Here is a 115343-nt window from a genome sequence, read left to right on the forward strand (position 1 = left end):
TTCTTATTTGATTACGTTGACTGTCGGAAACATCTTTCACCTATTGATTATCGGTCTGATCTTTTATGCGCTAAAACGCGCAGAGCGAAGGGAGCACCAACGCGTGTTGCGCATGCTCTTTTGGACTGCAAATGCCGTGTTGGTGTGGGATGTCGTATTCGGCTATTTTCAATTCCGTGGATTCATCCCGCCCTATTCATACATGTATGGCGGGCTCGTTTGGGCGGTGGCCTTGGTCATCGCGATGAATCGTTTGGACTTCTTAACTTCTTACGTGAAACGATACGGCACCCTCTATAATTTGAATCCATCCGCTATCCTATTGATAGATTCGGAAGGCAAGGTAGAGAGTGCGAACCCGGCTGCACGAACGTTATTCCATACGGTACGTGTCGTGAATGAACGCTTCGTCGACTTGTTACCGGAAAAGAAAAAAGCGGAATGGATTGAACATTACAGCCAACACTTCAGGACACGGAAGAAGTTTTTAGAATTTGAAACAAAGATTATGACGAAGTCTGGGCAAGAGCGATATGTCGTCATCGATGGGGACTTCGTCGATATTGATCGAACAATCCATGGGATGATCATCATACGGGATGTACATTCGTTCAAAGAGGCCGAGCAAACGATTCGCTTCTTTGCCTACCATGATCCGCTTACGAAATTGGCAAACCGACGTGCCTTTTATGAACGGGCAGATCACGAGTTGCTTCATGCATCGAGATTATCATTACTCATCATTGATTTGGACGGCTTCAAAGCGGTCAACGATACGTATGGACACCAAATTGGGGACCACTTCTTGACCCATTTGGGTGGGCTATTGGAAATGTCGGCACGAGACGTCGGCTTGGCTTCCCGTGTCGGAGGCGATGAGTTCTACATCTATGTAATCGACTTAACGGAATCCGAAGTGCTTGCGTTTATTCATGAGCTCCAGATGACGTTGAACCGGAACCCTTACAGAACGTCGGATGTGACGATTCCGATTCGGGCAAGTATCGGGGTCAGTCACGCCCCAGACCAAGGGACGGACTTGGATACATTGATTCACAAAGCAGACCAGGCGATGTATCAAATCAAGCAAGGCGGCAAAAATGATTATGCGATTTATGATGAGGCGTTACATGGTCCAAAATAACGGGAACATAGAAATGGTTAATCGTTGAGAGGAGGATGGGATATGTCAGAAAGACCGTTAGTAACGATGCGTGCCGAAGGAGAGGCAGGAGGCGTCAAGACAACTGTACGTGTAGGAGAGCACACCCCTTTTATCGTGGATGAGCCGGAACGGCTTGGTGGAACGAATATGGGACCGAATCCGCTCGAATATCTTCTCGGAGCGCTATCATCTTGTACGACGATCATGATTGCCTATGTCGCCCAAGATTTAAATTTTGATTATGAGGGGGTCCAATTCGTGACGGAAGGGACACTCGATCCACGAGGATTCCAAGGGATGGAAGGCGTCCGAACTTATTTTGAGTCGGTGCAGATGAAAATCGTACTGGACACGACCGAGTCGGATGAGCGAATTGCCGAACTACGAAAAGGCGTCGAGGCACGATGCCCGATTCATAATCTGATGCACGCGGCGGACGTGGAGATGAAGGCAGATTGGACTCGAAAATAAAGATGGGGGAAACCTCATCTTTTTTACATAGTAACCATGAAAAGAGTACGGAGGAAAACCAAGTGAACCACCAACCGATGACGCGTGAATGGGCAAGTCAAATTCAAAAATGGACGTACGCAGCTCCTTATGATTTCTATAATCAATCGCCTTCCGAAGAGGGGATTGACGAGTTGATGACGTATCAGGCGATGGTAGAAGAACACGAGCTGATTGGCTTCTATTGCATCGGCGCCCCGGCTCAAGTGCAGAATTCGGACTACTCGTATTCTTCAGATATGACGGATATCGGATTCGGGATGCGACCCGATTTGACAGGTAAGGGACGCGGACGGTCGTTTGTGACATACGTCATCGAAAGGGCATTGGAACGGGGGAAACCGCTCCGTCTGACCGTTGCTTCTTTCAATGAGCGAGCGATTCATCTATACGAAACGGTCGGCTTTCGTATCATCACATCGTTTGAACGGAATGGTGTCCCGTTCCACGTGATGGTGCGCGATTAACCATACTGTTTTTGATGTGCCTTTTTACGTCGTAAATAATCCTCATCGGCGCGGAGTTGATCCCAATACGTTTTGAAGATACGGGCAGACTCTGCTTTTTCTTCGTCAATTTCGCGCTCGTGGATGTCACCGTCTTCTTTATATTTACGTCCTCCTTTGTAATTGGCGTAACGTCGAGCCCGCGTGTAGCCCATTTGGATGAACTTTCGGGCCATGTCCATTCCGACAAAATCATCGTTCGCGCGATACTGTTCAAACAATTCCATGATCTCTTCAGCGGATTGCTGGGCGATTTCTGGCGTCTTGAATCGCCAATAGGGCAAGATCTCACTTTTATACGGTTCGACGAGTAGCACTCCTTGTTCACCACGCCCAACGCGATACAGTTCGGGTTGTTGTCGAAAGTCGATTTCATCAAAATTTAAATCATAGTCAAATGGCATGTTCATTCCTCCTCGCCTAACGTTTTCCCATTAGGTCGGGGAAAGAAACAACTTGAAGTAAAAGGATGGGTTTATATGATCAAGATGGAGACAGAACGATTAATCTTAAGAGCATTTACGCTAGAAGACGCAGAGGATATGTATCGTTACGCCAAAGACGAACGTGTCGGACCGATGGCCGGTTGGGCGCCACATGAATCCGTTGAAGAGACGAGAGATGTCATTCGAATGTTTATTGAGGAAAAAGACGTGTGGGCGATTGTGTTGAAAGAAACCGGGCAAGTGATTGGCAGCATTGGATTACACGACCGAAGACCGGACCCAATGATTCAACATGAGGCCCAACGTGAAATCGGTTATGTACTCAGCCCCGATTATTGGGGGCACGGCTATGTGCCGGAAGCCGTTCAGGCGATGATTCGATTTGGATTCGAAGCGTTAGGACTGGAGCGGATTTGGTGCGGCTATTTCAGCTTCAATGACCAATCGCGACGCGTCGTTGAGAAATGTGGGTTCACGTATGCGTTCACGAAAACGCAAGAATTGACCCGACTCGACGGACGAACGGTAGAATGCCTCGTCTATGTCCAACTCAATCCGACGTTCTCCACACATTGAAGCGCTGCTTCAATGTGTTTTTTCATGAAATGATAAAAACCTCTTGATATGTAACCGGTTACACATTAAGATGGTTTTGTAAGCGTTTCCAGAACGGAGGATGTCAAATGGCGACCATCAAACAAGTGGCAAAACATGCGAACGTCTCGGTGGCGACCGTATCACGCGTCATGAATAAAAGCGGATACGTAAGCGAAGAGGCGAAAGAAGCAGTTGAACAGGCGATTGCAGAATTGAATTACGCACCGAACCGAGTCGCTCGTTCGCTCTATAAAAAGTCGTCAAATTTGATTGGACTCATCATGCCAGACATCACAAACCCATTCTTTCCACAACTGGCTCGGGCAATTGAAGATGTCGCCAATCAGCATGGGTATCAAGTCGTCCTGTGCAACACAGACGAACAACTTGAAAAAGAGCAGACGTACTTGGTCGCCTTGCAGACGATGCATGTCGATGGTCTGATCATCACGACGAATCATTCGCACAATCCAAATTACGAGACGTTGGACTTACCGATGGTCGCACTCGACCGGATCGTGAAGGCGGGAATCGACGCCGTCGTATCTGACGGATATGAGGGCGGAAAGTTGGCAGCCGACACGTTGTTAAAACGAGGTGCGACACGACTGGCTCACATTGCCGGACCCGATCATCTGAAGACGGTCAAACGTCGGACGGAAGGATTTGTCGAAGTAGCAGGAGACAAGCTCGTCGGGATGACCGAGTCCACGTTCACGTTCAAAGATGCGTTGAAAGCGTCCCAACAATTGTTCGATCATGCTTGGCCGTTTGACGGCATCTTTGCAGCGAACGATGTGATTGCGGCCGCTGTGCTTCAGGAAGCGGTTCGTCGACACATCCGTGTCCCGGAAGAGCTTCAGGTCATCGGATATGACGGGATTGAATTAGGCGAGATGACGTCTCCACCACTGACGACCATCGTGCAGCCCATCTATGAGATGGGACGAGTGGCGACAGAGCGGTTGCTGGATTTGATTGAGAAAAAAGATACACGACCGAAAGAGATGCTTTTACCGGTCACGTTACTTGAAAGACAAACGACAAAGCGGGAGGAGAGATAAAGAATGAAGCGCATTGTTGTCATTGGCAGTATATCGATGGACCTTGTCGTCACGTCCGACAAACGTCCGCAAGCAGGGGAAACGGTCATCGGCGAGTCGTTTCGTACCGTTCCAGGGGGGAAAGGTGCGAACCAAGCGGTCGCCGCTTCTCGATTAGGCGGTGCTGTGCAGATGGTCGGTTGTGTTGGAAGTGACCCGTTCGGCGAACAGATGATTGAAAACTTTAAACAGCAAGACGTCGATGTCACGCATGTTCGGATCGTCCCGAACGAAGTGACAGGTACGGCACACATCGTCTTGGCGGAAGCCGATAATTCGATTGTCGTCGTCCAGTCAGCGAACAAACAGGTCACCTTCACGGAGGAAGAATTGGATCAACTTCTTGATGAGCAGTCGTTCGTACTCTTGCAACTCGAGATTCCAATCGAAACGGTCAAACAAGTGACCGCTTACTGTAAGGCAAAAGGAATCCCGGTGCTTCTCAATCCGGCACCGTCTCAACCGCTCCCACCGGAAGTGGTTGAAGCGGTCACGTACTTGACACCGAACGAACATGAGTGTCGTGACTTATTTAACGACGCCTCCGTGGATGAAGTGTTGGAACGATATCCGAACAAGCTACTCGTCACAGAGGGCGTCCGTGGCGTTCGGTTCCATGACGGGCAAGAGGTGCGACACGTACCAGCGATTCAAGCGAACGTCGTCGATACGACAGGGGCAGGGGACACGTTCAACGGTGCGCTCGCTGTTGCCCTCATCGAACAAAACGAACTAGAGGCGGCGGTGCGGTTTGCGGTGGTCGCGTCCGGCATGAGCGTCGAAGGGTTTGGTGCCCAAGGCGGAATGCCGACACGGCAAGATGTATTACAACGATTGGAGCGCGTGTGATGAAAAAACAAGGGATTTTAAACAGTCATCTAGCAAAAATCTTTGCCGACCTTGGGCATACAGATCGTGTCGTCATCGCGGATTGCGGATTACCAATTCCCGACGGGGTGAAGCGGGTCGACCTTAGCCTCCGAGTCGGAGAACCGTCATTTCTAGAGGTGCTCGATGTCGTCGAATCGGATTTGGTCGTAGAGCGCATCACGATTGCCGAGGAAATCCTCACAAACAATCCGACGATTGCAACTTCACTGAAAGAACGATATACCAACGTCGACATGTGTTCGCATGAAGACTTCAAGCGAGAGGTAGCAAAAGCAAAAGTCGTCATTCGAACTGGGGAAGCGACACCTTACGCTAACGTCATTTTACATGCAGGGGTCATTTTTTAAGGGGGAATTCGATGCATATTCAGTTGAAAAGCATCCATAAGTCGTTCGGCCCGGTCTCTGTCTTAAAAGGAGTCGATTTCGAATTGTTGCCTGGAGAGATTCATGCGCTCATGGGTGAGAACGGAGCTGGAAAATCGACGCTGATGAAAGTGATGACCGGTCTTCATGCTCAAGATGAAGGAGACATCCTCATCGATGGGAAAGTGCGTCAGTTCAAGCACCCAAAAGAAGCTGAGCAAGAAGGGATCGCCTTCATCCACCAGGAACTAAACATCTTGCCGGAGATGACGGTGACCGAAAACCTATTTTTAGGTCGTGAACTGACGGGACCGTTTGGGATGGTCAAACAGCAGGAAATGACTAGACGCGCTCGCGAATATTTGGCAGAACTGAACGTCTTCATGGATGTCGATGAAGTAGCACGCAACTTATCGGTCGGTCAACAACAGATGATTGAAATCGCCAAGGCGCTCATGACGGATGCGAAAGTCATCGTCATGGATGAACCGACGGCCGCCTTAACGGACCGTGAGATTCAGGCACTCTTCGCCGTATCACGGGCATTGCGAGATCAAGGCGTGTCCATCATCTATATCTCTCACCGGATGGAAGAGATTTTTGACTTATGTGACCGAATCACCGTGCTACGGGACGGACAGTCCATCTCGACCCGGCTGATTCCCGATACTTCCTTTGAGGAAACTGTACGTGACATGGTCGGACGCGAAATCGGTGAACGGTATCCGACGCGCACCGCGCAGCTCGGAGATGTCGTGCTCGAAGTAAATGATTTAATAGGTAACCGGTTCCACAATGTATCGTTCAACGTCCGTGCCGGTGAGATCGTCGGATTCTCCGGATTGATGGGAGCAGGACGGACTGAAGTGATGCGAGCCTTATTCGGAGCAGATGCCCATAAAGGTGGAGTCATCAAATTGAACGGACAACCGATTCGGATCAAGACGCCGGCTGACGCCATTAAACACGGAATCGCCTTTTTGACAGAGGACCGAAAAGGGGAGGGCTTGCTCCTCGATTTCTCACTTCGAGAAAACTTGTCGCTCCCGACACTCGATAAACGAGCGAAAGGATCGGTCATCTCCAAACAACAAGAAGCGACGTTCGCGGAAACATATTTACAAAAGCTACGAGTTAAACATCATTCGATGGAACAAAAAGTGAAGTCGTTGTCTGGTGGGAATCAACAGAAGATTGTGCTCGGTAAATGGTTAGGGGTCGAGCCGGACGTCTTGATTTTAGATGAACCGACCCGTGGAGTCGACGTTGGCGCCAAGAAAGAAATTTACAACATCATGAGCGACCTCGCGGAATCGGGAGTTGCCATCATCATGGTTTCCTCCGATTTACCAGAGGTGCTCGGGATGAGTGACCGAATTGTCGTCATGCGGGAGGGCATTGTGACCGGGACGCTCACGAAAGAAGAGGCGACACAAGAAAAAGTGATGACATATGCGACAGGAGGGCAATGATATGGAATTGAAAGCAACGACTGCACTGAAGCGCCCGGGTCGACTTGGATGGGGACAAAAGTTAGGACCACTGTTTGGTCTACTCGTCATCGTCGTCGTCGTGACCGCGCTCGAACCTGGATTTTTATCATTAAATAACATTTTTAACGTACTGCGCCAAGTTTCCATCAATGCCTTGATTGCCTTCGGGATGACGTTTGTCATCTTGACAGGTGGGATTGATTTATCAGTCGGATCGATTTTAGCACTCGCATCCGCATTGGTGGCTGGCATGATGGTGGACGGTCAACATGCGGTCATGGCCGTTGCACTCGGATTGATTGCAGGTGCAGTTCTCGGAGCATTTAACGGGGCTGTCATCACATACGGGAAAGTGGCACCGTTCATCGCGACATTGGCCACGATGACGATTTATCGGGGGTTGACGCTCGTCTATACGGACGGAAGACCAATTACCGGTCTCGGGAACTCTGGCTGGTTCGAGATGCTCGGACGCGGCTACTTCTGGATCATCCCAGTACCTGCATTGACGATGTTACTCGCATTCGGTGTCCTTTATTTCATTTTGAAAAAGACGACATTCGGACGTCATACGTACGCGATCGGTGGGAATGAAGAAGCGGCTAAATTGATGGGGATTGGCGTCAACAAGGTCAAAATCATGATTTATTCGCTATCGGGTATGCTTGCGGCACTCGCTGGCATCATTTTGACGTCACGTCTCAATTCCGCACAACCGACGGCAGGAACGTCATATGAACTCGATGCCATCGCGGCGGTCGTTCTCGGGGGAACGAGTCTTGCGGGTGGTCGCGGCTGGATTGTCGGAACATTGATTGGGGCACTGATCATCGGAACGTTGAACAACGGATTGAACCTTCTCGGCGTATCTTCTTTCTTCCAACTCGTCGTAAAAGGTGCAGTTATATTGTTTGCAGTATTGCTTGATCGTCGACAAAACGCGTAACACGCGAAAGGGGAAACGGAACATGAAAAAATGGACAGCTTGGCTACTTGCACTGACAATGGTACTGATGGCAGCTTGCTCGACTGAACAACCGGGGTCAACGTCTGAGACGGAAACGAAAGATGGGGACTATGAAATCGGACTCTCAATCTCGACGTTAAACAACCCGTTCTTCGTCGCATTGAAAGAAGGGGCAGAAGAACAGGCAAAAGAAATGGATGCGACATTGACGGTAGCGGACGCGCAAAACGATGCCGCGAAACAAGTGAATGACGTCGAAGATATGATTCAAAAAGGAATGGATTTGATTCTCATCAACCCGACAGATTCAGAAGCGGTCGGTGCAGCGGTTCAAGCAGCGAACGACGCCGGTATTCCAGTCATCACGGTGGACCGTAATGCGGAAACAGGTGATGTGGTCGCGCACGTTGCTTCAGACAACGTCGCAGGTGGACAGTTGGCAGGGGATTACATGGTTGAACTCGTAGGCGAAGGTCAAAAAGTCGTCGAGCTCGAAGGGATCCCAGGAGCTTCTGCGACGCGTGACCGTGGACAAGGATTCAACGAAGCGATCGATGGAAAATTGGAAGTCGTGGCAAAACAATCTGCAAACTTTGACCGTGCAGAAGGATTGACGGTCATGGAGAACATTTTGCAAGACAATAAAGACATCGTCGCTGTATTCGCACATAACGATGAAATGGCACTCGGTGCCGTTCAAGCGCTTGAAGCAGCTGGAATGAGTGATGTCAAAGTCATCGGATTCGATGCGACAGACGATGCGGTCAAAGCAGTTGAAGGTGGGACAATGGCAGCGACCGTCGCACAAAAACCGGCTGAAATCGGAAAACTCGGTGTAGAAGCGGCCATCAACCACTTGAGTGGTGAAACGGTGGAAGCGAACATTCCGGTAGAACTTGAATTAATTAAATAATCAAGATGAAACCTCACGGTGCCTCGATTTCGGGTAGGGCTTCGTGAGGTTTTTGAATATTCACATATCCCCCTTCATAAATTGGATAGGAACTCCCTTTTTCAGGGTATATCTAGGTAAAATACAGGAAGGGGGAGTCGTTTCTTCTTTTTGAGAAACGCAACACATATGTATAAGCTCAAACCGGTGTTTAAAGAACGTATTTGGGGTGGTCGTCAGCTAGAGACGTTATTTCATCTTTCGTTACCGGAAGGGAAAATCGGTGAGTGTTGGGCTGCCTCCGCACATCCAAGCGGAATGACCACTTTTGAAAACGGACCATATGAAGGGCAAACGTTAGCGGATTTATGGGATGCACACCGATTGGAGCTATTCGGTCCGTATCCATTCGCAACGTTCCCCCTACACGTCAAACTACTCGATGCTCGTGCCTATTTATCGGTACAAGTTCATCCGAACGATGAGCAGGCACAACGTCTGGAACAAGAAGAGTTTGGGAAAGAGGAGTGTTGGTACGTGTTAGACGCAGAACCAAATGCCGAGATTATCGTCGGCCACACGTTCCGAACGAAACAAGATGTGTATACATGTGTGCAACAAAAAGAATGGGCGACTCGTCTAAAGACGCAAGCCGTAAAAAAAGGAGATTTCATTTACATTCCGAGTGGAACGGTACACGCGCTCGGTCCAGGTGTCGTATTGCTCGAAATTCAACAGACGAGTGACCGGACGTATCGACTCTATGACTTTGATCGCGTAGACGATACGGGAAATCTTCGTGAACTTCATATTGAAAAAGCCGTCGAAGTGATGAACATTCCGGATCGTCGGACAGATGAACTCGTGCGGACGAATTTGGAAGATGCGTTGACGACCGAATTGATTTCAAAACCATCGTTCACCATCATGAGACACCAAGTGAATGGAACCCCAGCCATTTTAGAACAGTCGGAAACGTTTCGATTGATCTCGGTCGTTTCAGGAGAGGGATTCGTTCAAGGTGAGGACGGTACACAAGCAATCCGAGCGGGTGAACATTATTTCGTTCCAAAAGGAAAAGGACCTCACTTGTTTACCGGAAAGGTAGAAATCGTTACAAGTGAAGTCCCTGTTCCAACGACGCATCGTGTCAGTACTGTCTATCAAGTGGAGACGGTACAGGACAAGCATCGTCGAGTGTCCAGTCGTTTGAATACTGAACCTCGATGAAGACGACATCTTCATGAGCTTTGAGCGTGTGAGCCGCACCGCGTTGGATTGAGATGACGTCGGTCGGCTTCGCCTCAAACGATTGACCGTCAATCGTCACGGTCGCTGTTCCTTGAAGTAACGTCCAAATCGTATCGGTCGCTTCATGGTAATGATAGCTGAGTTCTTTCCCTGACTGGACGAGCATCCGTCTTGTCACACTATGATGACCGTCCGCGAGTGTCTCGTGATGAATCACTTCTGATTGTCCCCAACGCTTCCATTTGAACTTTGGATAGTCGTCAGAAGAAGCGAGATAATCTTTCAGTTGCGGGGTCGCTTCTTTCGTCGAGACAAGAATCCCGTCTGCGTTGACAGCGACGACGAGGTCTTCGAGCCCGATTCCAATCAACGGGAGGTTCAATTCGTTGATGATATGCGTGTTCGTTGATTCGAACAGATCCACTTGGCCGTGGGTGGTTGACGTCATTTCTTCGGTCAATGTATTCCATGTCCCTAAGTCTTTCCAGTCGCCATCATAGCGGTGTACGAATACAGACTCCGCATGCTCGACGACGGCGTAGTCGAACGAAGTCTTTTCTAAATCATCGTAGCGAGTTGTCAGCTCTGAATAGGTCGTAGGCAAGTTCCGCTCTGCTAGTTCATCAAGTAACAAATGAAGCTTACACGCAAATATCCCACAGTTCCACAATGCACCTTGCTCAATCAGTTGCTCGGCCACGTCGACTGTCGGTTTTTCTTGGAACAAGCGGACGGATGATACTTGAGCGGCTTCATCTGGGACGATGTATCCGTATTTTGACGTCGGGTGAAGGGGCGTGACACCAATCAAATGTAAGGCATCGTCACTCGTCTGTACCGCTTCATCCACTTGAGGGAAATATTCGAAGAAGCGAAGATCGACATAAGCATCGACCGGCATCACGAGTACCGTCTCATTCGGATCGACACGTTGTTCGTTCAAATAACTAGCGCCGAGAACGATGGCAGGGAACGTATCACGACGACTCGGTTCGGTGATGATATTGGCATCGGTCCCGATTTGATAAACGATGGCATCACGTTGAAGCGCGTTTGTTAAAATAAAGGCATCCCGATCTAATTGCATGTCACTTAGTTGTGAGAAAACCCGTTCAATCATCGATTGTTTGGCACCTTCACCGTCATCAAGTAATCGAATGAATTGTTTCGAGTTGATATCGTTTGAAAGTGGCCAAAGACGCTTTCCTGATCCACCTGATAGTAAGAGTAGTTTCATTTCGTGACACCCTTTCTCGATTAAAATTTCGGAGGTACACAACATGGCAAATTACTTACTCGTCGAACCGCACGAGCATACGCGAAAGACATTGGCTCGTCTGTTGATGAAAGAAGGAGAACTTATTTTTGAAGCGACCGAAGCGACGGAAGCGATTGAAATTTTAGAATCAAGCGACATCGACGTCGTCATCACTGAATTAAGGCTACCCCATACGGACGGGGTCGAACTGTTATCCTACGTGAAGAAAAAGTTCCCACTCATTCATCAAATCGTATTGACTGACTATACGCACACCCACACGTTGATTGCGGCCGTCAATTATGGGAACGTCAAGCGCATCATGACGAAACCGATGAAGATTGACGAGTATGTGATTCGCGTCATAAAAGATGTCGGTCAACAAGCCGTCAATATGAAGACGAACAAGTATCGAGTCGCGGACATGTTGACGGAGTTTCTAGATGACCTTGGAAATGCGTATTGTTTGTTTTATGAGAGCGGAGACTTGATCAGCTCTGAAAAACTCGTTGTCCCGTTCGAGTCCGAGGAGACGAACGAATTGAAACGTCTCGTCATCCCGACTCAATACGGAGAATTTATTTTGTATCAGTCACGGGATCGTTCTTCCCGAACTTGTGGGTAAAGAGTTGCGATACCCCAATCATCGTTAATCGAACGTACATGTAGGCGACTCCTAGTGTTAACACAGGATGTCGTCTATATTTTTTGAGGTTGGACGGATGGTAGAGCACTGGTCTGAAGAAATACCAGCGGGCGAGCGCCTTCCGGAAGCCACCTTCCTCTGTCTCGAGCGTTTGCGGCATCACTTGGAAATAATAACGCTTCTTCTCGAGCAGATTTTGGAGCGTCACTTCCTTCTCATTATGTTTTACCGCGGTGAAGGTGGCGCGTCGGATCACGCCACCTTGTTGAATGTATCGGATTGTCGGTTGCGTCTCTTCAAAACTGATTTGAGCGGGATTGATGCCGCCCGATGCCTCGTACGCTTCCATCCGCCAAAAGCGTGCCGCCTCGATGGAGCGGTCGTCAATCCGTTCCTCAGGGATTTGGAACAGATTTCGTTCGAATACCTTCACTTTAGAGAAAAAGTTGGTGTAAGTGCTATAAGCCTCTTCTGGGATGACGAGCGCTCCGACATCTTCATGATGTTGAAGGTAAAGCAGGCAACTCGTCAATAATCCTTCGGTCAACACCATATCCGAGTCAATGACATATAAGACGTCAACGTTTCGTTCACGGAGTTGGCCGATTGCCTCTTTACGAGCGATTCCACGCTCACCGTGGGGAAGTGATAGGATGATGAAACGGTCATCGTCTGCCGTCAACTCCCGCATGACGTCGACCGTTCGATCGGTCGAGCCGTCATCCGCAATCACACAAACAAAATCGGCCGTTTGCTGTTGGATGGACTGAATCGTTTCTCGAATGATTTCCTCGTTACAATACGTAGACATCGCGATTCCAATCATGATGTTCTCCCTTCCTGAATCAAGATTCCTAACTTTTGATTCAACCATTGTTCAAATGCCGCACCGGTGCGACTCCATTGAAGTGTCTTCGAGAATGCGTGAGCGTCACGACGGACGGTCTCATAGTGATCAAGGTCGTTCAAACAGCGTCGCATCTCAAGTGCGAGCGCCTCCGCTGTTTGTGCCATCGTCATATAACCGAGCTTTCCATACTGAACGGCATCTCGAAGTCCCGGAGCATCGTACACAATGGTCGGTGTTCCAACGGCAGCGGCCTCACTGACGGTCAAGCCCCAACCTTCGCGACGAGACGGGAAAAGAAGGGTTGTCGCTCGACTCATGCGTTCAAGCTTCTCTTCTTCACTGACAAATCCGAAATAGTGGATATCCGATCGTACCTCCTCAGGTGTGATCGGATCGAGTTGTTCGGCGATGTACGCCTCGTTCTTCTTCCCGATAATCCATAGTTGCGCAGTCGGGAAGTCGCGTTTGATGGAGACAAACGCCTTGACGGCATCGTTGATTCCTTTATACGCGGACATGCGCCCAACGTATAAAAACGTAGGATGTTCTTCTTTTGCAAGCCATTCTTCTTCTAGCCACGGTGTGAAGTTGAGCCCTTCCGGCAAAATCGTGATTTGTGACTCGGGAATTCCGACGGCGACCAAGTCATTTGCCGTCGACTGACTGACGGTCAAGACATCGCTTTGCCGATAGAGGCGCAGGCGACTCGTTTCTGTCCATGCCCCCACCCATGAAACGGGAGGCGGTAGGTTGATACGCCAAATTTCACGCGTCAATTGGTGGATGAAGAGAATACGTTTATGTGCCGGCACATAAAATGGCGTGAAGTAATGATGTGTGTTCATTTGGTCGAGGACGAGGTCGATTTCCTCTTCGTGCGCTTTGTAGTAGCGCCGTGCCTCTAAAATGCTCGTGATGTCTGTACCCGATCGAATATAACGAACGCCATCAATCCATTCTTCGTCCTCGCGTCCCTCAATATGAGGGGATAGGTGGATGATGTTGTAACGAGGAGCTACGTAAGATAGCATCTCATGCGTGAATACTTCTGCTCCTCCTGCTTTCGGATGTTTGATATCTCGCCAAGATAGACATAATAAAGTGGGTTTCATGACGATTCCTCCTTAAATTGTTGGCGTCGCTCAGAATGGAAGCGGAGACGAAGGAGCAGTGATCCTCCGAGTAAGACGACCGCTTGCGCCAAGAGCCACATCTCCATCGACTGACGGAATAGGAATAAGGCGATGAGAAAGACGAAAAGCAGTGCCCAATACCATCGCAAGTATCGCTTGTTCCGCAATATAAATTGCAACATCGCCTCGTACTGAACGATGATGATGCCGATATAGGTGAAAATCATATAACGTACGAAATACCCTGCCTCGTCGTATCCTTGCCCAAAGAAGATTGGTACGACCGATGGGATGATCAAGAAATACAATACTGTAATGATTCCAAGGGCTACTAATAACAAGCGGAATACGATGCGTTCGAATGATAGGAACGAATCTGTTTCGGCTGCTCGACTCAATCGTGGTAAGAGTACTTGGAAAATCGAGAGACAGACGAACAAGACGAGCTGACTAAAGCGTAGACTGACGGAGTAATCTCCGACTAACGATGGGAAGAACAAGGTGACGAGTAAACTATCGACCGAGAAGAAGAGCGTCATGACAATTTGCACATGAATGAGTTGGAACAAGCCATGAAACTGCTTGTCACCAGCCGTTTCTGGGAAATGCGTTTGCCAGATGCTAAGCCCATATGTGAGAATCATGCCGATTAAAATCCCGATCAAAGCGAGTGTAATATCAAGCTGTTCGAGAAAGATCCATGTGACGCCCACTTTCACAATCGCTTCGACGTAATAGGAAAGAGTGAGGGCATAAAACCGCTCATTTGCTTGTAAGACACCACGTCGGAATGACACGAGAATATGGAAAAATACTGTAACTGCAAGTAAAAAGAGGTTAATCCTAGATAAAGGAAGAATATATGGGATAAGTATAAAGAGTACACTGGATAAACCCATTGCGACGAGCAGGATGATCCGTTCGATATACCGATAGTCGGTCGCAATTTGTTGTCCCAAGTTTCGAGTAACGATCCATTGGACGGCGCTACCGATAATGAGTAGTAATCCGAGAAGAGCGAGATAAGCATTTAAGAGACCGTAGTCTTGACTCGTCAAACCACGGGCTAAAAAGAAGTGATAGGAATAGTTAATAATATTCAATAAGGCATCAAGGACGGGAAAAATGAGTAAAATCGAATAACGACTCATAACAGCTTTCATATCAACCACCTCTTTCAATTCGTCAATCCTTAAGGAGGACCATGTGATGGATAAAGGTAAAGTAGTGATTTTTACAGATCGACAACGAAACATTCCGTACGCTTCGTCTATCCCGCACTATGAGCTTATGATTTCTGAATCGAATCCATCTTCTGAACCAAAGATTTCACCAGAAATTCGTGCAATGAAAGATCATATTAAAGTATATGTGATTGATTATGTTGATTATGAAATCGGATTAACGATTGCTGCGGCGCTGCGCACCTATCATCCCCAGTCATCGATTTTATGGGTTGATGACGTTATTCGACATAGAGGGAACTTCCCCTTCAATCAATTGTTAGGGAATGGGATATTTAGAATATTCTATTATAGAGAAGAGTATGCAGATGAACTGTTAGCCGAAATTCAAAATGTTATTCATCCAGAATATGCTGTGAAAAAAGGGACTGTAGCCTTTATATTACCAATTTTCAATGAAGAGAAACGGTTTTCACATATTCATGCTTTTTTGACATCCCTTACCAAAATGATTGAACGAAATTACTTACATGGGTCGATTTATTTTGTAGATGATGCCTCTTCCGATCAATCGAAACACTTGTTACAGGAGTATCGGGATATCGTCATGAATGCGACGGACACGTTGTTCAAAATTGATTATTTGAAGATGTATGAGTTGAAGCAGAATACGAAAAAAGCAGGTCTCTTTATCGAGGGAATGACGCATATCTCGAGCGAATATTATGTGTTCGTCGATGCGGACAATTCGTTCAAAGTCGATGACATCGCTCAACTGTTGAGCATCGCAGAAAATGATTATTATGATATCGTCATCGGCACGAAAGATTTGACGATTGAAGATCGGAGTCTCGTCCGAAAATTCGTCAGTTTCGCAAAACGAACGATCACAAAACCGTTCCTACCAAAAGGGGTGTCGGACTCACAGACGGGTCTCAAAATCATTAATCGCCGGGCGATTCCGCGGTTACTTCCTTATTTGAGCGCAACGAGCGGGTTCGCCATCGATTTGGAGATGATGTATGCTGCCAAAAAAGAACGCCTTCGTGTCTATCAACAACCAGTGACCTGTATCGAACGGGAGGGGTCTCACGTCGATCTCGTGAAAGATTCCATCGCATTTTTGAAGACGATGGCACTTCTTTTACGCCGACAGCGGGCCGTCAGTCGAGCCAGACGATAACATCACATCACGTACAAAGCCCACGTCTCTTATTGGACGTGGGCTTTGTTTGTACTCATTTGTGTGTAATCGATTCGGCAATCGAAGAATCTGTCTCGGCATAGTCGATCGTGATGACGTCTCCGACGTGCAGTGCATCAAGGTGATTCCTTTTGCCGTCAACAATCGTCGAAGACGTGAGTATCACCTCTTGTAGCGCATACTGTTCTTCAGGGTCTTGGTCGGACGGAGCAATCAATAGTGTGTATCCTTCCCGGTCTTCAATCACACTTTTTTCATCATCAATCGTACAAGCACTAAGAATCATCATACAGCCTATCAACGTCGTGAGCGCTAGAGTCCGAATCATCATGCGTCATCCTTTCTTGCATCGATGTCGCATCCGACGAAGGAACGGCTCTTCTTGTCGCGCGTTCCAATAGAAGAGGAACGAAAGCGGTGTGGCGAGTAACAGGAGGACCATGCCTGCGAAGTACACGAGACGTAAGACAGCATTCACCTGTACGTCACTTTCGGAAGACATGTACAGTTGTGTCACGCCGTTCAATGCGACTTCACCACGCTGCGCCCCCTCATCTGTCAAGAGTTCAAACAGCGGGGACGGAGAGTCGTTTAACGTGAATCGACCGAGCGAATCTTCGTGAGAGACCGTTCGTTTCATGACGCTTCGTTTCACATCGAGGGATTCTGCTTCTGTATTTGCGAGTAGTGGACGTTCCGTCACTTCTTCGACGGTCACTTGATCGGTCAGGAGAAGGTGATCGTAGCGGACGACATTCAAGTTTTTCATCTCGAGTCTCCCGGCATTTTCAATATTTCCCCGTGCCCAAATATGAAGCTGCATCGAGGCGGTTCCTTCTGGCGGAATCAAAATCTGTTCATAGTGGTTCCATGTCGATTTACGATATTCTTCCACTTCGCTGATAAAGTCAGTCCCAATCACGCGACGTTCCTCGTCGAGATAGTACATCTTCACGTGACGATTTCGAATCTGTTCGCTTCGTGCGTCAAAAGCAACCAAATATTCTCGGTCTGGGAGTGCTTCGATTTGTTCCGATGCGAAGATGTACCAGTCACAAGAACAAGTCGGTTCGTAGGATGCGATAAACGTATCGTCTTCTACTGTCGATTCGAACATATCGTCTGTAATAGACACACAAGTCGCACACGTGGCGGCAGCCTCAGGCGTCGCAAGTGGTTCAGTCACCACAATCTCGTTCGGGTCGAACTTTCGTAAATCCTCCAGCTCGATTCGTGATGGCACGCGACTTTCCACAGCTAGTTCGAGCGTGTACGATCCCGGTTCCATCTCAAATGTATTCGGTGTCCAACGTTTCATAGTCGGGTGGACGCCGTCGAGTTCCTGAAGTTTGTACGGGAAATCACGACGCAAGGAATCATATGTGACCGTCTTCGACCCGATCTCGGTTTTTACATCAGGCAGTTGCCGCATCGCCGTGACATCGATTGTTTCTTCTTGGACGACATCTTCGTCCTGAAGGAGACGCAAGCGGACCGTCCCATCTGTCGACACAGGCGGTGTCAGATTGATATGGAATCGATAATTACCGGGTTCTGCCACATCAATCGTACGAGACAATGTGCCGGACGTGAGTGAGACACCTTTCCCGAAACTGAGCGACGGATAGTTACGCTCGGATTGGATTGTGCCGCTATAATCAAAGTCTTGTTCTCCTTCGAGCACCATGAACGTATTCGTTGGTGCTAGTACGTTTTCGAGAGATTGCTGTAAAGATGTCCATTCGTCTTCGGGCAAGAAGACGATATTTTGAATCGCGTTAAAACCGACTGTATTCTCAACGGTGATGGTCGTCTCTTCCGTACCGACATCATGTATCCCGAGCGGTACCCATTCAAGACGTGCGCCCGTTTGCCGAGTCGTTTCGACGATTTGCTTGTCATCGTTGATGGTGACATCAAGCTGTCCGCCACTCTGATTCATCAAGACACGAGCGAATCCGATATAGCGACCCGGCGGTGTCTCTTTTGTGATGGAGAACGTATTCGGGACCATATGCGACTCGAAGCTCTCGATTTGTACATCGTGAACCCACCAATACGTCTTTCGTTCTGGTTTTTGATAACTCAATAAGTCGATGCGCATCGTCTCGGCCGCTCGTGGTGTCACGTATTCCCCGCGAAGGTGAATCCCGTCTAAATTTCCGGAATCTCTTGGTGCCACGACGTAGGTTTGGTCGATTTCTTCTCCGGATGCGTCAAAGAAGCGAACTTTGACGTGCAAGCGGTCGACGCCTCGACCTGATGCGACGATATCGAACCGATACGCGTTATTCGGGAGTGCCGGCAACAGACCGGACTTCGCGACTTGCCAAATATAGTTCGGGTCTCCTTTTGCGACCTCCGCTTGTAGAAGTGGTAAATCGTTCGTCGAAGACAATGGATTTGGGGACAGGTCAACGATATCCGGATTATCCGCTTTAAAGAACGTCTCATCCTCAAGCATCGAATTGAATGAAGCGACTTGCTTTGTCGGTAAGTCGTCGAGCTCGTACGGTGGGGCATCGATGCGGGCAGAAGCGAAAGATAATCCGACGCCGTCTCCGAAATCAAGGTCGAACGCAGGGTCTTTCACGCCTTGCGTCTGTTGATACCAACGCCAGTCACTGTTCGCGAAAAGAGTCTTGCCCCACGTGAGAAACGGATTGGCGGAATCAATCGCTTCGAACGGCTTCCAGTAATAGTCGTCCGGAACCTGGCTGAGGAGCATATCTTTTTGCTCAATCATCTCAATCGTGTCATCTGGACGAATCCACTCAAAGTCGTCGCTATGTCGCTGTGTCGTGAATAGAATCGATTGCTTCCCTTGCTCATATCCAGGCAGTGTCCCATATGTGATGGATCGATCGATTCCGTAAGGCGTCACGATGAGCTGGGGCACGGTCCGGTCGGTGAGCGGGGCGACGACATCGAATAAGGTGAACAGTCCGACTTGTTTCGTCCGCAGTAAGTCACGTTGCGAGGCAAGCATCTCTAAGTTGAACTGTTGACGTTCCTCCATCCCTAAATATTCATCTCGATACGCGAACTGGTTGACACCGAACACTTTGATTAAGTTGCTCGCCTCGTCTGAACGTCCTGTGTCGAGGAGATACTGAAGGAGCGAAAACAGATAGCGAATCGCAGGCGTAGATCCTTCATGATGGAACACCGTGTTTTCGAGAGAACTATACACATGGAAGTCCCCAGTCGGTTTGACCGTCTCACCGAGTGCGGGGTTTTGATTCCATTTTGGTGTCGCAACGCCGGTGATCGGCTGCGTCATCTCATCGGCAACAGGGAACTGAAGCCATTTCCCTTCGACCTCATTTTGGACGGTCGCATATTCTTCAGGCACATCGACGGGCTTATAAAAACCTTCCATATAGACGGTACGATACGGATGAATAAAGAGTGTCAATGCAACAAAGCTGCCGATGAAAAGGATGCCGCGATAGAGCGGTCGGGGAATTGCCTTGGACTGTCTGGCATCGACAATTCCAATCCCAAGTGCGAGCAGTAGACTGTAACTTACGATCAACAGCCCGACAAGTTTATTTGGGTCACGGAACATTGGACCAATCAACGGTGTGTACGTGACGAGCGCGACGAATGCAGTTGCTACCCATTCATATGTCCCGGTCGCAAAGATGATCAGACCAACGCCGAGTAAGCCGAAGAACAAGTGAATCGGTCGTTTATAGCTACCGAGAAAACCGATTGCGATGAAGAAGAGCAAGACACCACCCGCTACCCAAAACGTCAACGGTAGTGTATGCAAGTCAAACATCGGCCACCAGTAACTGATTGTATAGAGTACGTTCTCGATGGACGAGTTGCGACTGAACAACATCAACGTCTCGGTGACGTTAATATTATGTTGGGATGCCTGTGCTCCGAATAGGATGGAACCGACATACATAAAGAACCAGTAGCCGTTGAACAAGATAAACACGAATCCGACTGCCGTGATGAGCCGGACGTAGTAGAAGAAAAACGATTTGAATGGCAATGTCTTCCGTTCCGTCCAAAGCGTTTTGAGTACGATGAGACCGAGCATGATGCCCATATAAATGGCTGAGAAGAAAAAGTAATGAATCCCGGCCGACATGAACATGAACGTCACAGACAATCCGATGGCATCAATCCAGATTCTCGGGGAAAGTCGTTTACCGAATGAGAAATCAGGGTCCAGCTGCTTTCGGAATTTTGGGTCGAACAAGTTGAAGAAGAGTAGGAGTGCGAACGGGAATAATGCATACCCGCATAAAAGGTAAATGTGTTGGATACGTGTGATGATCCATGGATTCAACGCATAAAATAGACCGGCGAGCGTGAATGTCATGAGCGTCATCAATTGAAAATGTTTCGTGATATAAATCGAATGGAGTCGTTTGACGAGCGCATACATGCTGAGCGCCGACATAACAAGCAACGATAAAATGAATGATTTGATCAAAAACGGTCCAGATGCACCAAACAATAGACTCAGTCCATAAAGAGGTGCGATAAAGACAAGTCGAGGAACGTTCAACAATGTCGTCGTGCTCCATCGCTCATTCCAGGCACCAAAAATCTCTTCGATATAACGGTCAGACGATAGACCGAAAGCGATATCGCTAAAGACGACCATTCCCGGAGAAAACAGCGGGTACGCATAGACGAATATGCATAACATCATAATCGTCAAGGCGATGAGATCGTAACGGTACGTATGCAGACCGTTTCGTAGAGTGGATAAGATGCGTTGCAAGCCCGATCTGCCTCCTTTCATAACGTATGTCATCTATTTCGCCAAACGTCGGACTATCCCTGTCTAATCAAAAAAGAGACAGCCGATTCCGGCTATCTCTTTACGACATGGAGTTAATAGATTGATGAAAACTCTTCCATCAAATTAAACGATATTGAGAAGGGGTCATTCCTGTTTTGTTTTTAAAGAGTTTACTGAAGTACTGCGGATATTCAAAACCTAGTGTGTAGGCAATTTCACTAACAGAATGTGAGGTACTAAGAAGCTCGTTTTTGGCTCTATCGATTAACATATAATGAATATGTTCTTGTGCACTTTTCCCTGTTTCTTGCTTCAACATATCAGACAGGTAATCAGGGGACATCCCTATTTTATCAGCACATTGTTTTACAGTTGGAAGACCTAGATCGCTAGCTTTCCCGGAATCAAACCAATCTATGAGGTGAGCTTCAAACATTGATACAAGATCACTATTGTGAGCTGTCCTAGTAATAAATTGTCGACTATAAAATCTTTGGGAATAATTGAACAGTAGCTCTAGCTGTGACACAATGACTTCTTTCGTGAATACATCAATATTACTTGAATATTCTTCTCGAATTTGGTCAACTAATGCACTGATGATACTTTTTTCTTTTTCGGATAAATGGAGAGCTTCATGAACATTGTAGTGGAAAAAGGTATACTCAGACATTTTTTTTGCTAGTTTACTGTGACGTATCAGTTCTGGATGAAAGATCAACGCCCATCCGGAAGAGGTTGTATCATCAGTACTACTCATAGCTTGGTTGGGTCCGACGAACATCATTGACCCTTCACTAAAATCGTAAGTGTTTCTGCCATATTTCAACTGTCCGCAAGGGAAATCTTTTACACTTACCATATAAAAATCAAAAACTGCTAGTCCATCATTCTTTTCATTTGCACCTTCTTGAGGTTGAACATCCTCCCAATTGAAAATACTAATATGAGGATGTTTAGGCGGAGCTAGTCCAAGAAGCTTATGCATTTTACTTATTGATTCGATCCTAACAGTATTCATAATAATTCTCCTGATATGATTTATTTTTTCTTAAAATTCAATTCAAACGATTTTTAACATGGAGACTACCCATATTTATTATTGTGCCAGTTCCTTTAGTAAAGTATCAGCTACTAATTTTCCAAGTTGATCACATGCTCTAGGACTATCCCCGGAGTAGAGTTTTCGATCAACATGTACTGCGCCTTCAACTTTTTTATTAATAAAACTCAAACCTTGTTCAGAAAGTTTTTCACCTTGATACCAAGGTAGTTTTCCAGGCAAATATCCTAATGAAGGTGATTGTCTGTCAACACTGTCTGGGAAAATAGCCATCTTATAACCTCTGTATGGGTGAGGATCACTCGTATTTACTGATGCAGCCAAGAGTGCAGCCGGACCGTGGCAAACAGTGACCATATAACGGTCAGATTGATGAATCCAACGTATGAGTTTCCCAACATGTTCATTCGTTGGTAAACCAACCATCGAACCATGACCACCCGGTAAAAAGAGCGCTACATAGGGGGAGTCATCATTTAAGTCTCCGCGACCAACCATATCTTGAAGTGAGAGTGGTTGATCAAATTTCGATTTCTTTTCTCTCATAAATGCGAGAACTGCATGATCTTTTCGTGGGATCGACCATTGTTCTAGAACTGCAGATGAACCTGTTGGCGTCACTACATCAAAATCAAATCCTGCATTCGTTAAATGCATCAATGGAACCGCAGTCTCTTGAACGTTATTTCCAGTAGAAAATAAAGAACCGTTTTCCATCTTGAAGTAGCGTTCTTCCGTACAGAGCACTAATATTTTTTTATTCCCTTTGTATTTCCCGGCAACACGTTTGTTATGCGTATAGCCACTTTTTTTATCCACACCTAACAGTATTCCGAGTGGTGAAGGAATAAATCCTCGACCATTTTTTTCTTTAGTTGGGGCAATTCCTAGCGCTTTCTTTACAACTGTTGCCATTGCGACTCCTCCTTGATTATAAATCGTATGATTTTCTCATATACTCTACAAATTGCTCATCTGTTTCACTTGAGTATCGATTTCCCAATGTTGCTCTCGCATCATTTCCGGATATATAGCGCAACTGGTCGCTACCATCTGTTGCTGCTTCCCAAATAACATCCGCTACTTCTTGAGGGTTTTGGTTTCTAGAAGTATCCATATTGGACATTGCTTCTATGAATGACTCTATAAGTGGTTGATATTCCTCTAGACTTTCATCATTTGAAAAAACAAAAGATCTTCCGCTAAAATCTGTATTCACTCCACCTGGTTCAATGAGTTTGACCCGAACACCAAAAAGGCGTACTTCAAAATGTAATGCCTCGGAAAGTCCCTCGACAGCCCATTTTGAACCATGGTATAGAGAACCAAAAGGGAATGCCATTCGTCCTCCGATGGATGATACGTTTACTATTGTTCCATCTTTGTGTTCTCGCATGATAGGTAGTACTTCTTTAATGACTTCAGCTAATCCAAATAGATTTACATCAAATTGTCTTCTTAATACATCCATCGATGTAGCCTCTAGAGGACCATAAGCGCCATAACCTGCGTTGTTAATCAAAACATCTATTTTTCCAAAATGTTCTACTGTTTCTTTAACTGCACGCTTAATTGATTCTGAATCAAGTAAATCAAGCTTTGTGACAAGAACACCATCTCCTTCAAGGTCGGTGCCATCTTGTGTGTTTCTCATTGTAGCCACTACATTCCAACCTTCACCCTTGAAACGCTTCGCCGTCGCCTTCCCAATACCACTTGACGCACCTGTAATGAACACTGTTTTTTTCATATAAATCCTCCTTTTAAAAGTCCTATAACATTTCTTTTTATAAAATATTTTCAAAATGACATTTATTTATTCATATTATAATTTAGAAAAAAGTATGGCGTCTTATACGAATCTGATGAACTTCAATACAAATCCAGAATTTCAAATGATTTTCTGTACAACAAAAAGACGCTAATTCTCGAAACGTAAAGAGAATCAACGTCTTTTTAGACATGCTGCAATCACTTTTTCGTACCAGTCCAAAAACTCGTTCACATAGGGCGAAGCAGTGCGCGAACGGGGCTTCCGTCGCCTTCGACAATCGGGAGAGGGACGGCGTTCAAGTCATAATCTCCCGGTAAGATGTCGTCTAGGACGAGCCCTTCTAATATATGGACGCCATTTCGTGCTAACGCATGATGGGCGCTCATCTCTTTGCTGTCAATCGCATCAACGGATGGCAAATCGAGTCCAATCAAGAAAATCCCTAGTTCCCCGAGGCGATCGGCAAGAGACGGCGTCAGTTCAGGAATCGTCTCTGGAAAGACGCGTTTATCTGGCCAACCATCTGTCTTCAAAATGAGACGTTCGACCCCGGTCAAGTCATGACCGTCCAAGTCAGAAGCTTCAATTTTAGACTTATGCGGCAGATGAATGACGCGTGCCGGACCAATATAGAGGGAAGGGTCGAGATTGATGACGCGTTTTCCGTGATCATCGAAGTGGAAAGGTGCATCGATATGTGTCCCGACGTGTAAACTCATCGTCACTTTCCCGACATTGACCGAACCGCTCTGTGCCATCGGCCAAGCAATCTCGTACGAAAACTTCGTGTCTCCCGGCCATGTCGTCACGTCGGCATGAAGCGGTTGTGATACATCAATCCATGTCATTTCGTTCAGCTCCTCTTATAGTGATGTCCGGACCGTCCAAAGCTCAGGGAAGAAACGATGGTCAAGCACGCGGCGTAAGTAGTTCACGCCAGACGAACCGCCTGTCCCCATTTTCTGTCCGATGATTCGTTCCACAGTACTCATATGGTTGAAGCGCCACATCTGTTGCTGGCTACCGATATCGAGTAGCTTTTCACCTAATTCATATAAATCCCAATACGTCTCGACGTCTCGATAGACCTCGACCCACGCCTTCTCGACACTCTCGTTCCATTCCCAATCCTGTGTGACATCTCGTTCGAGCACGCTCGCATCAATCGACAGACCACGCCGATGCATTTCACGGACGGTCACATCATAAATGCTAGGGGCTTGAAGCGAGCCTTCGAGCAGTGGATACAGCTTTTCATCATGCGCATAAACACTGAGTGTGCGCGCGTTTTTAAAACCGAGCGCAAATTCGATTTGTCGGTTCTGGTAGGACTGAAAACCGGATGAAGAGCCGAGCTCGTCCCGGAACTCCAAATACTCTGCCGGAGTCAACGTCGCAAGGACGCCCCATGATTGGATCAGTTGCTGCTGAATCTTCGAGACACGGGCGAGCATCTTGAATGAGCGCTCGAGTTCCCCGTTCATGATAGCGGTTGTGGCCGCCGTCAATTCATGCAAGATGAGCTTCATCCATAACTCACTCGTCTGATGGATGATGATAAACAACATCTCATCATGGTGGTCGGAAAGACGATGCTGACTCGACAAAATTGGGTCGAGCTGAAGGTAGTCACCGTACGACATGTCTTTCGAGAAGTCGGTTTGAATCGTTTTTTCCACTTTATGTTCCATACGTTCACTCATGTCGGTTCCCCCTTATGCGACTACTTCACGGACGTTCTCGAACGCCTCATATTCTTTGTCATCCATGATTTTCTTCAACGTTACAATCACGTCATACACATCGGTGAACGTGTTATACAGTGCGACCGGTGCGAGACGAATGATATTCGGTGCCCGGAAATCTGGGATGATATGATGTTTCTTCAATGCTTTACAGATGCGTGCCGCCTCTGGGTGCTCAAGGCTCAAATGGGCACCGCGTTGACGTGTGTCCGTCGGGCTGCCGATAAAGAATCCGTGTGGTGCCAGCATGTCTTCGATCAAATCTATCATATACGTCGTGAGTGCGAGCGATTTTTGACGAATCGCTTCCATTCCGACCTCATTAAACATCTCGAGAGCGCCAAGTTGCGGAGCGAGACTCATGACGTGTGGCGTCCCGATTTGGAACGCACCGGCATGCTCAGCCGGTGTCATCGTATGGTCCATATCAAACTGTTTGTCTTTGCGTGAACCGAACCATCCAGCGAGTCCCGGTGCCGTGCCGAAGTGACGTTCATGTACGAATAAACCGCCTACCGTTCCTGGACCACCGTTCAAATGTTTGTAGTTGCACCAGTAAGCGAAGTCGACACCCCATTCATGGAAGTCGTGAGGGATGGCGCCGACGGAGTGACAAGCATCGAATCCAATTAAAATATCGCGTTCGTGCGCAGCTTTCGCTAGGCGAGGCATATCTAAAATTTGACCACTCCGATACAGGACGGTCGGTAACACGATGAGCGCAATCTCGTCGGTCATTGCGGCAATCAAATCGTCCTCTACTAAGAAGCGCCCGTCCGGACTGTCTACTTGAACGAGATGTTCTGATGGGTCGAGCCCGCGTAGTTCGAGCTGACTCTTCAAAGCATAAATATCAGACGGGAAGGTGAGGGCGTCTGCCAAAATCTTCGTACGCTTGCCTTCTGGCTTAAAGAAAGAGGCGACGAGTTGATGCAAGTTCACCGTCGTCGAACCGGTGACCATAACTTCTTCCGGCTTTCCACCGATGAGCGGCGCATTCAGTTCGGCCAACTCTTCGGACAAGTTGAACCAAGGGTGACGCCCCGACATCCAACCGTCAATCCCGAGCTCTTTCCAGTCTGCAAGCGATTCAAGGAGCGTGCGCTCGGCTCGTTTTGATAAGAGACCGAGTGAATTCCCATCCATATAGATCCCGTCTTCCGGTAAATAAAACTCTTCCCGATACGATGCGAGCGGGTCTTGTTTGTCTAGTTGTTGTGCGTAAGCACGTGTGAAATCTTTCATGTCCCCATTTTCCCCCTTTTAAAGCTGTGTACGTTGTCAAAATCGTAGCAATCGGACATAAGGAAGTCAATAAACAACGAGGTGGCGACGACTCAAACAAAAACCGCTCAAGCATGATCTTGAGCGGTGAAGAATGCGCCTTACTTTATTTTTCGTACATTCTCTTGTCGGAGTAACTTGAATAGTGTGAAGACCATCAAGAGAAGAATAATCGTAAAGGGCAAGGCAGAAATCAACGACGCAGTTTGAAGTCCTTCTAAGCCACTCGCAATCAATAGGACGGCAGCGATTCCTCCTAATAGAACACCCCAGGCGATTCGAACAGGGAGGGGAGGGTTTAGACTTCCGTTTGTCGTCATACTACTGATAATGTAGGTGGCGGAATCGGCCGACGTGATTAAGAACGTCAAAATTAATAGAATCGACAAGACGGACAGGATGAAACTGAACGGGAGCTCGGCAAACGTCACAAACAAAGCGCTCGTCACATCCGCATTGACGGCTTCGGCAATCGACGTCCCTTCGAATAAATCTAGATGTAGGGCAGTGCCACCGAATACGGCAATCCATAAGAGTGCGATGAACGGAGGAACGATGAGGACACCGACGATGAATTCACGGATGGTCCGTCCTCGTGAGACACGTGCGACGAACGCTCCGACGAACGGTGACCAGGCGATGGCCCATGCCCAGTAAAAGATGGTCCAATCCTGTACCCATGTCCCTTGCTGATACGGTTGTAACCGAAGACTATAACGAATGAAATTTTGTAAGTAGTCACCTAAGCCAAGGGTGAGGGTTTCTAAAATGAAGATGGTTGGACCGGCAAAGAAGACAAAGACCATCAAGACGAGGGCGGTCCCTAAATTGATATTACTCAACCATTTGATGCCACGATCGAGCCCAGTCGTCGTCGATGTTAAAAAGAGAGCAGTCAAGACGACGATGATGGCGACTTGCATCCAAGCGGTGTTTGGGAGCCCGAACACACTGTTTAGGCCACCGTTGATTTGAAGAACACCTAAACCAAGTGACGTCGCGACACCCATGACAGTGGCGATGACCGCTAAAATATCAATCGTCTGGTTCAATGGTTGTTTGTACGGTCGTTCTTTGATAAGCGGTGAGAGGCTAGTCGAGATGAGTCCATCCGCATTACGACGGAACTGGAAGTAGGCGATGATCAGTCCGACAATCGCAAAGACGGACCATTGACTGACACCCCAATGGAAGAACGAATAAGCCATCGCAAGACGTGCTCCCTCAACCGTCAGTGCTTCCGTATCCGCGTACGGTGGCGTAAAGAAATGACTCATCGGCTCGGCAACACCCCAAAAGACGAGTCCGACACCGAATCCAGCGGAGAATAACATGCCGATCCAGGTGAAGAACGGATATTGTGGACGATCGTCATCCTTTCCGAGACGGATTTTTCCGTATTTACTGAACGCTAAAAAGATTAAAAAGAGCACAAACAAGAAGACGGATAGTAAATAGAACCAACCGAACGAGCGAGTCGTAAAGTTGAAAATGGATCCTGCGATCGAAGCAAACGTGGTTGGAGCGATGGCTCCGAATAGAACGAGTAAGGCGATTAAACTTGCTGAAATGTAAAAGACGCGATTCAAACGTGGCTTTTGTGTAGAATCTTTCATAGATGTCTCCTTTCAAAAAATATTATGTAGCACTAATAAACCGTTCCCTAATCTCCACATTGCAAACAGGAAGCGCGTTTAATCGTGTTTTGTGGAGTTGAATCGGGAAAAGAAACAAAGAGGAGGGAATGCTATGAAATTGATTGCCATTGATTTAGATGGAACGCTGTTATCGCGCACCGGTGTGATTACAGAGGCGAACCAGGAAGCGATTCGTCGTCGGCAAGAGGATGGTGATATCGTCGCGATTTGTTCAGGACGCTCCATCCATGATATCGAGGAACTGTTGAAGAGAAGTGACCTCGTCTGTCCGATTTTGTCAGGTAACGGAGCAATCGGCTTTTATGAGAACGAGCGAATTTACTATCATGCGATGGACCAAACAGTTGTAGACGAGCTATGGGAGATTGCGAAGGCGGACGATGCGTACGTCGAATTTTATACAAATGCGGGAGTGAAGGTGCTCCGTTCGGGAAGCGACTTACTAAAGCGGGAACTTGATGAAGTATTGCCGCATGATCAATCGTTCACCCGCGAGTGGGCAGAACGTGAGATTGAGATTCAAAATGAGCAATTCGGTCTGACGTATATGGATTCGATGGAAGACATCGACTTTGCACGAGATGAGGTGTACAAGGTGTTTGTCTACTCGTTCGATCGCCAAAAGCTACATCGTTTGCGCAAAATCTATGAACCACGGAACGATATTTTAATTACCACGGCGGGGTGGACGAAAATTGAGATTGGACACCCACATGCGAGTAAAGGGGCAGCATTAAAACAGCTAGCGGAACATTATCAGATTTCGATGCGTGATGTCGTCGCAGTCGGAGACAATTTGAACGATGTGTCGATGTTTGAAGTGGCAGAGACGAGGATTGCGATGGGGAATGCTGTGGACCCGCTAAAAGATTTGAGCACACATATTACAAAAGATGTGGAAGAGGACGGGGTCGCTTACGCCCTGACGCATTATGTGTAAACAGGATTATGGAGAAATCGTGAACGAGGGTTGAACCACGCTTAAAACGGATATTGTATACATGTAACCATTCACTTTCTGAAATGAGTCGGGGAACGGGTAGGCACTTTCGTCACCTGTAGCTGATGGCAGAAGGCGGATGGGAAAGTCCATGTGAACGTGAATCGTGTATTCCAAACGATGATGCGTCGGCCTCTGCTTGCCATCCGAGCAAGCATACCAGACAGACTGTTTGTATAAGGAATTCCACATGATCCGCGTCAGAAGTGGACATCATAGGTGCCAAGTCCTGCCGTGCCCATTCAATCAAAACGGTCTACGAGTCACTTGTTCGATTTCATTTCGTTTGATGGAAGACGACTAGTGAGCCAATAGACAACGAACCGATTCGAATGATGCGTCACGCTGGCTTGGACATCTCTAGTCGAACCAAATCATAGATGGGACGGTCAATCGAGCGGGGCTTGGTTGGATGAAAGTCCGGGGACTAGAGAATCAAGAAAAGCGCCGAGTGAGGGCGCTTTTCTTGTGGTATCCTATGGGAGGAATGCAATCGATGGAGGGATGACATGCCAAAGCTATATTGGTTCGGGACGTTCCTTAGTGGAATGATTCTGTTGACGACGGGAACGATGGAAGGTCTTTATCGCCTACTCCCGATCGGGCTGATGGCCATCGCGGTCATCGGCTATCTCATACAGACTCGATTCGAGCAAAAGAAGCGGCGCCCTTGATTGGGTGCCGCTTCTCTTTATAGGGATTCGAGTAAACGTGTCATCACGTCATCGATTTCTATTTGCAGTGCATCGACTTGTTGCTGTAGCGCCATCAACTCATCAAGGTCGTTCAATTCGTTCATCTGCTCAAGCAATGCCCGGTGTTCCGTCTCTAATTGGGTCAAATGCACTTCCTCATCAATCGTAGCTGATGCAGATGTCGTCTGCTTCACCGATTTGGATGGTTTGACGGGTTCCGTTTTTGATTCCTCTTTCGGTTGTTGTCCCCGTTTTTCGAGGGCATAGGCGACGTTGCCTTCAAATCGTGTCATCGTCCCGTCAAGCCAATACGTGATCGGGAACAGCTTATTTAAGAAGTAACGATCGTGGGAGACGGTGACGACCGTTCCAGGGAATCGTTCGAGCGCTTCTTCAAGCGCCTCTCTCGATTCGATATCGAGGTGGTTCGTCGGCTCGTCTAGGACGAGGACATTGATTTCTTCATGGACGAGGATGGCGAGCATGAGTCGCATCTTCTCACCACCGCTCAAATTTGAGACAGGTTTAAACACGCTCGGTCCGTAGAACAAAAACTGGGCGAGGAGGTGTCTCGCTTTTCCTTCATCGACTGCAATCCGGTCTCGGAATGCTTCGATCAACCGATGTGATTCATCGAACGTGATATGTTGCGACAAATAGCCGATTTTGGCTTGGTCGGCGCGCCTTACGGTTCCGGTTTGCGGCATGACTTCACCGAGTAACATCTTCAAAAGTGAAGATTTCCCACTCCCGTTCGGTCCGACGATGGCGACACGTTCCCCATGCCCTGTATAAAAGTGCACGTCTTCAAATAAGGGACGGTCATAGACGAGTGTCACATCACTCACTTCGAAGACGTCACGTCCGGTCCGACCGTTCGTCGTGAAGTGGATGTTCGGTTGGTCGGCTTCGAGTTGTGGTTTCTTTATTCGTTCAATCCGTTCGAGTGCCTTTTCCATCGATTTGGCGCGACGATAAAATTTTTCGTTCGGTGGATGACCTTCGTTGGCCCATTGGCGCAATTGCCGAATCGTTTCTTTCATCTTTTTAATCTTCTTTTGTTGCTCGGTATACGCATGGAACTGGTCGAGTAGCTGCTTTTCTTTTTGTGCGACGAAATCCGTATAGTTGCCAGGATAACTCGTCAATTCCCCGTCTTCACATTCGACGATTCGCGTAGCAACCGCATCTAAGAAGACTCGGTCATGAGAGACGATGAGGAGCGCAGAGGCGTAATCCTGTAAATAGGATTCGAGCCACGTCATCGCTTCTAAATCCAAATGGTTCGTTGGTTCATCTAAAATGAGTAGCTCCGGCTCTTGAAGAAGCGCCAAGGCGAGACCGATTTTCGTTCGTTCCCCACCGCTCAACGTATCGAACGGTTGGTCCACGAATGAGGTCAGCTTTAGCCCGTCGATCATCGCACTGATTTTTGATTCGTAGACGTATCCGCCCGCATGTTCGAATTGTGCTTGGACGGTACCATACGATTCGAGAAGACGTTCGAGTTGTTCAGACGTCGCCATCTCCTGCTCGAGACGAGACATCTTCTCGCGAAGACTAAGCACGCCCTCGAAGGCAGTAAGGAGCACGTCGCGTCCGCTATGACCGGGATAGTCGGGAAGTTGGACTAAATAGCCGATGGAGAGTCGCTGCCGACGGTAAATTGTGCCGGCATCATGCTCTTCAGAGCCGACAATCATGCGTAACAGCGTCGTTTTGCCACTTCCGTTTCGGCCGACGAGCCCGACTCGTTCATTTTCGTTTATCAATAAATTCGTATCTGTGAGAACGGCGTGACCGCCATATTGTTTTTGAATGTGTTGAAGATCAATCAACATAATAGGTTCCTCCTAAGTTAGGGCCTATCAAAAAAACCGAGCGCAAAGAAGCGCTCGGTTTAGAGAGAGAGGCGCTTTGTCGTATATTCAGCAATGTCTAAAAAAGGACAGACGGGTCCCTTGATTAAGCGACATCGTGAAAAATCGCACGCAAAATGTACAAATGTTCAGTTGTCCAATGCGTACGTCCGACAAATTTCACCTTTCTCCCTCCTTTCCATTTATCTATGTCTTGATTGTAAGCGTTTTTCATACAGCTGACAACGAAAATAGAGGAAATCGAAGCGATGACGTCGTATATAGTCGCCATTGAGGGGGACGAGAGCATGAGGAAAGAATGGTTAGGGGCACTCAGTTTAACACTTGCGGCGAGTATATGGGGCGGGATGTATGTGGTCAGTAAGTATGCGCTCGCTTATATCGAACCGTTTACGTTCGTCTGGTTACGATATGCGGTCGCATTTACCGTGTTATTCGTTGTCTGGCTTCGGTTTGGACGGGAATCGATTCGGCGGACGGATTGGAAATGGATCGGACTCGTAGGTGTCATCGGGTATGTCGCCTCGATTTCGTTTCAATTTATCGGGACGAAGCTATCGGATGCGCATACCGGATCTCTCGTGACCGCAGCGACGCCGGCGTTCATGGTTTTATTCGCTCGAATTTTGTTGAAGGAACGATTGACCCCAGTCAAAATCGGGGCGCTCGGACTGGCGACGGTCGGTGTTCTCATTGTGGTTGGTTGGGAAGGGGAAGGGACGTATCGCTTAGGTAGTTTTATACTCGTATTAGCCGCCGTGACGTGGGCGCTCATGTCTATCTATGTAAAAATCGGAACACAGACTTTATCGACGTTGACGCTCACGACGTTTGCGATTGGAGTCGCCTGGTTGTTGATGACCCCTTTGATGAGTATGGAGGTCATGCAAAACGGCTTTCCGGAATTGAATGGTGTCCTTTGGCTCAGTGTCCTGTATATCGGTATCGTATCGACGGCAGGGGCGTTCTTCTTTTGGAACAAAGGGCTTGAGTTGATGGATGCGAGTGTCGGGTCACTCTTTTTCTTCTTTCAACCATTGGTCGGAGGGACGCTCGGATGGCTCGTCTTGAATGAGACGCTTCATCTGAATTTCTTTATTGGTGCCGGTTGTATCATGACGGCCGTGACGTGGTCGACGCTCGCAGAACGACGACAACAGCTGCCCATTTCAGAACGCAATCTTTAATCAAAACGGTCGCCCTCTAAAAATCGGGGCGACCGTTTTTGATTAAAAGCCGTGATGATCGAGCTTGTCTTGTTCGCGTTTCATTTCGAGTTGGAGACGTTGGATGGCAAGTTTCTCTTCCTCAATTTTTAGGCGACGCTCTTCGACACTGGCTTTTTTCATCTTGATTATTGTATCTGAACCAATTGCTGTAACAACGATGACCATAACCATAATAAAAACCATAGATTCTCCTCCTTATTAAGAGAATAAATTCGCAACAAGTCGCTGTGTCTCGAGGGCGACACGACCGTCTGTTTGAATCGGCGTATCATCGATGAGCGCAGAAAGGAAGTGGTCGATTGCCCCTTGGAATCCTCGCTGGGTGAGTGTCGTGTCCCACGATCCAAATGTTTCGACTTCATGTCGTCCATCTTTGAAGCGATGTAATGAGATCATCTCATCCACAGACAATCGTTCTCCGTTACGAACGATGGAGACGTGCTCATGGTTCGCGCCGGCCGAGCGATGCATCGATGTCGTGTGCATCCCATGCTCATCTTGCCAAACGTGGCGGGCGAAGCGGAGTTCCTGTTTGGCATTGACCTCGACTTGACCAGAAACAAGTCGAAGCTCGTTTCCGGCGAGAAAGCGTAACGTATCGACGACATGTAGATAGTCGTCAAGTAGCGTGAACGTCACATCATGAGGACCGATGCCGTCCTCTCGATGTTTCACCACATCAATCATATGCGCAGGTGACTCCTGTTGGAGACGTTTGTACATCGGGGCGAAGCGTCGATTGAATCCGACCATCAACTTGCGACCGAGCCGTTCGGCTTGCTCGACGAGTTGTTCCGCCTCATCCAATGTTGCTGCGAGCGGCTTATCGACATACACGTCGATTCCGCGCTCTAGTAAATACGATACGACGTCATAATGGGTTTCAGTCGAACTATGTACGAAGGCCGCATCGACCGATGAGGTGAGTTCACTTAGCGTATCGAACGAGGTCATCCGATACGTTTGGCAAATGCTCTCCCGTTTAGATTTATTCGGAGAAAAGGCACCGACCACGTCAACACGTGGGTGGTTCGCGAGGATCGGTACATACGCTTTTTGGGCAATGTTACCAAGTCCGACGATACCGATTTTAAGTTTTCCCATCCTATCCACTCCTTTGGTCCATCATAACAAAAAAAACCGGACGGCAGATGCGTCCGGTTAGGGAATTATAAACTCGCACTTAAGACCATTTCACCTTGTGGTGTCTCGTTTCCGCGATTCGGTTCTTTCGTGACGGCGACCGTATCCCAGTCGACGTCGACTTCATCCGAGTCGAGCGTATAGATGACGGTCCCGTTGCCTTTGTCGTCTGTGACGAAGGCGCCGGTCGGGATTGGGGCGTTATCTTTTAAGAGCCACACTTGGTACACTTCATTGTCGTCGAGTGAGGCTAAGCCGTTCGTTTGGACAATCAATTGAGTCGTACCGCCTTGCTCTGCAAGATAAGCGGTCCCTTCCGATTCACCCTCAAGTGGAATCGTTTCGGTCAATGCGATGCCAGGTGAGTCGGGTTGATTGGTGAGTAAATACCCGTTTCCAATCAAAGAGAGAAGGAGCGCTGCCGCGAGTGTGACCATTCCCCAGACAGGTACTTTCCGTTCTCGTTTTGTTTTGAAAGGTGTGACAGGTGGAACGGGATCAGATGTCACAGAAGATGTTACAGGTTCATTGTCTTCTTCTTCGAATACACGATCGAGGACACGTGCTTTCATGCCTCGGGGTGGTTCAATCGGAGTAGACAAGAACGCGACGCCACCGACGAGTGCTTCGAGTTGTTCGAGCTCTTCTTGACAATCTTTACACGAAGCCAGATGTTGTTCAAATTTCGCTCGCTCATCTTCTGATAGATGTTGGTTGAAATAGTCAATCAATTGGTCGCATGCGTTCATTGTTCTACCTCCTTTCCGATGAATTCATGGGATAACTGTTTCCTCAGTTGCTTCAGCGCTAGTCGGACCCTTCCTTTCACTGTACCAAGCGGGATGCCACATGCATCAGCAATCTTTTGCTGACTTAATCCTTGGAAGTACATGAGTCGGACGACTTGCTGTTGTTCGGCCGGAAGTGTCGCCATGGCCGTCTCGATTTGAGCGCGTTCTTCTTGCCATTCCACTTCTTTTTCAACGGATGGTGAGTCAGAAGGGATAGCCTCGGCGTAAGATTCATCTAATTGTAAATCAGGTTTACGCTTTCGAATCAAGTCGATGGCCACGTGGCGGCTCATCGTAAAGAGCCAAGACCTGAATTTGCCTTTCGAGTCATCATAGACGCCACCGCCGCGCCACAACTTGATAAATACTTCTTGCATGGCTTCTTCGGCTAAATCGCGATCCTTTGTCAGCTGTAGAACAAAGGCGTATAAAATTCGCTCATACCGATCATACAATATTTCGAGCGCTTCTTTGTCCTTTTGTCGGACACGCTCGTATAATTCTAAGTCAGTCATAACATACTCCTTTGCGCAGAAGGGATGTCCCTTGTATTGATCTAACGGACAAAATAGAAAAATGGATGACTATTTTGTGTGACTATTTATTGAACATGTTGATGATTGGCTTGGAAGTCTCGTATAAATGAACAATCGTAATTTCTCTGAAAAGGTATAGGTGATGGCGCTCAGCCCTACCGCTGTCACGAGCATCAATCCGATAGCGATCAAGGGAGAACTGACCGTTATCCAAAAGAAATAGGATCGAATGCCGAGTAGAAAAGCGAAAACAATGAAAAATCCTGTAATCAGGCTACTCACTTGGCAATATACTTGAAAGATACGTTGAATCATAAGATGCCTCCTCTGTTTCATTGTACTATAGGAGAAAGAGAAAACGATAAGGAGACGATACGATGAAGCGATTTACGAATGAAGGAAACATACTCATTTGTTTTGACTTTGATGAGACTTATTTTCCTCATGCATGTACGCCAGCTCAATTGGCATCCGTGCGTCGTCTTGAAGATTTTCTAGAGCGACATTCCTCCAAATTTTCGACAATGTGGGTGACGGGAAGCTCTCTAACGTCATTACATGAAAAAGTAAAAAGGGCGAATCTTCGCTTTTGGCCACATCGAATTGCTTCGAGTCTTGGGACGGAGCTCTATCGAATCGATGCGGACGGGACGTTTTTTGAAGATAGGATGTATCAACAGTCGTTCCCGAGCGATTTTGTGTCTCGTGTGGAACGCATCGTAGCACAAGTCGAACAAATGAGGATCGGTCTGGAAGAACAGCCAGGGAATGGGACAAGTCCTTGGATTCGGAGTTATTACATACGCCATCAACAATGGAAATGGAGAGAAGGCGTCCAAGTGCTAGCTGATGAAGAGGGCATTGCCGTCAATATGAGTCGATGCAATCCGAAAGCGGGTGACCCTGCTGATGCATTCGATGTCGATTTTTATCCGAAGCATGCGGGGAAAGTATCAAGCCTAGAATATGTATACGCCACTGCTTCCTTTTTACGAGAAGATACGTACGCTTTTGGTGACAGTGGGAACGACATTGGCATGTTGAAACATGTGGGGAACGGATATTTAGTGAACAATGCAACCGAACAAGCAAAACGAATGTATTCAAAGGTGACAACAAAATCTTATGCGGAAGGTATTTTAGATGTGCTAGAAACGGATGTTTCTTCTTTCATATGATGCAAAATTTGTTCTAACGAACGCATAAGGGTTGCACGCACTGTTTCTGTATGAGGTTCGAAGTTGAGGCGTTGTTGCCAGACGCGACAAAATAAGTCGGTTAAAGCCGCCTCAGCAGTCGCGGGATGATGATTTAAATGGAGCGCGTATCGATAGAGTAGATTTTCATAGCGAGCATATAAATGTTCTAGGGCTTGTCGATTCTTTAAACGGATTTGATCGATCAGGCGCTCGTCGAGTGTAGGAAGCATATGCAACTCCTTTCGCATGGAATGAGGATTCAACAGTAAAAAAGAATAAGGAACTTTACTTGGATAAAGCATCCTTTTTCTTATTTCACTAATTTGAGGTCATTCAAACAAAAGGATGTGAAAAACGGCAAACGAATATGCAACTACTTACCCATTCAAAACGTGTGATAGCAATTCGGACAAGTCTGTGCATCTCCTGGAGCACGTTTAAACGACGTTTTGCACTTCGGACAAGTGACGGTCTCACTCTGTTGATTAAACAAACTGCCACGGTTGAATAGAATATTGCGAAGGTTCGGTAACGCGAGTGCGGCGAAAATCATCGCGCCGAATAAAAAGACCGCTAAAATCAGTAACAAAACATAGGTCATGGTCTTCTTTCCTTTCTTGTTGAATTTCCTTCATCATAATCGAAATTTGAGTAAGCGAACAGCTTATCCATAGAAACAAGAACAAATGTTCTGTATAATGGAGTTAAAGGAGGGGAAAGCAGGATGAGAGAAGAATTGTTACGATGGATGCGTTCGGGTCTGGTCACGGAGATGGTATATGTGGATCGACATGGGGCGTTTTCAAAACGGCGGGTCAAATTGATTAAAATGCAAGGGGAACATGTCGTGGCGTGGGATTTGAATAAACGGGCTAGACGAACGTTTCGAATCGAACAAGTTCTTGCCTGTCTTCCTATCAACGAACGAGTGAGAAAGCGGAAGGTGGAGATTGGATGATTGCCTTACCGAAATTAGCTGCACCAGCCCGAAGAGCTCTGGCGTCAAAAGGAATCGAGTCCTTAAGTCAACTGTGTCACTATACGCGTCATGAGGTGGAAAATTGGCACGGAATCGGACCGAATGCCATCAACATCCTACAAATGGAGTTAACCAAACATCATCTCGCATTCAAAGAAGAGGAACCTAGTACGTGAAAGTGACGTCTAGGTTTTTTTCGTGAAGTGATTGCTTTTCATTGAAAACGGGAAGTAATATATTTGTCATCTCAATTGCCGTTAAAATCTAGTAACATGACGATAAGGTTTATACACCTAGCGACACCCATGAGAAAGGACGTACACAGCATGAGAACGAAACGTTTATCCGCCATTTTACAAAATGAGATGGATGACATGAAGCTTGATCCATGGGTGACCGGAGTCGAAACAGACTCCAGGAAGGTCAGTTCAGGGAATGTCTTTATTTGCATTCGCGGCTACACGGTCGATGGACACAAGTTTGCGGAAGACGCCGTGGCCAATGGTGCGAGTGCGGTCATCTCAGAATATCCACTCGATCTCGATGTACCGAATGTGGTTGTTGCCGATACGAAGCAGACGGCAGGAGCGGTTGCGAGTGTTTTTTATGACCATCCGTCTCATCGGATGCGCATATATGGTGTGACAGGAACGAATGGAAAAACAACAACAGCGACACTGACATACGATTTATTACGTCTTTCAGGACAACGCGCTGGAATCGTCAGTACGATTGGCGCTCGTTTTCTTAATCAGACGATTGAAACGGCCAATACGACTCCAGAAGCAGTCGTCTTACATCGTATTTTAGCGGATATGGTCGATGCTGGTGTCACGGATTGTGTGCTTGAAGTGTCATCACATGCATTGATGGAAGGCCGCGTGGCCGGAATCCATTTTCATGCAGCCGCCTTTACAAACTTGACGCATGATCATTTAGACTACCATCGTTCGATGGATGAATATGCCCGGGCGAAGGCGCGATTGTTTGAACAGGTAGAAGTGACGAATGGTGACGCGATCGTGTTAAATGCGGAAGACCAGGCTAGCCGAGTGATGGCTGAGTTTGCACCGACGCGCCGAGTCATTATGTATAGCACTAGAGAAGAAATAGAAGCCGATATTCAGGTCATTTGGCGAGAGGATACGGTTCTTGTTCATATGAAAGAATTTAAGCTAGAAGTACCCGTGCGATTTATGGGTGCGTTCAATGCGGCGAATTTGGCAGCAGCGATCGGACTCGTCTCAACATCTGATATGGCCCTTCGAAAGATTGTCTTGAATGTACCAGGACTGACGTTACCAAAAGGACGTCTCGAGCGCCTCGACACAGAGGATGCCGAAATCTATATCGATTATGCACACACCCCAGACGGTTTAGAGAAGTGTTTGTCCACGTTACAACAAGATGATGGGTCTCTCGTCGTCGTCTTAAGTGCGGCAGGAGACCGGGACCCGACGAAGCGTCAAGATATGGGGCGCATCGCGAGTCAATATTCGAACGAGGTCATCGTCACCGTACATGACGTCCGTATGGAGAACCCGAAACAAATCGTTGATGATTTAGTAAAAGGACTTCAGCCGAACGTGAATTACGTGACGTTTGAAGCGAGAGAAGATGCGCTTCGCCATGCCGCGATGCAAGCATTAAAAGGGAAGCGAGTCGTTGTCGTCGGTAAAGGACATGACCACGTCGAGCGAATCGGTCGACATTCGATTCCATTCAATGAATCGGATATTCTCTTGGAAGAATTGAAAAAACAAAAAGGGCAGGAACCTGCCGTTTAACAAAACGATGACGTTTGTCATCGTTTTTTAATGTGTGAAGACCATCAAAGAAGGCAATACATAATAGTGTAGTAGAATTGAAGGAGGAGAATAGACATGTCAGTTTTGTACAAAGAATTTACAAATGATGAAGAAGTCGTAACCGCCGTTCAATCGATGAAATCAAATGGGATAGATGAATCCAACATTTACGTCATCACACATGACGATGACAGAAGTAAACGTGTTGCGGACAACGCGGATGCGAACACCGTTTCTGCGAGTGACGTCGGCTTGGGGACAGCCGCTAAAAACATGTTCCGCAAAAAAGGGGACGAACTTCGCGCAGAGTTCCAAGAGCTCGGCTTCACGAAAGAAGAGTCGGAACGTTTAGAAGAAAAGTTAGATCAAGGAAAAGTGCTCGTCGTTGTGAAAGATGCACCGGCCGGCTTTACCATCTAATTCCACACCATGGAGAATAGAGAGAAAAAGAGGCTGAATCGCCAGAGCGATTCAGCCTTTTTTGATGTGCTTAGCGAAGACGGACAACGGTGCGACCGCTCAACTCGCCACGCATCATCGCTTCGGCGTGACGTGGGACGTCGTGTAACGGAATCTCATGGATCATGTCGTTCAACACTTTTGGATCAATGAGTTCCTCAAGGCGTTCCCATGCATTTGTACGGCGTGCCATCGGTTGCATGACCGAATCGATTCCAATCAGTTTCACCCCGCGTAGGATGAACGGATAGACGCTCGTCGGTAAATCTGCTCCTCCGACGAGACCGCATGCGGCGACCGCACCCTCGTAACGTGTTTGGCTTAAAATGTTGGCGAGGGTATTCCCGCCGACCGAATCGATGGCGGCATCAAAACGTTGTTTCGCCAGTGGACGAACCGGTCCTTCTAATTCGCTTCGGTCGATGATGGTCTCGACACCGAGTGAACGTAAGTAAGGTGAATCTGTTTTACCAGTAGAGGCGACGACGTGATAGCCAAGACGGCGAAGCAACGTGATGGCGAAGCTCCCAACTCCACCCGTCGCGCCTGTGACAAGCACTTCTTCACCCGGACGAACACCGGCATGCTCGAGTGCGTCAATGGACAACATGGCGGTGAGTCCTGGCGTTCCGATTGCGATGGCGTCCCTCATATTCATCCCTTTTGGTAATTTGACGAGCCAGTTACCAGGCACTTGGGCGTATTGACTGAAACCGCCGAAATGACGCTCTCCGATTCCGAAACCAGTGGCGATGACCTCATCGCCGACTTTGATGTCGAGATGGTCCGATTCGACGACGGTGCCTACGAATTCACAACCTGGAATGAACGGGTAATGGCTCACGATTTTACCTGATGACGTTAATCCGAGTGCGTCTTTATAATTCAATGCGGAGTAGTGAACTTCCACCAAGACGTTCCCATCCTCTTCTTTTGGAAGCACGTCAGCTTTTACTTCTTTCACTTCGGCATGAAGGTGTTCATCGTGCTGGTCGAGCACGAGTGCTTGGAATGACTCATTCATCTGCATAACCTCTTTTCCTATGGATGTTCTCACTCTAAGACTCTTTCCCGTACAAAATAAAATATATGCACGAATCTTTAGGGGGAATCGGGTAGAGAGTGGTACAATAGAGGGGATTCAAATTGCGTAAGGAGGAATGTAGTATGCGGCACGATGACTATGAGTTTGACGATGTAGAAGTAGAAGAAGGCGAATTGTTCAACGTATACGATATTCTCCCGCCAGACGGAACAATCCTCGAGATGGCAACCGCTGAAGAAATGGTTCGGGCGGCCGAATTAGAAGCGAAACACCATGCGCTTCAACGACTTCAGGACTCAAACTTCCAGCTATCAGGTGTTTCGTTTAAAGAACTCCTGACAGAATTTGAACGGTTTGAGCAAGAGTCAATGGAGTTTTGGACAGGGGTATATAACCGGTTACGCATTCCTTGGGCGTGGACGATTCGGATCGATGTGGCCAATGGCCCGATTCACGTCGTAAATGATCGCGATATTTTTATCGACGAAGATGACTTTGAAGAATATGATGTCGACGATTTATTAGATGAATACGAAGAAGACTGAATCAAAAACGTCTTTCCCTCATTCAGATGGGAAAGACGTTTTTTTGTCGTGAAACAGGTCGCTACGTACTCGGGCAAGCTCAGTTGCTCCGAAAAATAGTCCGACACTACACAATAGTGCGACCCCGCTCACCATCGCCCCGACGACAGCGGTATCCCCGATCATCGTGAACGACATCGTTAAACTGAACAAGCCAAATAACAGTAATCCTCCGGCAATGGTCTTCATCATGATCCACCCTTTCACATGTCTATGAAAGTAGTGTAGACGGTTTATCGGCAGTGGGGTTGTTTTATTTTTGACTAGGTAAATTATTTGATTAAGTCATAAATCGAATACGTCTTGCCATTTTCAAGGGGACGGTCAATCAACTGTTCGGCGAATACACGCGCGACCGTCTCGGGAGAACGGAGGCGTCCTTCTGTTTCGTATGAACGGAACTGTTCGAGGTCCGCGAACGCCTCTTCCGAAGAAGAACGAATCTCCGCTTGCATCGACGTATCCATCACACCGGGATTAAAGAGCGCCGCGCGATGCGGTGTACCGTCGAGTTCAAGTGCCAGCGTTTCCGTGAAATGGTCGAGTCCAGCTTTCGTACCACAGTACGCGCTCCAACCTGAAATCGGACGTTTGGCCGCACCAGACGTCACATGAATCAACTTGGTCGGTTTGTTAAAAGAGAGGACCGCATTCGCTAACAGCATCGGCGCGAGTAAGTTGGCGTGAACATGCGCCGTCACTTTCGTCCCATTCAACTGTCCGACACGATGAATCGGTTCGATCCATGCTGCATTTTGAACGAGAAGGATTGAATCGGCACTCTCGAATAGCGGAGTGATTTCTTCGATGGCTGTCTCGATTCCTGAGACGCTTGAGAGATCGACAGAACGTTGTTCGAACGTGACGTCTTCTGCCTTTGAGCGTGAGAGTCCGACAACTTCGTAACCTCGAGATTGTAGTTCTTGGGCGATGGCACGACCGAGACCACGCGATGCCCCAGTGACGAGAGCGAGTTTCATATATATTCCTCCTATTCGTGAATGGTTTTCCGAAACCCGTAAAACGGACGGAATCGTAGTTTTTCATAATATGTGTGAGAAGCTTGGCTCGCCAGCATTTCAAGACGCGTTTCGGGGTATAGCGCATGGACATGTTGGAGAAGCTGTTCACCAAGACCACGTTTTCGATAGGCAGAAGCGACCAATAGTTCACACACATATAGACTGACTGTCGTATCGGTCAATCCACGCAAATAAGCGATAATCTCCCCATGATCAGACTCCATGACGTAGGTGACGTTCGATTGACGCCACGCTTCACGGGTCAATTCATGTCGTTCAACGAGCTGAGTCCAACCCTCCTCACGATTGAGTCGCTGGATGTGTTCAAAATCTTGTGAGACATATGGACGGACCTTCATTCGAATTTCTCTCCAATCTGTGTTTCGATTTGCTTCATCACGTCGAACGCGCCATCGGACTGATTGGCACATACGACAGAAATGATATCGGTTTCCGGATAGTAACCGGAATGAAAACTGACACCCGGGTCATATCCCATTACATGATATTTAAAGATATCCCCTGTCGCATGATGCTGAATCCAAAGTCCATATCCATAGCTCCCACCTCGGTCATTGACGGTGACGTGTGGTGTGAGGAGGCGCGCCGTGGAAGACGCATCAAGAAGTTGATGTGAAAGCAATGCCTGCCAAAATCGGGTCATGTCTTGAACGGTCACAAAAGCCCCACCGTCTGCTCCGCCCTTAATTGGAATCGCATATTGATTCGTACGCCACGTTCCGTCCTTGTGGTCGATATAGCCGAGCGCTGTTTTAGCAGGCAAGGCATCGAGTGAGAAATATCCGGAATCGCTCATGCCGGCAGGCTGAAAAATCGATTGCTCGACATAGTCGGTGAAGGATTGCCCGGTCACTTCTTCGACAATCAACCCTAACAGGATATACCCCGCATTGTTGTAAGAGAATCGGGAACCTGGTTCATTCCGCATCGCTTTTTGTTGAAATAACGGTAAAAAATCACGTAGCTGTCGAAGCCGATACATCGGAACATTGCGCCATAACGCTTCGAAGTCGTCAGAGACGGACTCATCAAAATAGTCCGGGATGCCCGACGTATGGGTCAACAGCTGATGCACCGTGACTTGGGACGAAACGTAAGGCAAGTCGAGTGTCTGAAAGGACTCAAGTGAAGTTGAAAAAGAGAGTCGATCTCGTTCGACTAACTGACAAATGGCGATCGCCGTGAACAGTTTACAGCCAGAAGCGATCCCGAACCTTGTCGTCACATCATGATGAATCTGTTCGGAACGATTGGCGTAGCCGAAGGATTGATGAATGGACGTGTCTAGGCTCGTGACGGAATAGACGCCAGAGAACGCTTCGTCCACTGTTACATGTGTAAAGTTTTTCAAAAGGACCTCCAGAGTGTGAGTCATCAAGTACTTCGACTATATCATGTACCTCGAGATCATCCATAAATTTACTCAATATTCAAAAAAACATTTACCAAATAACAGGAATTGAAACAGGTGTCTGACCTCGAACGTGGTACGATATGGGCGAATAGAGAGGAAGTGTGTTCAATGACGCTATTCTTTTTAGGGATACTCGTTGGATGTTTGATTGTTTTGTGGCTACATAAGCGTCAACGGCTACATCCACAGACGCTTTCGTTCATGCATTTCGGGAACCAAACGAAAGATGTCATCTATATTTTTGAAACGAAACCGATGTGGCGTTTTCGGTATATCAGTCCTTCCTTAGATTTATATTTGGGGGAAGGGACGGTCATGCGTAGTTATGCAGATGCGCAGGAATGTTTCCGTAGAATCCATCCGGATGATCGACGGCTGTTGCTAGACAAAGTGATGGGGCGTGTCGACTATGAAGAAGCGATTCTTCAACGGTGGCGTACGAATGAAGGCACCTATGTATGGTTTGAGGAGTATACGACTCCGATTTATGAAGACGGTCAGATTGTGGCGGTTCAAGGTGTTATTCGAAACATCGAGGCGGCCATGACCGAGCGTGAGCGTCTGCTGTATGAGAGTCGGCATGACAGTTTGACCGGTGTCTTCAATCGTCGGGCGTTTGAAGAGACAATTGGTCAAGCGGAAGGAGTGACCGACGTTGGGATCATCGTACTCGATGTGAATGATTTAAAAATCGTGAACGATGAGGAAGGGCACTCTGCCGGTGATTGTTTATTGAAGCGTGTCGGTAGCCTCCTTCAAACCATCGAGCCCTCTGTCTATCGGATTGGAGGAGATGAGTTCGTCTTGTTTCTTCAGATGATGTCGGAAGAGGCGTGCAAGAAGATGGTCTGTAAAATCGAAACGACATGCAGGAAAGAAGGAATCTCAGTTGCCATCGGGTTGGCCTGGGCATCCTGTCCAGAATCGATTGAAGTACTCTGGCAAGAAGCAGATGATGCGATGTATGAACAGAAGCAGCAACAAAAAAGAGATCTTCTTGACGTCTAGTCCAAGAAGGTCTCTTTTCATTAGCTACTCGCTTCCTCTACTTCAGGCGGTTCTTCACCTAAGTTGTTGAGGTAGCGTTCATATCGTGCGAGTCCATAGCGATAAGATGCCCAGATCAGAAGGGTCGTCACGGCAATGAGTCCAATCGTCAATGGAGCGAACCAACCAGAAACAATCCCGTCTGCGTAGGCGAGTCCGATTGGTGAGAAGACGAGATAGACGAAAATCATCGAAGCGACAAGCAAGATTGAAGTCGATAACGCGTGGCGCCACGGTTTGACCCGTCCGAGTTCGATTCGAATCGGATTGGCTTGAAGCATCGGTCGTACACGCGCAAAAATGAGCATGATGCCTGTCTCGACAACGAAGAGAATGCCGTAAATATGGATAAAGTTAATCCCGATTTCTACTCCAAACCATTGTTTCGTTCCCCATACGAGGAAATAGTAAGCGATGACGTGGAAGAAGACGACGGTCTTCGCGGCAATCGGTGGAACACGTTTAACGAGCATACCAATCAGGACAATGACGAGTATTGGAATGTTGAAGAAGCCTGTGAAACGTCGAATCAAATCCCATAACCCGTCTGGTGCATACATGAGGTTCGGGGCGACGAAGAACGAGACGAGTGCCACGAACGTGCCGAACCATTTGCTGACGCGAATCAAATCTTGGTCAGAGGCATTCGGCTTGAACTTTGGTTTATAAATATCGAGGACGAACAGCGTCGCGATACTATTTAACAGTGAGTTAAATGAGCTGAACACGGCACCGAGTAAGACGGCAAGGAAAAAGCCCATGAGCCACATCGGTAACAGTTCAGCAATCAAGCTCGGATACGCCAAATCGGCTTTCTCGACGTTCGATCCATACAAATGAAACGCGATGACCCCAGGCAAGAGCATAAAGATGGGAACGAGTAATTTCAAATAGCCAGTGAAGAGTACTCCTTTTTGTCCTTCTGCCAAGTTTTTTGCGCCAAGGGCTCGTTGAATTACGTATTGGTTGAGCGCCCAGTAGAACAAGTTCGCAAAAATCATCCCGGTGAAAATGGACAGGAACGGAACCGAGTCGTTGGCTGAGCCGATGGCATTCAATTTTTCAGGGTTTGTCGTCGCAATGGTCTTCATCCCGTTCAAAAGATTCCCGTCACCTAACGCGAGGAAACCGAGTGTCGGAACGAGAAAACCGATGATGATAAGACCAATCCCATTCAACGTGTCGGAAACGGCAACTGCGCGAAGACCTCCAAAGATCGCATAAATCGCACCGATGATCCCGATGAACCAAACAACAATCCAAAGCGACTGCTCAAAGCTGATACCGAGAAGGGCAGGCACGTCGAACAGTTGAAGGACGGCCAATCCACCCGAGTACAGCATAGACGGAATCGTGACACACATGTATCCGAGTAAAAACAATAGGACGGTCAAACGACGAACGTCCTCGTCATAGCGCTGACTTAGAAATTCAGGGATGGTCGAGATCCCGATGCCAAGAAAGCGTGGCAACAAAAAGAGGGCCATGATAATTGCGGCAATCCCCGCCGTGACTTCCCAAGCCATGGCCGACATGTTCCCGGCGAACGATTGACCGTTCAAGCCGATCAATTGTTCTGCTGACAAGTTGGTCAACAGGAGTGACCCCGCGATAAAGACACCTGTCAGTCCACGACCGGCCAAAAAGTAGTCATCGGCACTTTCGACTTTTCCTCGCGTCATGCGATACGAGACGTAGGCGACGAGTGCCATGAACGCGGCACCGGTCACGAGTATGTAGAGCACTTGTTGAATCGTCATACAATCCCCTCACTTCTTACTTATGTTTTATATGTATTTGTAGGAAATACCCTAAAGTGTCAGAAAGTAGTCCCTTTATCTTGATAGAATGATAGAAAGTCATGGATTAGGGCATAGATTAGTTGAGCTACCGTTGTGCTCGATTAGAAAATCAAGAGGGTTGAATAGATGAATCGATAGGGGGAGTTTTTTTGAAGAAGTGGACAATCGGAATAATATCTGTTGTAGCGGTAGCAGGTTATGTCATTTTTGGTGAAATGCTTAAAGAAGTAAACACGAGTGATTTGGCTGTGACCGAAAGCTTTCGACATATAGACGAATTAGCTACACGTTCGCCGGTCGTCATTGTCGGAGAAGTGGACCGTCCCCCGAGACCTTTTGAATATCATTCGGTTAATTTCTTCGAATCACGCATTCAAGTGGAGGAGATATATCGAGACGTGAGTCATGAGCTGACGCGAACTGATACAATCACCCTCCTACAAAATGATATGGAAGAAGACCCGCTCGTCAAACAGGGTGAGAAAGTTTTACTGTATTTACAGCCATATGAAGGACCTGTAATCCAAAAAGCGTATCGGATCGTCGGTCTACAACAAGGACACTTCAAAGTGAGTCAGGCGGGGACATTGACTTCGGTAGGAGCATCCAACCTCTATCAAAAAAGCGGATTAAGTGCTGAATTAAGTAAACTAGAGACATTATTGAAAGACAATCCTTATATGTCAGAACATAACGACGTGATGACGGATGAAGACATTGAAGCTTTTAACGAAACGCAAAAACGTCTGTTAGAAAAATCTCAATAAAAGCGACGCTGAAAAAATCAGCGCCGCTTTTTTAGTGGGAATTAAAAAAAATGTCATAAAAACTGAAGCATAGACGTTGCGACCGTGAAGTAGATGATGAGACCGAGATTGTCCATCAGTGTCGTAATGAACGGTCCGGATGCGACGGCAGGGTCTAACTTCAAGCGGTTGATTAAGAGCGGGACGATCGTTCCAATCATCGTGGCGACACTGAGCGCGGCGAAAATGGAAATCCCGACAATGAAGCCGATGAGCATGTTGTCATACAAAATCGTGATGACCCCGAAGATGACAATCATACAGGCGATTCCTAACAGGATACCGGTCCCGAGCTCGCGTCGAATCATCTTCATGACGTTCTTACGATTGATCGTACCGAGCGCAATCGAGCGCACGGCGACGACAAGGGACTGGGTGGCCGCGTTCCCGGCAGACCCCATGACAAGTGGCATGAAGACAGCAAGTAGCACAATCGTTTCAAGCGTGTCTTCAAAGCTACCAATCGTTGAGGCGGTAATCATACCAAGAAACATGAGGCTGACAATCCACGGGGCGCGTTTCTTTGCTGCCTCAAGCGGACTCATGTTGATATCGGACGACCCCTTCGTCGCCGAAAGTTCTTCAAAGTCTTCTGTCGTTTCACGCTCGATGACGTCTAACACATCATCGACCGTGATGATGCCGAGTAGCTTTTGCTGGTCATCCGTGACAGGAAGAGCCAACAAGTCATACTTTTGGACAATCCGAGCCAAGTCTTCCTGGTCGGTCATGACGTTTGCCGAGATGACGCGGAATCCCATGATGTCTTCGATTTTCGCATCGAGTGGCGCGACAATCAAATCACGTAAGGAGACGACGCCAACGAGTTGATGCGTTTGGTCGACCACGTATAAATAATAAATCGTTTCGGCATCTGGACCGAGGTCACGTAGCTCTTCGAGGGTCAGTCCGACCGTCTTATTCGCTTGAAGGACGACGAATTCGGTCGTCATGAGCGCACCGGCTGTCTCTTCCGGGTATTGCATCAAATCTTTAACTTCCTGTTCTTCGATATCATCCATCTGTTCGAATAGCGTATCCATGAACACGTCGGGAAGTTCCCGCATCAAGTCGGCTGCGTTATCCGAATACATCTCATTTAAAATACGGACAGCGTACGGCTGAGGTGTTTCTTGAATAAATGTACACTGTTCATCTAACGTCAGTTTTTCGAACAAATCGGTGAACACCTCTGGAGAAATCGTGCGATACACGAATGCACGCTCACGTTGATCAAGTTCGATAAAGTGATCGGCCTGTTCACCAGGGTGGAGGGAGAGGAATAGGTCTTGAAAATCGACTGGATCTCCCTTTTGAATCAATGTACGGAGTGCTGCTTCATGTTCGTTGTATTGCATTTCTTCTATTTTCATATGCTCACATCCTGATCTCTCACATTTTTCAACTTATTCTCCGGATCTCAAAAAAAGTTTTTCATCTTTTTTTGGGAGAGGGTATTCATCGTCCATACATCTCATTTCCCCTTGTCATGACGCCAATTTTTCATGCATTGTTTGTTCATTCACAAAGGTGAACATTTATACACAGTAATGTGGAATCCCTAACAGGTGAAGTGCCGGATTAGACATTCGCAAATTTGGTAAAGTGATAAGGTAAGGGTAGTCACACACCCGAATCACAAGGAGGAAGCGAGATGATCTCAATGACGAATCAACCGATTTCACAAGATACGACGCTGAAACATCCGATTCATGTGTATTCAGAAATTGGAGAATTAAAAACGGTATTACTGAAAAGACCGGGTAGGGAATTAGAAAATCTCACCCCGGAATATTTAGAGCGCCTCTTGTTCGATGATATTCCCCATTTACCGGTCATTCAAAAAGAACACGACTATTTTGCGAGTGCGCTCCAAAATCGCGGTGTGGAAGTCCTTTACCTCGAAAAACTAATGGCTGAGACGTTGTCACTCCCCGGTGTTCGCGAAAAGTTTGTCGCGGATATCTTATCGGAGTCTAAATCAAATATCAACGGCTCTTACGAAACATTAAAAGAGTATTTACTCGGCTATGACAATGAGACGTTGATTGAAACGGTGATGGCCGGTATCCGAAAATCGGAAATCAAACCGGAGAAACGCCGACATTTGCACGAAATGATTGAAGATACGTACCCCTTCTTTTTAGATCCTATGCCAAACCTCTATTTCACACGAGATCCGGCCGCTGCAATCGGTCAAGGTCTCTCCATCAACCGAATGAAAGAACCGGCACGTCGCCGTGAGTCACTCTTCACGCAATATATTATGCGCTATCACCCACGCTTTGCGAAACATGATGTTCCGATTTGGTCAGACCGCGACTATCGATTTGCGATGGAGGGCGGAGACGAGCTCGTCTTATCGAAAGAAGTTGTCGCCATCGGCATCTCTGAACGAACGACTGCTCAAGGAATCGAACGGGTCGCCCTCAATTTGCTTAAACATGGAGACAGCTTCAAAAAAGTGATCGCCATCGAAATTCCGAAATCCCGGGCATTCATGCATCTTGATACCGTCTTTACGATGGTCGATCATGACAAATTCACCATCCATCCGTTTATTCAAGGACCTGAAGGCAAGATGAATATTTTCGAGCTTTCACTAAATGCAGAAGGCGAATTGCAGATTACACAACATACTGATTTGTTGAAAGTGTTAAAAGACGTCCTCGGCTTACAGGAAGCGACGTTGATTCCTTGCGGCGGCGGTGACCCGATCGCAGCGGCTCGCGAACAGTGGAACGATGGATCGAATACGCTCGCCATCGCCCCAGGTGTCGTGGTCACATATGACCGGAACTACGTATCAAATGAACTGCTCCGTAAAGAAGGCGTCGAAGTGATCGAAATCATGTCGAGTGAACTATCGCGCGGACGTGGGGGTCCACGTTGCATGAGCTGTCCGATTATCCGTCAAGACATCTAAATGTGATAAGGAGGAAGCAGTATGTCTACAACGTTCAATTTTGATTTGAAAGGTCGTCACTTTTTATCGTTAAACGAGTTTTCTGGTGAAGAAATCAATTACTTGATCGATTTGTCTGCTGCATTCAAACGTCAAAAGAAACAAGGCATCCCACATCGGATTTGTGAAGGGAAAAATATCGCCCTTCTATTTGAAAAACCGTCGACACGGACGCGTTGTGCGTTCACGGTCGCCGCAATCGACTTAGGGATGCACCCTGAATATTTAGGCAAGAACGACATCCAGTTCGGGAAGAAAGAATCGGTACGCGATACGGCCATCGTTCTCGGACGCATGTTTGACGGCATTCAATTCCGCGGCTTCGCCCACGAGACGGTCGAAGGTCTCGCGAAAGATGCTGGTGTACCGGTTTGGAACGGATTGACCGATCTCTATCATCCGACACAAATCTTGGCTGACTTTTTGACAGTGAAAGAACAAAAAGAAGAACTTGCCGGAATCAAATTCGTGTACGTCGGCGACGGGCGGAACAACATGGGGAACACCCTCTTGATCGGCGGTGCAAAAGTAGGGATGGATATGCGGATTTGTGCCCCGAGATCACTTTGGCCGTCTGAAGAGATCGTGGATTATGCGAAATCTGTTGCCGCCGAAACAGGTGCCGTCATCACATTGACGGAGAGCATTGAGGAAGCGATGGACCAGGCGGACGTCGTCTACACAGATGTATGGGTGTCGATGGGTGAAGAAGCGGCCTTCGCAGAACGGATCGAACTGTTGCGACCATATCAAGTGAACATGGATATGCTTCAAAAGAGCGGGAACCCGGACATCATGTTCTTGCATTGCCTCCCTGCCTTCCACGACCTAGAAACGGAAGTCGGTCGGGCGATTCACGAACAATACGGGTTGACGGAAATGGAAGTGACTGATGAGGTGTTCCGCAGTCGTCACTCGTTCGTATTTGATGAGGCGGAAAACCGCATGCATACCATCAAAGCGGTGATGGCGGCAACGCTCACGGAGACACGCGAATGGCTTGAACGTTGACGGCGAGGGGAATGTCCCCTCCCGTTTCAAAATAAGCGAAAGGGATGAGTAGAATGTCTACGAAGTTGGAGCATGACTCAGGTGGTTCGGCTGGAGTACATCCTGACAAGCAAGATAAGCGGTTAGGTCTCGGAGCGTTGACGGCACTTGTCGTCGGATCAATGATTGGTGGTGGCGCCTTTAACTTGGCAGCCGATCTGGCGCAAGGTGCGAATGCGGGTGCCATTCTCATCGGATGGGTCATCACCGGAATCGGGATTATCGCGCTCGGTCTCAGTTTTCAAAATTTGACGATGCGTCGTCCTGATTTAGATGGTGGTGTGTATAGCTATGCACGGGCAGGTTTTGGCTCGTTCGTCGGATTTAACTCGGCATGGGGATATTGGTTATCTGCCTGGCTCGGAAACGTGGCGTATGCGACACTGCTGTTCAGTTCGGTCGGTTATTTTTTCCCGATTTTTGAAGGGGGGCAAAACATTGCCTCCATTGTTGGAGCATCCATCATGCTGTGGCTCGTGCATACGCTCATCCTACGAGGGGTGCATGAGGCCTCGATGATCAACATCGTCACAACGATTGCCAAGCTCGTTCCGATTTTTGCATTCATTACGATTACGCTGTTCTTCTTCAATCTCGAAAACTTCACCTTCGATTTTTGGGGGCAAGGCGGCTTCTCATGGGGAAGTGTTCGCGACCAGGTTGTCTCGACAATGCTCGTCACACTTTGGGTGTTCATCGGTGTTGAGGGTGCGGTCGTCCTCTCGGGTCGTGCCCGTAAGCGCTCTGACGTCGGGAAAGCGACCGTGATCGGATTACTCGGAACACTCGTCATTTATCTACTCATTTCCGTCATGTCGCTCGGTCTCATGACACCGGAAAACGTGGCGAACGCCTCGCAACCGGCAATGGCTTACTTGCTCGAATCGGCAGTCGGTCCGTGGGGCGCGATGCTCATCAACGGCGGATTGGTCATCTCCGTACTCGGGGCATGGCTCGGTTGGACGCTTCTCGCGGCTGAAATTCCGTTCGTCGCTGCGAAAGATGGTGTGTTCCCGAAATGGTTCACGAAAGAGAACAAAAATCAGGCACCCGTCAACGCGCTTTGGTTAACGAACGGGTTGATTCAACTGTTCCTCTTCACGTTCTTGATTTCAGATGCCGCATACAATTTTGCTTTCTCACTTGCATCAAGTGCCATTTTAATCCCATATGTGTTCTCGGCATTTTACCAAGTGAAAGTATCGAAAAATGGGATCGGTTATAGCGCTGGCGAACGTAGAACACGGGATTTGACGATTGGATTGGTCGCTTCCATCTATGGACTCTGGCTCATTTACGCCGCAGGAATTGATTATTTACTCCTGACAACCCTTCTATACGCACCAGGAACCCTTCTCTACATGAAAGCGCAACGTGAGAATGGCATCAAGTCACTCAACAAAACGGAATGGCTGGTCGCCGGTGTTTTGACCGCACTCGCCATCTTTGCAGTCGTTCGCATACTATCTGGTAATATCTCAGTCATCTGATCGGGGGTATCGATATGGGAAAAAAACGTGTGGTCATCGCCTTAGGCGGTAATGCGATTCAACAAGGGAAAGATGCGACAGCTGAAGCACAAATGCGGGCGGTCGAGGCGACGGCGGAATCTCTCGCCACACTCATCGCGGAAGGGTTCGACGTCATCATCACGCACGGGAACGGGCCGCAAGTCGGAAATTTGATGCTACAACAAGCCGCGTCAGACAGTCCGGCAACGCCGGCGATGCCTCTCGATGTATGCGGTGCGATGACGCAAGGGATGATTGGATACTGGTTTGAAAACGCGCTGACGAAAGCACTCCGTGCGCGCGGTCTAGAACGAGAAGTGGCTTCACTCGTCACACGAAGCGTGGTCGATCCGAATGATAGCGCGTTCCATCATCCGACGAAGCCGATCGGTCCATTTTATACGGAAGAAGAGGCACTTCATCTCGAACGGACGACCGGTTACGTATTCAAAGAAGACGCAGGACGGGGACATCGTCGTGTCGTCCCGAGCCCGGTTCCGGTGCAAATTGCCGAACATGCCGTCATTCGAACGCTCGTCGAAGCGGGACACATCGTCGTCGCCTCCGGTGGCGGTGGTATCCCGGTCATGGAGACAGCAGAAGGGTACGTCGGCATCGAGGCGGTCATCGATAAGGATTTTGCGGCTGCGAAACTGGCGGACCTCGTCAACGCAGACGTATTGCTCATCTTGACCGCTGTCGAACATGTGTATGTCAACTTTGGAAAGCCAGATGAGGTGGCGCTTCAGGAGACGTCAAAAGAGCAGATGGAGACGTACATCGCAGAAGGGCAGTTCGCTCCGGGTAGCATGTTACCGAAAGTGAGAGCGGCACTGCAGTTCGCGGAATCTGGTACGAACCGGGTTGCCATCATCACTTCACTCGATCAGGCGTTAGCCGCCATTGATGGGGATGCCGGAACACGCGTCCGCTTGGCTCCTTCGCTTCAACAATAACAATGTGTCGCAAACGTGAACCGTTTGCGACTTTTTGTTTTCTGTCGCCATTCATGGGGAAGGAATGTTGTATGCCAAAAATGAGATTGCTATCATATTCAGTGTAAACGTTTGCACTTATTTCAGGAAGGAAGTGACGGAGAGCGGAGACGCTCGGATGTATGCGCCTATTCGAAGAAAATCATGTGTATCAGTCGTGGATGAGACCAAAAGCAAGGGACGAGGCAATCGTTCAAGGAAGCTGTTATCGCTTCACCGTATTGACGAGTCAGTTGATTCGAATGGAGTACGCAGAGGACGGGGTTTTTGAAGACCGTGCCACCCAAGTGGTGTGGAATCGGGAATTTGACGTTCCACAGTTTCGTGTAATTGAAGACGAGACCGAGCTTCAAATCATCACCGAACATATCCACTTATATTATACGAAAGGTCCGTTCGCACCGAACACGCTCTATGTAGATGTGAAAGGGAACTTTAGTACGTACTATAGCCGCTACATGTTCAATGGTCCGGAACGAACACTGAAAGGGACGGCTCGGACGCTAGACCATGTGGACGGGGCGACTGAATTGGAAGAAGGAATCCTCTCCAAACAAGGGTATGCAATCATTGACGATTCGTCCTCGTTCTTAATGACGGATGACCGTTTCGTCGAGCCGAGACGTAAAGGAATTCATGACATCTATTACTTTGGGTACGGCCATGACTATAAGCAGGCACTTCGAGATTTTTACACGTTGACGGGCCCGACGCCGATGCTTCCGCGCAAAGCGCTCGGGAACTGGTGGAGCCGCTACTGGCGATACGACGAAAAAGAATATAAGGCGTTGATGCGTCGTTTCAAGTCTGAAGACGTCCCGTTCTCGGTCAGCGTCATCGACATGGACTGGCACGTGACTGACATTCCTGAAGAGTACGGGAGTGGCTGGACGGGTTACTCGTGGAATAAAAACTTGTTCCCCGAGCCGAAGCGTTTCCTCAAGTGGTTGAAAGACGAGGGGATGATGGTGACACTGAACCTGCATCCCGCCGACGGGGTCCGTGCGTTTGAAGATCAATATGCAGCGATGGCTGAGGCGATGGGTGTCGATCCGGAATCGGGGGACCGCATCCCGTTTGATTTCTCAGACAAGCGATTCATTCAAGCGTATTTTGAACAGATGCATCACCCACATGAAGCGGACGGCGTTGATTTTTGGTGGATCGACTGGCAACAAGGATCGACGTCGAAGATGGAAGGACTCGATCCGTTATGGATGCTGAATCATTATCACGCCATCGATATCGCCCGTGACGGCAAGCGTCCACTCATTTTCTCTCGATACGCAGGACCGGGAAGCCATCGTTACCCAGTTGGATTCTCGGGAGACACGATCATCTCGTGGGCATCACTCGCCTTCCAGCCGTATTTCACGGCAACAGCCACAAATATCGGCTACGGATGGTGGAGTCATGACATTGGAGGGCATCATCGTGGTAAAAAAGACGATGAGCTCGCCGCGCGTTGGGTCGCATATGGGGTGTTTAGTCCGATCATGCGTCTCCATTCGACGTTCAGTACGTTCAACGGAAAAGAGCCTTGGCGTTTCGGAATGGAAGCCGAACAGTCGATGAAACGATTTTTACGACTGCGCCACCAACTCATTCCGTACTTGTATACGATGAACTATCGCAATCATGCCGACTCATTGCCGCTCGTGCTACCGATGTATATCGAACACCCTGATGACGACGTGGCTTATGAGGTGGCGAATCAGTTTTATTTCGGAAGTGAACTCATCGTCTCCCCGATCGTTACGCCGATGGACCGACAGCTTCACATCGCCAGTGCGAACGTGTGGTTGCCAAAAGGAGAATGGTTCGACTTCTTCACGGGACATCGTTATGAAGGGGACAAGTCGATTCGGGTGTTCCGTGGACTTGAGGAACAACCGGTCTTCGCCAAAGCAGGTGCCATCATCCCGATGATGCCGCATACACCGCATGCGAACGATACGGGGAATCCGAGTGATCTCGAAGTACTCGTATTCCCAGGTGCCTCGAACACGTTCACGATGTATGAAGATGACGGGGAGAGCCGAGATTATGAGAACGGGGCGTCGCTTGAAACAACGTTCACGCTCGATTGGGAAGCGCGTACGCTCCACATCGAGACGTCGGGTGATTTGACACTCGTGCCGGCGGATCGAACGTTGACGATTCTTGTCCGTGGGGTCGTCGGGGAAGGGGACTATGATGCGGAGACGCAAACGTTACACATCCCACTCGGTGAATGGAAACAGGAACAGACCGTGACACTTCCTGTCGAAGTGACGCAGAACGCACATCGACTCGACCGTCTCTATCGGTTCTTAGACCGTGCTGAAATCGCCTATGATTTAAAAGATCGCCTGTATCAGATGGCGACGACAAAGACACGTCTCGAGGCATGGTTGTTTGACCTTCATGCGTTAGAACTCGAGCGTGATTTGCAGGATGCACTGTTGGAACTCATGCTGGACTGAAAAAGGGGGGCGACCCCCTTTTGTCATGTCAGAAAACTGTCGGAATTAGAAAGCGCTTTCAATAAAAATCCCATTATACTGAGGATAGAAGAGTAGAAAAGAGGGGATGCACATGCGACACATGTGGACGATTGACGATTTACGGCAGTTGACGCTATTCGCGACATGTCCGAGTCGAACGCTTGAACAGCTGATTCCGCACGTCTATTGCCGAACGTATCGGAAAGGGCAACTGTTGTTCATGGAAGGGGATCCGCGAGAACGTGTCTATTTCTTGATGAGCGGTTACGTCAAACTCGAACGGATGAACGAGAATGCGACCCATCATTATGCCGACTATGTGAAACCGAAACAATTTTTTCCTTACAACGGTTTATTCACGGGGGAAGACTATCGTCATACGGCCGAGGCCGTGACGGACATTGAGGTCATCTATATCCCGACGGATCGATTTGAGCGGTTCGTGTCCACGCAGTCGAGCATGTTGCTCTATATCATCAGCCAGATGAACCGGATTCTCGATTTGCATGAGCGTCGTGTCCAAGAAATCATCACGCCAAGCGCGAAAGAGCGTGTCATCAATACGCTCCATTTCTTAATTGAAGATTTAGGAGAGCCTGACGAACAAGGCGTTCGTGTCCGCTGCCCATTCACTGCGATCGAACTCTCTCGTCTGTCCGGAACGTCCCGGGAGACGGTTTCGACGATTTTAGCCAAACTCCGAAAAGAAGATGTGCTTCGCATGGATGCCCATCAACTCGTCATCGGGCATCCTGAATATTTTGAACAAGACAGCGATTGACGCCACTCAGATGAGGGCGTCTTTTACATACTCAAACGAGCGGAGCGTTCGCTTCAAAACGTAGCATATTGTATAATTAGTGATGAATCTCACAAAGCAATGGAATTGTAAATAGAGAAAGGATGAATGCAGTGAAACGACTGCAAGCCCTTGCTTTCGCTGAAAGAAGTCATATCATTGGACTCGTGTTGTCTGCGATCATGATTGGACTATCGATTTTAGCGCAAGCGTATTTAATCGTCGACATCGTCGATCGAATCTTTTTAAAAAACGAATCATTCGAAGCCATCCTTCCGGCTTTACTGTGGCTCGTCCTTGCCTTGTTGGCACGAGCGCTTTTCGGCTACGTATCGGGACGCATCGGTGCGAGTTTATCCGAAAAAGCAAAACAGGCATTACGCCTACAATTGTTGGATCGGTATGCCACGAGCCCCGTTGAGTCGTCCTTGACGGGTCAGTCCGGGAAGAAAGTCAGCGTGTTCATGGATGCAGTTGATGAGGTGGACGCTTACTTTAGCCAATACTGGCCACAAGTCATCCAAACATCGATTATCCCGCTTCTTATTTTGGTCGTCGTCTTCAGCCAACACTGGATCTCAGGAGTCATCATGATGGTGACGGCACCGTTCATCCCGCTGTTCTTCATCATCATCGGGATTGCGACCCAGAAAAAATCGGAAGAACAAATGGAGAAGATGAACCAATTCTCCGGTAAGTTTTTAGATGTGTTACAAGGATTGACGACGCTCAAGCTTTACAATCGCACCGAGCAAGAAGCGAAGGCGATTGAGAAGAGTAGCCTCGACTTTCGGGATGCGACGATGGTCGTCTTAAAGACGGCGTTCTTATCGGGACTCATGCTCGAATTTATCTCGATGCTCAGTACCGGTGTCGTGGCGTTAGAAGTCGCGTTACAGATGGTCGTTTGGGAGAACCTGACGTTCTTTTCTGGCTTCTTGATTCTCGTGTTGGCGCCGGAGTATTACTTGGCGATTAAAGATTTAGGAAGTGCCTTCCATACGGGACGTGGAAGTATGGGTGCGGCAGAAAGAATCTTTGACGTATTAGACGCCCCGGATGATCGCATCGAATGGGGATCGAAGTCACTTCGTTCACGGACACCGGACCTTGAGCTGGAAGATGTATCTTTCGAATATGCAGGCGGACGTTTTGCGCTTCAGCCGTTGAGCGGTCGGATTCCTTCTGGCACCCACCTGGCCTTAGTCGGCGCAAGCGGGTCCGGGAAGACGACAGTGCTCAACGTCATTTCCGGACTCTTGCAAGTGAAGTCGGGACGCGTCCTCGTGGACGGTGAGCCACTTCATTCGTTTGACGAGTCCGTCTGGTATGGAAACATTGCCTATATCTCACAAAACCCCTATCTATTTGCCGGGACGCTTGCCGATAATATCGCATTAGGCGAAGAAGGCGACGAGCTCGCGTTACGAGAAGCAGCAGATGCGGCAGGACTTTCTGAGGTGATCGACCAGTTACCGAATGGAATCTGGACGGAGCTTGGAGAAGGCGGGTTCGGTCTGTCAGGCGGTGAGCGACAACGTCTCGCACTTGCCCGAGCGTTCTTTAAACGACCAGGCATCCTACTGTTCGATGAACCGACGACAGGTCTCGATTTGAAGACCGAGCAGATTGTGAGACGTTCAATCGCTGAGCTGTCGAAAGAGGCAACGTTAATCACGGTGGCACACCGTCTGCATACAATCAAAGAGGCAGATATGATTTGGTTTATGGAGGATGGGAAGCGCATCGCAGAAGGGACGCATGATGCGTTGCTCGCTGTTCCAGAGTATGCGGAACTATTTGCGCTTCAGAAAGGGGTGAGCCGATGAACTCGCTTTGGACAATCACAAAATGGATGATGCGTGAGAAGAAAGATATCCTTCTCTCCATCTTCTTTGGATATGCAGCTGGGATCGCGGCGGTCGCCTTGTTTGCGGCAAGTGGATACCTCGTATCACGTGCGGGTCTCGTCCCGCCGCTGTATGCACTCATGGTACCTGTCGTCCTCATCAAACTGTTCGGGGTCATTCGGGCAGGTAGTCGTTATCGGGAGCGTCTCGCGTCACACCGAGCGACGTTTACGATTTTGAGCGAGCTACGTGTCCGTTTTTATCGACAACTTGAACCGCTCGTCCCGTCGATTTTTGCGAAATATCGGAGCGGGGATTTACTTGCACGTGTCGTCGGAGACGTCGAGAGTCTGCAGAACTATTTCCTTCGTGTGTTTTATCCGCCGATCATACTCGTGCTTGTTTTCTTAAGCACCATCTTTTTTGTCACGTTCTTCTCGTTTGCGGTCAGTGTATGGATCCTACTCGGTGTACTCGTCACTGGATTCTTGATTCCACTTGGCTTTGCTCAGATTCGTGCTCGTCATGACGAGACGATTCGCGCATTGCGCGGAGATGTATCGATTCAATTGACAGAAATGATGTACGGATACCGAGATTTGAAGCTTCATCATCAACTTGACCGGACGAAGCAGGCCGTCTATACACGAAGCGAGCGATACATGGAAGCAGAGCGAAAAGACACGACCAACCAGTTTTTCAACTCCGCGCTCGTCGTCGCCGCCTCTTTACTCGTCTCATGGGGTGTCTTGGCGATTGGAGCATATCAAGTGGTGGAGGGAGACTTGAACGGGTTGTTCTTGGCGATGCTCATCATGATGTCGCTCACAGCATTTGAGAATACGACACCGATGGCCGTGTTCCCGGGTCATTTTGCTGACAGTAAGCAAGCCGCTGATCGATTGTTTGAAGTGACGGAACCGAGTGAAGCGATTGAGGCGCTTGAAGCAAAACGACAGGACGTGACCTTCACGATGTCCCCATCGATCTCATTTGAGCATGTTCGCTATCGCTACCCGGACACGTATCGGGACGTGATCGACGATGTCACGTTACACATCCCAAGCGGTTCGAAGACGGTCATCGTCGGGCCGAGCGGATCTGGGAAGTCCACGTTACTTCAACTTTTATTGGCGTTCGTTCGAACAGAAGATGGAACGATACGATTAGATGATCAAAACTTGAATGATTTGAAACAGACTGCAATCTGGCAGCATGCGAGTGTCGTCTTGCAAGACAATCACTTCTTTTATGGAACAGTACGTGAGAATTTGGCACTGGCCGGTGAATTTAGTGATGAAGAGATGCTTGTGGCGCTTGAACGTGTCCGTTTATCGTTTGCGCTTGATGAACCGGTCCTTGAGAAAGGAGCGAACTTGTCAGGTGGAGAACGGCAACGTCTGGCGATTGCACGAGCCCTTCTGAAAAATGGGCTGATGTGGTTGCTCGATGAACCTACTTCAGCGCTTGATGCCGGAACGGAAGCGCACGTCTTTTCTGAACTGTTGAATCAAGCTGGTGCAGGGACGCTCATCCTCGTGAGTCACCGCTTGACGGGACTCGAAGCCTTCGACCAAATCGTTGTGATGGAAGCTGGGCGGATCGTTGAAGTCGGTTCGTATGAAGAACTGATGACGAAGCGAGGTATGTTCTACGAATTGAAACAAATCGAACAAGAAGTGTTCGCATCATAAAAAGACGAGCAGCCCCGTCGGTGGGCTGCTCGTCTTGTTTTTGGCAAATATGGGTGCAACAAATGGGGGTTGTCGCAGCAATGCTTTCAAAAAGTGTGTCGTGGAGGGGAATCCACGTGACGTGATGTGTTTGGGGAACGTGCACGTCAAGCTTTTGGGAAGCTACATCTAGAGTATAGTTGATAACGATTCTCATTGTCAATAAGAAAGGTAAAAAAAGACCCATCCATGCGAACATGTACGGGACTCTGTTTTGCTTAGTTCGAGGCGACGCCTTTTCGAACGGTGAAGCGAATGAGACTGAACAAGTATCTCGTGAAAAAGAGAGCGAACGCGTAAAATAGCGCGATGAACGGTGACTGGAGATGAATACCCGGGATGTTCATCAAAAACTCTAACACGAGAATCGATAGCAAGAATACGTAAAGGGCAGCGTCTAAATAAAGTGGCATAAGACGACCACGCTGATGCCAAAACGTACGAATGAGTGGTGCCACGATCATTCCGATAATCCGTTCAGCAAAACCGATACTGAGCACGGCGATCAGGAAAGATGGGACGGTGTTAAATGCTACTAAATCTGAGAATACGAATCCTGAAATCAATAAGAGTGGGCCGATGACGATCATCATCGAGAGCGACGTACGGAAGAAAATCCATAAGTTTTGTTGAATCGAACGAATTCCCCCGAGTGCCGATTGTTGAAGCGTCTTCCCACGTTTATAGTCAATCGCAAACGCGCTGATAAACATAATTCCAAACAAAGATAACAAAACTGACATGAACGATGTTTCCCCTTTTCTGAATAAATCCTGATGTACCAATCTGAACCAAAGTCTAGCCTAGTTTAACGATTCATTTCGAGAAAGTAAAGCGAGAAAACATGTTCAAGTGTGAAGTGTTCAATCGATTAAGAGGCGAGGATGAAGCGATTTCGTCCAGACTCTTTTGCGTGATATAACGCTTCATCTGCGTGCTTCAATACACTATCGATTTCAATATCGTTCGAGTGACAGGCTCCAAGCGAAACGGTGATGTGTAGCGTTCCTGCGCTCGTCTCAAACGGGAACGACGAAACCTTTTCTCGGATAGATTCTGCGAGGCGAGACACTTCATCTCGCGTAGCGTGAGGCATGACGATTAAAAATTCTTCACCGCCGAAGCGACCGACCAAATGCCGCTCTTCACTTTCATTGACGAGCAGCATACCGAGTTCACGTAACACATCATCGCCGACGTCGTGCCCATACGTATCATTCACTCGTTTGAAGTGATCAATATCGACTAAGATTAACGCATATTCTTCTGCCTCGACCGTCAAGTTGGCCATCGCTTCATTCAAGAGACGACGGTTGGCAATCCCAGTGAGTGCGTCCGTTCGCGCAAGCTGTTGTTGATGTTGGACGTTCTCGAAATGGCGGCGTAGTTCGAGAAGCAATCGATAGGCAGCACAAGAACCGCCATATGACATGAGTGTATAGACGATTAAGACGGGATAGAACAGATTGAGCGGTAGCGCGGTATAGATAGCTGCCCCGAAGATGGCGATGCTAATCGTTGTAAAAACAAGTAAGGTGGAACGCGTGTTATCCATACGTTTACGCAAAATGCCTGTCGCCCCGACTAACACAATCATTGTCGCGATGGCAAGATAGAGACCGAGCATAGCTCCATCTGTAAAAAAGAGGACCAGGAAGCGCCCCGTCAATAAGATGACACCCGCGACAGCTCCGCTTACCCAGCCGCCAAACAGAACGGCGAGTATGATTGGAATGTTGCGCAAGTCGATGAGCACGCCTTCGAGAGGTAAGGCATTGACTAACAATAGGATTGCAATGCCTCCGGTTTGTACACCGAGCAAGATTCTGCCTTTTAGTGGGGATTGTGGTGTCAAACGAGGGCGATTGCGGAACGGTAAAAAGGAAATCGTGAAGAGCGTGAACAAGATACACAGGTTGATAAAGAATGCATTAACGATTGTGAGCATCGAAGGTCCCCCTTATCCTGTATGGAAATATTTAGTTACAGTTTGAACTACCCCCACCTACGCTTCGCTTGGAGGTGGAGGATTCCTGAGTTATCCTCTCTAACGAGAGAAACCTGATCAGGCTAGCCCCGTCGTCCCGACGGTTGAAGAAGCCAAGATGCGTTCGGCTTCTAATTTCAAGTTCAGTCCCGCGTTCACATCCCGGTCGTGGTGGACCCCGCAGTTCGGGCATGTCCATTCACGCAAGCCGAGATGCTTCACGTCTTTGTGTTGATGGCCGCAACCCGAACACGCTTGGCTCGAGGCGAAGGTCTTCCCGACCTTCACGACGGTCTTCCCGTACCAGTCGGCCTTATACTCGAGCATGCGGAAGAACGCCGACCAGCTGACCTCGGAGATTGACTTGCTCAACTTGCGGTTCTTCTGCATGTTCTTCACCTGCAGGGTCTCGATGCCGATGACGTCGTGGTTTTTGACGATCTCGGTCGACACCTTGTGCAGGAAGTCGGCGCGTTTGTTGGCGATTTTCTCATGGATGCGGGCGACTTTCCGCTTCTGCTTCTGATAGTTCTTCGCCTCGGAGAGTCTCACCTTCTTGTTCAGGGCGATGCGCTGGCGACGGGACAACTTGCGCTGTTCGCGGGCTAGCTTCTTCTCGAGCGTACGGAAATAACGGTCGTTCTTGTACAATGTGCCGTCCGATAGAACGGCAAAGTTCTTCAGCCCGACGTCGACGCCGACCGATGAACCGGTCTTCGGCAGTTCACCGATTTCCCGCTCTACGAGAAGGGAGACGAAGTATTTGCCCGAAGCCGTGCGTCGGATCGTGGCGTTCAGGATGCGGCCCTCGACCTGTCTCGAGTTGGCGAACCGTACCCACTTCAGCTTGGGGAGTTTGAGTTGATTCCCGACGATCGAGACCTCGGGGAGCTGGGACTTGCCTTGGATGTTCGCCGTATAGGATTGGACGGGGTGTCGCTTCGACTTGAAACGGGGATGATTCCCCTCCTTCTTGAAGAACTTCTTGTACGCGTCGGCCAGGTGTTTGACACTGTTCTGGACGGCCGTGCTGTCCACTTCCGTCAACCAACTGAATTCTTGTTTGAGCATGGGAAGTGCTTTCGAGCAGGCATCATACGACAGTCCCTTGCCGGTCGCTTCATAGGCCGCGTCCCATTTCGCCAGGAAGTGGTTGAACACGAACCGGGAACAGCCGATCGTCTTGGCGATCAGGACCTCCTGTTCCTTCGTCGGATAGATCCGAAACTTGTAAGCCTTGTGCTTCACCATGATGTTCACCCCCTTGAAGGAATCATACCCGAAAGAGAGGCAGGCAATTCATCTCCCACTTTCACTAGGGTTTTGCCCTGAACGTTTAGAAGTGGGAGTATTCTCACCTAATTTTGATAAATCATGTTGTCGAAAACAGGTAGGATTAACCTGTGAACTAAAATATAAGTACCTTTGATTAGAATTCAAGTCCAACCCCAATTACTCCTCTTCGGTTTCACAGACATGTTTCAACTTTTAGAACTTTCGCTATCGAAAATCGAAAGTTTGGTATGATAAGAGAAAAGGAGGACTGTCCGTGCGTTACTGGGATCATTTTAAACGAGCGTTTATTCCGATTGCGCTCATTTTGATTGGATTAGCGATCTTTTATACTTTATCGGCTCGAGATAACATGGTGTTGACGCTTTTAGGGGCTGCGATTGTAGGAGTCATCTTATTTTTAGTGATGCGTCATGTGAACCAAGTCGAAGAAGACTGAAGCGAGAACACATTTTGTGGTTCTCGTTTTTTGTTGTCTGATGACTTTTTTGGGTACACTACAAAGTAAGGAGGGATTTTTTATGGCAAAAGCTACATTTGCGGGAGGCTGTTTTTGGTGCATGGTCAAACCGTTTCATAAATATGAGGGGGTCGAACGTGTCATTTCCGGATACACTGGAGGACATGTCGATAACCCGACGTATCAACAAGTCTGTTCAGAGACGACGGGACATTTAGAGGCGGTCGAGATCACGTTCGATCCTGAGGTTATCTCTTATGAGGAACTGCTCCGCATCTATTGGCGTCAAATCGACCCAACTGATGGTGGGGGACAATTCAACGATCGTGGCGAATCGTATCGTCCGGCCATCTTCTATCATTCAGAGGAGCAACGCGACGCAGCCGAGCGCTCGAAACAAGAAGTGGAAGACTCAGGGCGATTTGAACGTCCGATCGAAGTCGACATCCGCCCTGCGAAAACGTTCTGGGAAGCGGAAGATTACCATCAGGACTATTATAAAAAGAATCCGTTCCGCTACGAGATGTATCGGGTCGGATCGGGTCGCGCGAAGTTCATCAAAGAAGCATGGAGTGATCGTAAGCAACAACAAGCACTCCGTGAGCGCTTGACACCGATGCAATATAAAGTGACGCAAGAAAATGGAACGGAACCACCGTTTCAAAATGAATACTGGGACGAAGAGCGGGAAGGGTTGTACGTCGACATCGTCGATGGAACGCCACTGTTCACATCTCATGATAAATTCCAGTCAAATTGCGGATGGCCGAGTTTCTCACGTCCAATCGAGGAGAAACGGGTTGATTTGAATATGGATACGACGCACCACATGGTTCGGACAGAAGTCCGTTCAAAACAAGGTGACAGTCACCTCGGTCACGTGTTTGACGACGGACCGAAAGAACTAGGCGGCTTACGCTATTGCATCAACTCGGCTGCTCTCCGATTCATTCCTGTAGAGGAGCTTGAAGAGGCTGGGTACGGGGAATATAAACACTTATTCAACAAGTGAAGGGGAGAGCCGTATGTTCACAGCCGTCAAACAACAAATTCGGTGCGAGACGATCGGGACCGTCCTTGATTTTTATGACCAGTCGATTCGTCATCTTTCGGAAGAAGCGAGACAAGAGAAGTATGCGAAGATGAGTTCGAGCCCGTTCTCATTCTTTCGAGGAAGTTCACACTTGTTCTATTATGACTTTGCGAAAGTTCCGATCGCGTTTGACACAGGTCCCGAGCACCCGACGTTCATTCAAGGAGACTTGCACTTTGAAAATTTCGGTGTGTTCGAGGACGGTGCCGGTACGATCATTTATGACGTAAACGATTTTGACGAGGCGTACATCGGATCATATTTGTTCGATTTGTTGCGGATGGCGGTCTCTGTCGATTTGTTCGCGGCCGAGTCTGGGTTTGATGGAAAAGCGGCCATCGAGGCGTTCGCCCGCTCTTACGCAGAGTCGATTGAGAAGCATGCGAACGGGCAAAGTGAGCATATTCAATTTACGAAAGAGAATACGTGTAAAGCCGTGAAAAAAGTCATTAAAAAAGCGGAGAAAAAGAAGGACGAATTCATGTCCGAACGAACGGAAGTACGGGACGAGGAACGTTACTTTTCAACGAGTGAGGATTTGATTCCCCTTTCATCAGGTATGCGCGAGAAGATCGAGACGGCCTGGGGAGATTATCTGTCTTCTTTGTCAGAGGAGCATCGTCATCACGCCGATCATTATGAAATCAAAGACATTGCCATCAAGCTTCAAAGTGGAACGGCTTCTATCGGTCTAGAGCGTTACTATATTTTGATTGAAGGAGCCGACAAAGAGCACGATGAAGATGTCATTTTAGAAATGAAACAGGCACAATCTGCCGTCCCATCGCTCTTTTTGCCGACGCATCCGCTATTTGAGAACGGATTATCGCATCAAGGAGCGCGTGTCGTGGCCGCACAGCGGGCAATGGTCCATAGTCGTGATCCATATCTCGGTTATTTGACGATTGATGGAAAAGAGTATTATGTAAGGCAGCGCTCACCTTATAAGCGCAAAGTGAAGGCGAAACACATGAAAGATGAGAAGTCGCTCATCGAGACGTTGAAAGTGCAAGCGCAAATCACAGCGAAGATTCACGCACGGGCCGATGCGACGTCTGACGCGTTGGATTATACGGCGAGTGAACGAATCGCGGCGGCAATCGGTGACTCTCCGTCCCTGTTTATTCGACAGTTATCGAGATGGGCTGATTTTTATGCGAATCAGGTTCGCTTTGACTACGACGCCTTTTTGAATTGGGTCGAATCAAGGAAGCGTTAAGGAAACTTGCGAATCGAAGGGGAAATCCTGCACAATGGAAGCGTAAAGGATGTGTAAGGACCATGATTACAGAACAACAAGTCATCGCTCAGATGCGTCAAGTGATGACACAGATTGAGTCATCGACGGGCGAAGTACAAAAGCGTCATTTGGCAAAGTTGATGGGCTTTTGCGAACTGCTATTAGCGGAGACGTCTGAAGCGAAGGGTGTCAGCACGGCACAAGCGACGATACCGGCGAGTGAATCAAAACCACCGCTCGATCGTCAGATGGCCGCCTTCCTAGGGATTCCAATGGAAGAAGACGAACAACCTAAATCGGATTCATTGCTCGATTTTTGAACCACATGTGCATCACATGTGGTTTTTTTGTGGAATCACTTTCATTGACTTAAATACCTTAGGGGGTATAATGGGTGTAAGAAATGAAAATCAAATGGAGGCGTGAATATGTTGGACTTTCTTTTTGTAGCGGTCGTCATTGGACTTGTGTATTTCTGGTGGAGTCGCCGAAACAATGTTAAAACGGTCTCGACGGACGACTTGAAACGAAGAATCGCGGAAGAGCGGAACATTCAACTGTTGGACGTGCGTGAGCCGCATGAATACCGCGGAGGACATATTAAGCAAGCGAAAAATGTGCCTCTTTCAGGATTTGGGAACGCGCAAGCGAAATATCCGAAGGAAAAAGAGCGTCCTGTCTACGTGATCTGTCAAAGTGGCATGCGTAGCCAACGCGCCGCAGCGATGCTCAAGAGTGCCGGATATACCGACGTCTATTCTGTAAAAGGCGGAATGAATTTCTGGCGAGGATAATGGACGCGACTGAACGAATCGGTTCAGTCGTTTTTTTGTCACTACGTTTTCCCTTTTGCATTTTCGGGGATTCTGCTACGGTAGGGAGAGAGTGAAAGAGAGGGGATCAATCCAATGGCAGTGATTTTATTTGATATCGATGGCACGTTAGTAGATACGACAGGACCGATGACACAAGCAATTCATGAGGCGCTTGAGGAACTTCCTCATCTTCCGAAACCGAGTGAAGAAGCAGTCCGCTCAGGATACGGCTTGGCAGGTAACGCATTTTGGGAGCATGTTATTCCAGAAGCGTCGCTCGAAGAGATTCGTTTCATTCGCAGATTGCGTCACACGACGCTCGAGAAGACGATGGAAGGGCAGAACGTCTTATTCGATGGAATTCGTGACATGTTGGAAACACTTCACGAACAAGGCCACACGTTGACGACGGCGAGTAACTGCGGCGTCCATTACATGAACCTGATTTTAGATACGCAACAGATTCGTTCATATATGACGGCGCCGGAATGCTTGGAGTCCGTCAGTGGCGAGAAGAAAGCAGACATTCTGACGGCGCATCGGGTCCGTCACGGTGAGGCGGACTATATTATGGTCGGCGATCGCAAATCGGATGTCGAGGCAGCACGGGCGCACGATTTTCCGGTCGTCTTGACAGGATTCGGATTCGGAAATGAAGAAGAGTGGGCGCTTGCGGATCACGTCATCAAGTCACCGAACGATTTAGTCGAATGGGTCAACCGATAAGAAAAGGCTTGTCGCACATGTCGACAAGCCTTTTTTGTATGCCTCTATTTACAACCCGAGTGAGATGTATTTGACTTCTAAAAATTCTTCGATGCCGTGGTGACCACCTTCACGGCCGAGTCCGCTCTCTTTCCAACCACCGAAAGGCGCTTGAGGAGTTGACGGTAGCCCATCGTTCACACCGACAATCCCATACTCTAACGACTCTGCTAAGTAGACGGCTTCATTGATGTCTTGCGTGAATAGATAGGCGGCTAATCCGAACGGCGTATTGTTCGCCCGTTTGATCACTTCGTCGAGTGAATCGAATGTCGCAATCGGTGCGACCGGTCCAAATGTTTCTTCGTTCATGCAGAGCATGTCTTCGTTCGCGTAACGGATGACCGCCGGACGAATGAAGAGCCCATCTAACACTTCGCCACCGTACACTTCACCGCCACGAATTTGAGCGTCCTCGATGTGTTTTTCGACTTTACTAAGCGCGTCATCGTCGATGAGTGGACCGATATCGACACCTTCCTCTAATCCGTTCCCGACTTTCAACGCTTCGACCTCTTTGATGAAACGCTCCGAAAATTCATCGACGACGGCTCGTTCGACATAAATTCGGTTCGCACAGACGCATGTCTGTCCACCGTTACGAAACTTCGTGGCGACCGCTTGCGGGACAGCTTTATCCAAGTCCGCCTTGGCCGTGACGATGAGCGGGGCGTGACCACCGAGTTCGAGCGAAATCTTTTTCATCGTGTCCGCAGCGTCACGCATGAGCATCTTCCCGACTTCGGTCGACCCTGTGAACGTCAACTTACGAACTCGTTTGTCCTGTTGCCACGCTTTGACGATATCGGAGGCTTGTCCTGTCACAAGATTGATGACCCCTTTTGGGATTCCTGCCTTATCGGCCAATTTGATCAATTCGATGGCGGTCAGTGGCGTTGCCGATGCGGGTTTCATGACGACCGTACAACCTGCAGCGAGTGCCGGAGCGACCTTGCGGGTAATCATGGCAGCCGGGAAGTTCCATGGCGTGATGGCAGCGATAACGCCGACCGGTTGCTTGATGGCAAAGATCCGCTTCTTATTCGATGAGGCGGGAATCGTCTCCCCGTACACCCGTCGACCTTCTGCTGCATACCAATCGATAAAGCCGTTCGCATAGTTGATTTCGCCGATGGCTTCTTTGAGCGGTTTTCCTTGTTCCTCGACCATCGTCCGTGCGAGCTCTTCCGTATGTTCTGCAATCAATCGGTGCCACTCATTGAGGAATTCCCCACGTTCTTCTGCAGTTTTTTGTTGCCATTCCTGTAGTGCTTCATGCGCTGCGTCGACGGCTTGAGTCGCTTCCTTCGTATCACTTTTTGTCACGACAGCCATGACATTGCCAGTGGCTGGATTACGTACCTCGATTGTTTGTCCGGTTTCTGTCCATTCCCCGTTAATATAGTTTTTCTCTTCTCGCATCTTGATTTCCCCTTTCCAAAAAGTGCACAGTTAATTAGAGGATACCCGTTTTTCTAGAACGCACACAATTTTCCAAAAAATGAGGGGATACTATGTGGATCATCATCGTCGGCTATTTAGTCGGGGGCCTACTCGGGGGTAGGTTATATGGGTTACTAAGTGGACATGATTTAGCGACATCTGGTTCGAAAAATACGGGGGCACGCAACGCGAACCGCATCGGAGGAGTGAAGGCATTTCTCATCGTATATGGATTCGACGTGCTCAAGACGATTGTTGTCTTACAGATGAGCGGACCGTATTTTTGGCAGACGGCGCTTGCGCTCACGCTCGGTCATATTTATCCGTTTTGGCGAATCCGCGCGGGCGGGAAGGGATATGCCGTTTTTTCTGGAATCATATGGGCATACGACCCGTGGTGGTTTATCGGGGGTCTCCTTGTCCTGTTGCTGTTGATTAAAGGAACAGGTAATTCCCGTGAGACGGGACTAGTAATGCTCGTCTTACTTCCACTCGCTGCGCTTGGAAGTGTTGGAGACGTCATATGGGCAGTGCTCATCGCAACTGTGATTATCTATCATCATGTGAAGGAGGGGAAACCATGATTGTTTACCGAAAAGCTGGGATATCCGATTTTGATGCGATTCACCGGTTAAATTATGAAACGTTCGTTGAAGAGATTCCGCAACATCCACCGAACCCGGAACGACGGCTCGTCGACCGATTTCATGGACAGAATACATATTGGATTGGGGAAGTGGACGGTGAAGTGGTCGCCATGTGTGCACTACGTGGCGAAAAACCTTTTTCGTTGGAACAAAAAGGGGTGCGCATTCCTGACGGGGATTGGATCGAAATTCGTTTGCTTGCTGTGAAGAGCGCGTATCGACGCAATCGGACATTCGCCGGACTGATGCGAGCGGTCATTAAAGATGCGACCGATCGTGAAGTGGATGGGATTGTCATCAGTGGGACGACGCGTGAACAAGTGCTCTATCACCGATTCGGATTTATTCCATTTGCGGATCCAATCGGCCCTGAGGAAGCAAGGTACGTTCCGATGATGTTAACGCGTTCAGCCTTTTATGAATCAAAGTCTGCGTCGACGCTTCGACCAATAAGTTTCCTTGCGGGTCCTGTCGAATGCTCGAATCGGTTCAGCAACAACTGACAAAGCGAATCGGACTTCCTTACGTCTATACGCTTCTCGGAAGTGGCACGGTCGCCAATGATGCGGTCGCGGCAAGATTGCGGGGACGTGGTGTCGTTTTATGCGCCGGCGAATTCGGGGAGCGTCTCATGGATCACGCATCCCGCGCCGGTCTCTCATTTGATGTCATTCAAGTGGACGAGGAAGGGAAATGGGAGGTTGCTCAACTTGAGCAGATTGAACCGGAGTGGGTGTGGACGGTACATTGTGAGACATCTTTAGGCATCTTAATCGATCTGGCCCCGCTTCACACGGGGCAAGGTGTCGTCGCCGTCGATGCAATCAGCGCGGTCGGGACACTTGTCTATGATTATTATTTCGCGGACTACGTGACTTTTTCCTCGGGGAAAGGATTACGGAATGCGCCAGGTCTCGCGTTCGTCGCGATGAAAGAGCAGGCGGAAATGATGCGAGACGTGCCACGCTACTTTGATTTGTCCCTCTATCAACCAATCGCCTTCACACAATCGGAACCGCTCCTTGCGGCGATGGATGTCGCATTAGAGGAATTAACGGAAGAACAGGTCGCGTCGCATCAGGAGAAGATGGCATTGTTGGTCAACTCACTTCGCGAGAATGGCTTACAATTCAAGCTGAGTCCCTCCCAGTCACCTGGCATCATCACAATCCCGATGCCGTGCGGACAGTCCTCGATTGAGTTAGGTCGACAACTATCCTATCAAGGTTATCTCGTCCAATATGAGAGCGAATATTTGAAACGGGCGAATGTCATCCAAGTATCGACGATGGGCTGGACGACACCTCGCATGATGCGTGACGTCGGTGCCTATATTGCCGAGTGGATTCAACAAAAAACCGCCACTCTGGAAAGTGACGGTTCGCTTAAACACGAAAATCCTGACGTGCCAAGTGACGAATTTTTCGTCCGAGGCGTCTCCAATTGAAGTAAGCCAGCACAGACACTACGCCACCTGACCAGAACAGCCATTCATCTGGTCGGATATAGCCGAGTAGCCCGACGAGCAACCCGAGCAAGATGACGATGGCATTGAACGTCTGACGGTGCAAGAGTTCTTTCGATTCCAAGTTGCGTTGGAACATCGCTTGCTCCGACAGACGTTTTCGTGTCGGCTCTTTTAAGTAATTGTCGAGAAGCGGTGGCACGTTCAACAATTTCTTCGCATAGTTGATCCCGGTCTTCACATAACGGTTTTGAAGTGTCGTGCCGTCCTCCTCGAGCCATTCGATGACAATCGGTTTGCCGAGTGTGAACAGGTCGATTTTCGGATCGAGGATTTGCAGGATGCCGAGCAAAGTCGAGGCGGCCCGACCGAAGAAGGCGAATTCCGCCGGGAGTTGGATCGGTTCGTTTTTGACGAGCAACTGAATATCCTGCAATACTTTCTCAATTAACTTCGTATCGACGGTGTCGATATCGGTCTCTAAATAAAATGTGACGGCTTTCTCGAGTGCTTGGCGAATGTTTTGCTTGTTCGCCGTCGGCAAGAGGAAGCGTAAGTCTTCTAGGCCGTCGACGATGCTGTCATAGTCGAGCGAGATGAACGCCTGTAAAATGTTTCGAATCGTTGCCATGTCTTGTGCCGTCGTCTGTCCGACCATTCCGAAGTCGAGTAAGATGATGGTGCCGTCTGCTCGGATTTGGACGTTTCCGGGGTGCGGGTCAGCGTGGAACTGTCCTCCGAACAACAATTGTTCGGCGGCGAGCGTAAATAGTCGTTCGGCTAGGGCGGAGCGATCGATTTCATTTTCTTTTAAGAAGGCGAGGTCGGTGATGCGTCGTGCATCGACCCAGTCCATCGTCAAGACGCGGTTCGTACAGAGGTGTTCGTGATAATCCGGGATGTAAACGTCCGGGTTATCCGCATATTTGGCTTTGAAATATAAGGCGTTTTTTAATTCGGTTTGAAAATTTAGTTCATCCCCGATGACAAAAATCATTTGGCGATATAAGCTATCTAAGTCGGTCGATTTTGCGAGGGATGTCCGCTTCAACATCGACGTGACAATCCGCATGGCCCGGAAGTCGGTACGGATGATTTTTTCGATATTCGGACGTTGAATTTTGATGGCGACCCGCTTGCCGTTTTCTAGAAGGGTGGCACCGTACACTTCCCCGATTGAGGCGGAGGCGACGGCGTCAATACCAACGTCTTTGACGACTTGCGTGTAAGGGACGCCCCATTCCGCTTCTAGAATCGCGCGCGACTTGTCCCAACCCGATGTCGGGACACGGTCGACGAGTTCAGACAGTTCGTTCAAGACGGCCGGAGGCAATAAATCGGCACGAATGGACAAGAATTGTCCGAGCTTGATCAACAAGCCTTCGAGTCGGAGTGCGTTTCGTTTATACTCACGCGCGAGCTTGAGCATGAGTGCTTCATATTCTTCTGTCGTGGCGACACCTTGCTGTTGCTTACGTGAAAAGGCGTATAGCCGAATGATGAATCGGGCGAACATGGTGACGATAATCCATATGCGGAACAAAGCGATACGTTTCATTGTAATACCGACATCCTTTACGACAGTCGCTCGACTGACCTGATTTTTTGTAACTATACTTTACCATACAATGCGTTGAAGAAAGGGCAAGGGATGTTCATGGAGTGGGAATTGCTCAACGTCGTCGGGACGATTGCGTTCGCGGCGAGCGGAGCCATCATTGCGATGGATGAAAAATACGATATTTTTGGGGTCTGGTTGCTCGCGTTTATCACCGCCTTTGGTGGCGGCGCGATTCGGAACGTCCTGTTAGGAAACCCCGTCAGTTTGATTTGGCAACAGAACGATTTATTTATTTTATGTTTTCTGGTCGCACTCCTCATCTTCCTGCTACCAAGTGTTGTATTGCCACATTGGGAACGCTGGGGTGTGATTGTGGATGCAATCGGATTGGTCGCCTTTGCCTTTCAAGGAGCACAGGTCGCAATCAAGCTGGATTTACCGTTATCGGCAGCAATCGCGGCGGCTGTCCTGACCGGGGTCGGGGGTGGCGTGGTCCGCGACTTACTGGCTGGGCGTAAACCGCTCGTCTTGCAATCAGAAGTGTACGCGATTTGGGCGATTCTCATTGCGGTCATCACGTATTACTTCAAGCTCGAAGGCGGTCTTGCCGTCTATGCGCTTTTAATTGTCGTAGCGACACTTCGAGTGATATCCTACTATCGAAAGTGGAATTTACCAGCACGAAAAGTCAGATAAGGGGGAACGAAAATGAAGATTTTACTAATGATCGGTGCCGGATTGATGGCACTCGGTGTGGCACTTGGCGCGTTCGGTGCCCATGCGCTAAAAGAGAGACTGTCACCGAACATGTTGGCGAACTGGCAGACGGGCGTGCTCTATCATATGATCCATGCGCTCGGAATCGTCGGGATCGCAGCGCTCCTCATGCGTGTGAGTATCAGCCAATTTAACATTGCCGGCTGGCTCATGTTTGCGGGAATCATCTTTTTCTCTGGAAGTTTATACGTCATGGCGTTGACGGGAATCACGAAACTCGGAGCCGTGACACCAATCGGCGGCGTCTTATTCATTGCTGCTTGGATTTTTGTCATCGTCGGTGCGATGAAATTGTAATGACAGAATCAATTTATTTCGACATCCATGTCTTTGCTCATGTACACATGCAGCGAGGGCATGGATTTTTTTGATGAGTCATCCCATCAATTGGAAAACAGATTTGCGCTTCATGTATTTATTATTTGAAAATAGGGTAAAGTGTTCTCTATTTACATAAAATATTACAGGGAGATGTCAGAATGAACGATTAGAAAAGGTATTGATAAATAATAAGTTCAACATATTCGTTGCCTGTGCTGTTGTTCATGCGTAATAAAATTGAAATATAACTTTAACAGGAAAATATCTAGCAGTTAGATATAATTAGTCATGTTGAAACTCAACCAAATGATCGTTTTTGTTACATACTGAAACGGCTTTAAAATATGTAGTGTAGTAGGTACTCACGTTTGTCATTTAAGAAAGGATGTACCCCATTCATGAATTGGAAACGCACAGTCTCGACGCTGACGCTTGGTGTGATGCTTATCAGCACACATACAGTTGCCGACGCATCGACTTCGATTAAAGAAAAACAAGAAGAACAACAAAAAGTACAAGAGAAGCGCAATGACGTGAAAAAGAACCAAGCCGATACGTCTTCAAAGATTGAAGTGAACAAAGAAGAGATTTCAAAAGTTCAGGCAGAGGTCAATAAAATGGACGCGCAGTTGCAAGACATCATCAACGATGTCGCTATGAAGCGCCAAGAAATCAAGCGCACCGAGATGAAAATCGAGGATCTTGAAGCCGACATTAAAGATTACCAAGAAAAAATGAAGGCACAAGAAGCGATGATGAAAGAACGTATGGCCACGATGCAAAAGAACGGTGGCGGCTCAATTAACTGGGCTGAATTCATCTTCGGTTCAAAAAACCTCTCTGATCTTGTCACGCGTATGATCACGGCTGGAACGATTCAGCGTAGTGACCAAGAGTTGTTCGATGACTATGAAGCGACACAAAAATCGCTCAAAGAAGCACAAGCGGACTTGAAAGCAGAACGTGCTTCGCTTCTCGAACAACAAAAAGCACTTGAAGTGCGTCAAGCTGAGCTCGAGAAGAAAATGAAGCAACGTGAGAAGCGTATCAAAGAGCTTGAAGAGAAGAACATCAAGTTTGAATCGCAAATCTTCGACCTTCAAGAAATTGAAGCGACGTTAGTGGCACAAGAACAAGCAATCGCGGCTGAAATCGAAGCACAGCGTCGCGAAGAAGAGGAAGCCCGTCGTCGTGCTGAAGAAGCAGCTCGTCAAGAGGCGGCACGTAAGGTAGAAGAAGCACGCCAAGCAGAAGCTGCACGTCAAGCTGAGGCTGCTCGCAAGGCAGAGGCAGCACGAGAAGCGGAAGCGGCTCGTCAAGCTGCTGCACAACAAAAGCAAGACAATAAAACGAATACCCCGTCTTCGTCGTCTTCAAACAATACGGCTCCATCAACACCAGCACCAAAACCGGAACCGGCGCCGAAACCCGCACCAACACCAGCGCCGAAACCGGAGCCAAAACCGGCACCGACGACATCGACGCCAGCACCGTCTAGCTCAATGTTCATTCAACCGGCTTCAGGACGCTACTCACAAGGGTGGGGTCCGGCGAGCGGTGCGTATGGTTACACGTTCCATAACGGTTTAGATATCGCTGGTCCAACAGGTACACCGATTCGTGCATCTGCGACAGGTACGGTCATTCGTGCAGGCTGGGGTGGCGCTTACGGGAACCACGTCATGATCGCGCACGTCATCAACGGTCAAGTTTGGACGACAGTTTATGCACACATGAACTCAGTATCTGTCAGCTCAGGACAGCGTGTGACACAAGGATCAAATATCGGGACACTTGGAAACACAGGGAACTCGTCAGGTCCGCACTTGCACTTTGAGATTCATAAAGGCGGCTACTCGTACTCGGCAACGAGCGCAGGTAGCACGGTCAACCCGCGTCAGTTCTTCTGATGCCCTATACAGAAAGCTCCTTTCGATTGCGAAAGGAGCTTTTGTGCGTACAAAAAATCCCTCCGCTATGGCGAAGGGATCAACGTTAGTTGGCTTGCTCGATATCGCTTGAATGATCTTGTTTCTTACGCATTCGTTCACGCACGTAATAGATAATCGTCAACCCAATCAACCAAGGTACCCCGAACTTCAACAAGATGTTGAAATCGGTGAACCATGTCGTGATCATCAGGCTGAGGAGTAAGACCGCCCCGAGTATTGGGAGGAACGGATATCCCATCATACGGACTGGGAGTTTTCGTCCGGTCCATTTCTTCCGGAAGAACAAGTGGGAGACGAAGACCATGAACCAAGTGAAAATGGCTCCGAACATCGAGATTCCCATCAAGAACGGATATGACGATTCCATAAACACTTGTAATAAAGCGGCTAGGACGATGCCACCCGTTGAAACGAGTAATGCGAACATCGGGATGCCGTTTTTGCTGATTTTTTTGAACGCTTTCGGTGCATCGCCGGCTTCTGCGAGCGAGTACATCATGCGTGTTGATGCATAGAGCTGTGCGTTCATCGCTGACAAGGCGGCAATCAAAATCACGAAGTTGAGGATACCTGCCGCGAACGGCACATCAAACTGTTCCATGACGAGCACGAACGGACTTTGATCGATTCCGGCTTGCTGCCATGGGATGAGCATGAGCATGATGGCAAGCGTGACGACATAGAAGAACGTCAAGCGGAACACGGTAGCGCGTAAAGCGCGTGGTACGGCCTGGTCCGGGTCTTTTGCTTCGCCTGCTGTGACGGCGACGAGTTCGGTTCCGAGGAAACTGAAGAGGGAGATGAAAATCGTCACCCACATTCCGTAAAACCCGAAAGCGAAGAAACCTTCGTTTCCAGTCGTGATCGATTCAATCGGTGATCCTGGTTCGCCGAACAATGTGGCGGCACCGAGGACGATGAATAGGATAATGGCAGTTACTTTGATGAAGGATAACCAGTATTCGGTCGTCCCGAACGTGTGAACATGACGGGCGTTGACGTAAATGAGTAGTCCACCGAAGAGGGCGACCCAGACGAACCCGTTCACATCTGGGAACCAGTAGCGCATATAGATGGCGATGGCACTGACCTCAACCCCTACAGCGAGTACGTTCGCGACCCAGTAAGAGTAACGGACGAGAAAGCCTGCGAGTGGATGGACGTATCGCTCGGCAATCGTTCCGAATGATCCGGATGTTGGATGGGCGACCGTCATTTCGGCGAGTGCACCCATGAGTAAGAGGACGATGAACGCCCCGATGGCATAGCTGACGAGCACGCTCGGACCAGCGGTTTGGATCGCAAGCCCGCTTCCGAGGAACAGCCCGGTTCCGATGGCACTCCCGAGGGAAATCATCGTGAGTTGCCGGGTGGACAGCTCGCGTTTTAGTTTGTTTGTTTCCAAAATCGATTCTCCTTTAGTTGAGTGAAATGTTGTTGTGGACGACTATAGCAGACAGAAAAAAACGATGTCAATTCGAAAAACCGATGAAGGTTCTCGATTTCGGGGTGCACATATAGAGGCAAAGTTTTTCTAATTTTTTTATTTGACAGGGATGCATCCTCCCTGTATAGTACGAGTTAACTTAACTGAAACGAATAAAGGCGTCGACGAAGAGAAGTAACGACGAATCTTGTATGACAGAGAGCTGATGGTTGGTGCGAATCAGTATACAGGACGTCGCGAATGGACTTCTGAGCTCTAAACCGAACTTTGAGTAGGCTTTAGCGGGTTACCCACCGTTATCACGGGGAAGCGGATGATTGTCCGTGAAGTGGGTTCTTCGGAACCAACGAAGGTGGCACCACGGGGTTACTCGTCCTTCTTGTAGCGTAAGCTATGAGGAGGCGGGTAACCCCTTTTTCGTTTCAACAATATAAATCGAGGATTGAGAAGAGTAGCGCGAGAAGACGTTTCGTCCAGAGAGTCAGGGATGGTGAGATCCTGACCGAGGCGTCCGCGTGAATGGGCTCATGAGAGCATGGCTGAATGAAGTAGGTCGTGACGGCTTCCCCCGTTATCGGGATACGATGTGATTGCATCGGAGAGTGGATTCTTCGGAATCAACGAGAGGTGGCACCGCGGTCTAGAACCGTCCTCCATACGACGACTGTCGTGTGGAGTTTTTTTATACACATTTTTAGAGGGGGAACAGACGATGATTCAACAATTGGAGACAAACGCACTATCAACAGCAGATATGAAAGTGGCAGCAAGCGAGATGTTCCAAGCGGATGAAGCACAAATCGAACGGGTGCTACTCGCGATGAAAGAACGTGGGGAGACGGCAGAAGAGATGGCGGGACTCGCGGCATACATCTGTGAAGCAGCACAGTTCCCCCCGACGGATTTGCCTGTACTTGATGTCTGTGGCACGGGCGGTGATGGGGCGCACACGTTCAACATCAGCTCGACCGTCGCCTTCGTGTTGGCCGGTCTCGGCATCCCGGTCGCCAAACATGGGAACCGTAGCGTATCGAGTCGGTCTGGAAGTGCGGACGTCCTCGAGGCATTGAACGTTCCGATTGTGAAGACGGCGGAAGAAGTACATGCCGACTTGAAACGGACGAACTTGAGTTTCTTGTTCGCCCAGCATGTCCACCCGATCATGAAGCACGTCATGCCGGTCCGGAAACGACTCGCGACGGCGACCATCTTCAACCAAATCGGACCGCTTACGAATCCGCTTCGTCCGAAACGACAACTGATCGGTGTCTACCATCCATCACTACTTGAGAAGATGGCGACAGCGATGCGTCATCTTGGGGTAGAGCGTGGCATGGTCGTACACGGTGCGGGTGGCCTCGATGAAGCGAGCCTCGCTGGTGTGAACGAGGTGTACTTCTTTGACGGGGAACAGACGGCGCGTTACGCGGTCGACCCACGAGATGTTGGCTTGATGCGGGCACCGCTCGAAGTACTACGTGGAGGAACGCCGGAAGAGAACGCCGCGACACTACTCGCTGTATTGAACGGGGAGTCGGGCCCGGCGCGAGATGTCGTCTTATTGAATGCGGCGCTTGCCCTTTGCACGTACGGCACGACTTCAACGCTTCGTGCAGGGGTGAAAGAGGCGAAACGCAGTATCGATGAAGGGCACGCCTTACGCGTGTTACAACACTTACAACGTACGGAGGTAGAGGCATGAGTTATTTAACGAAAATCATCGGAACGAAAATCGAAGAGGTCAGTCGTATGGAGCCGATTGATATCACCATGACAGAGCCGATTGCTCTCTTGAATCGAATGCGTGATGGATTCCACATCATCTCGGAAATTAAACGTTCGTCACCTTCGAAAGGAATGATTCGGGAGGATGTAAACGTCGCCGAACGGGCCCGTCAATATGAACAAGCTGGAGCGACGATGATTTCGGTGTTGACGGACACGACGTATTTCAATGGGTCTTTTGAAGATCTACAACAAGTCGCCGACGTCGTCACAATCCCGGTACTCTGCAAAGACTTCATCATCGATGAACGACAACTCGACTATGCGAAGCATTACGGTGCGAGTGTGGCGCTCCTCATCGTAGCGGCACTTCATCCGAAACGTCTCCACGAGTTGACACGATACGCTCGCTCGATCGGTCTTGACGTCTTGGTCGAAGTGCATGACGAAGCCGAGTTACACATCGCGCTCGAGCTCGATGACGTGTTGATTGGCATCAACAATCGAGACTTAAAAACGTTCGAGGTATCACTTGAGACATCAATCGATTTGATGGAACGTTATCCCGATGTCACGTTCGTCAGTGAAAGTGGAGTCAGCACCGTCGAGGCGGCAGCGCGTCTAAAAGAAGCCGGGGCCAGCGCCATTCTCGTCGGAGAAGCACTCATGCGGGAAGAAAACCCGACCCGGTTACTCGAGGAGTTGAAAACATGTTCGTTAAAATTTGTGGATTGAAGACAGAAGAAGCGGTCGAAGCGGCGGTCGAAGCGGGGGCGGATGCCATCGGATTCGTGTTCGCCCCGAGTTCCCGTCAAATCGACGTGGCCACTGCGAAGACGTTAGCAGCGCGTATCCCGCAATCGGTTCGAATCGTTGGTGTGTTTTTAAGTCCTTCAATGGAAGACATCGCGCAAACGATGGACGTGGGACTGACGGATTTACAAATTCACCATCGAACGCAGTCAATCGAACAACTACGAATCTTCGGATTACCGATTATCGATGCGTCGACCGAGGTGGCGGCGGATGTTCGATTGATGGACCATCCGACCCCGGGCAGTGGACAGATTTTAGACTGGGCAACGATTGAACGACCGAATCGTCCATTTTGGTTAGCAGGTGGCCTATCCCCAGACAATGTAAGACAAGCGATTCAAACGATCCAACCAGACGGCGTCGATGTCTCGAGCGGTGTTGAGACAGACGGTGTGAAAGATATCAAAAAAATTCGCACGTTCATTCAACGTGCCAAGGAGGAACTAGGATGTATGCACAACCAGTGAACGGGAAATTTGGACAATACGGTGGAAAGTATATTCCGGAGACGCTTATGCAGGCAGTCGAAGAATTAGAGGTCGCTTACGAAGAGGCGAAGCAAGACCCTGAGTTTCAAGAGCGCTTCTCTTCCTTATTAAGCGAATACGTGGGACGTGAGACGCCGCTCTATTATGCGTCGAACCTGAGTCGTCGTCTTGGGACGAACGTCTATTTGAAACGTGAGGACTTGAACCATACCGGTGCCCATAAGATCAACAACACGATCGGACAGGCGCTCCTTGCGAAACGGATGGGGAAACAAAAAGTCGTCGCCGAGACGGGAGCGGGTCAGCATGGTGTCGCGACTGCGACAGTATGTGCGTTACTCGATTTAGAATGTACGATCTTCATGGGTGAGGTCGACGTTGAGCGCCAGGCGTTGAACGTGTTTCGGATGGAATTGCTTGGAGCGAAAGTCGTTCCGGTCAAATCAGGTAGTCGTACACTAAAGGATGCCGTCAATGAAGCGCTCCGTTACTGGGTCAAACATGTCGACGATACGCATTATGTGATGGGTTCAGTACTTGGACCGCATCCGTTCCCGCAGATGGTACGTGATTTCCAAAGTGTGATCGGGACAGAGACACGTCGTCAAATCCTTGAACAGACAGGACGCCTCCCAGACGCCGTCGTCGCTTGTGTCGGTGGAGGAAGCAACGCCATGGGCATGTTCTATCCGTTCTTAAACGATGAATCGGTCGCGCTCTATGGTGTCGAGGCAGCAGGTAGTGGGATTGATACAGACAAACACGCGGCGACACTCACGAAAGGTGAAGTCGGTGTGTTACATGGGTCGCTCATGTATGTGTTGCAAGACGCGGCCGGTCAAATCGAGGAGGCACATTCGATCTCAGCCGGACTCGATTATCCAGGGGTAGGACCAGAGCACAGCTTCTTGAAAGACATCAAACGGGTGCGGTATGCAGCTGTCACGGATGACGCGGCGCTCGATGCATGTCTCGCGCTCAGCCGCCAAGAAGGCATCATTCCTGCCCTCGAATCATCACATGCCCTTGCTTACGCAGAGACGCTCGCGAAGACGATGGGTGAAGAGGAGACATTGGTGATCTGTTTATCAGGGCGTGGAGACAAAGACGTCCACACAATCCGAGAGAAGGTGGCGACACGATGAAATTAGAGACAGCGATTCGCGAACGAGAAGGAGCGGCGTTCGTTCCGTATATTATGGCCGGTGACGGTGGGATGGACCGACTCATCCCGACCATTGTTGAACTAGAACGGATGGGTGCGACAGCGATTGAACTCGGTATCCCGTTCTCCGATCCGGTGGCAGATGGTCCAATCATTGAGGCGGCAGGAATGCGTGCGCTTGAAGCGGGCGTGACGCTCGAAATGGTATTGAACCATTTAATAGAAGGAAATGATCAATTTAACGTTCCGATCGTGTTGATGACATACTTGAATCCTGTGTTTCGATTCGGGATTCAACCGTTCTTTGACCGAGCGAAGGAATGCGGGGTAAGCGGGGTCATCATTCCTGACCTTCCGTTTGAAGAAAGTCTTCAATTGTTCGCAACGATTGATCGCCATGACGTCGCGGTCATCCCGCTCGTGACGTTGACGAGCAGTGAGGCGCGGACAGCATCCATCTTAGAGAAAGCGGAAGGATTCGTCTATGCGGTCACGCTCAAAGGAACGACAGGGAAAGCCGATGTGTTCCCAGATGAATTACTCGCCTATTTGACTCGATTGACAGAGCAGTCACGCGTTCCTGTTTTGGCAGGATTCGGCGTACATTTACCGGAGCAAGTGCAGACGCTTGGAAATGCATGTGATGGTGTCGTCGTCGGAAGCTTTATCGTCGAGGCGCTCCATGAAGGAAGAACAGACGACGTTGAGACGTTGATTCAATCAGCAAAACAAATGCACGTATAAAAAATCAGCGCTTCATACGAAGCGCTGATTTTTTTGCCTACAATTCCACTCGGTCGAGACCGTCTTCACCAAATTTCTGGTCGAGTTGATCATGACGATACATCGAGGCGAGTACATATAAAAGGTCACCTTCCTCGATGGATGTTTGTCCATTTGGTGGAATCAAATATTCGTTTCGGACGATGGCGTTCACGACGGTGTTCGGTGGGAGCGTGATATCCGCGAGCGTCTTACCAATCATCGAGGAACTCTCCGTGACAACGTAAGGAACGAGTTTATGTTGGGACTGTTTGCTCGAGACGAGGGCAATGGTATATGGGGAACGGATTTTATCCGGACCGAGTAATCCCAATTTCTCGGCAAGCGGTGTCAATGTCGTCCCTTGAATCAAAGCGCTCGTCACGACGACGAAGAAGACGGCATTGAATAAGAGTTGACTGTCCTCAATACCAGCAATTAACGGGAATGTAGCTAAGACGATTGGAACAGCTCCCTTCAGGCCGGCCCATGAGATAAACAGCTTCTCTTTTCTCGTGAATGCCATCCCGAGCGTCGATAAATAGACGGCGATCGGACGAGCCAAGAACATGAGGACGAATGAAATGAGCAGTCCTTTCCAAATCAAGTCCGGTTCGATGAGTTGACGAGGGAAGACGAGTAACCCAAGAATGACGAACATGATGATCTGCATGATCCATGCGAGCGCTTCTGAGAATTGAACAATCGTCACTTCATGCGCGGTATCCGCATTTCCGACAATCATCGCAGCGATATAGACCGCGAGCAGACCGCTTCCTAATAAGTATGCGGTGACACCATATGTGAGAAATGCCATCGAAATCATGAGCACGGCATGAAGACCGCTCGACTCTAATCTTAGGTGATTCAACATGAGGCGGGACAGTTGACCAAGGATGAAACCGATGAGAGCCCCGACCACGATTTGAAGGACAAACATCCAGATGCCATCCCAGATAGTCGTATCTGGCTTCATCATGAAATCGAGGGCAAGAATCGTTAAAAACATCGCCATCGGGTCGTTCGTGCCGGACTCGGCTTCGAGTGTCGCACCGACTTTCGGTGAGATATTCTTTCCTTTAAATGCGGCAAAGACGGCCGCTGCGTCGGTCGAACCGATAATCGCACCGAACAAGAAAGATTCAATCCAATCGAAACCAAATACGAAACGAACGGCCACAGCAACAACGCTTGTCGTGATCAACACACCAAACGTAGCGAGTGAGGCGGCTGGAACGAGGACGTTCCGCATCGACGACCATTTCGTCTGAAGACCCCCTTCAAACAAAATGACGATTAAGGCGGCGACTCCGATCAACTGCGCCAGATTCGAATCGTCGAAGAAGATGAGACCGGTGATATCACTTCCCATGATCATGCCGATTCCCATAAATAAAATCAAGGCGGGCAAGCCGAATCGAGTGGAGATTCGCGTCGCCATGACACCGGACACGAGTAGTAATCCGAAGAGTAAAATGAGTACATCAGTACTTAGAACAGGTACGGGCAAGCACAACACATCCTTTCAAAAACAATACTCTTAGGTTCATTGTACCATGAAATCGTCTGATATTTCAGAATTGGCGATTATACAAACCATACACATTGGAATTGTCAGTTATAAATGTGATAAAGTGAAAGCAAAGATAAGGAGGGATGATGATGTCTAAAATTCACGTCATTCATGAAAACGAAGAATGGACGAACCACCTTGTCCATCGCTTAGAAGAACTACAGTTACCTTATGAATTATGGCACTTGGACCAAGGGACGATTGATCTCGAAGCAACGCCCCCGGAAGGTGTCTTCTATAATCGCATGAGTGCCTCTTCGCATACACGTGGACATCGGTACGCACCCGAGTTAACGGAAGGTGTCCTCGCTTGGTTAGAGGCGAACGATCGGACCGTGTTCAACGGCACACGTGCCATCCGCCTAGAAGTGAGCAAAGTCAATCAATACACGGCGCTTCGCCGCGAAGGGATCCGCGTACCGAAGACGATTGCGGCAGTCGGTAAGGACCAAATCATCGAGGCGGCCGAAAAGCTTGGGATGACACCGTTCATCACGAAACACAACCGTGCCGGGAAAGGGCTTGGCGTCCAGTTGTTCCATACGATCGAAGGACTGAAAGAATATGTATATGGTCCCTCGTTCGAGGACTCGGTTGACGGCATCACGCTCATCCAACAATATATCGAAGCCCCGGAACCATATATCACTCGCTGTGAATTCATCGGTGGAAAGTTCTTTTATGCGGTTCGTGTCGATACGTCGGAAGGCTTCGAGCTCTGCCCGGCAGATGCGTGCTCGATTGAAGATCAGTTCTGTCCGGTCGGAGAGACGCCGCCTGCGAAGTTCGAGATCGTCGAAGGATTCGATGACCCGATCATTCCACGGCTCGAGCAGTTCCTGAAAGCGAATGCGATTGATATCGCCGGAATCGAGATCATTCGAGACCAAGACGGCAACGTCTACGCCTATGACGTCAATACGAACACGAACTATAATTCCGATGCCGAAGCAAAAGCGGGACGTTTCGGGATGCTCGAATTGGCAACTTTCTTAGGGGACGCACTTCACGTCACCACGACAAAATAAGGGTCAGGCGCTCGCCTGACCCTTTTGCTGTGTATGTTTGAGTTGCTCTTCAAATCGATGTTGGACTAATTCTGCTGTCGGTGCCATTCGTTCGATGAACGAATCCAAACGTTCCGCAGTGTCTCGATCGGTTTCTTTGAACACGCGCATCGTTGTTCACCTCGTTGATCAGGATTACTTGCTTACATCATCCTTAATTCCCGAGGTGCTATACACGTAAACCTTTTACACGCTAAAGAATGTGCTCAAATTTTCTTTCGGTAAGATATTTCCGACGTAGAAGTCACCGAACTCACCATATTTCGCACTCACTTCGTCGAAACGCATCTCATAGACAATTTTCTTGAACTGAAGTGAATCTTCAGCGAAGAGCGTGACGCCCCATTCCCATGCGTCGAATCCAGTCGACCCACCGATGAACTGTTGAATCTTACCGGCATAGCTACGGCCGATCATGCTATGGCGATACATGAGGTCTTTGCGCTCATCCATCGACAACATGTACCAGTTGTCTCCGTCACGACGAGCCTTGCTCATCGGATAGAAACAAATGTGTGCCGTTTTTGGAAGTGTCGGATAGAGACGTGAGCGGATATGAGGATTTTGATACGGGTCCCCATCTCCAGATCCGCGATACATACCGAGCTCGATGACCGATACGTATGAATACGACGGAATCATATAGTCATATAGTGCCGTTTTGCGGAATGCGCGCTCGACATCTTCAAGTTCGTTGAATGTCGGGCGAAGCACCATCAAGACGAGGTCTGCCTTTTGACCGAGAATCGAGTAGAAAGCGTGGCTTCCCTCACCGTTCACTTCGACTTCTTCGAGTGAAGCGAGGAACGCAGTGAACTCGTCAATCATCTGTTGACGTTTCTCAGCATCGACGAGCTTCAAACGAGCCCAATCGATCGTACGGAAATCATGAAGTGAATACCAACCGTCTAACGTGGCGGCGGCATGTTGTGTATCTGTTGTAGGTATTGGACGTTCTGACATAAAAAAACTCCTTTCGGGACTTGGCTTCGCCGTCTATTTTACCATACACGCTTCACTGACTGGCAAATTTGAGACACTGTGAGGGTTATCACGATTCACGAGGGGTAAAGAACAGAAGGTACCGGGATGAAAACGGCTACAAAAATGGCTGTATCAGTCGATTTGTTAAAACTGTTCTATTCATATAATGATTGATTCTAAGCGATTTATGGCGAAATGGGCAGAATAGTTTATTTTAAAAAGGGTACTGTGTATAATTGAAATCGCGTAAAGACACAAGTCAACGGCAAGACCATTCGTCGTCATGCTGTAAATTGAGAAAAAGGGGTTCATTCGTTATGAAATTATTTGAAACGTTGAAGCAAAAAGTCAGCCCGGTTCGTCCGACCATCGTCTTCCCAGAAGGCGTCGATGAGCGTGTTCTTGGAGCCGCTGTTCGTTTGAAAGCGGACGGTATGGTTGAGCCGATCGTCGTCGGTGCAAAAACAGACATCGAAGCGGTTGCTGCGAAGCACGGTTTCGACATCTCAGGTTTGACACAATACGACCCAGCGACATACGAAGACATCGATGTCCTCGTCGAATCATTCGTTGAGCGTCGCAAAGGAAAAGCGACGGCTGAACAAGCTCGTGAGCTCCTCACATCGGATGTGAACTACTTCGGAACGATGCTCGTTCATACAGGAAAAGCAGAAGGTCTTGTCTCAGGCGCGATGCACGCGACGGCTGATACGGTACGTCCGGCACTTCAAATCATCAAAATGCAACCAGGCATTAAAAAGACGTCAGGTGTGTTCATCATGGTACGTGACGATGAGCAGTACGTCTTCTCAGACTGTGCAATCAACATCGCACCAGACGCAGCGGATTTAGCAGAGAACGCGTTCTTGTCGGCAGCGACAGCGAAGACGTTCGGCATCGACCCACAAGTCGCGCTTCTTAGCTTCTCAACGAAAGGTTCTGCGAAGTCACCTGAAACAGAGAAAGTCGTGGAAGCGACACGCCTTGCGAAAGAAAAATCACCGAACCTTCCAATCGACGGAGAACTTCAATTTGATGCGGCATTCGTCCCTAGCGTAGCGGCGAAGAAAGCACCAGGTTCTGATGTGGCTGGTAATGCGAACGTATTCGTCTTCCCAAGTCTTGAAGCAGGAAACATTGGTTACAAAATGGTTCAACGTTTCGGTGGATTCGAAGCGATCGGTCCGATCCTTCAAGGTCTCAACAAACCAGTAAACGACTTATCACGTGGCTGTAACGAAGAGGACGTCTACAAATTGACACTCATCACAGCAGCACAAGCGATCGACGAGCGCAACGAAGCGTAAGTTTTTGGCATCCTTCTTCTTAGAAGGGTGCTTTTTTTGTGTTTTTTTGAATAGTAGCTGAGGTAAACTATAAGAGGAATCCATTATTGAAAGGGGAGCTATGTATGCAAAGCATTCATGCGACGGAATTACGAGGAAAGTTAGAGAACGGGGAGTCTCTCCATATCATCGATGTGCGCGAACAAGATGAATATGATGCAGGGCATATCCCGAACGTACCGCTCTATCCACTATCTGAATTCCCACATGTGACAGAAAAATTGGCGCAAGATAACGTCTATCACGTCATTTGTCGTTCAGGTGGACGGAGTCAAACAGCATGTGATTACCTAGAGTCACAAGGTTATAAAGTGATTAATGTCGACGGCGGCATGCTCGCTTGGGACGGCGACATCGAAGCGTGATGTTAGAAAATCCTTGGGTCGTCGTACCTCTTCTCATCGCACTTTATTTTACGGTCTATGCGGTGATGAAGCGATTTGACTGGGAGAAATGGCGACTCGTCTGGGCAGTATGGGTGATGCTCATCATCATCTTGTTGACGATTGAACTCGTGACAAGTCTATAAAAAATGCGGAACCTCTATTAAAAAGAGGTTCCGCATTTTTTATGCGTCTTGGCGCTTATCAAATGTGATTGATGCGATCGCGTCATGTTGGTGAATCGACTCTTCGTTACGGCATTCGACGAAGAAGTTCACGACTTGTTTCATCTCGTACAAGTCAGCCGCAATCAAGCGGACCATGTCCTCGACGAAACGTGGGTTTTCGTATGCGATTTCAGTCGCACGTTTTTCATCCGGACGTTTGAGGACCGGGTGAAGTGGTGCCGAGGCGTTCGACTCTGCCGCATCGAGAAGGGCTGCACGCCAGTCGAATCCGTCCATCGACGTCTCATCAAGACCGGCTTCGATCGTGATGTAACCACGTTGGTTATGAGCGCTATACTCACTGATTTCTTTTGAACATGGGCAAAGCGTCGTGACGTTGATAACGAGACCGACCGTCACGTTTGCGACGCCCGTTTCAAGGTTGTACGTCACACGGTGCATGACGTCCGCGTTCATCAAACCGCTAAGTCCAGTTGCTGGTGCTTTGCGCGTAAAGAACCATGGGTAACGGATTGTCAATTGGCCTTCCGTCTGTTCCATACGCTCCGCAAGCTCCTGTGCGAACTCGATCAACGAACGGTTCGATACCGTCCATCCTTGTTGATGGTACGCGTCGAGCTGTTCCGTCAAGCGGGACATGTTGATCCCTTTACGGTCTTGAACGAGCGATGTCGTCAATTCGAATGTAGCGACCGTCGACTGGACCCCGTCCGGCGTCTCGACGTTCACAGGGTGCTTCACGTTTGAGATGCCGACACTGTCGAGGGCGAATAAGAAGTTTTTCGGTGTATTTTGTAAATCGACCATCTGTTCTTTCTCGGTCGGCTTTGTTCCTTTAATCGGTGGGACCGACCCGAACAATTTATGTCGTTCTGCTTTTGTAGGTAAAGCGACATGGCTTGTAGACATAATCGGATTCTCCTTTTTTAGAGCGGTTCAAAGGACCACTCGTTCTTGTTAGGATTTTATCACGAAATGATGGCTGAACGGGTATGATTTTGCTCTCATAACATGTTTTCAATATGCAATCGGAAAAAATCCTTCAGATATTGAAGAAAGAGGATTGATTTACGTTATGAACGGGAATAAAATGGTCCTGTGAACTTAAAAAATAGATCACTATTAAATATGAAGGAATTGAAAGAAAAAAGGAGATGTTTTTATGGATTGGCAGTTAGTCCTGCAGTATGCCTGGATCGTCGTCGTACTCGTCGGTTTGGAAGGTTTGTTATCTGCAGACAACGCGCTCGTCTTGGCCGTCATGGTCAAACACTTGCCGCGTACAGAGCAGAAGAAGGCATTGTTCTACGGACTCTTAGGGGCGTTCGTCTTCCGGTTTATCGCATTGTTCTTAATCTCATTCTTGATCAACGTATGGCAAGTACAGGCACTCGGTGCACTTTACTTAATCGGGATGAGTGCGCGACACCTGTATATGACCTATAAGGCGAGAAAGGTGGAGCCGCAACAGGAGTTGGCGGCCGAAGCGAAAGAAGAGACGGCTGTCACAGAAAAGCCGGTATCGAAGAAAGAGTTTTGGCTCACTGTCGCGAAAGTCGAGTTTGCGGATATCGCCTTTGCGGTCGATTCGATTTTGGCAGCGGTCGCGCTTGCGGTCAGCTTGCCGCCACTCGGTCTCGGTGAGATTGGTGGGATTGACTCAGGTCAGTTCTTCGTCGTCTTGACAGGTGGTCTCATCGGGGTCGTCTTGATGCGATTTGCGGCACGTATTTTCGTCAAGTTGCTTCATCAACGTCCGACACTTGAAACGGCTGCTTTCATCATCGTCGGCTGGGTCGGGGTCAAGTTGACAGTTCTCGTACTCGAACATCCGGGATTCAAAGAATTGATTGCCGGTACACCGTTCGAATTCATGGGACTCCCAGATGGATTTGTTCACTCGACGGCTTGGACGATCTTCTTCTGGTCGGTCATGGTTGGGATTGCGACATGGGGCTGGTTCTCATCGAAGCCGACAGCGGTCAAACACTGATTTTAGATAGATCGTATATAAATCCCCTCCGAACCTCAGATGTTCGGAGGGGATTTTTGTAGGCGTTTCATCGAGAGAAAGGGATACACCCCGCCATTCGTCTCCTGCATGAACGTTTCCTGTGGAATAAAACCGAGCGACTCGTATAATCGAATGGCCCGTTTGTTGAACGTGGCGACGGCCAATTGAATCGTACAAGGTTTATATGTCACCTCTATCCAATCTAGAATCGATGTGAGAAATCGGTTGCCATTCCGGTTTCCTGTCAGATCAGGGCGCATCCCTAGACCGATGGAAATGGTGTCCGTTGATTCGAACTGCAATGTGACGAAGCCGATCAGTTCATCGTCATCAAGGATGGCGAACGTCGTCTCTCCCCGTTCATCCGCATCTAAAAATAAGGCGAGGTCTTCCTCGTCGGCGTCCATATTGTAAAATGCATAGTCGCCTTCATAGCGCCATTCGAAGGCAATCAGTTCGGCTTGCTCTTGTGTGAGTGGATGAAACGTATGGCTCATAAAAATTCCTCGTCTCTGATCGAAGTGGTCGTGCTACACTCAAATCGTATCATGAAAATAAGGGGAGGGAACGTGATGGCAGTCAAGTTGGACATGGTCGGGATCGTCGTGACGGATATGAAGCGGTCGCTCGACTTTTATCGTGCGCTCGGGTTTGAGATTCCGGAAGCGATGAATGGGGAAGCGCATGTGGAAATCGATGAGGGGGGCGTTCGTCTCGCGTTTGATACGGTGGAAGTTGCCGAATCGGTATACGGGGAATGGAAACAGGCAGACGGGCATCGGATTGAGCTCGCCTTCTTATGTGAGAGCCGTGAGTCGCTTGATCGATTATATGACACGGTTCTCGAAAAAGGATATGCGTCACACAAAGCCCCATGGGATGCGTTCTGGGGTCAACGTTACGCCATCCTGTACGATGCCGATGGGAATTTAATCAGTTTATTTGCTTCATAAAAATAATCCCGGGCCATGTGGCTCGGGATTATTGATTGTCGTGGCACTCTCCCCATGAACAAAGGGCATTCATGGCGGGTTGCAGTCCGAGGGCGTCTTCGGTCAATGAATATTCGACGTGCAGGTGCTTCTCGGTCGAGTAGTCGACACGGCGAACCATGCCGAGCTGCTCGAGCTCGCGCAATTGGTCGGTCAACACTTTTCGGCTGACGTCCGGAATCGCTCGTTGAATATCAGAAAAACGAAGCGGTCCATCTTGAAGCGTGCAGTACACTTGGGGGCGCCATTTGCCGCCGATAATCTCAAGTGCGCGGTTGACAGGGAACGATGTGGTCATGTTCAAGGAGCCTCACTTTCGGGTAGTTACTTCAATGTGCGTACTTTTTTTCTTGCTTCAATGACAGTATCTTATCGTTATCCGCTAAATTGAGCAAACAAAAAGGAGTAGATGAAACATGACGTATCCAAGAACATTTTCACACATCGGTCTTTCTGTGCCGAACGTAACCGAGGCTGTTAAATTTTATGAGGACGTGATGGGGTGGTATACGATCATGACACCGTCAGACGTCGTCGAAGATGATTCGCCAATCGGCGTGATGTGTACCGACGTCTTCGGACCGGGATGGGGTAAATTCCGAATCGCCCATATGTCAACGGGAGATGGAATCGGGATCGAGTTGTTCGAATTCCCGAACAACGAGACACCAGAAGACAACTTCGAGTTTTGGAAGACAGGGATCTTCCACTATTGTGTACAAGACCCTGACATCGAAGGGCTCGTCGAGAAGATTGTCGCTCACGGCGGGAAACAACGGATGCCGATTCGCGAATACTACCCAGGCGAGAAACCATATCGCATGGTGTACTGCGAAGACCCATTCGGTAACCTCGTCGAAATTTACTCACACTCATACGAACTGACGTATTCGGAAGGAGCTTACTAAACATGAAAGCATGGCTACTCGACCAACCCGGTCTAGATCATCTGCATATTGGAGAAATCGAGCGTCCGACACCTGGAGCCGGAGAACTGTTGATTCGTGTCGAAGCGGTCGCCTTGAACCCGGTCGACTATAAAGTCGGATCAAACGGAAATCCGAATTGGTCATATCCACACATTCTCGGAGTCGACCTCGTCGGAGAAGTCGTCGAGGTCGGTTCGAGTATCGCCAACATCATTACGGGGTCACGTGTAGCCGTGCATACGAATCTTTCGAAATATGGAGGATTCGCTGAGTATACGGTCGTCGATGCCCGGGCGTGTGCAGTCGTCCCACAAGGTGTAAGTGACGAGGCAGCGGCCTCGATCCTGTGCGCGGGAATGACAGCGTATGAAGCGGTCATGCAGAAGTTGAACACGCGGGATAAAGAAACGATTCTTGTGCACGCCGGTGCGGGCGGTGTCGGCGGTTTTGCGATTCAACTCGCGAAGCGCCTCGGTCTGAAGGTGTTCACGACGGCATCTCCTGAAAACTTTGAGTGGGTAGAGTCACTCGGGGCGGACGTAGTCATCGACTATAACGTCGAGGACGTGACGGCACGAATCATGGAAGAGACGGATGGTCGCGGTGCCGACTTGATTTTGAACACGGTCGGTCGTGACGTCGCGACGGCTGACCTCGATCGTCTCGCGTTCAGCGGACACCTCGCCTATATCGCCGGTCCACCAGATATGACGAACATGAAAGGCTTCACTCTTTCGCCTTCGATTCACGAGGTGGCGCTCGGGGCGGCGCATGCGAGCGAGGACGAACATGCGATTCGCAACTTGGCGTATATGGCCGAAGAGTTGATGAATTTGCTCGATGCTGGTGAACTGAACGACCTCGTGACAGAAGTGTTGTCGTTCGACCAATTGAAAGAAGGTCTCGAAAAACTACAAACGCGAAAAGTGCGCGGTAAACTCATCGTCCGCATTCGCGACTGAAAAGACGGCTCCCTGTTATACTGACAGGGAGTTTATTTGTTGAGGAGGGTAAAGGATGGAACGATTGGCAGACACATATCGTCAGACAGATGTTCAGTTGAGCGGTCACGGGAAACGAGAAGTCGGGGTGTTGAAACGCGCGTTTGAACAGGTGCGTGAAGATGAGCCGAGTGACCAGTATGGACAGGGGAAAACGATTCGCCAGTTCGAAGAGAAGATGGCGCACATTCTCGGGAAAGAATCGGCGGTATTCTTCCCGAGCGGAACGATGGCACAACAGATTGCCTTACGCATTTGGTGTGATGAAACAGGGAAGAAGACGGTCGCATATCATCCGCTCTGTCATCTCGAGATTCACGAACAGGATGGCTTGAAAGAGTTACATCACATCGAACCGATCTTGGTCGGGGACGAAAATCGATTGATGACACTCGAAGAGATTCAAGCGTTGCCAGACATCGCGTGTCTGTTGCTTGAACTGCCACAACGCGAAATCGGTGGAGAGCTGCCGACGTTCGAAGAGCTCGAAGCGATTAGCGAGCATTGTCGCGACAAAGGGATTTATCTACATCTAGACGGGGCACGACTGTTCGAATCATTACCGTATTACGAGAAGGAAGCATCTGAGATTTGTGCGCTCTTCGATAGCGTGTACGTCTCATTCTATAAAGGAATCGGTGGTATTGCCGGGGCCATCCTTGCTGGACCGAAGGCATTTTGCGACACGTCGAAAGTATGGAAGCGTCGCTATGGCGGTGACTTGATCAGCTTATATCCATACATCCTTTCTTCGGATTATTATTATGAGTTGCGGAAAGACAAGATGGCCGAGTATCGAGACGAGGCCGTCCGATTGGCAGCGCGCTTCAATGAACTCGATGGCGTGTGGACGACACCACACATCCCGGTCACAAATATGTTCCATCTTCACTTCCATGGGGCAAAGGAGGAAGTAGGTGAGCGGATTGCAGGAATCCAAGAAAAAACGGGGATTGGCATCACCGGTTATCTCGTTGAAAAAGAAGGGTACTGTTCGACAGAAATCAGTATTGGTGATGTCTATCTTGAGATTAATTCCAATCAACTTGATGATGTATTTAGACAATTCCATGCTGAATGAGCGTAAAGCCTTGAAGAGCGTTGATCTTCAAGGCTTTTTTATATTGAGATAAATCTCGCTTTCCAAAGTGATTAAAGTCACTTCGGAAAGAGGAGAGCGTAAACAGACTTTTCAATAAACCAGTGTGTTATACAACATATATCAACAGTGTGGACGGAAATTGAGGGACTTCCCCTATATCAAATGTATACGCTTTCAAATATGCTTGATTTGTAGAGTAGTTCACTTATTTGTCAAAAAATAACGCGTGATGAAACGGAAGGGGCTGTATAGGATGCGTATGCATTATCGTATTGTCATTATCGGTGCGGGAACTGGGGGAATCAGTGTAGCGGCAAGATTGCTTCGAGAGAAGCATCATTTGAAAGATGAGATTCTACTGATTGATCCTGCCACTACCCATTATTATCAACCGTTATGGACGCTAGTCGGAGCAGGTATCGTGAAGAAAGAAGAGTCAGCCCGCCCGATGGATTCTCTCATCCCTGATGGGGCGAAGTGGTTACAAGATCATGTAACGACATTTGATCCTGAAAACAATCAAGTCGAAACGTCAAGTCACGGAAAGATTCAATATGATTTTCTCATCGTGTCACCAGGGATTGAAATTGACTGGGGACGCATCAAAGGATTAAAAGAATCGCTTGGAACAAAAGGGGTCTGCAGTAACTACTCATACGAACACGTTGACTACACGTGGGATACACTCGAGAAGTTTACAGGAGGAACTGCATTGTTCACACATCCAGCCACTCCAGTGAAATGTGGGGGTGCCCCTCAAAAAATCATGTATCTAGCTGAAGAGTATTTAGCGAAGAAAGGGATTCGAGATTCGAGTCGAGTGGTCTTCGGTTCAGCCAATCCTGCCATTTTTGATGTTGCGAAGTATCGTGATGCATTAGAAATTGTACTTGAACGAAAACAGATTGAAACGCATTTCCGGGTAAATCTGACGGAAATAAAAGCAGATGAAAAAATTGCGATTTTTGAAAACTTAGATTCAGGTGAATCGTTCGAGATGAGTTATGACATGATTCATGTCACACCACCGATGCAAGCTCCAGCTTTTGTTCGAAATAGTTCATTGGCAGACTCCGGTGGTTGGGTCGATGTCGACAAATATACACTTCAACATAAACAATTTAAAAATGTGTTCGGGTTAGGTGACTGTACGAACTTACCGACATCGAAGACAGGTGCAGCGATTCGAAAACAGGCACCTGTCGTTGTCCAAAATGTACTGGATGCAATGTATGGCCATTTGCCGATTGCTTCTTATGACGGTTATTCTTCGTGTCCGATTGTCACGGGATATGGTTCATTGATTCTAGCAGAGTTTGATTATGATAAAGTTCCACAAGAATCGATGCCGTTCAATCAAGCAAAAGAAAGACGAAGCATGTACATTTTGAAAAAAGACTTTTTACCGATTATGTACTGGAACGGCATGTTGAAAGGGACGATGTGAGAAAGGAGAGATCGTAATGGAACGTTCTGCATTTGAAGAACAAACGGTCGAGACCGTACTGACAAGACCTGACGTTGAACAAGCACTGATTGCACTGATCGATCGTTTGCCCAAAATTGAACAGTCTCTCCGCCGTTTAGAGGATGCTGTTGATTTTGGTATGGCAACGATGAAAGATGAATCGGTAAAAGAGAAAGTTGACGCGGCCATCGACAATTCCAATATCCAAATCGAAACGCTGGAAGCGGCTATAAAACTGACCGAAAAGTTGCCGATGTTACTACAGGTGACGAATCAACTTGAGTCCATGTTCTCGTTTGTTCAAGATGTATACCACGATGAACAAACAAAAGCATTAATTGAGCAACGGATCGAAGAGTATGCCGTGCCAGCGAAAGAGAAGGCTGAATGGACACGAGAAATGTGGACAGAAGTACAACAACGTGTCGAACAGGATGACCGCCACATCACCCTATTTTCACTCATGCGTTGGATTAAAGAACCATCAGTTCAACACGGCCTTAAATACGTTCAAGCGACTGTTGATGTACTAAACGAACGGACAATCAAACGTTAAACATGAATGAATCATGATGAATAGAGTTTTCAATAAATTAGACGTGCCTCGAGGCGCGTCTTTTTTCATGAGGGAATGAAGTGCATCATTTGGGTTTGTTTACCCATAGGGGTATTATGGATATAAGAACTGAAAGAGTGCGGAGGGGGTAACGTTGACACTACGTGACTTTGAACATCAAATATTAGACGTACTCAAAGACGGTGTGATTGTGATGGACCATGACCGAACCATCATCTCGATGAATCAATCGGCCGAACAATTGACGGGATGGCAAATCGGTGAACCGGTTCCTTATTGTTCTTTTTGTCAGAAGAGAAACGTGAACATTGGCGAAGAACGTTGCTATTTGATTGAACATGAACGTTCCCCATATTTCACCTCGGAGATGCCGACATACTCTGGGAACATGGTTGATGTCGAGATGAACACGGCACGCATCTTAAATGATCCGACAACCGGTGCGACATACTATCTGCTCGTCTTACGAGATTTCACAGAACGAAAACGCAGGGAAGCGCATATTTTGAGAGAACAAATGGTTCGGGAATTGATTCGGGCGAGAGAAGAGGAGCATGAACGATTGGCTCAAGAGTTACATGATGGGGTCGGGCAATCGCTGTTTAGTATTACGCTTGCCTTGAATTCACTGCAATCAGACGTCGTTGATCCCGATAAAAAAGAATATTTGAGTTCTGTCATTTCTGAAGTGAGTCTTCTAATGGATCACGTAAGAAATTATTCAAAACAGTTGAGACCAGTCGAACTTGATCAATTTGGACTGGAATCTGCACTACACGTGTTATTTGATAGTTTTGCCACTCGGTATCCGAACGTCGCATTTCATACGGACTTCCGACTAAAGACACGATGTGACGCTCTTGTTGAGATTAATGTATATCGGATTGTTCAAGAGGCACTTGTGAACGCGATGAAATATGCGAACCCGACACATATAGATTGTCGAATCACGGAGCATGATGGACGAATCGAATTGTTATTCTGGGATGATGGGATTGGCTTTGATTCTCGCGAAGTTTCGAAAGGGTTAGGGCTACGTCACATGGAAGAGAGAGCAAAAACAATAGAAGGTTTGTTTCAGATCGTTTCGGTGATCGGACACGGGACTGAAATTTTAGTGTCGATTCCGAGAGAGCGAGGTCATGATGAAACCGATTGATGTATTGATCGTCGATGACCATGAACTGGTTCGTCGCGGATTGAAACTGATGTTTCGTTCGAATGAGCGAATTCGTGTAGTCAGTGAAGCGGGGGAAGGAGCGGCAGCGATACAAGAAGCGATTCGAACCAGTCCAGACGTCGTTTTACTTGATATTACGATGCCGAACGGGTTGGATGGTTTTTTGACGGTTCAAGCGCTCGCTGAGGAAGTGCCTTCCGCAAAAATCATCTTACTGACGATGCACGATGAAGAGATTTATATCAAACGCGCTCTTGAACTAGGGGTACTAGGTTATATGTCGAAAAATAGCGATCCATCTCAGCTATCTGAGGGAATTGAGAGCGTATTTGAAGGAAAACGATATTACGCCACTTCGTTGACCGAGGAACAGATGGAGAGGATTGTCCTTCAAAAGAACAATCATCCGTTATTGACACGCCGGGAACTAGAAATCGTGCGGTTGTCGACTTTAGGATATAGCCATAATGAAATCGGAGAAAAATTAGGAATCAGTCCCAAAACAGTAGAGAATCATAAAGCTCGGATTATGAACAAACTGCAGATGAAGCACCGACACGAATTGGTGCAATACGCCTTGAAAAATCATTTGATTGAAATGGAAGGATGACTGAAGGTATGAAGTTAGAAGTAGAAAAAACAATCGATTCACAATATATCCAGCAGCACCTAGCGAACGAGCGGACGTTCCTCGCATGGATTCGTACTGCGATTACCGTAATTGGGATCGGTTTCTTAGTGACGAACTTTCATTATTATCGAAGCGAGAATTTGAGTGGTGCAGAACATCAATTGATCTCAGCAATCGGAATGTTATCGATTTTGTTTGGCATCAGTACAATTCTTGTAGGAACCCGTTCCTATTTGAAAAAAGTGCATACGATTAACACGCAACAATTCAAATCTGCGAAGATGAGTCTCATTGCCTTGGCAATTGGGATGGTCTTCATCTTTTCACTAATCCTCGTCGTGAGCTACTTCTTGTTTTGAACGCAATCAGGCACCGCCTCTATTACGAGGACGGTGCCTTTTCCGTTACTGCGTCACAATCGCTTCAAGACGATCGAGTTGAGAGGTGAACCCTTCGACAGCGCCCATCTCGACGACTTGTCGGAGAGCCTCTTCATTCGGGAATTCGGAGCGGCTAATGAATAACGTGCCTTCCGATGTATCGAGAAATTCATTCGTAATCGTCATGACAGGCAAGTCCGGGTTGACGTGTCCGTCCGCATCCGAGAACGCATCCGTATAGACGATTCGTGAGTAAGGGTCGATGTCGATAAAGGTCGATTTTCCCCATGACTCCATACCGTAAAAGTCACCTTGATCTTTGTCGACACAAGTCATGCAATAATGCCAAATTCCATCTGGTTTGAAGTCGAAGCTGTATACTTTCGTCTCCCATCCAGACGGTCCCCACCATTTTTCTAAATGTGCGGGTGTCGAGAATGCTTCAAATACAAGTTGACGTGGTGCCTTGAACAGACGTTCCATGATCAATGTCGTGCCCTCTACATGTGATTTGACCGTACTCATGATCCATTCTCCTCTCGTTGTGACTCCGCTAAAAACGTCTCCAATCGATCGAGTCGCTCTGTTTCCCGAGCCATATAGGTCCGCCAAGCATCCAACGGTTTGAGTGCTTGAGACTTGAGTGCGTAGCGTCTTCGATTGGCATCAATGGTTACCGTGACGAGACCTGCGTCGTATAGAATTCGCAAATGCTTCGATGTCTGCGGTTGACTAATCCCAAGCTGATTTGCCATCATTCCGACCGTCCACTCTTGTTTCCGTAACAATTCGATCATCCGCAACCGGTTCGGGTCGGCTAACGCATGAAACAAAGAAGCCAATCTCTCTTCCATTTTTTCGTCACCGTCCTCTTATTTCGAATATTCCCAATTAGGAATATTCCGAAACAGGAATACTCAATATTTAAACAATAAATCAAGTAGTATCTCACCAATCAATCGTTCTTTTCCCTCATAGGGGAACGCATGGATATGAATGGCGGGATTAAAATTCAGTTCGATGATGCCGTATTCAATATGCTCATCATTAAGAGATGGAATCATCATATCGACACCACAGATGGTTGCCCCGACTGACTTAGCGGCATCGACAGCAATGCGTTTATAGACGTCAGGAATTTGGTCTGTGTAGTCGATACTGTCGCCACCTGTACTGATATTAGAGTTTTCGCGCAAGAAGACACGCTCACCGACAGCGGGGATACTGTCAGGTGTCATATCTTGTGCACGTAAAAAGGAAATGACGATGTCATCGATTTCAATTTTCTCGAGTGGTGTCTTGTATCCTTTTCCGCGTAACGGGTCTTCATTTTTTGTCGCAACGAGTTGACGAATGGAAGAGGTGCCATCTCCAGTGACGTTCGCCGGGACACGATGGAGGATGCCCGCGACTTCCTCTCCGATGACGAGGAAGCGATACTCTTTTCCAGGTAAGAATGTCTCTAGTAAAACGACATCGTCAAACGTTTTCGCATACTGAAATGCAGAGAGTGCTTCCTCATACGTCGCTCCGTCTTTAAAAATGTGAATACCGACTCCGAAGTTTGTGGACTTTGGTTTTAAGACGATGGGGTGTTTTGAAAATGAATGCCATGCCTGAGATAAATCCGATTCCTCTTGAAGTTCTACCCCTTCAGGGACACGAATGCCGTGTTCGGTGAGTACAAACTTCGTCACCGTTTTATTCTCCATCATTAAGACGGAAACATAATTGTCTTTTGATGTTTTCGTTGCCTGTTTGACGTATTCTTCGTGTTTGCCGTTTCGAATCCGAATGAACTGGTCGGAACGATCGATGACGTCGACACGATAACCACGTTTAATTGCGGATTTCATTAAGATTTGAGTAGACAGTTCCAGGTCGGCATAACCGTGGATGCGAAAACGATTTGCATAGGCGTCCTCATAAAAATGTTCTGCTTGGGCTAGGGACCATGCGTGATAGCCTGTCTCGGTCATAATCGTCTTTAATCGGGAAGCGTACGTCCGGTCCACGTGATCAATTTTTTCGCGTACAGCGGGAAAGACATCTTCGAAGCCGAGGCCATGGTGTGTGTTGAACGCATCGATGGCATCGAAAAGTTCTGTTGCGTACGTGTGTAAAGGTATGGCGTGACCATCTCGAGTCAATATGCTTGTAGGAGACATGCCTTCTTTGGCGACACGTTGTTGATTATTGTACGTTTCAGCTTGCCAATCGAAATAAGGTGTCTCCTCAGTAAAGGTCAAGTACAGCAAAAACAGATGAAGGAACCGTAAATCCGAACGCGCAATTCCGGTCTTTTCAAACGGATTCAAATCAATATTGCGAATTTCGATATAATCGATGCCGTGTGCTTCGAGTTGATTTAAATCGTTACCACCTTTCGATGTTTTCAATCGGATGGGGGAGTAAAGTTCGTTCGGATTGGCAATCTCGCCTTTGGCAATGAACCGTCTTACGTCGTCTATATAACTTGAGAGTGTCGCATAATTTGGATAAAGCGGTTCAACATTCGTATACCCACAGTCGCTATTCCGATATGACAATGCTTGTTTATTTGAAAAAGTATCTTCGTGGAGTGCTTGCATCTGACTGACACATTGTTCTTCATAACTCACATGAACGGCTGGTGTAGCACCGAACAAATAGACGATGAGCCAACGCATCCGTAAATATTGACGAATCAACTTTAAGTAAAGCTGATCTTTGAAGTGTCGATATTGTTCAGGGGATCCTTCGTACAGTGCGGATAACATCTCATCGGAAAACGAAAAGTTGAAATGGATTCCGGAAATGAGTTGTTTTTTCGCCCCATACTTGTGGAGCAAATGCTCCCGGTAACGGCTAGCTTCGAGTCCAGTCACACCAAAATCAGCGAGTGGAATCGTGCCACCTTCCGGCAATGCGCATGGCATAGATTGTGGCCACAGGCGTTCGTCGCCTATGTTTAGCGCCGTGATGTCGTATAGCGTTTCTAAAAAGTCATGTGCCGCCTCGATTGTCGGAAATGTCGGGGTGATGAGCTCGATTTGACTTTCCGAGAAGTCAGTCGTGATATATGGATGTGTCGCTTTATGACCGAGTGCTTTTGGATGCTTCGTAACAGCGAGTGTGCCGTCTGACGTGACCCGTAACATTTCTCGCTCGATGGCAAATTTTCCACTCGTGATGAGCTGGTGGGGTAGTTGATTAAACTGCTTCTGCAAGGGAAATCACTTCCTTTTTCGTTAATCGGACAAAGAGGGCGGAGACAAGTCCTTTCGTGATACTTGAAATGGCGATACTCCACCAGATGGCATCGATTCCGAGATAAGGCTCAAGAACAAATGCGAGCGGGATACGGGCCACTGTGAAAATAATCGAGATGGTCGCAGGGATTTTCGGTAATCCGAGTCCTGAGAAGTATCCGTTTCCAATCATTTCAATCGATGAGAAGACGAGCGAAATGCCAATAATTCGTAAGTAACTCGCCCCAATCTCGATGGTTCGAATGTCATCGACGAATAGACCAATGAGCAAATCCGGAACGATTAAAAATACCAACATGATGAATCCCGTATAGATCATCCCGAGTCGGGTCGTTACGCGGTAACCTTCATACACACGATCTACTTTTCGTGCCCCGAGGTTTTGTCCGGTGTAGCTAGCCATTGCTCCGTTCAAGCCACCAATCATCATGTAGGCAATCGACTCGATTTGGAGTCCGATGCGCTGTGCCGCAATCGCTTCTGTCCCATACGAACCGATCATGCGGGCAAGAAAAATACTGATTACCGTGAACAAAATACGTTGGGTTGCCATCGGAAAACCAAGACGAAACACCTCTACATAATCAGCTCGAGTCGGCTGAACGACTTCATCCCAACTGAACAATGTACGAGCGCGGTGCCAAAACAATCCGAACATGATGACGTTGGCGACAAGTGTCGCAAGAGCAGCCCCGATCACACCGAGTTGGAATGGATAAATGAAAATCGGGGAGAGAATCATATTGAGGATGACACCTGTCGCATTGATACGCATCGCTGTTGTCGTATTGCCATATGCACTGAATAGACGAGCAAACAACAGATTAAAGAAAGAGAAGATGAGCATTGGAGCGCTGACGAATAAATATTCGTACGCAAGCTGCTCCACGTCGGGGGCGCCCATATTCAAAAAGCCGATGAAGGTATGACCGAATAAAATCAGCAATGTGATGTACGAAAGACCGAGTGTTAGATTCAGACGCCTGCCGGCCCGGACATAGCGCTGAACCAGATCGAGGTCACGTCTCCCGACAGCTTGTGATACTTTGATGCCGGCGCCAACGACAATCAACGATTGAATCGCCTGGCCGAGCATGATATAAAAACTGGCCGCACCGATACTTGCCACAGCATCGCTCCCGAGCGCACCGACCCAAAACATGTCGACGAGACTATACGTAAACTGTAATAATGAGCTACCGACGAGCGGAAGGGCGAGAGCCAGAATGACACGTTGCACGTTTCCAATCGTCAAATCGACAGTTTTCACGAAGCAAGACTCCTTACATTCTTTATATAACCATTTAGTTATATATAAGCACTGTGTAATAGAATTGGCAATCATGATGTCCGAATCGATGAAAAATGGACACAAAAAAAGGAATTCGTGATGAATTCCTTAATGTTGATAGCCGCGAATCCAGGTCGTCATATAGACGAGTGTCGCAATGATGAGCGTTGAGGCGAGTGCATAAATTGGATAGGCGGGGAGTGTATCTTCAAACAACGGATAGAACATAAACGATCCCATGAAAATAGGAACGGAAATGCCGAACGAGACGTATGCAGCTTTTGTCGCTTTCGCTGTGATGATTTGTTCACGCTCATCGACCTCACTGAACTCGGTCATCCGGACAGACCATTGGGCAAAGCTCAACTGTTTATTCGGGCGGGTGTTAAACGAATAGACTGTCCAAACAATTCCAAAAACAATGAGTAATAGCAGTGGAAGTAGATTAAATTCAACTAAGAATCGGTCAGACTCGATGACGGTCTTCGAAACATCAGACAAAAACGAGCTGAATAGAAAAGCCATCAGGACATACAAGATGATACTGGAAATTGACTGAACGACGACGTGTTTCATTTTGTTTCCTCCTCGATTGTAAATATAGATTCGACCGGTTCCTTGAACACGCGTGCGATGTGCATCGCCAGCATGAGTGATGGCGTGTAGCTGCCTTTCTCGAGCGAGATGATCGTCTGTCTCGTCACACCGACCTGTTCGGCAAGGTCGCCTTGGGTTAACTGGTGCCGGGCACGCAGTTCTTTCACGCGGTTGACTAATGGCATCGTGCCACCTCATTTCTAGTTTCTACCACTAGTGTAAAACAAACTTTACATAATGTAAAGAAGACTTTACTTATTTGGAGATGATACAATAACGATATAGTCGAAAGGGGAGATGGATGGTGAAGGTGATTAGTGGACAACATCACGTGTCAGCGATGACCGGGGATGCCAAGAAGAACTTACGATTCTACACGGAAGTACTAGGGGTGCGGCTCGTCAAAAAGACGGTAAACCAGGATGACCCATCGATGTATCACTTGTTCTATGCAGACGAGACGGGGACACCCGGAACCGATTTGACGTTCTTTGAGTTACCGTTTCTCGGACAGACGTATCGAGGGTCGAACAGTATCTCCCGGACAGCGCTCAGGGTGCCGGATGGGGCGCTCACGTACTGGCAAGAGCGTTTTGACACGTTTGATGTATCTTACGGAGAAATCGAGTCGGTTTTAGGAAGGGCAACTCTTTCGTTCGAAGATCATGAGGGGCAACGTCTCTGTCTTGTGGAAGGTGGGAGTGGGACACCTTGGAAAAAAGGTCCTGTGCCAACAGATGTCGGTATCTTCGGTCTCGGATTCAGTGAGTGGACGGTACGACGGATCGAAAAGACGGCACGGGTATTGACTGAAATACTTGGCTATCGATATGTGACGACGTTTGAACGGGATGGTCACGATGTGCGTGTTTTTGAAACGGGAGAAGGTGGAGTAGCGACAGAGATTCATCTCGTCGATCGACCGGATTTGCCATCGGAGCGACCAGGGCGGGGAAGTGTGCATCATGTGGCGATTCGAGTGGAAAAGACAGACGATATGGCGAATTGGATCGAGAAACTTGACGCGCGTGGGATCAGTCACTCTGGTCTTATTGACCGCTACTATTTCCAGTCGATTTACTTCCGTGAACCGAGTGGAATCTTAGTGGAACTGGCGACGGACGAACCAGGATTCGCAACGGACGAATCCATTGAAACGCTCGGAGAACGCTTGGCATTGCCTCCGTTCCTTGAGTCGAGACGAATTGACATCGAAGCGAAGTTGAAGCCGCTGTAACCAAAAACCCGACGAACTTTTCAGTCCGTCGGGTTTTGTATGCCCAATAGCATCGCGAGTTCGTTCGTTCGATTAGCGACGAGGTCCGCAATCGTGTAACGATCGAGGACATGAAAGAACGCCAGCATGGCCTCATTCAACACACTTCGTAAGTCACAGGCCGGCGCGATCACGCATCGGCCTTCCCCGAAGCACTCTACGAGCTCGAGCGGTTCCATCGACCGAACGACCTCGCCTACGTTGATGTCTTCCATCGGGCGCGCGAGACGGAATCCACCGCCGCGACCACGCACCGACTCCAAATAGCCATGTTTGCCAAGGTCGTAGACGACTTTCATGACATGGTTTTTGGAGATGTTATATTGATCCGCCACTTCTTGAATCGTGACGAGCCGATGTGAAAACGTGGCGCTATACATTAACGTCCGTAGTGCGTAGTCACACGTTTGCGTAAGTCTCATCCATCATCACCTCTCGTTTCATTGTACAAGACAATCCCTAAAAGTGCGATTCGTGTAAATGTGAAAGGGTAATGGCAGAAATGAGTCGGAATCGTGAAATCTGTTTTAAAGAAGTATTTCATATATTGCTTTAAAGTGATTAGACTCACATAATGAACGTGTACGAAACAAAAGGGGGACATACACATGTTAGATCGACAAACGATTGAAATTGTAAAAGCGACAGCGCCCGTTTTAAAAGAACACGGTGTGACAATCACGAAGCACTTTTATCAACGAATGTTTGAACAAAATCCAGAAGTTCGTCACTTCTTCAACCATACGAACCAAAAACGAGGACGTCAGCCAGAGGCACTCGCAAACGCGGTCTATGCGGCAGCGCTTCATATCGACCGGCTCGAAGCGATTCTTCCAGCCATTCAACCGGCACTCCATAAACATAAGAGTTTGAACATTCGTCCCGAACACTATCCGATCGTCGGTGAAAACTTGCTCGGGGCGATTCAAGATGTCCTCGGGGAGGCCGCGACACCAGACATCATCGATGCCTGGGCAAAAGCGTATGGTGTGATTGCCGACGTCTTCATCTCACTTGAGAAACAGATGTATGATGACGCGCCATGGGTCGGATTTAAATCGTTCGTCATCGAAGAAATCATTGAAGACACACTGGAAGTGAAGCGATTCCGTCTCGTCGCAAAAGATAAGGTCGTCGGCACAGCCATTCCAGGACAATACGTCTCGGTTCAAGCCCGAATCGCTGGTGAGGACATCGTGCACCATCGGCAATATAGCGTCATCGACACGACAGAAGACGGCTACTGGATCGCACCTAAAAGAGAGGGGCTTGTTTCAAACTGGCTTCATGAACAGACGGTCGGTACCGAAATTCCGGTAAGCGCACCAGCAGGCGAATTCACCCTTGAAGCGTCAAATCGTCCGCTCACACTGATTGCTGGAGGGATCGGCATTACACCGCTCTTCAATATGGCGAAGACGGCACTCGGTCAAGGACGTTCCGTCACGTTATTGCATGCTGTTCGGAGTATGGACCTCCGTCCGCTCGGAGACGAACTTGATGAACTTGTGGATCAAGGGCTTCACCTTATCACACACGTGGATGGCGAATCGGGTTGTATGAGTGCGACGCAACTTGAGGCACTCGATGTCGAAGGTCATGATGTCTATACGTGCGGACCGAACGCGATGATGGAGACGATTGTTCGCGTCATTCCTCAGGCACGATATGAATTTTTCGGGCCATCTGCAACGCTCTCTTTAACGTAACCAATCAAAAAAAGTGTCGCAGACTTGGATGGGTCTGCGACACTTTTATAATGAAATAGATGTAATGATTTGATCATGTTGATCGAATGTTTGGATCGTTAAGGCATCCTCCAACGAGTTATACATGTCTAAGAAAAAGAAATCACGGTTTCCGCCGTTACTGGCGTCGTTGAGCATATGTTCTTCCGACCACAGTTCTCCTTCAATCTGTAACTTCGCCACCTGCTGAGCATGATGATTCAAACGAAGAGCAAGATAGTGATTAGTGCCGTTCTGAATATCAATATAGTCAAAAGGCGTAGACGGTTCCGTATCGACGGTTACAGAATCATAGCCGTCCTGATTTTGTTCCGCGACACCTAAGATTCTCTCCTCATCATTTGTGAAGAGTGCGAACACCGTGTCGTCCTTCTTATAATATTGATACACGACAAATCCCTGATCCGATAAATGACGGCCGAGCTGGATTTTGTCCAGTAAAGAAGTGCGGAAGGCTGAAACGATAGCGATGCTTAGAATGAAGAATAGAAAGATTCCGACTTTTTTTCGGTTTGGCATAATTGGTCTCCTTTTTTATAGCGGTGTTTCTGAAGAAGGTTCATCACATGGACGAATAGGGTTGTGAAGATAACACTTTGTGGTCACGGTCCAATGTTTCAAGAGTTCCTTCTTCAAAAGAAGATGTATTTAATTTCATGACGTATGTCATGACATATGTTTCATCTTCAGGATTATTTACAGTAAATTCTTTAGATTCGTCCCCTCGTTTTAATCGTAAATAAACGACATCTTCCGGGCGTTCTTTTAGATGGACGCCGATGTACTCCTTGTTTTCAACTTGAAGGGTGACGAAATCAAAAGATTGATTCGGCTCTGTTTGTTTCGTGACAGACCCTAAGTTCTCTGTTTCGACATCAATCTCGGCTAGACCGATGACAGAGCGATCTTCATTTGTGTAAAAAGAGAGAACGGACTGTTCCATGTTATGAATTTCAAACGTATACCAATCGTTCATCGTCATATAACGATTCATTTCCTTTTCGGCATTCTTGTATGAGTTACCGTTCTGAATGTTGGTGTACGTGTACAGTCCGACACCGACTGCGATGGCCACGATGATAAGACCGGAGACGATTGTGAGTAGTACGGTTCGCTTAGACATGGTTCTTCCTCCAATCTGTTATAGAAACACAGACACCCCATGCCTCTTGTGAGTGCATGGGGTGTTTGAATTAGTACGTTAAGCTCGCGGCGACGATGATGCCGACGACGAGTGATGCGGCGAACAAGCTGAAACCGATGGCCATGTTGCCGTTCTCGACTTCTTTTTCTAAGTTCACGCCGGGCGTGAGGATGTATTCAAACGTCCAGAACGCCAATACTTGGGCGGCGATGCCGACGAGTCCCCAGATGAACGCATCGAGCAAGTTGACGCTGTTCGCCCAAACCGTATAGATGACGATGGCAAGTCCGAGCGCTTTCCCCCAAAGTTTCAAGGCGACGGCCATGTTGCCTTCTTTGATTAACTTACGTTCCGAATATTTGGTCGTCAGTGCGAAGATGATGAGGCCTGCGAGAATGAGACCGAATCCTGTCCCGAGGTGGGCGAGGAAGCTTAAAATTGAGTCGAGTGTGATGAAAGTCATGAGTTTGTCTCCTTTTGTGTAGGTGTGCCAACGGCTAAGTAGTAAGATTGGTTGTTCGTGATCATGCTACCGGCGCGAACGCCGAGTGCGGACGAGTGTCCATTCAGACAAAAACATCCGATCATATAATGTGTCTCGATCCGACCTTTGACGGTCATCGTCATCCGTGTCGGAAGTTCAATGAACTGTTGGTACACAGCCGTCTCTTCTGCATACGTTTGTAGTGCTTCGCGATGAAACGGTTGACCGTCTTTCGTGTACAAGATGACGGAGTCACCTTCACGTCCGAACGCCGGCTTTTTCACATAGTCCGCTTCACCGAGAAACGGTGTGTCTTCTAAGTAAGTCGGTAAAAAATATGTTCCGATGATGTCACGCTCGGCTTCATCGAACAGTGTCTCGGTCTCATACAATTCCCAAATCAGGGCCTGTACGCCTTTCGATTGCATGAGAAAAGCAGAGAGCGGGTTGAGCAGTGACACATGTTTTTGTAGGTTCAGTTCGAGTAACCGAATGCCGATCAAATCCCCGTCTGCTGCGCGGTCGTCCACGAGATGCTCAATCGGATACGTTTGACGATATAGGATGTCGATTCGCTCACCGGATGGCGTGTAAACGCCGTCTTCGTCGACGAGTAAAGCGTGCAACGGTACGAATTCAGACGGTAAGTCAAGCGTTTCTTGTAAGAAGCGCGCCGTCCACTTGTCTTCGATATTGTCATCATGTGCCGTAAAGACAATCTTTGGAGTACCTTCTCGAGAAAGTCGTTGCCACGCGGCGACGATAGCTTTCCGCAGCTCGGTTTTCAGTTGGGCGGTGGCTTCCCTGTTCGGGTCGAGGAGACCAAACTCAGAAGCGACCACGCCGTTCACGTCAAACAGCTCTTTAATAAAGGTCGGCGTATCTGCATTGAACTCCATCAACTTGAGTTGACCGTCTTTCATGATCCAGTCGTAACGACCGATGATCGTCTCCTGTGGCATCGTCTTCTCCCGTAAGAACGGCAGGCTCGCCTCGGGATAACCAAGCAGTCGGAGCGTCTCGTCAGGTAGCGTACGCAACAATTGATTCGTCTTCCGGAAAATCGAGTCAACCGCCTCGGTCGCCTCTCGGACAGAGGCAACCTGCGAGGCGGTCATCTCGAAACAATCGTATAAGGCATATTCTTCATCGTTTAAATCGGGCCAAAAATAAGGGATTTGACTGTAAAGTTCGTCACGCGTCATCCGCCGAATCCACCTTTAGAGCCACTGCCGAGTCCAGATTTTGATGATCCTGAATTTGAGCCGTTCGATACGGCGCCAGTCGCACCACCGTTGGCTTTATATGTCTTATATGACGAAGAACTCTTCAATGCGTTTTTTGAGCGGAACAGGCTTCCGAGTAAGAAGTAACTGCCGTAGTGCGGAGAACGGTCGTCATCGCAATAATACGACTCGGTCTCGTCATCCCAGTCCCAATCGTCACATTCGTAACCGGTCGGCTCTTCCGGGAGCGCCGCTTCTTCATATTCATCCCCACCGCAAGCAGCAAGGGAAGTCGTCAATACCGCGACGGAGAGTCCGCTTAAAATTTTCTTGCTTGTCTTCATGTTGATTCCTCCAATTCATAACCCGTCGGTGTGACGTAGATGACATACACACCACGATCTTCATCTGTTTCTGCTGAATCGCGTTCATATTCTTTGCCGGCGACATACAAGTACTGGCTCCCGAGCATGGCAAGCGCATCGAGGTGGCGGTCGACGTAATAGGCTTCGAGCAATGGGTTGTCAAATCGGTCATCGAGTGTGCGGATTTCGACTTTGATTTCGCTCGTTTCGTGCTTGTCCATCGGTCCCTCTGTATAGCGATCGACATAGATTAAAAAGTATTGATCGCCTTCTAGGGCAGACGAGCGCTGTTTGTATGTCATGCCGTCTTTGACGAAAAACTCACATTCGCGACGGGCCAACACTTCATCTAATCCGAGAGACGTGTAATGGTATAGTGGTTCGAACGATAATTCATTTTTATAGAGACGATACTCTAAGACGATTGAGTTCATATGTCAGTCCTTCCTTTTTTCTTTTTATACGGAATCACCATCAAAATGGTTTCGTGAATCTTTTTGTGGATACGTTTAGTATATAAGAGAGAAGGAGGGGGAAACAGTGCATATCTTATTTCGTTTATGGAAAGGGTTAGCGAAATTATCATTTTTGAATGTCATCTTAGCTTCGATTGGCATCATTATCCTAGGAACCGTGCTCGGTTACTGGTTAGAACCAGAAACATTCGGGTCATTGTTTGATTCGTTCTGGTGGACGATGACGACATTGACGACCGTCGGATATGGAGATTTTTATCCGTCCTCCGTGGCGGGGCGATGGCTCGGGATTTTCTTATTCCTATTCGGGATTGGGATTATCGGGGCGTTGATTGGAAAATTGGTTGAAATCGGTGCGACGTTTCAACGGTTAAAACGGGAGGGAAGACTAGTGTATCGTGGAGAGGGACATTATGTGTATATCGGGTGGTCCCCGAAGACGAGAAAGGCAATCGATGAAGTGCTCAACTATGAACCGAAAGCAGAGATCGTCCTCATTGACCAGTTAATCGAGGAGCCGTACGTGCATGATCAAGTTCACTTCGTATCAGGAGATGCTTCAGATGAAGCGGTATTGTTGCAGGCGAACGTCTTGAAGGCACGACGCGTCGCCATTTTCGCGGATGCGCGCATCACGGAGACGTTACTCGCCGATGGGAAATCACTCTTGATCGCGTCAGCGGTCGAGGCGTTATCTTCTGAGCATCAAGTGGACCTGCACACTGTCGTTGAAGTGTGTGAAGAGCGGAACATCTCGAAATTCAAACACGTCCGGGTCGACGACTTTATTTTAGCGAACGACTCGGTCTCGCTCTTGATGGCGAAAGCGACGTTACAACCAGGAACGACGGCGATTTTCCGTCAATTGTTAAGCAAACAGTCGGGTGGGAACATTCAAGCCTTGAAACCAAAAGTCGCGTGGCAAAATGTTCGACAAGCGAACACGGCTTTGCTTGAATCAGGGGTGACACTCATCGCGGTCAATGACCGATTGGATGTGGCGACGATGCTCGATTTGCCGCTACAGGATACAGACATGTTATATGTCGTCTGTCATGACGATGTATTTGAACGATTATCGTAAGGAGTGAAACCATGCATAACGGAACGTTTATCCGAAAGATGACACGCATGCAAAACGTGCAACGATGGGACGAATATGCCCCACATTATCACGATAACGCAGCAAGTCATAGCTTTCGTGTCGCGGTCTTCAGCTTGATCGCGGCTTATGTGGAGAAAGAGAACGGACGTGAAGTCGACTTGCTCGATTTGCTCGGGAAAGCTATTTTCCACGACATGAATGAAGTACAGACCGGTCCAATCATGCACCGGACGAAAAAGGAACCAACCTTGATTGGTCACATCGAACGTATGGAGCGGACAGCAAGTCTCGGTCTGGTCGAACTGCTATCGCAATCGTTACGTCCTCACTTCCACCGTTTTGTTGTCGAGGCGGAAGATGACTCGTTCGAAGGACGAATCGTCGACGGAATCGATTCATTCGATGCGATGCTGTTCGTGCGACGGGAAGTCGCCCATGGCTCTCCACACTTTGATGACAAACTAGAAGAGATGAAAGCCGCGCTTCGTCATCATCCGATTGATTCAGTTCGTTGGCTGTTCGATCAGGTTGAGGCAGAGACCGATGTGTTGCGGTTCATCGAGAACGTCATGCGGATGGACAGTGTCCGTCGTTGGAAAGGGCGCTTCAATACGATTGACGACAACGATGCGATTCATGGTTTTCGGGCAGCCGCGCTCGGAATGTTCAGTGGACTTTTAGAGCGTGAGAAGTACGACGTCAACGTCGATGTCGCCGAACTCGTGGCCCGTCTTCTCTGTCACGACTTAGTCGAAGGCGTCACCGGGGACGTGCTCGGACCTGTCAAACATTCGACGAAAGAGACAGGAGCCGCATTTGAGGCATACGAGCGAGCAGAGAGTGAACGTCTTCTCGGGTTGTTGCCGGCATATATGCAGCCGGCGTTCCGTCGATATATGGCTGATTCGAAAGATGATACGTATGAAGGGATGCTCGTCGACATGATGGATAAGCTTGATGCGCTCATCAAGATGAACATGGAGCGCAAGATGAACGGGGCTGAGTATGAGGTCACGTATCGCGAGCAACTCCGTAAAGTCCAGATGCGTTATGAGAACCCGAGTATGATCTTCTTCCTCGCCTATATTTTGCATGACCTGGATTACGTGACAAGTTAATGAATAGGCGGATGGCACAAGCCATCCGTCTTTGTTTCGTTCGACTGAACTATTCAAATGAAAAATAGTTAGGGAGAGAGAACTGTTTTTATCTGTCTATCTATGCAACAAAATCAAAATCCTTCACAATGATTAATGCAAGCGCTTTCATTAATCGAATGAGGAGGAATGAATGATGTTGAAGAAACGACAAGGGATTGCTGTCTTAGCTGGAGTGACATCGATTGCACTGCTTTCAGGGCAACCGGTCGCACAAGCGGCAACTCCACAGAATGGTACGATGATGCAATATTTTGAATGGTACGTCCCGAATGACGGACAGCATTGGAACCGTCTCTCGAATGATGCGCAACATTTGAAAGACATTGGGGTCTCCGCCGTTTGGATTCCGCCGGCATATAAAGGGACGTCGCAAAATGACGTCGGGTACGGGGCCTACGATTTGTATGATTTAGGCGAGTTCAATCAAAAAGGGACGACACGAACGAAGTATGGGACGAAAGTACAGCTACAGTCGGCGATTTCGAACTTACGCGGAAAAGGAATCGGCGTATATGGAGATGTCGTCATGAACCATAAAGGGGGAGCGGATTATACGGAATCGGTCCAAGCGGTCGAGGTCAATCCTTCCAATCGAAATCAGGAAACGTCTGGAGAATATTCGATTTCTGCCTGGACTGGATTTAATTTTGCGGGAAGGAACAATACATACTCGCCATTCAAATGGCGTTGGTATCATTTTGACGGGACCGACTGGGATCAGTCACGGAGTTTGAGCCGAATTTATAAATTTAAGAGCACAGGAAAAGCATGGGACAGTGAAGTATCTGGCGAGAACGGAAACTATGATTACTTGATGTACGCCGATGTGGACTTTGAGCATCCGGAAGTACGGCAGGAGATGAAGAACTGGGGGAAATGGTATGCCGATTCGCTTGGTCTCGATGGCTTCCGACTCGATGCGGTGAAACATATCAACCACTCCTATCTAAAAGAATGGGTAACGAGTGTCCGTCAGGCAACCGGGAAAGAGATGTTCACGGTCGCCGAGTATTGGAAGAACGACCTCGGGTCCATCAATGATTACTTAGCGAAGACGGGCTACACCCATTCCGTATTCGATGTGCCACTCCACTACAACTTCCAAGCGGCAGGGAACGGTGGCGGTTATTATGACATGCGCAACATCTTGAAAGGGACGGTCGTCGAACAGCATCCAACACTCGCCGTGACGATTGTCGACAATCATGATTCGCAACCAGGACAGTCACTTGAGTCAACGGTCGCGAATTGGTTCAAACCGCTCGCCTACGCCACCATCATGACGCGTGGTCAAGGATATCCAGCACTCTTCTACGGTGACTACTATGGAACGAAGGGCACGACGAACCGTGAAATCCCGAACATGTCAGGATCGCTTCAACCGATTTTAAAAGCGCGTAAAGATTTCGCCTACGGTACACAGCACGACTACATTAACCATCAAGACGTCATCGGTTGGACACGTGAAGGCGTGACAGACCGCGCGAAGTCAGGTCTTGCGACGATTTTGTCGGACGGACCAGGCGGGTCGAAATGGATGTATGTCGGGAAACAGAATGCAGGAGAAGTGTGGAAAGA

The 115343-nt window shown here is 48.3% G+C and carries 120 protein-coding genes and 2 other annotated features (2 of these 122 running past the window's edge); of the genes, 68 read left to right on the top strand and 52 right to left on the bottom strand.

Translation table 11 applies throughout. From position 1 onward, the window contains the following. The 3 genes from KNO85_RS00370 to KNO85_RS00380 all read left to right on the top strand — a co-directional run. Positions 1-1144, top strand: the 3' portion of a protein-coding gene (locus tag KNO85_RS00370) for a GGDEF domain-containing protein (protein ID WP_214785936.1). Its footprint begins 422 nt before the window's first position; only the last 1144 of its 1566 coding nucleotides appear in the window; the start codon falls outside the window, past its left edge; the stop codon is at positions 1142-1144. Between the two features lie 42 nt (positions 1145-1186). Continuing rightward, positions 1187-1636, top strand: coding sequence for an OsmC family protein (locus KNO85_RS00375; protein WP_214785938.1), 450 nt, complete (start codon positions 1187-1189; stop codon positions 1634-1636). A 62-nt stretch (positions 1637-1698) separates the two neighbouring features. Beyond that, on the top strand, positions 1699-2142 hold the full coding sequence (locus tag KNO85_RS00380) for a GNAT family N-acetyltransferase (protein ID WP_214785940.1): 444 nt from the start codon (positions 1699-1701) through the stop codon (positions 2140-2142). Here the strand turns inward: KNO85_RS00380 and KNO85_RS00385 are convergent. Next, entirely contained in the window at positions 2139-2585 is a 447-nt protein-coding gene (locus tag KNO85_RS00385; protein WP_214785942.1) for a DUF4385 domain-containing protein, read from the bottom strand. The two genes, KNO85_RS00380 and KNO85_RS00385, sit on opposite strands and share 4 nt — an antisense overlap. A 75-nt stretch (positions 2586-2660) precedes the next feature. Between KNO85_RS00385 and KNO85_RS00390 the strand changes: the two genes are divergently transcribed. The 8 genes from KNO85_RS00390 to manA all read left to right on the top strand — a co-directional run bounded on the left by KNO85_RS00390 (position 2661) and on the right by manA (position 10165). Then, complete coding sequence (locus KNO85_RS00390; RefSeq protein ID WP_214785944.1) at positions 2661-3203, top strand: GNAT family N-acetyltransferase; 543 nt, start codon at positions 2661-2663, stop codon at positions 3201-3203. Positions 3204-3310: 107 nt separating this feature from the next. Beyond that, a complete protein-coding gene (locus KNO85_RS00395; protein ID WP_214785946.1) occupies positions 3311-4288 on the top strand; it encodes a LacI family DNA-binding transcriptional regulator in 978 nt (325 codons plus the stop codon). Between the two features lie 3 nt (positions 4289-4291). Continuing rightward, on the top strand, positions 4292-5176 hold the full coding sequence (gene rbsK / locus KNO85_RS00400; protein WP_214785948.1) for a ribokinase: 885 nt from the start codon (positions 4292-4294) through the stop codon (positions 5174-5176). After that, positions 5176-5565: a D-ribose pyranase gene (gene rbsD, locus KNO85_RS00405; protein ID WP_214785950.1), complete on the top strand. Its 390-nt coding sequence runs from the start codon at positions 5176-5178 to the stop codon at positions 5563-5565. The genes rbsK and rbsD overlap by 1 nt, the downstream gene beginning before the upstream one ends. Positions 5566-5576: 11 nt before the next feature. Further along, positions 5577-7055, top strand: coding sequence for a sugar ABC transporter ATP-binding protein (locus KNO85_RS00410; protein WP_214785952.1), 1479 nt, complete (start codon positions 5577-5579; stop codon positions 7053-7055). Position 7056: 1 nt separating this feature from the next. Continuing rightward, positions 7057-8022, top strand: coding sequence for an ABC transporter permease subunit (locus tag KNO85_RS00415; RefSeq protein WP_214694930.1), 966 nt, complete (start codon positions 7057-7059; stop codon positions 8020-8022). Positions 8023-8044: 22 nt separating this feature from the next. Next, a complete protein-coding gene (gene rbsB, locus KNO85_RS00420) occupies positions 8045-8956 on the top strand; it encodes a ribose ABC transporter substrate-binding protein RbsB (RefSeq protein WP_214785953.1) in 912 nt (303 codons plus the stop codon). A 168-nt stretch (positions 8957-9124) separates the two neighbouring features. Continuing rightward, positions 9125-10165: a mannose-6-phosphate isomerase, class I gene (manA, locus tag KNO85_RS00425; RefSeq protein ID WP_214785955.1), complete on the top strand. Its 1041-nt coding sequence runs from the start codon at positions 9125-9127 to the stop codon at positions 10163-10165. Here manA and KNO85_RS00430 read toward each other — a convergent pair. Beyond that, complete coding sequence (locus tag KNO85_RS00430; RefSeq protein WP_214785957.1) at positions 10086-11423, bottom strand: sugar phosphate nucleotidyltransferase; 1338 nt, start codon at positions 11421-11423, stop codon at positions 10086-10088. The two genes, manA and KNO85_RS00430, sit on opposite strands and share 80 nt — an antisense overlap. Before the next feature lie 43 nt (positions 11424-11466). Here KNO85_RS00430 and KNO85_RS00435 point away from each other — a divergent pair, with 43 nt between their 5' ends. Further along, complete coding sequence (locus KNO85_RS00435) at positions 11467-12069, top strand: response regulator (protein ID WP_214785959.1); 603 nt, start codon at positions 11467-11469, stop codon at positions 12067-12069. On the opposite strand, the gene KNO85_RS00440 is transcribed toward KNO85_RS00435, so the two are convergent. Genes KNO85_RS00440 through KNO85_RS00450 form a run of 3 tightly spaced genes read right to left on the bottom strand, consistent with a single transcriptional unit; the run spans position 12023 to position 15236 of the window. Then, positions 12023-12916, bottom strand: a complete 894-nt coding sequence (locus KNO85_RS00440; protein WP_214785961.1) for a glycosyltransferase family 2 protein — start codon at positions 12914-12916, stop codon at positions 12023-12025. The two genes, KNO85_RS00435 and KNO85_RS00440, sit on opposite strands and share 47 nt — an antisense overlap. After that, positions 12913-14052: a glycosyltransferase family 4 protein gene (locus KNO85_RS00445; RefSeq protein WP_214785963.1), complete on the bottom strand. Its 1140-nt coding sequence runs from the start codon at positions 14050-14052 to the stop codon at positions 12913-12915. Before KNO85_RS00445 ends, KNO85_RS00440 begins: the two co-directional genes overlap by 4 nt. After that, positions 14049-15236, bottom strand: coding sequence for a lipopolysaccharide biosynthesis protein (locus KNO85_RS00450; RefSeq protein ID WP_214785965.1), 1188 nt, complete (start codon positions 15234-15236; stop codon positions 14049-14051). The genes KNO85_RS00445 and KNO85_RS00450 overlap by 4 nt, the downstream gene beginning before the upstream one ends. 46 nt (positions 15237-15282) lie before the next feature. Here KNO85_RS00450 and KNO85_RS00455 point away from each other — a divergent pair, with 46 nt between their 5' ends. Then, complete coding sequence (locus tag KNO85_RS00455) at positions 15283-16440, top strand: glycosyltransferase (RefSeq protein ID WP_214785967.1); 1158 nt, start codon at positions 15283-15285, stop codon at positions 16438-16440. A 55-nt stretch (positions 16441-16495) separates the two neighbouring features. Here the strand turns inward: KNO85_RS00455 and KNO85_RS00460 are convergent, their stop codons facing one another. The 9 genes from KNO85_RS00460 to KNO85_RS00500 form a co-directional block, all read right to left on the bottom strand. Beyond that, on the bottom strand, positions 16496-16789 hold the full coding sequence (locus KNO85_RS00460; protein WP_251130551.1) for a hypothetical protein: 294 nt from the start codon (positions 16787-16789) through the stop codon (positions 16496-16498). Positions 16790-16795: 6 nt separating this feature from the next. Beyond that, entirely contained in the window at positions 16796-21211 is a 4416-nt protein-coding gene (locus KNO85_RS00465) for an MFS transporter (protein ID WP_214785971.1), read from the bottom strand. Between the two features lie 139 nt (positions 21212-21350). Then, on the bottom strand, positions 21351-22253 hold the full coding sequence (locus KNO85_RS00470) for a helix-turn-helix domain-containing protein (protein ID WP_214785973.1): 903 nt from the start codon (positions 22251-22253) through the stop codon (positions 21351-21353). Positions 22254-22331: 78 nt separating this feature from the next. After that, positions 22332-23210, bottom strand: coding sequence for a DJ-1/PfpI family protein (locus KNO85_RS00475; protein ID WP_214785975.1), 879 nt, complete (start codon positions 23208-23210; stop codon positions 22332-22334). A gap of 16 nt (positions 23211-23226) precedes the next feature. After that, positions 23227-24045, bottom strand: a complete 819-nt coding sequence (locus tag KNO85_RS00480; RefSeq protein WP_214785977.1) for an SDR family oxidoreductase — start codon at positions 24043-24045, stop codon at positions 23227-23229. A 251-nt stretch (positions 24046-24296) separates the two neighbouring features. Next, complete coding sequence (gene kynB / locus KNO85_RS00485; protein ID WP_214785979.1) at positions 24297-24917, bottom strand: arylformamidase; 621 nt, start codon at positions 24915-24917, stop codon at positions 24297-24299. A 15-nt stretch (positions 24918-24932) separates the two neighbouring features. Further along, complete coding sequence (kynA, locus tag KNO85_RS00490) at positions 24933-25772, bottom strand: tryptophan 2,3-dioxygenase (protein ID WP_214785981.1); 840 nt, start codon at positions 25770-25772, stop codon at positions 24933-24935. Between the two features lie 12 nt (positions 25773-25784). Next, positions 25785-27059 (bottom strand): kynureninase, encoded by a 1275-nt coding sequence (kynU, locus tag KNO85_RS00495; protein WP_214785983.1) that lies wholly within the window; start codon positions 27057-27059, stop codon positions 25785-25787. Between the two features lie 140 nt (positions 27060-27199). Further along, positions 27200-28714: a glycine betaine uptake BCCT transporter gene (locus tag KNO85_RS00500; RefSeq protein ID WP_214785985.1), complete on the bottom strand. Its 1515-nt coding sequence runs from the start codon at positions 28712-28714 to the stop codon at positions 27200-27202. 133 nt (positions 28715-28847) lie between these two features. On the opposite strand from KNO85_RS00500, the gene KNO85_RS00505 reads away from it, so the two are divergent. Both KNO85_RS00505 and KNO85_RS00510 read left to right on the top strand, forming a co-directional pair. Further along, positions 28848-29696, top strand: coding sequence for a Cof-type HAD-IIB family hydrolase (locus tag KNO85_RS00505; RefSeq protein WP_214785987.1), 849 nt, complete (start codon positions 28848-28850; stop codon positions 29694-29696). A gap of 569 nt (positions 29697-30265) precedes the next feature. Then, entirely contained in the window at positions 30266-30430 is a 165-nt protein-coding gene (locus KNO85_RS00510; RefSeq protein ID WP_214785989.1) for a hypothetical protein, read from the top strand. A gap of 17 nt (positions 30431-30447) precedes the next feature. Here the strand turns inward: KNO85_RS00510 and abc-f are convergent, their stop codons facing one another. Continuing rightward, positions 30448-32292, bottom strand: coding sequence for a ribosomal protection-like ABC-F family protein (gene abc-f, locus KNO85_RS00515; RefSeq protein ID WP_214785991.1), 1845 nt, complete (start codon positions 32290-32292; stop codon positions 30448-30450). Positions 32293-32618: 326 nt separating this feature from the next. Between abc-f and KNO85_RS00520 the strand changes: the two genes are divergently transcribed. Next, on the top strand, positions 32619-33518 hold the full coding sequence (locus tag KNO85_RS00520) for a DMT family transporter (protein ID WP_214785993.1): 900 nt from the start codon (positions 32619-32621) through the stop codon (positions 33516-33518). 42 nt (positions 33519-33560) lie between these two features. Here KNO85_RS00520 and KNO85_RS00525 read toward each other — a convergent pair whose 3' ends face one another. From KNO85_RS00525 to KNO85_RS00540, 4 genes are all read right to left on the bottom strand, one after another. After that, entirely contained in the window at positions 33561-33743 is a 183-nt protein-coding gene (locus KNO85_RS00525; protein WP_214785995.1) for a hypothetical protein, read from the bottom strand. Between the two features lie 15 nt (positions 33744-33758). After that, positions 33759-34664: a Gfo/Idh/MocA family protein gene (locus tag KNO85_RS00530; protein WP_214785997.1), complete on the bottom strand. Its 906-nt coding sequence runs from the start codon at positions 34662-34664 to the stop codon at positions 33759-33761. A gap of 65 nt (positions 34665-34729) precedes the next feature. Continuing rightward, positions 34730-35452, bottom strand: coding sequence for an anti-sigma factor (locus KNO85_RS00535; protein WP_214785999.1), 723 nt, complete (start codon positions 35450-35452; stop codon positions 34730-34732). Then, positions 35449-36009 (bottom strand): RNA polymerase sigma factor, encoded by a 561-nt coding sequence (locus KNO85_RS00540; RefSeq protein WP_214786001.1) that lies wholly within the window; start codon positions 36007-36009, stop codon positions 35449-35451. The genes KNO85_RS00535 and KNO85_RS00540 overlap by 4 nt, the downstream gene beginning before the upstream one ends. A gap of 398 nt (positions 36010-36407) precedes the next feature. On the opposite strand from KNO85_RS00540, the gene KNO85_RS00545 reads away from it, so the two are divergent. After that, positions 36408-37208, top strand: a complete 801-nt coding sequence (locus KNO85_RS00545; RefSeq protein WP_214786003.1) for an HAD family hydrolase — start codon at positions 36408-36410, stop codon at positions 37206-37208. Positions 37209-37614: 406 nt separating this feature from the next. Here the strand turns inward: KNO85_RS00545 and KNO85_RS00555 are convergent, their stop codons facing one another. Further along, positions 37615-37830, bottom strand: coding sequence for a zinc ribbon domain-containing protein (locus KNO85_RS00555; protein WP_214786007.1), 216 nt, complete (start codon positions 37828-37830; stop codon positions 37615-37617). Between the two features lie 123 nt (positions 37831-37953). On the opposite strand from KNO85_RS00555, the gene KNO85_RS00560 reads away from it, so the two are divergent. The 4 genes from KNO85_RS00560 to KNO85_RS00575 all read left to right on the top strand — a co-directional run bounded on the left by KNO85_RS00560 (position 37954) and on the right by KNO85_RS00575 (position 40436). Next, positions 37954-38187, top strand: a complete 234-nt coding sequence (locus tag KNO85_RS00560; RefSeq protein ID WP_214786009.1) for a hypothetical protein — start codon at positions 37954-37956, stop codon at positions 38185-38187. Continuing rightward, positions 38184-38384, top strand: coding sequence for a hypothetical protein (locus tag KNO85_RS00565; RefSeq protein ID WP_214786011.1), 201 nt, complete (start codon positions 38184-38186; stop codon positions 38382-38384). The genes KNO85_RS00560 and KNO85_RS00565 overlap by 4 nt, the downstream gene beginning before the upstream one ends. Positions 38385-38534: 150 nt before the next feature. Then, positions 38535-39995, top strand: coding sequence for a UDP-N-acetylmuramoyl-L-alanyl-D-glutamate--2,6-diaminopimelate ligase (locus KNO85_RS00570; protein ID WP_214786013.1), 1461 nt, complete (start codon positions 38535-38537; stop codon positions 39993-39995). A 96-nt stretch (positions 39996-40091) separates the two neighbouring features. Then, positions 40092-40436, top strand: coding sequence for a YflT domain-containing protein (locus KNO85_RS00575; protein ID WP_214744836.1), 345 nt, complete (start codon positions 40092-40094; stop codon positions 40434-40436). A 70-nt stretch (positions 40437-40506) separates the two neighbouring features. Here the strand turns inward: KNO85_RS00575 and KNO85_RS00580 are convergent, their stop codons facing one another. Then, a complete protein-coding gene (locus KNO85_RS00580; protein WP_214786015.1) occupies positions 40507-41499 on the bottom strand; it encodes an MDR family oxidoreductase in 993 nt (330 codons plus the stop codon). A 143-nt stretch (positions 41500-41642) separates the two neighbouring features. On the opposite strand from KNO85_RS00580, the gene KNO85_RS00585 reads away from it, so the two are divergent. Continuing rightward, positions 41643-42065: a hypothetical protein gene (locus KNO85_RS00585; RefSeq protein WP_214786017.1), complete on the top strand. Its 423-nt coding sequence runs from the start codon at positions 41643-41645 to the stop codon at positions 42063-42065. Between the two features lie 18 nt (positions 42066-42083). Here the strand turns inward: KNO85_RS00585 and KNO85_RS00590 are convergent, their stop codons facing one another. The 4 genes from KNO85_RS00590 to KNO85_RS00605 all read right to left on the bottom strand — a co-directional run bounded on the left by KNO85_RS00590 (position 42084) and on the right by KNO85_RS00605 (position 44522). Next, positions 42084-42293, bottom strand: a complete 210-nt coding sequence (locus KNO85_RS00590) for a hypothetical protein (RefSeq protein ID WP_214786019.1) — start codon at positions 42291-42293, stop codon at positions 42084-42086. 83 nt (positions 42294-42376) lie between these two features. Beyond that, positions 42377-43084, bottom strand: coding sequence for an SDR family NAD(P)-dependent oxidoreductase (locus KNO85_RS00595; RefSeq protein ID WP_214786020.1), 708 nt, complete (start codon positions 43082-43084; stop codon positions 42377-42379). A gap of 11 nt (positions 43085-43095) precedes the next feature. After that, a complete protein-coding gene (locus tag KNO85_RS00600) occupies positions 43096-43485 on the bottom strand; it encodes a GNAT family N-acetyltransferase (RefSeq protein WP_214786022.1) in 390 nt (129 codons plus the stop codon). Beyond that, positions 43482-44522, bottom strand: a complete 1041-nt coding sequence (locus KNO85_RS00605) for a serine hydrolase domain-containing protein (RefSeq protein ID WP_214786024.1) — start codon at positions 44520-44522, stop codon at positions 43482-43484. The genes KNO85_RS00600 and KNO85_RS00605 overlap by 4 nt, the downstream gene beginning before the upstream one ends. Before the next feature lie 147 nt (positions 44523-44669). Between KNO85_RS00605 and KNO85_RS00610 the strand changes: the two genes are divergently transcribed. Then, positions 44670-45569, top strand: coding sequence for a sensor domain-containing diguanylate cyclase (locus KNO85_RS00610; RefSeq protein ID WP_214786026.1), 900 nt, complete (start codon positions 44670-44672; stop codon positions 45567-45569). Between the two features lie 20 nt (positions 45570-45589). Here KNO85_RS00610 and KNO85_RS00615 read toward each other — a convergent pair whose 3' ends face one another. Then, positions 45590-47368: a solute:sodium symporter family transporter gene (locus tag KNO85_RS00615; RefSeq protein ID WP_214786028.1), complete on the bottom strand. Its 1779-nt coding sequence runs from the start codon at positions 47366-47368 to the stop codon at positions 45590-45592. Between the two features lie 191 nt (positions 47369-47559). Here KNO85_RS00615 and KNO85_RS00620 point away from each other — a divergent pair, with 191 nt between their 5' ends. Then, the gene (locus KNO85_RS00620) at positions 47560-48177 is read left to right on the top strand and encodes a hypothetical protein (RefSeq protein WP_214786030.1); all 618 of its coding nucleotides are present in this window, start codon (positions 47560-47562) and stop codon (positions 48175-48177) included. A gap of 53 nt (positions 48178-48230) precedes the next feature. Here the strand turns inward: KNO85_RS00620 and mgtE are convergent, their stop codons facing one another. Then, positions 48231-49589 (bottom strand): magnesium transporter, encoded by a 1359-nt coding sequence (mgtE, locus tag KNO85_RS00625; protein ID WP_214786032.1) that lies wholly within the window; start codon positions 49587-49589, stop codon positions 48231-48233. A 323-nt stretch (positions 49590-49912) separates the two neighbouring features. Between mgtE and arcA the strand changes: the two genes are divergently transcribed. The 8 genes from arcA to cydC all read left to right on the top strand — a co-directional run bounded on the left by arcA (position 49913) and on the right by cydC (position 61566). Continuing rightward, the gene (gene arcA, locus KNO85_RS00630) at positions 49913-51142 is read left to right on the top strand and encodes an arginine deiminase (RefSeq protein WP_214789751.1); all 1230 of its coding nucleotides are present in this window, start codon (positions 49913-49915) and stop codon (positions 51140-51142) included. A 21-nt stretch (positions 51143-51163) separates the two neighbouring features. Further along, a complete protein-coding gene (gene argF, locus KNO85_RS00635; RefSeq protein WP_214786034.1) occupies positions 51164-52192 on the top strand; it encodes an ornithine carbamoyltransferase in 1029 nt (342 codons plus the stop codon). A gap of 53 nt (positions 52193-52245) precedes the next feature. Then, positions 52246-53721 (top strand): arginine-ornithine antiporter, encoded by a 1476-nt coding sequence (gene arcD / locus KNO85_RS00640; protein WP_214786036.1) that lies wholly within the window; start codon positions 52246-52248, stop codon positions 53719-53721. Between the two features lie 14 nt (positions 53722-53735). Next, on the top strand, positions 53736-54698 hold the full coding sequence (arcC, locus tag KNO85_RS00645) for a carbamate kinase (protein ID WP_214786038.1): 963 nt from the start codon (positions 53736-53738) through the stop codon (positions 54696-54698). A gap of 161 nt (positions 54699-54859) precedes the next feature. Further along, positions 54860-57202 (top strand): glycoside hydrolase family 31 protein, encoded by a 2343-nt coding sequence (locus tag KNO85_RS00650; protein WP_214786041.1) that lies wholly within the window; start codon positions 54860-54862, stop codon positions 57200-57202. 112 nt (positions 57203-57314) lie between these two features. Next, entirely contained in the window at positions 57315-58004 is a 690-nt protein-coding gene (locus tag KNO85_RS00655) for a Crp/Fnr family transcriptional regulator (protein WP_214786043.1), read from the top strand. A 122-nt stretch (positions 58005-58126) separates the two neighbouring features. Then, the gene (cydD, locus tag KNO85_RS00660) at positions 58127-59851 is read left to right on the top strand and encodes a thiol reductant ABC exporter subunit CydD (RefSeq protein ID WP_214786045.1); all 1725 of its coding nucleotides are present in this window, start codon (positions 58127-58129) and stop codon (positions 59849-59851) included. Next, positions 59848-61566, top strand: a complete 1719-nt coding sequence (gene cydC / locus KNO85_RS00665) for a thiol reductant ABC exporter subunit CydC (protein WP_214786047.1) — start codon at positions 59848-59850, stop codon at positions 61564-61566. Before cydD ends, cydC begins: the two co-directional genes overlap by 4 nt. A gap of 257 nt (positions 61567-61823) precedes the next feature. On the opposite strand, the gene KNO85_RS00670 is transcribed toward cydC, so the two are convergent. The 3 genes from KNO85_RS00670 to tnpB form a co-directional block, all read right to left on the bottom strand. Further along, entirely contained in the window at positions 61824-62348 is a 525-nt protein-coding gene (locus tag KNO85_RS00670; protein WP_214786049.1) for a hypothetical protein, read from the bottom strand. A 128-nt stretch (positions 62349-62476) separates the two neighbouring features. Continuing rightward, on the bottom strand, positions 62477-63553 hold the full coding sequence (locus KNO85_RS00675; RefSeq protein WP_214786050.1) for a diguanylate cyclase: 1077 nt from the start codon (positions 63551-63553) through the stop codon (positions 62477-62479). A 117-nt stretch (positions 63554-63670) separates the two neighbouring features. Further along, entirely contained in the window at positions 63671-64843 is a 1173-nt protein-coding gene (tnpB, locus tag KNO85_RS00680; RefSeq protein ID WP_214786052.1) for an IS200/IS605 family element RNA-guided endonuclease TnpB, read from the bottom strand. A gap of 298 nt (positions 64844-65141) precedes the next feature. Between tnpB and KNO85_RS00685 the strand changes: the two genes are divergently transcribed. The 6 genes from KNO85_RS00685 (at position 65142) to KNO85_RS00710 (ending at position 69219) form a co-directional block, all read left to right on the top strand. Beyond that, positions 65142-65324: a hypothetical protein gene (locus KNO85_RS00685; RefSeq protein ID WP_031422036.1), complete on the top strand. Its 183-nt coding sequence runs from the start codon at positions 65142-65144 to the stop codon at positions 65322-65324. Between the two features lie 82 nt (positions 65325-65406). Continuing rightward, on the top strand, positions 65407-66357 hold the full coding sequence (gene msrA, locus KNO85_RS00690) for a peptide-methionine (S)-S-oxide reductase MsrA (protein ID WP_214786054.1): 951 nt from the start codon (positions 65407-65409) through the stop codon (positions 66355-66357). A gap of 13 nt (positions 66358-66370) precedes the next feature. Beyond that, positions 66371-67657 carry a DUF2252 domain-containing protein gene (locus KNO85_RS00695; protein WP_214786056.1) on the top strand — a complete coding sequence of 429 codons (1287 nt, stop codon included), beginning with the start codon at positions 66371-66373 and terminating at the stop codon, positions 67655-67657. A gap of 62 nt (positions 67658-67719) precedes the next feature. Next, on the top strand, positions 67720-67998 hold the full coding sequence (locus KNO85_RS00700; protein ID WP_214786058.1) for a DUF5327 family protein: 279 nt from the start codon (positions 67720-67722) through the stop codon (positions 67996-67998). Between the two features lie 108 nt (positions 67999-68106). Continuing rightward, positions 68107-68472: a rhodanese-like domain-containing protein gene (locus KNO85_RS00705; RefSeq protein ID WP_012727509.1), complete on the top strand. Its 366-nt coding sequence runs from the start codon at positions 68107-68109 to the stop codon at positions 68470-68472. A gap of 114 nt (positions 68473-68586) precedes the next feature. Further along, a complete protein-coding gene (locus KNO85_RS00710; RefSeq protein WP_214786060.1) occupies positions 68587-69219 on the top strand; it encodes an HAD family hydrolase in 633 nt (210 codons plus the stop codon). Between the two features lie 48 nt (positions 69220-69267). On the opposite strand, the gene KNO85_RS00715 is transcribed toward KNO85_RS00710, so the two are convergent. Further along, positions 69268-70680: an NAD-dependent succinate-semialdehyde dehydrogenase gene (locus KNO85_RS00715; protein WP_214786062.1), complete on the bottom strand. Its 1413-nt coding sequence runs from the start codon at positions 70678-70680 to the stop codon at positions 69268-69270. Positions 70681-70772: 92 nt separating this feature from the next. On the opposite strand from KNO85_RS00715, the gene KNO85_RS00720 reads away from it, so the two are divergent. Genes KNO85_RS00720 through KNO85_RS00730 form a run of 3 tightly spaced genes read left to right on the top strand, consistent with a single transcriptional unit; the run spans position 70773 to position 72795 of the window. Next, positions 70773-71285, top strand: a complete 513-nt coding sequence (locus tag KNO85_RS00720; RefSeq protein ID WP_214786064.1) for a glycerol-3-phosphate acyltransferase — start codon at positions 70773-70775, stop codon at positions 71283-71285. Beyond that, the gene (locus KNO85_RS00725; protein WP_214786066.1) at positions 71282-71851 is read left to right on the top strand and encodes a GNAT family N-acetyltransferase; all 570 of its coding nucleotides are present in this window, start codon (positions 71282-71284) and stop codon (positions 71849-71851) included. Before KNO85_RS00720 ends, KNO85_RS00725 begins: the two co-directional genes overlap by 4 nt. After that, positions 71824-72795: a pyridoxal-phosphate-dependent aminotransferase family protein gene (locus tag KNO85_RS00730; protein ID WP_214786068.1), complete on the top strand. Its 972-nt coding sequence runs from the start codon at positions 71824-71826 to the stop codon at positions 72793-72795. Before KNO85_RS00725 ends, KNO85_RS00730 begins: the two co-directional genes overlap by 28 nt. On the opposite strand, the gene KNO85_RS00735 is transcribed toward KNO85_RS00730, so the two are convergent. Continuing rightward, a complete protein-coding gene (locus tag KNO85_RS00735) occupies positions 72734-74371 on the bottom strand; it encodes an ABC1 kinase family protein (RefSeq protein ID WP_214786070.1) in 1638 nt (545 codons plus the stop codon). The genes KNO85_RS00730 and KNO85_RS00735 overlap by 62 nt on opposite strands. Positions 74372-74464: 93 nt before the next feature. On the opposite strand from KNO85_RS00735, the gene KNO85_RS00740 reads away from it, so the two are divergent. The 3 genes from KNO85_RS00740 to KNO85_RS00750 all read left to right on the top strand — a co-directional run bounded on the left by KNO85_RS00740 (position 74465) and on the right by KNO85_RS00750 (position 77382). After that, on the top strand, positions 74465-75070 hold the full coding sequence (locus KNO85_RS00740) for a trimeric intracellular cation channel family protein (RefSeq protein WP_012727503.1): 606 nt from the start codon (positions 74465-74467) through the stop codon (positions 75068-75070). A 12-nt stretch (positions 75071-75082) separates the two neighbouring features. Further along, the gene (locus KNO85_RS00745; RefSeq protein WP_214786072.1) at positions 75083-75448 is read left to right on the top strand and encodes a DUF423 domain-containing protein; all 366 of its coding nucleotides are present in this window, start codon (positions 75083-75085) and stop codon (positions 75446-75448) included. A gap of 422 nt (positions 75449-75870) precedes the next feature. Further along, positions 75871-77382, top strand: a complete 1512-nt coding sequence (locus tag KNO85_RS00750; RefSeq protein ID WP_214786074.1) for a murein hydrolase activator EnvC family protein — start codon at positions 75871-75873, stop codon at positions 77380-77382. 85 nt (positions 77383-77467) lie between these two features. Here KNO85_RS00750 and KNO85_RS00755 read toward each other — a convergent pair whose 3' ends face one another. After that, positions 77468-78829 (bottom strand): amino acid permease, encoded by a 1362-nt coding sequence (locus KNO85_RS00755; protein ID WP_214786076.1) that lies wholly within the window; start codon positions 78827-78829, stop codon positions 77468-77470. Positions 78830-79023: 194 nt separating this feature from the next. Then, positions 79024-79252 (top strand) — a binding site (T-box leader). Between the two features lie 48 nt (positions 79253-79300). Beyond that, positions 79301-79528 (top strand) — a binding site (T-box leader). Positions 79529-79583: 55 nt separating this feature from the next. On the opposite strand from KNO85_RS00755, the gene trpD reads away from it, so the two are divergent. The 5 genes from trpD to trpA are packed head-to-tail and all read left to right on the top strand — an operon-like array spanning position 79584 to position 83809. After that, complete coding sequence (trpD, locus tag KNO85_RS00760; protein WP_214786078.1) at positions 79584-80573, top strand: anthranilate phosphoribosyltransferase; 990 nt, start codon at positions 79584-79586, stop codon at positions 80571-80573. Next, entirely contained in the window at positions 80570-81331 is a 762-nt protein-coding gene (gene trpC / locus KNO85_RS00765) for an indole-3-glycerol phosphate synthase TrpC (RefSeq protein WP_214786080.1), read from the top strand. Before trpD ends, trpC begins: the two co-directional genes overlap by 4 nt. Continuing rightward, entirely contained in the window at positions 81307-81879 is a 573-nt protein-coding gene (locus KNO85_RS00770) for a phosphoribosylanthranilate isomerase (protein ID WP_214786082.1), read from the top strand. Before trpC ends, KNO85_RS00770 begins: the two co-directional genes overlap by 25 nt. Further along, a complete protein-coding gene (gene trpB / locus KNO85_RS00775) occupies positions 81861-83045 on the top strand; it encodes a tryptophan synthase subunit beta (protein WP_214786084.1) in 1185 nt (394 codons plus the stop codon). The genes KNO85_RS00770 and trpB overlap by 19 nt, the downstream gene beginning before the upstream one ends. Beyond that, a complete protein-coding gene (trpA, locus tag KNO85_RS00780; protein WP_214786087.1) occupies positions 83042-83809 on the top strand; it encodes a tryptophan synthase subunit alpha in 768 nt (255 codons plus the stop codon). Before trpB ends, trpA begins: the two co-directional genes overlap by 4 nt. 37 nt (positions 83810-83846) lie before the next feature. Here the strand turns inward: trpA and KNO85_RS00785 are convergent, their stop codons facing one another. Then, positions 83847-85337 (bottom strand): potassium/proton antiporter, encoded by a 1491-nt coding sequence (locus KNO85_RS00785; protein WP_214786089.1) that lies wholly within the window; start codon positions 85335-85337, stop codon positions 83847-83849. 152 nt (positions 85338-85489) lie between these two features. Here KNO85_RS00785 and KNO85_RS00790 point away from each other — a divergent pair, with 152 nt between their 5' ends. Further along, complete coding sequence (locus KNO85_RS00790; protein ID WP_214786091.1) at positions 85490-86428, top strand: ATP-grasp domain-containing protein; 939 nt, start codon at positions 85490-85492, stop codon at positions 86426-86428. 3 nt (positions 86429-86431) lie between these two features. Here the strand turns inward: KNO85_RS00790 and KNO85_RS00795 are convergent, their stop codons facing one another. Both KNO85_RS00795 and hemQ read right to left on the bottom strand, forming a co-directional pair. Continuing rightward, the gene (locus KNO85_RS00795; RefSeq protein ID WP_012727492.1) at positions 86432-86578 is read right to left on the bottom strand and encodes a hypothetical protein; all 147 of its coding nucleotides are present in this window, start codon (positions 86576-86578) and stop codon (positions 86432-86434) included. Between the two features lie 75 nt (positions 86579-86653). Beyond that, entirely contained in the window at positions 86654-87430 is a 777-nt protein-coding gene (hemQ, locus tag KNO85_RS00800) for a hydrogen peroxide-dependent heme synthase (protein WP_214786093.1), read from the bottom strand. Positions 87431-87768: 338 nt separating this feature from the next. Here hemQ and pta point away from each other — a divergent pair, with 338 nt between their 5' ends. The 3 genes from pta to KNO85_RS00815 all read left to right on the top strand — a co-directional run bounded on the left by pta (position 87769) and on the right by KNO85_RS00815 (position 89326). Continuing rightward, positions 87769-88758 (top strand): phosphate acetyltransferase, encoded by a 990-nt coding sequence (gene pta / locus KNO85_RS00805; RefSeq protein WP_214786095.1) that lies wholly within the window; start codon positions 87769-87771, stop codon positions 88756-88758. A gap of 104 nt (positions 88759-88862) precedes the next feature. Beyond that, a complete protein-coding gene (locus KNO85_RS00810) occupies positions 88863-89162 on the top strand; it encodes a rhodanese-like domain-containing protein (RefSeq protein ID WP_214786097.1) in 300 nt (99 codons plus the stop codon). Then, positions 89159-89326, top strand: coding sequence for a hypothetical protein (locus KNO85_RS00815; protein WP_214789894.1), 168 nt, complete (start codon positions 89159-89161; stop codon positions 89324-89326). The genes KNO85_RS00810 and KNO85_RS00815 overlap by 4 nt, the downstream gene beginning before the upstream one ends. Positions 89327-89365: 39 nt before the next feature. Here the strand turns inward: KNO85_RS00815 and folE2 are convergent, their stop codons facing one another. Beyond that, on the bottom strand, positions 89366-90277 hold the full coding sequence (gene folE2, locus KNO85_RS00820) for a GTP cyclohydrolase FolE2 (protein ID WP_214786099.1): 912 nt from the start codon (positions 90275-90277) through the stop codon (positions 89366-89368). Between the two features lie 253 nt (positions 90278-90530). On the opposite strand from folE2, the gene KNO85_RS00825 reads away from it, so the two are divergent. Next, positions 90531-91361 carry a TerC family protein gene (locus KNO85_RS00825; protein ID WP_214786101.1) on the top strand — a complete coding sequence of 277 codons (831 nt, stop codon included), beginning with the start codon at positions 90531-90533 and terminating at the stop codon, positions 91359-91361. 35 nt (positions 91362-91396) lie between these two features. On the opposite strand, the gene KNO85_RS00830 is transcribed toward KNO85_RS00825, so the two are convergent. Then, the gene (locus KNO85_RS00830; RefSeq protein WP_214786103.1) at positions 91397-91879 is read right to left on the bottom strand and encodes a GNAT family N-acetyltransferase; all 483 of its coding nucleotides are present in this window, start codon (positions 91877-91879) and stop codon (positions 91397-91399) included. Between the two features lie 75 nt (positions 91880-91954). On the opposite strand from KNO85_RS00830, the gene KNO85_RS00835 reads away from it, so the two are divergent. Further along, positions 91955-92335, top strand: a complete 381-nt coding sequence (locus tag KNO85_RS00835; protein ID WP_214786105.1) for a VOC family protein — start codon at positions 91955-91957, stop codon at positions 92333-92335. Between the two features lie 28 nt (positions 92336-92363). Here the strand turns inward: KNO85_RS00835 and KNO85_RS00840 are convergent, their stop codons facing one another. Continuing rightward, positions 92364-92672, bottom strand: coding sequence for a winged helix-turn-helix transcriptional regulator (locus KNO85_RS00840; protein WP_026824988.1), 309 nt, complete (start codon positions 92670-92672; stop codon positions 92364-92366). Between the two features lie 118 nt (positions 92673-92790). Here KNO85_RS00840 and KNO85_RS00845 point away from each other — a divergent pair, with 118 nt between their 5' ends. From KNO85_RS00845 to KNO85_RS00880, 8 genes are all read left to right on the top strand, one after another. Further along, positions 92791-93282, top strand: coding sequence for a lactoylglutathione lyase family protein (locus KNO85_RS00845; RefSeq protein ID WP_214786108.1), 492 nt, complete (start codon positions 92791-92793; stop codon positions 93280-93282). 2 nt (positions 93283-93284) lie between these two features. Then, a complete protein-coding gene (locus KNO85_RS00850; RefSeq protein ID WP_214786110.1) occupies positions 93285-94265 on the top strand; it encodes a zinc-binding dehydrogenase in 981 nt (326 codons plus the stop codon). Positions 94266-94320: 55 nt separating this feature from the next. After that, a complete protein-coding gene (locus KNO85_RS00855; protein WP_214786111.1) occupies positions 94321-95385 on the top strand; it encodes a threonine aldolase family protein in 1065 nt (354 codons plus the stop codon). Between the two features lie 274 nt (positions 95386-95659). Further along, entirely contained in the window at positions 95660-96853 is a 1194-nt protein-coding gene (locus KNO85_RS00860) for an NAD(P)/FAD-dependent oxidoreductase (protein WP_214786113.1), read from the top strand. Positions 96854-96869: 16 nt separating this feature from the next. Further along, the gene (locus KNO85_RS00865) at positions 96870-97430 is read left to right on the top strand and encodes a hypothetical protein (RefSeq protein WP_214786115.1); all 561 of its coding nucleotides are present in this window, start codon (positions 96870-96872) and stop codon (positions 97428-97430) included. Positions 97431-97584: 154 nt separating this feature from the next. After that, the gene (locus tag KNO85_RS00870) at positions 97585-98610 is read left to right on the top strand and encodes a PAS domain-containing sensor histidine kinase (RefSeq protein WP_214786117.1); all 1026 of its coding nucleotides are present in this window, start codon (positions 97585-97587) and stop codon (positions 98608-98610) included. Then, a complete protein-coding gene (locus tag KNO85_RS00875) occupies positions 98594-99241 on the top strand; it encodes a response regulator (RefSeq protein WP_251130554.1) in 648 nt (215 codons plus the stop codon). Before KNO85_RS00870 ends, KNO85_RS00875 begins: the two co-directional genes overlap by 17 nt. Before the next feature lie 8 nt (positions 99242-99249). After that, complete coding sequence (locus tag KNO85_RS00880) at positions 99250-99621, top strand: YidH family protein (protein WP_034770829.1); 372 nt, start codon at positions 99250-99252, stop codon at positions 99619-99621. A 45-nt stretch (positions 99622-99666) separates the two neighbouring features. Here the strand turns inward: KNO85_RS00880 and KNO85_RS00885 are convergent, their stop codons facing one another. From KNO85_RS00885 to KNO85_RS00910, 6 genes are all read right to left on the bottom strand, one after another. Continuing rightward, entirely contained in the window at positions 99667-100167 is a 501-nt protein-coding gene (locus KNO85_RS00885) for an SRPBCC family protein (protein WP_214786119.1), read from the bottom strand. Next, the gene (locus KNO85_RS00890) at positions 100164-100496 is read right to left on the bottom strand and encodes an ArsR/SmtB family transcription factor (RefSeq protein ID WP_214786121.1); all 333 of its coding nucleotides are present in this window, start codon (positions 100494-100496) and stop codon (positions 100164-100166) included. Before KNO85_RS00890 ends, KNO85_RS00885 begins: the two co-directional genes overlap by 4 nt. A gap of 63 nt (positions 100497-100559) precedes the next feature. Next, positions 100560-102851, bottom strand: coding sequence for a bifunctional glutamate--cysteine ligase GshA/glutathione synthetase GshB (gene gshAB, locus KNO85_RS00895; RefSeq protein ID WP_214786123.1), 2292 nt, complete (start codon positions 102849-102851; stop codon positions 100560-100562). Then, positions 102835-104163: an MATE family efflux transporter gene (locus KNO85_RS00900; protein WP_214786125.1), complete on the bottom strand. Its 1329-nt coding sequence runs from the start codon at positions 104161-104163 to the stop codon at positions 102835-102837. Before KNO85_RS00900 ends, gshAB begins: the two co-directional genes overlap by 17 nt. Before the next feature lie 129 nt (positions 104164-104292). Continuing rightward, the gene (locus KNO85_RS00905) at positions 104293-104760 is read right to left on the bottom strand and encodes a hypothetical protein (RefSeq protein WP_214786127.1); all 468 of its coding nucleotides are present in this window, start codon (positions 104758-104760) and stop codon (positions 104293-104295) included. Next, entirely contained in the window at positions 104757-104966 is a 210-nt protein-coding gene (locus KNO85_RS00910) for a helix-turn-helix transcriptional regulator (RefSeq protein ID WP_214786129.1), read from the bottom strand. The genes KNO85_RS00905 and KNO85_RS00910 overlap by 4 nt, the downstream gene beginning before the upstream one ends. A 116-nt stretch (positions 104967-105082) precedes the next feature. On the opposite strand from KNO85_RS00910, the gene KNO85_RS00915 reads away from it, so the two are divergent. After that, positions 105083-106018 (top strand): ring-cleaving dioxygenase, encoded by a 936-nt coding sequence (locus tag KNO85_RS00915; RefSeq protein WP_251130555.1) that lies wholly within the window; start codon positions 105083-105085, stop codon positions 106016-106018. A gap of 20 nt (positions 106019-106038) precedes the next feature. Here the strand turns inward: KNO85_RS00915 and KNO85_RS00920 are convergent, their stop codons facing one another. After that, entirely contained in the window at positions 106039-106479 is a 441-nt protein-coding gene (locus KNO85_RS00920) for an RrF2 family transcriptional regulator (RefSeq protein WP_214786131.1), read from the bottom strand. Positions 106480-106665: 186 nt separating this feature from the next. Here KNO85_RS00920 and KNO85_RS00925 point away from each other — a divergent pair, with 186 nt between their 5' ends. Further along, positions 106666-107766, top strand: a complete 1101-nt coding sequence (locus KNO85_RS00925) for a globin domain-containing protein (RefSeq protein ID WP_214786133.1) — start codon at positions 106666-106668, stop codon at positions 107764-107766. Positions 107767-107811: 45 nt separating this feature from the next. On the opposite strand, the gene KNO85_RS00930 is transcribed toward KNO85_RS00925, so the two are convergent. The 6 genes from KNO85_RS00930 to KNO85_RS00955 all read right to left on the bottom strand — a co-directional run bounded on the left by KNO85_RS00930 (position 107812) and on the right by KNO85_RS00955 (position 111458). Further along, entirely contained in the window at positions 107812-108324 is a 513-nt protein-coding gene (locus KNO85_RS00930; protein ID WP_214786135.1) for a hypothetical protein, read from the bottom strand. Positions 108325-108367: 43 nt separating this feature from the next. Further along, complete coding sequence (locus KNO85_RS00935; RefSeq protein WP_214786138.1) at positions 108368-108928, bottom strand: hypothetical protein; 561 nt, start codon at positions 108926-108928, stop codon at positions 108368-108370. 70 nt (positions 108929-108998) lie between these two features. After that, positions 108999-109412, bottom strand: a complete 414-nt coding sequence (locus tag KNO85_RS00940) for a DUF350 domain-containing protein (protein ID WP_012727460.1) — start codon at positions 109410-109412, stop codon at positions 108999-109001. Then, positions 109409-110638 carry a glutathionylspermidine synthase family protein gene (locus tag KNO85_RS00945; RefSeq protein ID WP_214786140.1) on the bottom strand — a complete coding sequence of 410 codons (1230 nt, stop codon included), beginning with the start codon at positions 110636-110638 and terminating at the stop codon, positions 109409-109411. The genes KNO85_RS00940 and KNO85_RS00945 overlap by 4 nt, the downstream gene beginning before the upstream one ends. After that, positions 110635-111003, bottom strand: a complete 369-nt coding sequence (locus KNO85_RS00950; RefSeq protein WP_012727458.1) for a hypothetical protein — start codon at positions 111001-111003, stop codon at positions 110635-110637. Before KNO85_RS00950 ends, KNO85_RS00945 begins: the two co-directional genes overlap by 4 nt. Then, positions 111000-111458: a hypothetical protein gene (locus KNO85_RS00955; RefSeq protein ID WP_214694705.1), complete on the bottom strand. Its 459-nt coding sequence runs from the start codon at positions 111456-111458 to the stop codon at positions 111000-111002. The genes KNO85_RS00950 and KNO85_RS00955 overlap by 4 nt, the downstream gene beginning before the upstream one ends. Positions 111459-111564: 106 nt before the next feature. Between KNO85_RS00955 and KNO85_RS00960 the strand changes: the two genes are divergently transcribed. The 3 genes from KNO85_RS00960 to amyS form a co-directional block, all read left to right on the top strand. Beyond that, a complete protein-coding gene (locus KNO85_RS00960; RefSeq protein ID WP_214786142.1) occupies positions 111565-112584 on the top strand; it encodes an ion channel in 1020 nt (339 codons plus the stop codon). A gap of 11 nt (positions 112585-112595) precedes the next feature. Continuing rightward, on the top strand, positions 112596-113723 hold the full coding sequence (locus tag KNO85_RS00965; protein ID WP_214786145.1) for a YfbR-like 5'-deoxynucleotidase: 1128 nt from the start codon (positions 112596-112598) through the stop codon (positions 113721-113723). Positions 113724-113901: 178 nt separating this feature from the next. Further along, a protein-coding gene (gene amyS / locus KNO85_RS00970) for an alpha-amylase (RefSeq protein WP_376778000.1) crosses the window boundary here: on the top strand, positions 113902-115343 show its 5' portion. 100 nt of this gene lie beyond the right edge of the window; the window shows 1442 of its 1542 coding nt (coding positions 1-1442); it begins with the start codon at positions 113902-113904; its stop codon lies beyond the right edge, outside the window.

It is taken from the genome of Exiguobacterium sp. s124 (assembly GCF_018617485.1).
GTDB classification, from domain to species: domain Bacteria; phylum Bacillota; class Bacilli; order Exiguobacteriales; family Exiguobacteriaceae; genus Exiguobacterium; species Exiguobacterium aestuarii.

What these genes read in the sequence shown, in the direction of transcription:
- rbsB (WP_214785953.1), top strand. Translation starts at nt 8,045, where the DNA reads ATGAAAAAATGGACAGCTTGGCTACTTGCACTGACAATGGTACTGATG.
- KNO85_RS00875 (WP_251130554.1), top strand. Translation starts at nt 98,594, where the DNA reads ATGATGAAACCGATTGATGTATTGATCGTCGATGACCATGAACTGGTT.
- KNO85_RS00695 (WP_214786056.1), top strand. Translation starts at nt 66,371, where the DNA reads ATGTTCACAGCCGTCAAACAACAAATTCGGTGCGAGACGATCGGGACC.
- KNO85_RS00590 (WP_214786019.1), bottom strand. Translation starts at nt 42,293, where the DNA reads ATGAAGACCATTGCCGGAGGATTACTGTTATTTGGCTTGTTCAGTTTA.
- KNO85_RS00525 (WP_214785995.1), bottom strand. Translation starts at nt 33,743, where the DNA reads ATGGTTTTTATTATGGTTATGGTCATCGTTGTTACAGCAATTGGTTCA.
- KNO85_RS00750 (WP_214786074.1), top strand. Translation starts at nt 75,871, where the DNA reads ATGAATTGGAAACGCACAGTCTCGACGCTGACGCTTGGTGTGATGCTT.
- KNO85_RS00830 (WP_214786103.1), bottom strand. Translation starts at nt 91,879, where the DNA reads ATGAGCCATACGTTTCATCCACTCACACAAGAGCAAGCCGAACTGATT.
- KNO85_RS00555 (WP_214786007.1), bottom strand. Translation starts at nt 37,830, where the DNA reads ATGACCTATGTTTTGTTACTGATTTTAGCGGTCTTTTTATTCGGCGCG.
- KNO85_RS00910 (WP_214786129.1), bottom strand. Translation starts at nt 104,966, where the DNA reads ATGCCATTAGTCAACCGCGTGAAAGAACTGCGTGCCCGGCACCAGTTA.
- trpB (WP_214786084.1), top strand. Translation starts at nt 81,861, where the DNA reads ATGTATGCACAACCAGTGAACGGGAAATTTGGACAATACGGTGGAAAG.
- KNO85_RS00945 (WP_214786140.1), bottom strand. Translation starts at nt 110,638, where the DNA reads ATGACGCGTGACGAACTTTACAGTCAAATCCCTTATTTTTGGCCCGAT.
- KNO85_RS00650 (WP_214786041.1), top strand. Translation starts at nt 54,860, where the DNA reads ATGCGCCTATTCGAAGAAAATCATGTGTATCAGTCGTGGATGAGACCA.
- KNO85_RS00920 (WP_214786131.1), bottom strand. Translation starts at nt 106,479, where the DNA reads ATGAGACTTACGCAAACGTGTGACTACGCACTACGGACGTTAATGTAT.
- KNO85_RS00585 (WP_214786017.1), top strand. Translation starts at nt 41,643, where the DNA reads ATGCGGCACGATGACTATGAGTTTGACGATGTAGAAGTAGAAGAAGGC.
- KNO85_RS00600 (WP_214786022.1), bottom strand. Translation starts at nt 43,485, where the DNA reads ATGAAGGTCCGTCCATATGTCTCACAAGATTTTGAACACATCCAGCGA.
- KNO85_RS00915 (WP_251130555.1), top strand. Translation starts at nt 105,083, where the DNA reads ATGGTGAAGGTGATTAGTGGACAACATCACGTGTCAGCGATGACCGGG.
- KNO85_RS00885 (WP_214786119.1), bottom strand. Translation starts at nt 100,167, where the DNA reads ATGAGTACGGTCAAATCACATGTAGAGGGCACGACATTGATCATGGAA.
- KNO85_RS00735 (WP_214786070.1), bottom strand. Translation starts at nt 74,371, where the DNA reads ATGAAACGTATCGCTTTGTTCCGCATATGGATTATCGTCACCATGTTC.
- KNO85_RS00770 (WP_214786082.1), top strand. Translation starts at nt 81,307, where the DNA reads ATGTTCGTTAAAATTTGTGGATTGAAGACAGAAGAAGCGGTCGAAGCG.
- KNO85_RS00890 (WP_214786121.1), bottom strand. Translation starts at nt 100,496, where the DNA reads ATGGAAGAGAGATTGGCTTCTTTGTTTCATGCGTTAGCCGACCCGAAC.
- KNO85_RS00415 (WP_214694930.1), top strand. Translation starts at nt 7,057, where the DNA reads ATGGAATTGAAAGCAACGACTGCACTGAAGCGCCCGGGTCGACTTGGA.
- arcC (WP_214786038.1), top strand. Translation starts at nt 53,736, where the DNA reads ATGGGAAAAAAACGTGTGGTCATCGCCTTAGGCGGTAATGCGATTCAA.
- KNO85_RS00440 (WP_214785961.1), bottom strand. Translation starts at nt 12,916, where the DNA reads ATGATTGGAATCGCGATGTCTACGTATTGTAACGAGGAAATCATTCGA.
- KNO85_RS00715 (WP_214786062.1), bottom strand. Translation starts at nt 70,680, where the DNA reads ATGCGAGAAGAGAAAAACTATATTAACGGGGAATGGACAGAAACCGGA.
- KNO85_RS00595 (WP_214786020.1), bottom strand. Translation starts at nt 43,084, where the DNA reads ATGAAACTCGCTCTCGTCACTGGGGCATCGCGTGGTCTCGGTCGTGCC.
- KNO85_RS00455 (WP_214785967.1), top strand. Translation starts at nt 15,283, where the DNA reads ATGGATAAAGGTAAAGTAGTGATTTTTACAGATCGACAACGAAACATT.
- cydC (WP_214786047.1), top strand. Translation starts at nt 59,848, where the DNA reads ATGAACTCGCTTTGGACAATCACAAAATGGATGATGCGTGAGAAGAAA.
- KNO85_RS00450 (WP_214785965.1), bottom strand. Translation starts at nt 15,236, where the DNA reads ATGAAAGCTGTTATGAGTCGTTATTCGATTTTACTCATTTTTCCCGTC.
- kynU (WP_214785983.1), bottom strand. Translation starts at nt 27,059, where the DNA reads ATGAAAGATTTCACACGTGCTTACGCACAACAACTAGACAAACAAGAC.
- KNO85_RS00700 (WP_214786058.1), top strand. Translation starts at nt 67,720, where the DNA reads ATGATTACAGAACAACAAGTCATCGCTCAGATGCGTCAAGTGATGACA.
- KNO85_RS00845 (WP_214786108.1), top strand. Translation starts at nt 92,791, where the DNA reads ATGACGTATCCAAGAACATTTTCACACATCGGTCTTTCTGTGCCGAAC.
- KNO85_RS00745 (WP_214786072.1), top strand. Translation starts at nt 75,083, where the DNA reads ATGAAGATTTTACTAATGATCGGTGCCGGATTGATGGCACTCGGTGTG.
- KNO85_RS00940 (WP_012727460.1), bottom strand. Translation starts at nt 109,412, where the DNA reads ATGACTTTCATCACACTCGACTCAATTTTAAGCTTCCTCGCCCACCTC.
- kynB (WP_214785979.1), bottom strand. Translation starts at nt 24,917, where the DNA reads ATGACATGGATTGATGTATCACAACCGCTTCATGCCGACGTGACGACA.
- rbsD (WP_214785950.1), top strand. Translation starts at nt 5,176, where the DNA reads ATGAAAAAACAAGGGATTTTAAACAGTCATCTAGCAAAAATCTTTGCC.
- KNO85_RS00880 (WP_034770829.1), top strand. Translation starts at nt 99,250, where the DNA reads ATGAAGTTAGAAGTAGAAAAAACAATCGATTCACAATATATCCAGCAG.
- mgtE (WP_214786032.1), bottom strand. Translation starts at nt 49,589, where the DNA reads ATGAAAATAGAAGAAATGCAATACAACGAACATGAAGCAGCACTCCGT.
- hemQ (WP_214786093.1), bottom strand. Translation starts at nt 87,430, where the DNA reads ATGTCAGAACGTCCAATACCTACAACAGATACACAACATGCCGCCGCC.
- KNO85_RS00655 (WP_214786043.1), top strand. Translation starts at nt 57,315, where the DNA reads ATGCGACACATGTGGACGATTGACGATTTACGGCAGTTGACGCTATTC.
- KNO85_RS00955 (WP_214694705.1), bottom strand. Translation starts at nt 111,458, where the DNA reads ATGAACTCAATCGTCTTAGAGTATCGTCTCTATAAAAATGAATTATCG.
- KNO85_RS00575 (WP_214744836.1), top strand. Translation starts at nt 40,092, where the DNA reads ATGTCAGTTTTGTACAAAGAATTTACAAATGATGAAGAAGTCGTAACC.
- KNO85_RS00480 (WP_214785977.1), bottom strand. Translation starts at nt 24,045, where the DNA reads ATGAAAAAAACAGTGTTCATTACAGGTGCGTCAAGTGGTATTGGGAAG.
- KNO85_RS00540 (WP_214786001.1), bottom strand. Translation starts at nt 36,009, where the DNA reads ATGACTGACTTAGAATTATACGAGCGTGTCCGACAAAAGGACAAAGAA.
- KNO85_RS00795 (WP_012727492.1), bottom strand. Translation starts at nt 86,578, where the DNA reads ATGCGCGTGTTCAAAGAAACCGATCGAGACACTGCGGAACGTTTGGAT.
- KNO85_RS00445 (WP_214785963.1), bottom strand. Translation starts at nt 14,052, where the DNA reads ATGAAACCCACTTTATTATGTCTATCTTGGCGAGATATCAAACATCCG.
- KNO85_RS00675 (WP_214786050.1), bottom strand. Translation starts at nt 63,553, where the DNA reads ATGCTCACAATCGTTAATGCATTCTTTATCAACCTGTGTATCTTGTTC.
- KNO85_RS00580 (WP_214786015.1), bottom strand. Translation starts at nt 41,499, where the DNA reads ATGAATGAGTCATTCCAAGCACTCGTGCTCGACCAGCACGATGAACAC.
- KNO85_RS00510 (WP_214785989.1), top strand. Translation starts at nt 30,266, where the DNA reads ATGCCAAAGCTATATTGGTTCGGGACGTTCCTTAGTGGAATGATTCTG.
- KNO85_RS00560 (WP_214786009.1), top strand. Translation starts at nt 37,954, where the DNA reads ATGAGAGAAGAATTGTTACGATGGATGCGTTCGGGTCTGGTCACGGAG.
- KNO85_RS00860 (WP_214786113.1), top strand. Translation starts at nt 95,660, where the DNA reads ATGCGTATGCATTATCGTATTGTCATTATCGGTGCGGGAACTGGGGGA.
- KNO85_RS00840 (WP_026824988.1), bottom strand. Translation starts at nt 92,672, where the DNA reads ATGACCACATCGTTCCCTGTCAACCGCGCACTTGAGATTATCGGCGGC.
- rbsK (WP_214785948.1), top strand. Translation starts at nt 4,292, where the DNA reads ATGAAGCGCATTGTTGTCATTGGCAGTATATCGATGGACCTTGTCGTC.
- KNO85_RS00505 (WP_214785987.1), top strand. Translation starts at nt 28,848, where the DNA reads ATGAAATTGATTGCCATTGATTTAGATGGAACGCTGTTATCGCGCACC.
- abc-f (WP_214785991.1), bottom strand. Translation starts at nt 32,292, where the DNA reads ATGTTGATTGATCTTCAACACATTCAAAAACAATATGGCGGTCACGCC.
- KNO85_RS00935 (WP_214786138.1), bottom strand. Translation starts at nt 108,928, where the DNA reads ATGTCTAAGCGAACCGTACTACTCACAATCGTCTCCGGTCTTATCATC.
- KNO85_RS00705 (WP_012727509.1), top strand. Translation starts at nt 68,107, where the DNA reads ATGTTGGACTTTCTTTTTGTAGCGGTCGTCATTGGACTTGTGTATTTC.
- KNO85_RS00385 (WP_214785942.1), bottom strand. Translation starts at nt 2,585, where the DNA reads ATGCCATTTGACTATGATTTAAATTTTGATGAAATCGACTTTCGACAA.
- tnpB (WP_214786052.1), bottom strand. Translation starts at nt 64,843, where the DNA reads ATGGTGAAGCACAAGGCTTACAAGTTTCGGATCTATCCGACGAAGGAA.
- cydD (WP_214786045.1), top strand. Translation starts at nt 58,127, where the DNA reads ATGAATGCAGTGAAACGACTGCAAGCCCTTGCTTTCGCTGAAAGAAGT.
- KNO85_RS00395 (WP_214785946.1), top strand. Translation starts at nt 3,311, where the DNA reads ATGGCGACCATCAAACAAGTGGCAAAACATGCGAACGTCTCGGTGGCG.
- KNO85_RS00740 (WP_012727503.1), top strand. Translation starts at nt 74,465, where the DNA reads ATGTTCATGGAGTGGGAATTGCTCAACGTCGTCGGGACGATTGCGTTC.
- KNO85_RS00950 (WP_012727458.1), bottom strand. Translation starts at nt 111,003, where the DNA reads ATGAAGACAAGCAAGAAAATTTTAAGCGGACTCTCCGTCGCGGTATTG.
- KNO85_RS00565 (WP_214786011.1), top strand. Translation starts at nt 38,184, where the DNA reads ATGATTGCCTTACCGAAATTAGCTGCACCAGCCCGAAGAGCTCTGGCG.
- KNO85_RS00570 (WP_214786013.1), top strand. Translation starts at nt 38,535, where the DNA reads ATGAGAACGAAACGTTTATCCGCCATTTTACAAAATGAGATGGATGAC.
- KNO85_RS00430 (WP_214785957.1), bottom strand. Translation starts at nt 11,423, where the DNA reads ATGAAACTACTCTTACTATCAGGTGGATCAGGAAAGCGTCTTTGGCCA.
- KNO85_RS00375 (WP_214785938.1), top strand. Translation starts at nt 1,187, where the DNA reads ATGTCAGAAAGACCGTTAGTAACGATGCGTGCCGAAGGAGAGGCAGGA.
- KNO85_RS00390 (WP_214785944.1), top strand. Translation starts at nt 2,661, where the DNA reads ATGATCAAGATGGAGACAGAACGATTAATCTTAAGAGCATTTACGCTA.
- KNO85_RS00500 (WP_214785985.1), bottom strand. Translation starts at nt 28,714, where the DNA reads ATGAAAGATTCTACACAAAAGCCACGTTTGAATCGCGTCTTTTACATT.
- KNO85_RS00730 (WP_214786068.1), top strand. Translation starts at nt 71,824, where the DNA reads ATGCTCGAATCGGTTCAGCAACAACTGACAAAGCGAATCGGACTTCCT.
- trpC (WP_214786080.1), top strand. Translation starts at nt 80,570, where the DNA reads ATGAGTTATTTAACGAAAATCATCGGAACGAAAATCGAAGAGGTCAGT.
- KNO85_RS00825 (WP_214786101.1), top strand. Translation starts at nt 90,531, where the DNA reads ATGGATTGGCAGTTAGTCCTGCAGTATGCCTGGATCGTCGTCGTACTC.
- KNO85_RS00720 (WP_214786064.1), top strand. Translation starts at nt 70,773, where the DNA reads ATGTGGATCATCATCGTCGGCTATTTAGTCGGGGGCCTACTCGGGGGT.
- folE2 (WP_214786099.1), bottom strand. Translation starts at nt 90,277, where the DNA reads ATGTCTACAAGCCATGTCGCTTTACCTACAAAAGCAGAACGACATAAA.
- KNO85_RS00615 (WP_214786028.1), bottom strand. Translation starts at nt 47,368, where the DNA reads ATGACGATTCAACAAGTGCTCTACATACTCGTGACCGGTGCCGCGTTC.
- KNO85_RS00930 (WP_214786135.1), bottom strand. Translation starts at nt 108,324, where the DNA reads ATGCCAAACCGAAAAAAAGTCGGAATCTTTCTATTCTTCATTCTAAGC.
- KNO85_RS00475 (WP_214785975.1), bottom strand. Translation starts at nt 23,210, where the DNA reads ATGGCAACAGTTGTAAAGAAAGCGCTAGGAATTGCCCCAACTAAAGAA.
- manA (WP_214785955.1), top strand. Translation starts at nt 9,125, where the DNA reads ATGTATAAGCTCAAACCGGTGTTTAAAGAACGTATTTGGGGTGGTCGT.
- trpD (WP_214786078.1), top strand. Translation starts at nt 79,584, where the DNA reads ATGATTCAACAATTGGAGACAAACGCACTATCAACAGCAGATATGAAA.
- KNO85_RS00850 (WP_214786110.1), top strand. Translation starts at nt 93,285, where the DNA reads ATGAAAGCATGGCTACTCGACCAACCCGGTCTAGATCATCTGCATATT.
- kynA (WP_214785981.1), bottom strand. Translation starts at nt 25,772, where the DNA reads ATGAGTGAACGTATGGAACATAAAGTGGAAAAAACGATTCAAACCGAC.
- KNO85_RS00865 (WP_214786115.1), top strand. Translation starts at nt 96,870, where the DNA reads ATGGAACGTTCTGCATTTGAAGAACAAACGGTCGAGACCGTACTGACA.
- KNO85_RS00535 (WP_214785999.1), bottom strand. Translation starts at nt 35,452, where the DNA reads ATGAACGCATGCGACCAATTGATTGACTATTTCAACCAACATCTATCA.
- pta (WP_214786095.1), top strand. Translation starts at nt 87,769, where the DNA reads ATGAAATTATTTGAAACGTTGAAGCAAAAAGTCAGCCCGGTTCGTCCG.
- KNO85_RS00435 (WP_214785959.1), top strand. Translation starts at nt 11,467, where the DNA reads ATGGCAAATTACTTACTCGTCGAACCGCACGAGCATACGCGAAAGACA.
- KNO85_RS00530 (WP_214785997.1), bottom strand. Translation starts at nt 34,664, where the DNA reads ATGGGAAAACTTAAAATCGGTATCGTCGGACTTGGTAACATTGCCCAA.
- KNO85_RS00610 (WP_214786026.1), top strand. Translation starts at nt 44,670, where the DNA reads ATGACGCTATTCTTTTTAGGGATACTCGTTGGATGTTTGATTGTTTTG.
- KNO85_RS00670 (WP_214786049.1), bottom strand. Translation starts at nt 62,348, where the DNA reads ATGTCAGTTTTGTTATCTTTGTTTGGAATTATGTTTATCAGCGCGTTT.
- KNO85_RS00410 (WP_214785952.1), top strand. Translation starts at nt 5,577, where the DNA reads ATGCATATTCAGTTGAAAAGCATCCATAAGTCGTTCGGCCCGGTCTCT.
- KNO85_RS00520 (WP_214785993.1), top strand. Translation starts at nt 32,619, where the DNA reads ATGAGGAAAGAATGGTTAGGGGCACTCAGTTTAACACTTGCGGCGAGT.
- KNO85_RS00725 (WP_214786066.1), top strand. Translation starts at nt 71,282, where the DNA reads ATGATTGTTTACCGAAAAGCTGGGATATCCGATTTTGATGCGATTCAC.
- KNO85_RS00470 (WP_214785973.1), bottom strand. Translation starts at nt 22,253, where the DNA reads ATGAATACTGTTAGGATCGAATCAATAAGTAAAATGCATAAGCTTCTT.
- KNO85_RS00925 (WP_214786133.1), top strand. Translation starts at nt 106,666, where the DNA reads ATGTTAGATCGACAAACGATTGAAATTGTAAAAGCGACAGCGCCCGTT.
- KNO85_RS00790 (WP_214786091.1), top strand. Translation starts at nt 85,490, where the DNA reads ATGTCTAAAATTCACGTCATTCATGAAAACGAAGAATGGACGAACCAC.
- arcD (WP_214786036.1), top strand. Translation starts at nt 52,246, where the DNA reads ATGTCTACGAAGTTGGAGCATGACTCAGGTGGTTCGGCTGGAGTACAT.
- KNO85_RS00855 (WP_214786111.1), top strand. Translation starts at nt 94,321, where the DNA reads ATGGAACGATTGGCAGACACATATCGTCAGACAGATGTTCAGTTGAGC.
- KNO85_RS00710 (WP_214786060.1), top strand. Translation starts at nt 68,587, where the DNA reads ATGGCAGTGATTTTATTTGATATCGATGGCACGTTAGTAGATACGACA.
- KNO85_RS00810 (WP_214786097.1), top strand. Translation starts at nt 88,863, where the DNA reads ATGCAAAGCATTCATGCGACGGAATTACGAGGAAAGTTAGAGAACGGG.
- KNO85_RS00835 (WP_214786105.1), top strand. Translation starts at nt 91,955, where the DNA reads ATGGCAGTCAAGTTGGACATGGTCGGGATCGTCGTGACGGATATGAAG.
- KNO85_RS00460 (WP_251130551.1), bottom strand. Translation starts at nt 16,789, where the DNA reads ATGATTCGGACTCTAGCGCTCACGACGTTGATAGGCTGTATGATGATT.
- argF (WP_214786034.1), top strand. Translation starts at nt 51,164, where the DNA reads ATGTCTACAACGTTCAATTTTGATTTGAAAGGTCGTCACTTTTTATCG.
- msrA (WP_214786054.1), top strand. Translation starts at nt 65,407, where the DNA reads ATGGCAAAAGCTACATTTGCGGGAGGCTGTTTTTGGTGCATGGTCAAA.
- KNO85_RS00605 (WP_214786024.1), bottom strand. Translation starts at nt 44,522, where the DNA reads ATGACTCACACTCTGGAGGTCCTTTTGAAAAACTTTACACATGTAACA.
- trpA (WP_214786087.1), top strand. Translation starts at nt 83,042, where the DNA reads ATGAAATTAGAGACAGCGATTCGCGAACGAGAAGGAGCGGCGTTCGTT.
- KNO85_RS00965 (WP_214786145.1), top strand. Translation starts at nt 112,596, where the DNA reads ATGCATAACGGAACGTTTATCCGAAAGATGACACGCATGCAAAACGTG.
- KNO85_RS00905 (WP_214786127.1), bottom strand. Translation starts at nt 104,760, where the DNA reads ATGAAACACGTCGTCGTTCAGTCAATTTCCAGTATCATCTTGTATGTC.
- KNO85_RS00545 (WP_214786003.1), top strand. Translation starts at nt 36,408, where the DNA reads ATGAAGCGATTTACGAATGAAGGAAACATACTCATTTGTTTTGACTTT.